General features: G+C 71.8%; 81 protein-coding genes (2 of these 81 cut by a window edge). 49 read left to right on the forward strand and 32 right to left on the reverse strand.

The window, feature by feature from the left end; translation table 11 throughout:
- Window positions 1–9,428, forward strand: the 3' portion of a protein-coding gene (locus O7623_RS03665; protein WP_282227168.1) for a hypothetical protein. It extends 1,471 nt beyond the left edge of the window; only the last 9,428 of its 10,899 coding nucleotides appear in the window; its start codon lies off the left edge, out of view; the stop codon is at window positions 9,426–9,428.
- A 94-nt stretch (window positions 9,429–9,522) separates the two neighbouring features.
- Here O7623_RS03665 and O7623_RS03670 read toward each other — a convergent pair whose 3' ends face one another.
- Window positions 9,523–12,084 carry a hypothetical protein gene (locus O7623_RS03670; protein ID WP_282227169.1) on the reverse strand — a complete coding sequence of 854 codons (2,562 nt, stop codon included), beginning with the start codon at window positions 12,082–12,084 and terminating at the stop codon, window positions 9,523–9,525.
- A gap of 196 nt (window positions 12,085–12,280) precedes the next feature.
- Between O7623_RS03670 and O7623_RS03675 the strand changes: the two genes are divergently transcribed.
- On the forward strand, window positions 12,281–12,868 hold the full coding sequence (locus O7623_RS03675) for a sigma-70 family RNA polymerase sigma factor (protein WP_282227170.1): 588 nt from the start codon (window positions 12,281–12,283) through the stop codon (window positions 12,866–12,868).
- Here O7623_RS03675 and O7623_RS03680 read toward each other — a convergent pair.
- Window positions 12,819–14,294 carry a hypothetical protein gene (locus O7623_RS03680; RefSeq protein ID WP_282227171.1) on the reverse strand — a complete coding sequence of 492 codons (1,476 nt, stop codon included), beginning with the start codon at window positions 14,292–14,294 and terminating at the stop codon, window positions 12,819–12,821. The two genes, O7623_RS03675 and O7623_RS03680, sit on opposite strands and share 50 nt — an antisense overlap.
- Before the next feature lie 265 nt (window positions 14,295–14,559).
- On the opposite strand from O7623_RS03680, the gene O7623_RS03685 reads away from it, so the two are divergent.
- Entirely contained in the window at window positions 14,560–16,419 is a 1,860-nt protein-coding gene (locus O7623_RS03685) for a S8 family serine peptidase (RefSeq protein WP_282227172.1), read from the forward strand.
- 88 nt (window positions 16,420–16,507) lie between these two features.
- Here O7623_RS03685 and O7623_RS03690 read toward each other — a convergent pair whose 3' ends face one another.
- Window positions 16,508–18,142 (reverse strand): ricin-type beta-trefoil lectin domain protein, encoded by a 1,635-nt coding sequence (locus O7623_RS03690; protein ID WP_282227173.1) that lies wholly within the window; start codon window positions 18,140–18,142, stop codon window positions 16,508–16,510.
- A gap of 57 nt (window positions 18,143–18,199) precedes the next feature.
- Complete coding sequence (locus O7623_RS03695) at window positions 18,200–18,850, reverse strand: TetR/AcrR family transcriptional regulator (protein WP_282227174.1); 651 nt, start codon at window positions 18,848–18,850, stop codon at window positions 18,200–18,202.
- A 101-nt stretch (window positions 18,851–18,951) separates the two neighbouring features.
- Here O7623_RS03695 and O7623_RS03700 point away from each other — a divergent pair, with 101 nt between their 5' ends.
- Together O7623_RS03700 and O7623_RS03705 are read left to right on the forward strand one after the other, a co-directional pair.
- Window positions 18,952–19,719 (forward strand): SDR family oxidoreductase, encoded by a 768-nt coding sequence (locus O7623_RS03700; RefSeq protein ID WP_282227175.1) that lies wholly within the window; start codon window positions 18,952–18,954, stop codon window positions 19,717–19,719.
- 78 nt (window positions 19,720–19,797) lie between these two features.
- Window positions 19,798–20,256: a hypothetical protein gene (locus tag O7623_RS03705; protein WP_282227176.1), complete on the forward strand. Its 459-nt coding sequence runs from the start codon at window positions 19,798–19,800 to the stop codon at window positions 20,254–20,256.
- Between the two features lie 62 nt (window positions 20,257–20,318).
- On the opposite strand, the gene O7623_RS03710 is transcribed toward O7623_RS03705, so the two are convergent.
- The 4 genes from O7623_RS03710 to O7623_RS03725 all read right to left on the reverse strand — a co-directional run bounded on the left by O7623_RS03710 (window position 20,319) and on the right by O7623_RS03725 (window position 23,511).
- Window positions 20,319–20,702 (reverse strand): hypothetical protein, encoded by a 384-nt coding sequence (locus O7623_RS03710; protein ID WP_282227177.1) that lies wholly within the window; start codon window positions 20,700–20,702, stop codon window positions 20,319–20,321.
- Window positions 20,699–21,487 (reverse strand): cupin domain-containing protein, encoded by a 789-nt coding sequence (locus tag O7623_RS03715; RefSeq protein WP_282227178.1) that lies wholly within the window; start codon window positions 21,485–21,487, stop codon window positions 20,699–20,701. The genes O7623_RS03710 and O7623_RS03715 overlap by 4 nt, the downstream gene beginning before the upstream one ends.
- Complete coding sequence (locus O7623_RS03720) at window positions 21,484–22,761, reverse strand: sedoheptulose 7-phosphate cyclase (RefSeq protein WP_282227179.1); 1,278 nt, start codon at window positions 22,759–22,761, stop codon at window positions 21,484–21,486. Before O7623_RS03720 ends, O7623_RS03715 begins: the two co-directional genes overlap by 4 nt.
- A 297-nt stretch (window positions 22,762–23,058) precedes the next feature.
- The gene (locus tag O7623_RS03725; protein ID WP_282227180.1) at window positions 23,059–23,511 is read right to left on the reverse strand and encodes a MarR family transcriptional regulator; all 453 of its coding nucleotides are present in this window, start codon (window positions 23,509–23,511) and stop codon (window positions 23,059–23,061) included.
- 262 nt (window positions 23,512–23,773) lie between these two features.
- Between O7623_RS03725 and O7623_RS03730 the strand changes: the two genes are divergently transcribed.
- The 7 genes from O7623_RS03730 (at window position 23,774) to O7623_RS03760 (ending at window position 38,562) form a co-directional block, all read left to right on the forward strand.
- The gene (locus O7623_RS03730; protein WP_282227181.1) at window positions 23,774–24,820 is read left to right on the forward strand and encodes a VOC family protein; all 1,047 of its coding nucleotides are present in this window, start codon (window positions 23,774–23,776) and stop codon (window positions 24,818–24,820) included.
- Window positions 24,821–24,919: 99 nt separating this feature from the next.
- A complete protein-coding gene (locus O7623_RS03735; protein WP_282227182.1) occupies window positions 24,920–25,960 on the forward strand; it encodes a ketoacyl-ACP synthase III family protein in 1,041 nt (346 codons plus the stop codon).
- A gap of 49 nt (window positions 25,961–26,009) precedes the next feature.
- Window positions 26,010–27,680 (forward strand): FAD-binding protein, encoded by a 1,671-nt coding sequence (locus tag O7623_RS03740; protein WP_282227183.1) that lies wholly within the window; start codon window positions 26,010–26,012, stop codon window positions 27,678–27,680.
- An 11-nt stretch (window positions 27,681–27,691) separates the two neighbouring features.
- Window positions 27,692–28,849, forward strand: a complete 1,158-nt coding sequence (locus O7623_RS03745) for an acyltransferase (protein WP_282227184.1) — start codon at window positions 27,692–27,694, stop codon at window positions 28,847–28,849.
- A 196-nt stretch (window positions 28,850–29,045) separates the two neighbouring features.
- Window positions 29,046–32,399 carry a S8 family serine peptidase gene (locus O7623_RS03750; protein WP_282227185.1) on the forward strand — a complete coding sequence of 1,118 codons (3,354 nt, stop codon included), beginning with the start codon at window positions 29,046–29,048 and terminating at the stop codon, window positions 32,397–32,399.
- A gap of 217 nt (window positions 32,400–32,616) precedes the next feature.
- On the forward strand, window positions 32,617–37,380 hold the full coding sequence (gene pglW / locus O7623_RS03755) for a BREX system serine/threonine kinase PglW (protein WP_282227186.1): 4,764 nt from the start codon (window positions 32,617–32,619) through the stop codon (window positions 37,378–37,380).
- 195 nt (window positions 37,381–37,575) lie between these two features.
- On the forward strand, window positions 37,576–38,562 hold the full coding sequence (locus O7623_RS03760; protein WP_282227187.1) for a DUF559 domain-containing protein: 987 nt from the start codon (window positions 37,576–37,578) through the stop codon (window positions 38,560–38,562).
- 30 nt (window positions 38,563–38,592) lie between these two features.
- On the opposite strand, the gene O7623_RS03765 is transcribed toward O7623_RS03760, so the two are convergent.
- Entirely contained in the window at window positions 38,593–39,327 is a 735-nt protein-coding gene (locus O7623_RS03765) for a hypothetical protein (protein ID WP_282227188.1), read from the reverse strand.
- A 283-nt stretch (window positions 39,328–39,610) separates the two neighbouring features.
- Between O7623_RS03765 and O7623_RS03770 the strand changes: the two genes are divergently transcribed.
- From O7623_RS03770 to pglX, 3 genes are all read left to right on the forward strand, one after another.
- The gene (locus O7623_RS03770; protein WP_282227189.1) at window positions 39,611–40,519 is read left to right on the forward strand and encodes a hypothetical protein; all 909 of its coding nucleotides are present in this window, start codon (window positions 39,611–39,613) and stop codon (window positions 40,517–40,519) included.
- Window positions 40,520–40,624: 105 nt separating this feature from the next.
- The gene (locus O7623_RS03775; protein WP_282227190.1) at window positions 40,625–41,875 is read left to right on the forward strand and encodes a hypothetical protein; all 1,251 of its coding nucleotides are present in this window, start codon (window positions 40,625–40,627) and stop codon (window positions 41,873–41,875) included.
- A 119-nt stretch (window positions 41,876–41,994) separates the two neighbouring features.
- Window positions 41,995–45,585: a BREX-2 system adenine-specific DNA-methyltransferase PglX gene (pglX, locus tag O7623_RS03780; RefSeq protein WP_282227191.1), complete on the forward strand. Its 3,591-nt coding sequence runs from the start codon at window positions 41,995–41,997 to the stop codon at window positions 45,583–45,585.
- Between the two features lie 109 nt (window positions 45,586–45,694).
- On the opposite strand, the gene O7623_RS03785 is transcribed toward pglX, so the two are convergent.
- The 3 genes from O7623_RS03785 to O7623_RS03795 form a co-directional block, all read right to left on the reverse strand.
- A complete protein-coding gene (locus tag O7623_RS03785) occupies window positions 45,695–45,874 on the reverse strand; it encodes a DUF397 domain-containing protein (protein ID WP_282227192.1) in 180 nt (59 codons plus the stop codon).
- Window positions 45,871–46,656: a helix-turn-helix transcriptional regulator gene (locus tag O7623_RS03790; protein WP_282227193.1), complete on the reverse strand. Its 786-nt coding sequence runs from the start codon at window positions 46,654–46,656 to the stop codon at window positions 45,871–45,873. The genes O7623_RS03785 and O7623_RS03790 overlap by 4 nt, the downstream gene beginning before the upstream one ends.
- Window positions 46,657–46,819: 163 nt before the next feature.
- A complete protein-coding gene (locus tag O7623_RS03795; RefSeq protein ID WP_282227194.1) occupies window positions 46,820–48,268 on the reverse strand; it encodes a PepSY domain-containing protein in 1,449 nt (482 codons plus the stop codon).
- 66 nt (window positions 48,269–48,334) lie between these two features.
- On the opposite strand from O7623_RS03795, the gene O7623_RS03800 reads away from it, so the two are divergent.
- Window positions 48,335–48,937, forward strand: coding sequence for a DUF5134 domain-containing protein (locus tag O7623_RS03800; RefSeq protein WP_282227195.1), 603 nt, complete (start codon window positions 48,335–48,337; stop codon window positions 48,935–48,937).
- A gap of 111 nt (window positions 48,938–49,048) precedes the next feature.
- Here O7623_RS03800 and O7623_RS03805 read toward each other — a convergent pair whose 3' ends face one another.
- Window positions 49,049–49,228, reverse strand: a complete 180-nt coding sequence (locus O7623_RS03805) for a DUF397 domain-containing protein (protein ID WP_282227196.1) — start codon at window positions 49,226–49,228, stop codon at window positions 49,049–49,051.
- Window positions 49,225–50,010 (reverse strand): helix-turn-helix transcriptional regulator, encoded by a 786-nt coding sequence (locus O7623_RS03810; RefSeq protein ID WP_282227197.1) that lies wholly within the window; start codon window positions 50,008–50,010, stop codon window positions 49,225–49,227. Before O7623_RS03810 ends, O7623_RS03805 begins: the two co-directional genes overlap by 4 nt.
- 349 nt (window positions 50,011–50,359) lie before the next feature.
- Here O7623_RS03810 and O7623_RS03815 point away from each other — a divergent pair, with 349 nt between their 5' ends.
- From O7623_RS03815 to O7623_RS03835, 5 genes are all read left to right on the forward strand, one after another.
- Window positions 50,360–50,824: a hypothetical protein gene (locus tag O7623_RS03815; RefSeq protein ID WP_282227198.1), complete on the forward strand. Its 465-nt coding sequence runs from the start codon at window positions 50,360–50,362 to the stop codon at window positions 50,822–50,824.
- A complete protein-coding gene (locus O7623_RS03820; protein ID WP_282227199.1) occupies window positions 50,817–51,086 on the forward strand; it encodes a hypothetical protein in 270 nt (89 codons plus the stop codon). The genes O7623_RS03815 and O7623_RS03820 overlap by 8 nt, the downstream gene beginning before the upstream one ends.
- 212 nt (window positions 51,087–51,298) lie before the next feature.
- A complete protein-coding gene (locus tag O7623_RS03825; protein ID WP_282227200.1) occupies window positions 51,299–54,640 on the forward strand; it encodes a hypothetical protein in 3,342 nt (1,113 codons plus the stop codon).
- The gene (locus O7623_RS03830; RefSeq protein ID WP_282227201.1) at window positions 54,637–59,619 is read left to right on the forward strand and encodes a DEAD/DEAH box helicase; all 4,983 of its coding nucleotides are present in this window, start codon (window positions 54,637–54,639) and stop codon (window positions 59,617–59,619) included. Before O7623_RS03825 ends, O7623_RS03830 begins: the two co-directional genes overlap by 4 nt.
- 98 nt (window positions 59,620–59,717) lie before the next feature.
- On the forward strand, window positions 59,718–60,872 hold the full coding sequence (locus O7623_RS03835; protein WP_282227202.1) for a hypothetical protein: 1,155 nt from the start codon (window positions 59,718–59,720) through the stop codon (window positions 60,870–60,872).
- Window positions 60,873–60,994: 122 nt separating this feature from the next.
- Here the strand turns inward: O7623_RS03835 and O7623_RS03840 are convergent, their stop codons facing one another.
- Both O7623_RS03840 and O7623_RS03845 read right to left on the reverse strand, forming a co-directional pair.
- Entirely contained in the window at window positions 60,995–61,387 is a 393-nt protein-coding gene (locus tag O7623_RS03840) for a hypothetical protein (RefSeq protein WP_282227203.1), read from the reverse strand.
- Between the two features lie 63 nt (window positions 61,388–61,450).
- A complete protein-coding gene (locus O7623_RS03845; RefSeq protein ID WP_282227204.1) occupies window positions 61,451–62,830 on the reverse strand; it encodes a helix-turn-helix transcriptional regulator in 1,380 nt (459 codons plus the stop codon).
- A gap of 173 nt (window positions 62,831–63,003) precedes the next feature.
- On the opposite strand from O7623_RS03845, the gene O7623_RS03850 reads away from it, so the two are divergent.
- The 6 genes from O7623_RS03850 (at window position 63,004) to O7623_RS03875 (ending at window position 74,132) form a co-directional block, all read left to right on the forward strand.
- Window positions 63,004–63,210: a hypothetical protein gene (locus O7623_RS03850; protein WP_282227205.1), complete on the forward strand. Its 207-nt coding sequence runs from the start codon at window positions 63,004–63,006 to the stop codon at window positions 63,208–63,210.
- Between the two features lie 108 nt (window positions 63,211–63,318).
- A complete protein-coding gene (locus tag O7623_RS03855; RefSeq protein WP_282227206.1) occupies window positions 63,319–67,146 on the forward strand; it encodes a hypothetical protein in 3,828 nt (1,275 codons plus the stop codon).
- A complete protein-coding gene (gene pglZ, locus O7623_RS03860; protein ID WP_282227207.1) occupies window positions 67,143–69,941 on the forward strand; it encodes a BREX-2 system phosphatase PglZ in 2,799 nt (932 codons plus the stop codon). The genes O7623_RS03855 and pglZ overlap by 4 nt, the downstream gene beginning before the upstream one ends.
- Window positions 69,938–71,272 (forward strand): BREX system ATP-binding protein BrxD, encoded by a 1,335-nt coding sequence (gene brxD, locus O7623_RS03865; protein WP_282227208.1) that lies wholly within the window; start codon window positions 69,938–69,940, stop codon window positions 71,270–71,272. The genes pglZ and brxD overlap by 4 nt, the downstream gene beginning before the upstream one ends.
- On the forward strand, window positions 71,272–73,419 hold the full coding sequence (locus O7623_RS03870) for a DEAD/DEAH box helicase (RefSeq protein ID WP_282227209.1): 2,148 nt from the start codon (window positions 71,272–71,274) through the stop codon (window positions 73,417–73,419). Before brxD ends, O7623_RS03870 begins: the two co-directional genes overlap by 1 nt.
- A 347-nt stretch (window positions 73,420–73,766) precedes the next feature.
- The gene (locus O7623_RS03875) at window positions 73,767–74,132 is read left to right on the forward strand and encodes a hypothetical protein (RefSeq protein ID WP_282227210.1); all 366 of its coding nucleotides are present in this window, start codon (window positions 73,767–73,769) and stop codon (window positions 74,130–74,132) included.
- A gap of 114 nt (window positions 74,133–74,246) precedes the next feature.
- Here the strand turns inward: O7623_RS03875 and O7623_RS03880 are convergent, their stop codons facing one another.
- Entirely contained in the window at window positions 74,247–75,719 is a 1,473-nt protein-coding gene (locus tag O7623_RS03880; RefSeq protein ID WP_282227211.1) for an Nramp family divalent metal transporter, read from the reverse strand.
- Between the two features lie 253 nt (window positions 75,720–75,972).
- On the opposite strand from O7623_RS03880, the gene O7623_RS03885 reads away from it, so the two are divergent.
- Window positions 75,973–76,917 carry a hypothetical protein gene (locus O7623_RS03885; RefSeq protein WP_282227212.1) on the forward strand — a complete coding sequence of 315 codons (945 nt, stop codon included), beginning with the start codon at window positions 75,973–75,975 and terminating at the stop codon, window positions 76,915–76,917.
- Here the strand turns inward: O7623_RS03885 and O7623_RS03890 are convergent.
- From O7623_RS03890 to O7623_RS03905, 4 genes are read right to left on the reverse strand one after another with little or no spacing between them, the layout of a single operon-like run.
- The gene (locus O7623_RS03890) at window positions 76,815–78,203 is read right to left on the reverse strand and encodes an adenylosuccinate synthetase (protein WP_282229297.1); all 1,389 of its coding nucleotides are present in this window, start codon (window positions 78,201–78,203) and stop codon (window positions 76,815–76,817) included. The genes O7623_RS03885 and O7623_RS03890 overlap by 103 nt on opposite strands.
- Window positions 78,204–78,205: 2 nt before the next feature.
- Window positions 78,206–79,174, reverse strand: a complete 969-nt coding sequence (locus tag O7623_RS03895; RefSeq protein ID WP_282227213.1) for a hypothetical protein — start codon at window positions 79,172–79,174, stop codon at window positions 78,206–78,208.
- 28 nt (window positions 79,175–79,202) lie between these two features.
- Complete coding sequence (locus O7623_RS03900) at window positions 79,203–80,237, reverse strand: serine/threonine protein kinase (protein ID WP_282227214.1); 1,035 nt, start codon at window positions 80,235–80,237, stop codon at window positions 79,203–79,205.
- Window positions 80,234–81,043, reverse strand: coding sequence for an NUDIX domain-containing protein (locus tag O7623_RS03905; protein ID WP_282227215.1), 810 nt, complete (start codon window positions 81,041–81,043; stop codon window positions 80,234–80,236). The genes O7623_RS03900 and O7623_RS03905 overlap by 4 nt, the downstream gene beginning before the upstream one ends.
- 238 nt (window positions 81,044–81,281) lie before the next feature.
- Between O7623_RS03905 and O7623_RS03910 the strand changes: the two genes are divergently transcribed.
- Genes O7623_RS03910 through O7623_RS03920 form a run of 3 tightly spaced genes read left to right on the forward strand, consistent with a single transcriptional unit; the run spans window position 81,282 to window position 86,407 of the window.
- Window positions 81,282–83,096 (forward strand): ABC transporter ATP-binding protein, encoded by a 1,815-nt coding sequence (locus O7623_RS03910; RefSeq protein ID WP_282227216.1) that lies wholly within the window; start codon window positions 81,282–81,284, stop codon window positions 83,094–83,096.
- A 32-nt stretch (window positions 83,097–83,128) separates the two neighbouring features.
- Window positions 83,129–84,940, forward strand: coding sequence for an ABC transporter ATP-binding protein (locus tag O7623_RS03915; protein ID WP_282229298.1), 1,812 nt, complete (start codon window positions 83,129–83,131; stop codon window positions 84,938–84,940).
- A 45-nt stretch (window positions 84,941–84,985) separates the two neighbouring features.
- Entirely contained in the window at window positions 84,986–86,407 is a 1,422-nt protein-coding gene (locus O7623_RS03920) for a cellulase family glycosylhydrolase (RefSeq protein WP_282227217.1), read from the forward strand.
- Window positions 86,408–86,414: 7 nt separating this feature from the next.
- Here the strand turns inward: O7623_RS03920 and O7623_RS03925 are convergent, their stop codons facing one another.
- Complete coding sequence (locus O7623_RS03925) at window positions 86,415–87,419, reverse strand: helix-turn-helix transcriptional regulator (protein ID WP_282227218.1); 1,005 nt, start codon at window positions 87,417–87,419, stop codon at window positions 86,415–86,417.
- 232 nt (window positions 87,420–87,651) lie between these two features.
- Between O7623_RS03925 and O7623_RS03930 the strand changes: the two genes are divergently transcribed.
- From O7623_RS03930 to O7623_RS03985, 12 genes are all read left to right on the forward strand, one after another.
- The gene (locus O7623_RS03930; RefSeq protein ID WP_282227219.1) at window positions 87,652–88,455 is read left to right on the forward strand and encodes a bacterial transcriptional activator domain-containing protein; all 804 of its coding nucleotides are present in this window, start codon (window positions 87,652–87,654) and stop codon (window positions 88,453–88,455) included.
- A gap of 133 nt (window positions 88,456–88,588) precedes the next feature.
- Entirely contained in the window at window positions 88,589–88,768 is a 180-nt protein-coding gene (locus O7623_RS03935) for a hypothetical protein (RefSeq protein ID WP_282227220.1), read from the forward strand.
- 88 nt (window positions 88,769–88,856) lie between these two features.
- On the forward strand, window positions 88,857–89,696 hold the full coding sequence (locus O7623_RS03940; RefSeq protein WP_282227221.1) for a phosphotransferase: 840 nt from the start codon (window positions 88,857–88,859) through the stop codon (window positions 89,694–89,696).
- Complete coding sequence (locus tag O7623_RS03945; RefSeq protein WP_282227222.1) at window positions 89,680–90,636, forward strand: T3SS effector HopA1 family protein; 957 nt, start codon at window positions 89,680–89,682, stop codon at window positions 90,634–90,636. Before O7623_RS03940 ends, O7623_RS03945 begins: the two co-directional genes overlap by 17 nt.
- Complete coding sequence (locus tag O7623_RS03950) at window positions 90,629–91,279, forward strand: flavoprotein (protein WP_282227223.1); 651 nt, start codon at window positions 90,629–90,631, stop codon at window positions 91,277–91,279. Before O7623_RS03945 ends, O7623_RS03950 begins: the two co-directional genes overlap by 8 nt.
- A gap of 34 nt (window positions 91,280–91,313) precedes the next feature.
- Window positions 91,314–91,946 carry a GNAT family protein gene (locus O7623_RS03955; protein WP_282227224.1) on the forward strand — a complete coding sequence of 211 codons (633 nt, stop codon included), beginning with the start codon at window positions 91,314–91,316 and terminating at the stop codon, window positions 91,944–91,946.
- The gene (locus tag O7623_RS03960; RefSeq protein WP_282227225.1) at window positions 91,943–92,389 is read left to right on the forward strand and encodes a nuclear transport factor 2 family protein; all 447 of its coding nucleotides are present in this window, start codon (window positions 91,943–91,945) and stop codon (window positions 92,387–92,389) included. The genes O7623_RS03955 and O7623_RS03960 overlap by 4 nt, the downstream gene beginning before the upstream one ends.
- A gap of 22 nt (window positions 92,390–92,411) precedes the next feature.
- Window positions 92,412–93,230 carry a class I SAM-dependent methyltransferase gene (locus O7623_RS03965; RefSeq protein WP_282227226.1) on the forward strand — a complete coding sequence of 273 codons (819 nt, stop codon included), beginning with the start codon at window positions 92,412–92,414 and terminating at the stop codon, window positions 93,228–93,230.
- Window positions 93,227–93,826, forward strand: a complete 600-nt coding sequence (locus O7623_RS03970; protein WP_282227227.1) for a DUF6624 domain-containing protein — start codon at window positions 93,227–93,229, stop codon at window positions 93,824–93,826. The genes O7623_RS03965 and O7623_RS03970 overlap by 4 nt, the downstream gene beginning before the upstream one ends.
- Window positions 93,823–95,160: a YcaO-like family protein gene (locus O7623_RS03975; protein ID WP_282227228.1), complete on the forward strand. Its 1,338-nt coding sequence runs from the start codon at window positions 93,823–93,825 to the stop codon at window positions 95,158–95,160. Before O7623_RS03970 ends, O7623_RS03975 begins: the two co-directional genes overlap by 4 nt.
- Window positions 95,157–95,882 (forward strand): TfuA-like protein, encoded by a 726-nt coding sequence (locus O7623_RS03980; RefSeq protein ID WP_282227229.1) that lies wholly within the window; start codon window positions 95,157–95,159, stop codon window positions 95,880–95,882. Before O7623_RS03975 ends, O7623_RS03980 begins: the two co-directional genes overlap by 4 nt.
- 49 nt (window positions 95,883–95,931) lie before the next feature.
- Entirely contained in the window at window positions 95,932–96,771 is an 840-nt protein-coding gene (locus O7623_RS03985; protein ID WP_282227230.1) for a metallophosphoesterase, read from the forward strand.
- Between the two features lie 13 nt (window positions 96,772–96,784).
- On the opposite strand, the gene meaB is transcribed toward O7623_RS03985, so the two are convergent.
- The 9 genes from meaB to O7623_RS04030 all read right to left on the reverse strand — a co-directional run bounded on the left by meaB (window position 96,785) and on the right by O7623_RS04030 (window position 107,116).
- Window positions 96,785–97,792: a methylmalonyl Co-A mutase-associated GTPase MeaB gene (gene meaB / locus O7623_RS03990; protein ID WP_282227231.1), complete on the reverse strand. Its 1,008-nt coding sequence runs from the start codon at window positions 97,790–97,792 to the stop codon at window positions 96,785–96,787.
- On the reverse strand, window positions 97,789–99,996 hold the full coding sequence (gene scpA / locus O7623_RS03995) for a methylmalonyl-CoA mutase (protein WP_282227232.1): 2,208 nt from the start codon (window positions 99,994–99,996) through the stop codon (window positions 97,789–97,791). Before scpA ends, meaB begins: the two co-directional genes overlap by 4 nt.
- Window positions 99,993–101,885, reverse strand: a complete 1,893-nt coding sequence (locus O7623_RS04000) for a methylmalonyl-CoA mutase family protein (RefSeq protein ID WP_282227233.1) — start codon at window positions 101,883–101,885, stop codon at window positions 99,993–99,995. The genes scpA and O7623_RS04000 overlap by 4 nt, the downstream gene beginning before the upstream one ends.
- Before the next feature lie 112 nt (window positions 101,886–101,997).
- Window positions 101,998–102,615: a DUF6518 family protein gene (locus O7623_RS04005; protein ID WP_282227234.1), complete on the reverse strand. Its 618-nt coding sequence runs from the start codon at window positions 102,613–102,615 to the stop codon at window positions 101,998–102,000.
- A 70-nt stretch (window positions 102,616–102,685) separates the two neighbouring features.
- The gene (locus O7623_RS04010) at window positions 102,686–103,537 is read right to left on the reverse strand and encodes an oxygenase MpaB family protein (protein ID WP_282227235.1); all 852 of its coding nucleotides are present in this window, start codon (window positions 103,535–103,537) and stop codon (window positions 102,686–102,688) included.
- On the reverse strand, window positions 103,537–104,721 hold the full coding sequence (locus O7623_RS04015) for an MAB_1171c family putative transporter (protein WP_282227236.1): 1,185 nt from the start codon (window positions 104,719–104,721) through the stop codon (window positions 103,537–103,539). Before O7623_RS04015 ends, O7623_RS04010 begins: the two co-directional genes overlap by 1 nt.
- 8 nt (window positions 104,722–104,729) lie before the next feature.
- Window positions 104,730–105,275: a hypothetical protein gene (locus O7623_RS04020; RefSeq protein WP_282227237.1), complete on the reverse strand. Its 546-nt coding sequence runs from the start codon at window positions 105,273–105,275 to the stop codon at window positions 104,730–104,732.
- Between the two features lie 47 nt (window positions 105,276–105,322).
- Window positions 105,323–105,793 (reverse strand): helix-turn-helix transcriptional regulator, encoded by a 471-nt coding sequence (locus tag O7623_RS04025; RefSeq protein WP_282227238.1) that lies wholly within the window; start codon window positions 105,791–105,793, stop codon window positions 105,323–105,325.
- 234 nt (window positions 105,794–106,027) lie between these two features.
- Entirely contained in the window at window positions 106,028–107,116 is a 1,089-nt protein-coding gene (locus O7623_RS04030) for a hypothetical protein (RefSeq protein WP_282227239.1), read from the reverse strand.
- A gap of 275 nt (window positions 107,117–107,391) precedes the next feature.
- Here O7623_RS04030 and O7623_RS04035 point away from each other — a divergent pair, with 275 nt between their 5' ends.
- From O7623_RS04035 to O7623_RS04060, 6 genes are all read left to right on the forward strand, one after another.
- Complete coding sequence (locus tag O7623_RS04035) at window positions 107,392–108,441, forward strand: LacI family DNA-binding transcriptional regulator (RefSeq protein ID WP_282227240.1); 1,050 nt, start codon at window positions 107,392–107,394, stop codon at window positions 108,439–108,441.
- Window positions 108,438–110,042 carry an FAD-dependent oxidoreductase gene (locus tag O7623_RS04040; RefSeq protein ID WP_282227241.1) on the forward strand — a complete coding sequence of 535 codons (1,605 nt, stop codon included), beginning with the start codon at window positions 108,438–108,440 and terminating at the stop codon, window positions 110,040–110,042. The genes O7623_RS04035 and O7623_RS04040 overlap by 4 nt, the downstream gene beginning before the upstream one ends.
- A 33-nt stretch (window positions 110,043–110,075) precedes the next feature.
- Entirely contained in the window at window positions 110,076–111,332 is a 1,257-nt protein-coding gene (locus tag O7623_RS04045; RefSeq protein WP_282227242.1) for a sugar ABC transporter substrate-binding protein, read from the forward strand.
- Window positions 111,332–112,249: a sugar ABC transporter permease gene (locus tag O7623_RS04050; RefSeq protein WP_282227243.1), complete on the forward strand. Its 918-nt coding sequence runs from the start codon at window positions 111,332–111,334 to the stop codon at window positions 112,247–112,249. The genes O7623_RS04045 and O7623_RS04050 overlap by 1 nt, the downstream gene beginning before the upstream one ends.
- Window positions 112,239–113,084 (forward strand): carbohydrate ABC transporter permease, encoded by an 846-nt coding sequence (locus tag O7623_RS04055; RefSeq protein WP_282227244.1) that lies wholly within the window; start codon window positions 112,239–112,241, stop codon window positions 113,082–113,084. The genes O7623_RS04050 and O7623_RS04055 overlap by 11 nt, the downstream gene beginning before the upstream one ends.
- A gap of 82 nt (window positions 113,085–113,166) precedes the next feature.
- Window positions 113,167–114,147: a hypothetical protein gene (locus O7623_RS04060; RefSeq protein ID WP_282227245.1), complete on the forward strand. Its 981-nt coding sequence runs from the start codon at window positions 113,167–113,169 to the stop codon at window positions 114,145–114,147.
- 33 nt (window positions 114,148–114,180) lie between these two features.
- Here the strand turns inward: O7623_RS04060 and O7623_RS04065 are convergent, their stop codons facing one another.
- Window positions 114,181–115,343: the 3' portion of a SulP family inorganic anion transporter gene (locus tag O7623_RS04065; RefSeq protein WP_282227246.1), read on the reverse strand. It continues 520 nt past the right edge of the window; 1,163 of the gene's 1,683 nt are visible here — the last part of the coding sequence; the start codon falls outside the window, past its right edge — the gene reads right to left on this strand; the stop codon is at window positions 114,181–114,183.

The following is a 115,343-nucleotide window of genomic DNA, read 5'->3' on the forward strand; positions in this document are numbered from 1 at the left end:
CTCCGGTCGTCTCCCCGCCGCCCGTCGGGCCGGCGCCGACGGAAATCCCCTCACCGCCGGAGCAGATGACCGAGGTGCGGCAACCACGCGACACGGCTGTGCCGCCCGTACCCGTTTCGCCGGAGCCTCCGCCGTCCTCGCCGGCACCGCCCGCCCCGCCACGGGTCGTGCCGCCGCCAGCGCCCGCCGACGACCCTGCCTGGTCGGCGGCCCGTGACGAGGCGAGCGTCGGGGTGCGCGAACACTTCTGGGGTGATCCGGCGCACCAGTTCGGACCCGAGGGCGACCAACAGCTCGTCGTCCGGTCCGGCTTCGACGTCCGCCGGGTGTTCCACGAGGGTCAGTGGTTCACCGACCTCGAGGTACGGGTGTGGATCAACGACACGACCGGAGTCGGGCCCGCCGGTATCGACGCGATCCACCAACGGTTGGCGGCCGGGCTGCACGAGCACGTCAACAGCGCCGGCCACCTGCTCGGTAACGGCGACCAGTTGCACGTCACCGTGCTGCGCGCCGACTCGCCACAGAGCGCTCACCAGGTGGTCGACCTGGTCGACCGGGACCAGCAGATGCACCAGTACGCGTGGTGGGCCGACGCGGCGGGGGAGTACTACACCCACGAGCTCATGCACCAGCTGGGCCTGCGCGACGACCGGTCCGGCACCGGGTCGATCCCCGGCAGCCTGCTCGGTGACTTCACCGCGCCCAAACCCACTGACGACGGTACGACGACGCCGGCCGACAACTGGCACCTCTGGCGCGACGGTGGGCTGCGGCAGCGCCACCTGGCTCTGCTCGACCGGCTCATCGGCCCGGTCGGCGACGATGGCGGCTACCACGGCGTGGACCGGCCGGTCCGGCCGGTGGCCAACGAACACGCCCCACGGGCACCCGGCCAGTCGCCGACTGGCCCGCACCGGCCGGCGACGACGTCGAACGACACCACCTCGCTCGACGGGCAGCCCGGCATGGAACTCGACGACCTGTCCGGCCGTCCCCGGCCCGTACCGCCGCCGCAGTTGCCCGCGCTGCCACCGCCCCGGCCCGGGCTGCCCGCACCGGCACCACCGAGCGGGCCCGGGCCGGCGACCGTAACTGGCGCTCCGACCCCGACCCCGACCCCGACCCCGACCCCGCGCGGCGCCGTCGGGTCCGCTGGGGACCCGGGACCGAGCAGCCAGCGTCCGCCTGTGGTGACGGAATCCGACCCGGTGGTATCGGCGGCACCGCAACGACGTGTCACGGTCAGCGACGTGGAGTCCGACAGCGATGACGTCGAAGACTCTGACGTCGAAGGTTCTGACCTCGACCCCGGGCAGGCCAGTGTCGCGGAGCGGACGGTGCGGCCCCGACCGTCGACGACGTCAGGAGACCTCTCGGACGTCGGTGACGGCTCGACGTCGCGGTCGCCGGTCGCCGACGACGAGTCCAGCGCTCCCCGCCCAGACGACGAGTCCAGCGACAGTGACGACCAACGTACCGAACCGAGGAGCCCAGCGGAAGAACCCGTCGAGGAATCCGTCCGGGAACCCGCCCAGGAACCCGTCGACCTCCCGGACGATCCGAGTCGGGCCGAGACTTCCACCGCACCGCCGGTCCTGCCCTGGTACACCGACCCGAAGTACGGCGGCGCGCTCGGTCAGATGTACGCATACCAGGCGGGACCGCCCCCGGGCGGGCGGGTCGACAACCTTGTTGATGAGTTGCTGCAGGACCTGGTGTCCGATTCGACGTTCGGCATCTTCACCGCCAGTGCGCGGGACGCCATTCGGCGTGCGGCCCGCGAGGCGCTGATCGACTTGTATACCCCGCCAGCGGTGCCGGCCGCACCGGCGGACGGTTCACCGGACCCGTTCATCGACGACGCGTACAGCGAATTCCTCGAGAAGTGGGACCAGGTCCTCGTTCAGGGGATCACCGTCGAGGCCGGCGGCCGGCTGGTCTGGATCCGGCCGGTCGTCACCGATGGACGGCCGCACCAGCGGACCCGCACCGGGCCTGCTCCATACAAGGTCGTTTTCGGCTCCGGGTCGGCGAACACCTCCGAGGACCGCGAATCCAACCGCGGGATTCCGGCGCCGATCGACCTGATGCTGGTCGCACTCAGCGGTTTCGGCAAGCGGCTCAGCCGGTTGATGTTCAACTTCCCGGCCAGGCTGGACGGAACGTACGCGACACCTCAGTCACGGAACCGGACCCTGGTCACCGGCCGGCAGATGTTCGTCAAGAAGACGACGATGTTCGACGCCGGTCTGCGCTTCGACGTGTACGCCGACGGGTTGAGCTTCGGCACCACCGCTACCCTGCCGCCGTCGCGCAGCGGTCTCGTGGTCGTCGTCCCCCAGCAGTACACCAGCCGGGACAACGGATGGCCGGGCGGCACCGAGAAGTCGCCACCGCAGCAGGAGGAGCAGCGGCCGACCCGGGCCCGGCCGGTACTCAACGCCATCGGCCTGACCCCACTGGTCCTGCAGTGGCACCGACAACTGGCCGCCAGCAAGCTGACGCCACGGCAGCGGGTCGGTGTCGCCGCGGTCGGCACCGCGCAACTGCTCAACGAGCGGAGCCTGATCAACCGCAGTACGCATCTGATGTCCGGCGGAGTGCGCACCGACGCACTGTCTGCCGAGGGGGTCACGGGCAGTCTGAAGCTGACCGTCGAGCCGCTCTGGGTGCAGTACATCGGTTCGGCGCCCGAGGTCGAGGTGCGCGACGACATGAGCATGGTGACCAGCCTGAGCGAGGGCGCGAGCGCCTCCAGCGGGCTGGCCTTCGACCCGTCGGTCACCGCGATCAGCCTGGTCCACCCGACCACGTCGCCGGTCGGCGACACCGGCCAGCGGGTGACCGGAACGTTCGGTGTCGAAGGGGAGGTCTCCAGCGGCGAGAGCATGGCCCTCGACCTGAGCAGCGATGTGTCCAACCATGTGGTGCTGGTCCGCCGCGCCGATCAGGCCCGGTACTACATGCAGTACCGGGCCGTCCTCACGACCGAGCTGGACAACTTCAAGATTCCGCAAGTCGGCCGCAGCGGCATCCCCGCCGAGCTCGGCGTCGCCGAACCGGACCGACGGCGGTTCGAACGGGACCTCACCGGTGGGGCGCTGTCCGACGGGATTCAGCACCAGGCGCGCAAGCCGCCGACAGCGTCGCGCATGGTGCAGGACGATCGGCTGAGACGTCTGAGGCGGCTGCTCGGGCTCGAACCAGAAGAGGGGACTCCGCGAGCTGGATGGACCCCGCAGCGGCGCACCGCTGCGGGGGCGCCGGTGGCGATGCCGCACCATCACGGCCGTCGGATCACGGCGCCGACGGCGACCGAGTCACTGGCGCTTGCGACCCGGCGCGGCACCGGCTGGGGGGTGCCGGTGTCACTGCCCGGTTCCGAGGTGGTGGTGCCCAGGATCGAGGAGGCATTGAAGTCTCTCGCCGGGGTGAAAACGCTCGACAGTGACACCACCCGGAGGATCAACGAGCTGAGCCGTCCCGCGCTGGAAGCCGACCTCAACCGGCACCTGGTCGGCGACCCGTTCACCGTCACGGTCAACGGCAAGAAGTACGACATCCTGCTGACGGTCAGCCTGGAGGAGCACCTCGACAGCGACCGGTATCCGATGAACGTCAACACCCGGACGATCATCTCGGCCGGACACTCCAGCACGACGGGCAGCGAGCTGAGCTGGGGTGTCGGGTTCACCGGTGGGCCGGTGATCCCGCTGACCAAGAACAGCCGGTTCGGGCTGCCGTTCAGCCTGAGAAAGGTCTGGTCCAGCGGCCGCAGCGACACCCGGTCGGTCGCGGTCGAGTCGTACCGTCGGACCGAGACCACCGGTGACGTGGTCGACAACGGCTACCGCGCGGCGTACCAGCTGGTGATCCGGGAAGCGACGGCCGGAGCTCCCCGCCACCGCTGGAGCTTCGGCGGGGAGGTCGGCATCGTCACACCGGTCGAGCATCTGCCGGACACCCCACTCACCCTCGAACAGGTCGATCAGGCGAACACCGTCACCGCCGGTGACACCGCCCGGACGCAGTGGACGGCGCTACGGGAGGGCATCGACTCCGTCGACTTCGTCCGGTTCGACCAGTTCGGCGTCAACGCCGTCGAGACCGCCTTCGTCACCATGCCGGAGGCGGTCGCCGTCGCCGCGGACCTTTACCGGCAGACCACCGGGAAGTCCCAGGAATGGTTCGACGATCCGTTGAACTGGCCGCGGGAACTGTGGCAGATCGGCATCCCCAACCACCTGAACGCCCACTTCGGTGAACTCACCGACGGTAGTGGCTGGATCATCTCGCTGGACGAGGGCCTCACCACGCACAGGGTGTTGATCGTCCGGGCCCGGGTGGTGCCGCCCGGCACCGGCCGGGTCTCCCACTCCGTCGAGATCGAGCACTATCTCAAGCGCGCCAGTAAGCGCGAACAAGGGTCGGAGAAGGGCTCCGACAACAAGTTCGGAGTCGCCCCGACGGGCAGCTACCTGGTTCCCCACCCGAGCGGCGACGACGAGGCCGCGATCGGCCGGGTCGACGGCGAAGTCGCCGGGCCCAGCAAGAAACGGTCCACCGGCCAGGAGATTTCCGACAGCGTCGGAAGCGCCGACATCAGCCGTGCCACGTACGGCGGTGACAAAGGGATCTACCAGGGTGACGTACTGCTGGAGATGTCGATCGTCGAGTGGAACGACCTGAAGGACTTCTTCGCCCAGGACAAGCCGGACGCGCCAGCGAGCACCACCCGGACGGAATACCTGAAGGTGCCGAGCGGGCTGGATTTCATGATGCCGGTCGAGACCGCCCGCGACCTGAGTCTGCTGCTGCCTTCGACGGCGGCCGCAACGGAGGAGGCTCCCCCGCCGGGGGCCGCGCCGACGGTGACACCGCCGCCGGCGGCTCCCCTGTACGTGGACCCGGACCTGGCCCAGGCGACGAGCCACCCGGAACGGCTGCAGGCCGACGAGGTTCTGACCGTCATCGAGAAGACGATGCGCGAGCAGGGCCTGATCCCGGCCGGGAACCGGTACACGAAGCTGCGGCGGGCCGTCCGCAGCCAGTTCTCCTCTAGGGCGCTGGAGAGTCAGGAGTTCGCGTTGCGCCGCACCGGCGTACGGGGGCTGTTCGTCGTTCCCGGTCCGTTCCGGAATCTGCGGCTGATGCAGGTCAAGGTCACGGGACGGCTTGTCGGGGAGCCGACGTCGAGCGGCAACCGGCAGGACGTCGACCTGCTGCTGCGCGCCGAGGCGCTGGACGGCTCGTCGCGCTCCGACAGCAAGGGTGATGAATGGTCCTGGACCGTAGTCAAGGCCAAGGGGTACGGAAAACCGACGTCCGCCACCGACGCTGGCGCGTCCGGCGGTGTCACCTACTCCCGGGAGAACGAGTCGGACATCGGCATGTCCCGCGACGGCAAGGACATCTTCCGGATCGGGATCAAGGGTGGGTCGACCCAGTTCGTGCAGCGGATGGAGTTCGAGGTATGGATCGGCCTGACCAACCACAAGCCGTACTGGATGCAGTTGATCTCCTCAGCGATCCGGGAAGCCTTCTTTCTCGCCAACTCGCTCTACACCGGTGGTGGACAGTGGGCCCGGCAGGTCTGGTTCGACAACCGGGTGATCGAGTGGGACTGGCAGGTCAGCACTCCCAAACCGCTGAGCGGCGAGATGAAACTGCTGGTCCCGATGGCGCTCGCCGAGACCGCAGACCAACGGGGGAGCTGGGTCTCCACGACCACCGGGCGGCCGGATGGTTTCCCCGCCACACCGCGGGAACGGTGGAGCCATCGGCCGGAGGTCCGTCCACAGGCCAACCGGGACCTGCTCGCCGACCCGACCCTGCAACCCCGCTTCGCGAAGATCGCCAGTGTGGTACAGCAGTACGGGGGTCTGGTCAACGCGTCGACGCAACTGCCGCCATCGGCGGTCGTCGACGGCAAGGTCCCCGGACTGCCGTGGCACAGCGAGGTGCGGTTGGCGCTCGACAACGATGCCGACGACTCCGCGCTGCAGGTCCGGTTACCGGATCTGCTGGGCGGTGGATATCAGATTCCGGGCACCGACGTCACCATGACGGTGGACGTCCAGGCGAGCGAGTACTACCGATCGTCGACCGGCGACCCGTTGACAATGAAGGGAAAGGGCCGCCGGTACGGGCAGAACGAGACCACGCCGAGCGTCGGGCACTCCCGCAGTTCCGCTACCACGGTGACCGTCGGTCCGTCGGGGCGCGGCGACGTCGTGGATGGCACCCGGCTCGGCACCGACGCGCCCTTCACTGTGGGAGCGAGCCATGAAACCGGCGGGGAGACGTCCATCGCGGATGTCTCCGAGCGCAACCTGGAAGACACCCGGGACTACTACCTGTATCGGTACGATGTCACGGTCTACCTCACTGGCCCGGCCGGGACGCTGGCCATCGACGTTCCGGGCGGATTCCTCGGCTGGTCGGCGAGTGTGCCGGCACGTCTGCCCACGGGCATTCCGCCGTCGCCCGGCGGCGACGTCACGGTGGACCCGGAGCCCGGCGGTCAATCGCGGATCACCCCTCTCGACGACGAGTCCGATTCCGACGTCGAGCCTGGGTCGGACAACACGCCGGCCGAGACCGCCACCGAGAATGATCCGATCTTCGCGGCGCTGACCCCGTCGTCGGTACCCGCAGGCACGGCACCGACCACACCGACCGACGTCGCGCCGCACACCCCCGGACCGGCCGAGCTGACCCAGGGGGCCGACCACAGGTGGTACCTCGACGGCCAGGAGGTGCTGAGTCGTCGACTGACCGGCAACCGTACGGGAGCCGCGTTGCTCGACGACGCCGACCTTGAACAGTTCTCGCCGGAGGACGTCCTGCCGCCAGGCGAACTGCCGGTGGTGGCCGTGCACGCCGACGGAGCCCGCATCACCGTCCCGGTGCGCGGCGCGGACGGCCGGACCCGGCAGGTCCCGGTGACACCGGTGCAGTTGGCGACGATGACCGCACCGCTGGCCAACCGGTCGGGCTCGGTAGCGCTGATCACCTGTGGTGTGGGTGTCACCGACGGCGGGTTCGTGTCCGCCTACGCGACCGCCCTGAACGCCGATGTCCTGGCGCCGGTCGCCGCCCTGCGGATCGGATCGACGACCTCGCCGCACGCGCCGCTGCAGGTGCCGGTGTCTCCGGAGGATTCGGCGAGCGGCCGGCCGTGGCGACTGTTCACCCCGGAAGATCTTGGCGGCGACGGTTGGGACACCCTCAACGACGGGATCGACGTCGACGGCTCGGACACCCTCAACCGCGTGGTCGACATCGACGGCTTCCGAGCGGTCGACGGGCCGGCGGACGACGACAGCGGGCTCGTGCTGGGCACGGGTCCGGTGTCGTACGGCTATCCGGGCCAGGCCATCGACCCCGGCGGCCCGTCGAGCGGGTACGGCGTCGCGCCCACCGGGCAACCGACAACCGGCTCGACGATCGACACGATCTGGCAGCTGAACGTGCCACCATCGATGTCCGACGTCCCGCAGTGGATCCGCAGCCGAGTCGACCAAGGGCTGTTCCCCGTGCCGTTCCTGGTCGACGACGCGATGGACCCGGCGGCGTCGAAGGTCCGCTGGGGCGTTGAGATCGAGTTCGTGCTGCCGGCGAACGACCGCGACGACCAGGGAGCGTCCCAAAGCGTCGATGATCGCCTCGCGGAGATCGGCGCGCGGCTACAGGAGGCCGGACTGATCGAGTCTGACGAGCCGGAGGATACGCACAGCCCGCGGCGGCCCGGTATGTGGTCGTTCCAGCTGGACGACACCGTCGACGGCGAGATCATCTCGCCGGTACTGACCTCGTCACCGCAGACCTGGCGGACCCTGCTGACCATCGAGCAGATTCTCAGCGCCGCCGGAGCGCAGGTGCGGGTCCGGGACCTGGTGACCGTCCTCGACGAGGAGACCGGAACGTTGTTCCCGGATCCCAGCGGTGCCACGATCACCATGGAATCGGGCGGCCACGTCCACGTCGGTAGCGGTTTCTTCGCCCGGCACACCGGCGCGCTCGGGTACGCGGCGTTGGCCGGCCTGTACCACCAGCACGAGGAGGTGCTCTACCGGCTGGCGGGCGACCCCCGCAGCGACATCGAGCACGGGTTCGCCGAGCGCAAACCGGGCTGGGATCCGACCATGCCCTATCCCGGGGACGCCGAGGCGGCGATCGACGCGCACCGCGACCGCAAACTGGGCCTCAGCTTCAACCAGGTCAGCCTCACCGACTACGACCATCCGGAGTGGCGGCTGTTCCGCGGGTCGCTGCTGGCGGCGGTGATCCAGACCCAGGTGAAGATCGCAGTCGGCATGCAGTTGGCCGCGCTGCAGCTGGCGCGAAGTGGTGCGGCCCCGCCGACCACCACGTCGGGCGTCGGTCGGCTGCGCCGATCCGGGTCAGCGCCGTCGCCGTACGGCGGATGGTCGGTCCACGACGGCGTCGACCTCACCGACTACGCCCCGCTGTGGAACTTCCTCGGCACCGCCTTCTCCCGCAGGCAGGACATGCTGCAGGCGGCGGCGCTGTTCTTCCTCAACGACTGGGCACCACCGCCGGACGGTTCGCCGGCCACGCGCTACCCGTACCTGACGCCCTTGACGGCACCGGTGAACTGGCCGACGGGTCAGCTCGACGTCGACACCGCCAGTCACCTGCTGGACCACACCCCGCCGACGGCCAGCGGCGCCGAACCGCCGGTGCACGACGCATCCCGTAACGACGACGACGACTGGCAGGCCGGCGGCGTCCGCGCCGGGCTGCGCTCCTTGCCTGGCGGCATCGGGTACGCCCTGCTCAGCGACGGTGCCTCCACCGCCGGGTTGCCGGCACCCGGGCCGGTTCCCAGTGCCATGGCGGGCAGCGTTCCGGTGGTGGTGCGCCTCGACGGCGGTACCGTCCGGCTCGACGGCGTCCAGGTCAGCCAGTCCTACCAGGTGCGGGTCGGGGCACAGCAGGTCGCCGGTATGGTCAGCGACACGGTCGACTACCGCCAGCCGCTGCGCCTGGTCCCGGTCGGCTCCGGCAAGCTCACCGACGACTACGTCCGCAGCTTCGCTGAGAACCGGCCACCGCCGCAGATGCGGGGGCTGCCACAGACCGTGATCGGGGACGTCTACGTGCCGGCGAGTCATCTGTTCACCCCGCCTGCCGGTGCGGTCACCGACCCGGCGGCACCGTCCTGGGTGCGGTTCTACCAGCCGTACCCGGGTGGGCAGTGGACGACCGAGATCGTCGCGGACGCACCCGCCGCGATCGGCTACGGACTGGTGGTCGTCGGCGGTGTGCAGTACTACCGGGACCAGGATGGAAACTGGTACCTGCCGGGGCCGGCCGACCCCGGTGATCCCAACGGCCCACGGTGGTACGTGGTGCCCGCCCCGATGACCGTGCAGAACCCGACCTACTGGCCGGCGTAGCAGCACCCCCGGTGGGGCAGTGGCATGCTGGACAGCGGACCACCGCCGTCGATCAACAGTCCCGCAGCGCGCCCGTCGTCGACCTGCCGGCCGGTCAGCCGGTCTGAGCGAGCAAGGTGGCCAGCGGCAGCTCGACCCGTCGGGCACGCAGGACCCAGCGGCCGCCCTCCGCGCCGTACACCCGGGTCACGGTGACCCGGTCGTAGCTGCGTGGCGGCACCAGCACCTCGACACCGGCGGCGTTGAGCGTCACCAGCCGGGACCGTACGGCGGTCAGCGGCGCGATCCGACCGGCGCTGGCCGCGACGTCGATCGCCTGACCCGGCTCGATTCGCAGCTGCACCAGCCGCGCCGCGTCGGCGGGTGCCGGCGGCCGGGAGTCGGCGACCACCAGATGGTCGCCGTCGGGCCCCCCGGCGGCCGGCAGTACGGCGTACGCGGTCACGGCGCGGCGTCCGACCGGCCAGCGGACCACGTCGTTGGGCAGGCCGTCGACCCCGTGCCGGGCACCGGTGCAGCGCAGCAGCAGCGCCGCTGGCGGCAGGTCGGGCTGGACCCGCCATTCGCCGGGCCCCGCCGGCGTCCAGCCCTGCGTCACCTGAACCCGGTCCAGCCAGCCGGCCGGCAACAGGTAGCTGTCCACTCCGCGCAGCAGGTGGCGCAGCTCGGGGGGCGCGGTGTCGGTGAGCCCGGTCGTGGCCACCGCACCGCCCGGGGCGACCGACACCCGCAGCACCGCAGCACCGTAGTGGGCCATCCGGAGCCGGTCGGCGTCGAGCTGACCGACGACGAACAGCTCCGCGGTGGGCAGCCCGTCGGCGGCGATCCGGGCAGCGGGCAACGCGACCGGGACGTACAGCTCGACGGTCTCCGCGTTGACCTCGGGCCGCTCGGGCAGCCAGGTCACCCCGTGGCCCCGGCTGCCCCGGGCGGCCGGGACCATCGATGGGCGGCGACCCGGCGGCGGTGGGTCGACCGGCGGCGGATCGGCGGGTGCCGGGCCGTCCGGTGTCGGGCCGGCGGGTGTGTCGGTGGTGGTGCGTCCGGGGCCGGATCCGGCCCCGGACGGTGCCGGGGGTGCCGGTACCAGCCATCCGTCATGGCTGCGCCAGCGGGCCGAGACGGTGACCAGATCGGTCGCACCGGGCGCCGCCGGCGCGAGCCGGCACCACCGGGCCGGCGCACCGGCGGCCCGCAGTGACCGTGGCTGCCCCTCGACGACGGCGAGTCGGGCACCCGGCTCCGGTGCCCAGATCTCGGCGGATATCTGGTCGGCGAGCGCGGTGACGTGGGCGCGCAGCCCGGCGAACCGCTCCGGTGGCACCGGGGTCAACAGGGCGAGGTCCTGGCCGCTCCAGCCGGCCCGGCGCAGCAGCGCCCGGAGCTCCCGTGGCCCGATGGCGAGCAGCCCACCGTCGCCGTGGCGCGCCGCCAGCCGTCCGTCGTCCAGCACCGCCAGCTCCGCCCGGAACAGGCCGTCGCGCCGCCGGACCGTGGCCCATCGGCGCAGCGCGGCCGGGCGGCCCTCGGCGGCGACGCTGACGAGTTCGACGCCGCTGGCGGTCGGGCCGGTCGGGCCGGTCGGGTTCTCGCCGGTGGGACCGACCGCCGCGTCCATGGTGCCGCCGACCGGCACCAGCCGTCCGTCCCGGTCGGACCAGAACCGGTCCGGCCGGTCCGGTCCGGGTGGCCGGTATGCCTGCCAGCTGCGCAGGTGGCCGTCGCGGTCACGGACGGCGAGGTCACGGACGCCCTCCAGCAGGACGACGCGGCTGCCGGTCGGAGGTGCCCACACGGTGGCCCCGACCCGGGTGGCCAGTTCGGTCAGGTGGTCGGCGAGCCCGTCGGTGACCTCGGCTCCGAGGCCGACGTGCTGGAGCCGGTCGGCGGGGTCGACCCGGATCTGTAGGAGATGGCCGGCGGCCGCGGCCGGTTCGCCGGTGCCGTCGGTGTCATCCGCAGGTGGTGGTGCCGGCTCGGTGACCTGTGGCCACACCCGCAGGTCACCGCCGTACAGTGCGACGGCGGACAGCGCGGCGGCCAGGTCGGTGCCGGACGCGGCGACGCGCACACCGTCGTAGCCGCACAGCGTCGGTGTGGCGTCGTCGACACCGAACGCGACGGTCGTCATCGCGGGGTGGCCGACACCGAGGCCCGCAGCGGCGGCCCGGGCGAGTGGGAACGCCTCACGGGTGGTGAAGGCAAGCCCCCGGGCGAGTGGCAGGGCCGCCCAGCCCCGCCGGTGGCGTACCCGGCCGCCGTCGAGGTCGTACCAGCCCGGCAGGCTGGTCGCCAACGACGGCGGTTGGAGGAGCAGCCAGTCGACGACGGCGCCGGTGGTGCGATCCACCGGTGTCGGGGCGTCGGTGTCGGTTCCGGTCGTGGTCGCGCCGGCCGGCACCATCAGCACGTCGCGGCCGAGCCGGTCGGCCAGCGCCTGCAGCAGGGCGGCGTGCCGCGCGCCGTCGGGAACCAGCACCTGCACGTCGCGACCACCGCCGCCGGACCGCAGGATCCTACGGGCCAGTTCGCTGGCGCTGAGCGTGGTCTGTGGTCGGGCGGGTTCGGCGAGCCCGCCCCCGTCGGTGGTCGTCAGCGTGACACGGTACGGGTCGGTGCCGCTGATCAGTGGTGATGTGCGTGGTCCCGGAGTCATGAGCACCCTTGAATACCACGGCAGGCCCCGACCGGCAGGCCGTCATCGGTTAACAACTCGTGTCGAAACGGGACCGCTGTCACGTTGGCTGAGGTAATCGGACACACCAGCTTGCCGCGCGCATGATCCGTCCATACTGTCACCGTGGGCCTTCCCTCCGCGCGAGGACGACATCGACGCGAGGACGACATCGACGATGACGCTGCACACCGGCGCAGCGCCGGAGTCGGCGTCGGCAGCTGCCGGCACCGACACCCAGCTGCGTGAGCTGTACGAGAGCCAGGCGCCAGGGCTGCTGCGGTACCTGATCCGGCTGACCAACGGCGACCGGCACCGGGCCGAGGATCTGCTGCAGGAGACCCTGCTGCGGGCCTGGCGGCGGCCGGAGTCGCGGACCGGCACCGGCGAGTGGCGCCGGTCGTGGCTCTACACGGTCGCCCGCAACGTGGCCATCGACGACCTGCGGACCACCCGGCCGGTCGAACTCGCCGGTGAGCTGCTCGACGACCACCCCGACACGGACGATCCGGTGGAACGGCTGCTCGACGCCGGGGTGGTGCACGCCGCCCTGGATTCCCTTCCGGACCGGCTGCGTACCGTGCTGGTCGAGGTCTACCTGCGGGAACGCTCCGGTGAGGAAGCTGCGCAGCTGCTCGGTGTCCCCATCGGCACCGTCAAGTCCCGAACCTTCTACGCCCTGCAGGCGCTGCGTGAGCGGCTGGCCCCCGTCGCGGTCAGCCATCGACCATCTGCAGGGTCCAGCGGGCCGGCGGCCCCGAGGTGACGACGACCGGCACGGTGGCGGGATCCGTGCGGTCGGCCAGGGCTCGGATCGCGGCCAGCTGGTCCGGTGCGGGTTCCGCGACGAGTGTCACCGTGGCCCGCGAGGCGGCGTCGTCGACGAGCGCGGTCACGTCGGCAGGGTAGCGACGGCAGCCCTGCGGCAGGTCGGTGACCCCGTCCCCGACGACGGTGACTGCGGCGCCGGCGGCGAGTAGCCGCGTGGTGAGCAGCCGGGCCGCCCGGTGACGGGCGGCGGTGGGGCCGGTGACGGCGAGCACGTCGGGTGCCTGTCGGAGGTCGATCCAGAACTGTCCGTCCGGGCCGACGCCGACCGGGATCGCGGTCGCGGCCAGCGGTGCGGCGTCTGCCTGCCCGGCCGGCCACCACCCGTACGGGGTGCCGGCACGCGGTTGACGGACGCCGGTGAGCCGCAGGACGGCCGGATCGTCGCCGATGCGCAGCTCGACCTCGAGGTGCGGTAGTCGGCGTTCGCCAGCGTACGGGTTCACCGGTTCCGCCGTCGCCGTCGCGGTCGTCACGGTCGGCACCGCCGTCGTGACCGCCGGGTCCGGTGTGGTCGGTGCCGGTGCCCGGCTGGCGGACGCCGGTGCCGGTGCGGGAATCGGCAGCGCCGGCGGGGCGGTAGGCACCACCGGCGGGGCGGGGTCGGCCGCCGACTCGGCCGGGACGGTGCCGGCCGCCGTGCCGGTTCGGGCAGCGGCGTCGGTCAGGGCAGCGGCGTCGCGCGTTGCCACCGTCGCGACACCGGCCGGAGCACCGGCCGGTGGGGCCACCGGCCGGCGGGCCGATCCGGTCGGCAGGGTCGCCGGCCGGCGGGCCGATCCGGTCGGCAGGGTCGCCGGTCGGGGCGGGCCGGCCGCTGGCGGGGGCGGGCCTGCTGCCGGCTGAGCTGACCGGGTGGCCGGTCGGCGTGCGCCGCCGCCCCGGCGCAGCACCAGGATCGCGAGAGCGAACAGCCCGACCGCGACCATCGCCGCGCCGCCACGCAACAGCAGTTCCGACTCGCGGTCGGGCGCAGGTGCGGCGTCGGCGGGCGGTCGACCCGGCGTGGCCGTCGGCGATCCGTCGACCACCGGCAGCGGCCCGTACCGCACGCCAGGTCCGCGGGCGTCGTCGGGGAGCACCAGCACCCAACCCGGCTCCAGGATCGTCGGATCGGTCAACCGTCCACCGCCGGGCTGGGCCCGTCCGGCGTTCAGCTCGAAGATCTCCGGATAGCGGCGGCCGTCGCCGAGCGTGCGGGCGGCGATGGCGAACAGGAACTCGCGGTCGCCGCCGGGCAGCTGACCGACGACGTAGTAGCGCACGTTCTGCCCGGTCGAGGCGTCCTGGGTGGAGACGGTCCCCGGGGCCGGCGCGGCGACGGCCGGCCGGGCGTCGACCCACCCCGCCGGTAGGCTCGCCACGGCCGCGCAGGTCCCCACGGCGACGATCAGACCCGCCCGCGTCGACACAGCGTGGCGGATCTCTGACCGGTGCCGCATACCCACTCCCGCCGCCCGCGGGACGCCCGCCCGCCAGCCATGAACGATCTGCCAACGCTGGGACGAAGCAGCATGTGCAAAGGTTCACGACGCACTTCCCTAATGGTGGTGAACCTAGGACATCGCGCCGACGTCCATGCCGTAGCGGACGGCCGGGAACCCGGCACCGACAAGGAGGAACGATCTGATGAGGATGCGCGGTGGCCGTGTACCGGTCGCCCTCGGTCTGCTCCTCGCCGTCATGGCGGCAGGCCCGCTCGGCGTCGCTGAGCCGGCCGGTGCCGCGAACGGTGCCGTGGCGGCCGTACCGGTGCACCGGTCGGCTCCGGAACCGGGCCCGACCGGCAGCTACCAGCTGTACTACGTGGTAGCGGCGAGTGTCGACGGCCGGCCGGAGAACCTGTGGCTCATCGCCAGCCGGCTGCTGGGCGACGCCGACCGGGCCACCGACATCTTCGACCTCAACGCCGGCCGGCCGCAGCCGACCGGCGGCGCCCTGGTGGACCCGAGTGTGCTGCGGGCCGGCTGGGAGCTGGTCCTGCCGTGGGACGCGGTCGGCGACGGCGTGCGGTACGGCCATCTGACCCCGGTCGGCGCGCCGGTGAATCCGTCGCCGACGCCGCGTCCGTCGGCCCCGGCCGGTGGAGGTCCGGCCCCGTCGTCACCGCGCCCCGGCGTCAGCGGCCAACCGGGTGCCGGGCGGCCGTCGGCCGCCGCGTCGCCATCGTCCACCCCGACCCCGACGGGCGCGCCGTCGTCGGCGGCGAGCCGTCCACCGGGGACGGTGGCCGCCGGGGCCCTGCCCTGGCTGACCGCCGGCTGCCAGGCGAGCCTGATCGACTGGGGGCAGCCGTGGCCCGCCCTCGACGAGGTGTGGTCGCGCAGCCAGGGCGCCGGGGTGACCGTCGCGGTGGTCGATTCCGGCGTGGACGCGACGCTGCCTGAGCTGACCGGTCGGGTGAACGCCGGGGCGGACATCGTGACCGGTGCCGGGCAGGCTGGCACCGACTGTCTCGGTACGGGGACCGCGATCGCCGGGATCGTCGCCGCCGACCTCAGCGCCGGGTCCCGCAGCGGCGTGGCGCCGGAGGCAGGGGTGCTGCCCGTACGGCTGGTCGACACCGCCGCCCAGGCACGGATTCCCGACCAGGTGACGGCGATCGAGGTCGCCCTCTCCACCGGGGCCGAGGTGGTGGTGGTCGGCGGCTACGTGGACCTGTCCGACCGGCAGGTCACCGATGCGCTCGCCACCGCCGCCGAGCACGACAGTGTGGTGGTCGTACCGGCCAGGGCCGGTGCCGATCTGGAGCCGGCCCCCGGCCCACCGGACGCGGTGCTGCGGGTCGCTGCCGTCGACGATCAGGGTGCGCCGGTGGCTGAACACCCGGCCGGCGAGGTCGACGTGGTGGCACCGGCGGTGACCGGCGTCGAACCGGGTGCGGCGACGGTGTACGCCGCGGCGTACGTGGCCGGTGTCGCCGCGCTGCTGCGTGCCGCCCAGCCGGAGCTGACCGCCGCCGAGGTGGTACAGCGGTTGACCGGCACGGCGGAGCTGGCGTCGGCGGTCGAGCGTGACGAGCAGTTGGGCTGGGGCAGCGTGGATCCGGCTGCGGCGGTCAGCGTGGCCACCCAGGCCCGGGCCGGCGGTACCGGCGACGGCGGTGCCGGCGGCGCCTCTGGTTGGCCGCTGGCGGTGGCGTCGGTGGTGCTGGTCATCCTCGGTGCCCTGTTCTGGGCCCGGCGCCGACTCGGCGCACCGGCGGACGACGACGCCGCCGCGGTCGAGGCCGAGGCCGTCGCTGGCGAGACGGGTGACGGTGCGCCTGCCCGATCGGCGCGGGCGGATGCCATCGGTGCCGGCCAGTCCTTCGGCGTGGACGCCGATCAGCTGTACGGCACCGACCCGGCGGGCGCGGCGGGCGTTGCCGCAAGCCGCGACGCCGCCGCGCTGACGGCCCCGATGACGTCGGCGAACACCCAGGTGACCACGGTGCTGGGCCTGTCGGCGGGCCGGCCCGCCCCCGGGACGCAGCCACCACCGGGCTGACCGCCGCTAGCACGGCGGCCTACCGGTAGCACGGCGGCGGCCGGGGTTCGGATGCCCGAACCCCGGCCGCCGGTGTCGTGACACCCGGTCAGCGGCGGCTCCAGCTCGCGTTGGCCTGGCCGGTGCACGGCCAGAGGATCACCTGGCTGCCGTCGGCGGTACGGCCGTCGTAGACGTCGAGGCACATCAGCTTGCCGCGCGCCTCGGACGCCTTCAGCGAGGTCAGGTCGTCAGCACCGTTGAGGTAGAAGCGTTGCGCGGGGGAGCCGTTGCACCGGGCGCTGCCGATGATCGTGAGATCCTTCGTCTGGCCGTTGGTGAGGTCCATGCACATGCCCTGTGAGCGGATGGTCTCGTCGGGCAGGAATTCCCACAACTGGTTGTCGGCGCCGGTGCAGGTGGCGATCGTCAGCGGGGTGGACCGCTCGGTGCCGGGCCCGTGATGCTGGGTCAGGCACTTGCCGGAGGCGTGGCTGACCAGCTGCCACCGGGTCTTCGCCGGGGTGGAGGACTTCGGTGCCGGGGCGCTCGCCGCCGGCGCCTTCGTGGAGGGCTTCGGGCTGGGGGCCGGTGCCACGGTGGCGCTCGGTGCCGGCGCGGCGGCCGGCGGGGGCGTTGCGGACGGGCTGGGGCTGGGCGGGGGCGTCGCGGCGCCGATCCGCGTGTCGGCGGCGTAGAACGTCTCGTGTTCGCGTACCAGGGCGGTGAAGGCGGCGAGGGTCGAGGAGCCGTCGAGGTCGGCGGCGGCCTGGATGGTGCCGGCTCCCCAGTGGTACGCCGCCAGCGCCAGCGGGTACGGGTCGTCGCTCAGCGGTGTCATCTCCTCGACGAGACGGCACATGGTGCTGCCGAGCGCCGGGATCGCGACCTGGGCGTCCCACGGGGTGGCGTAGCCGGCGGTCTGGACGTACTGGACCCAGACCTGCGGGAGGAACTGGGCGATGCCCTGGCCGCCGGTCGGGCCGAGCAGGTTCGGGTCGAAGCCGGACTGGGCCATGATCTGGGCGGCGACCCGGGCGGGGGTGATGGTCGGGCAGATGCTGCCGGCGGCCCGGACGGCAGTCAGGTACTCGTCCGGTACGGCGACCGGCGCGGCCGGGCGCAGTGTCGTGGGGCTGCTCGTCGCCGGTGTGGGGGTGGGTTCGGGAGTACCGGTGCCGCCGAAGGCGGGGTAGAGGGCGTACCACCGGGTGTAGCGCTCGACGGTGTCGATGTAGTCTCCGGCCGCGCTGGGCACCCCGGCGGCCGCGCGTACCTCGGGCACGCCGAGCTGGTGCGCGGCGAGCGCCAACTGCCAGGGGTCACCGGGCACCTTCTCGACCCGCAGCTGGCCGACCAGCTGGCACATGTGCCGGGCGAGGGCGTGGATGCTGGCGCTGCGGTCGGCGAGTTCCGCCTGTGGCCAGGGCGCCCAGCGCCGCCACACCGAGTCGGTCAGCCCGGCGACGCCCTTGCCGCCGCTGGCGCTGACGGCCTGCACCGGTTCGGACCTGAACTGCGACGCCGTCATCAACTGGCCGGCCAGCCGGGCCGGGGTCAGCGCCGGACAGGACTCGGCGGCGGCGACGACGGCCTGCTGGACGTCGGTCGGAATCTCGGTGCCGCGCAGCATCTCGACGGCACTGGCGGGGGCGAACTGGACCGAGGCTGCCATGGTGCACAGCGCTGCGGCGGACAACGCCGCGCCGGCGATCACCCGGCGGGCATTGGTCGTCAGTCTCACGGGGGCTCCTCGTCGGCGGCTACTTCGAATCAGGGACGATCGAAGGGCCGGCGAGGTTCAGATCCGCGACGGAGACTGGGGTGGCGCCCGGTCCGGTGCGGGGCCGTCGACCGGCGTCGTCGGCCAGGCCCGCATGGCGAGCTCGGCGACACGGCGCAGGTCGTGTCGGCTGGCACCGTCGCGTGCCTGCTGCGACATGCCCTGGATCACCGTGGCGTAGTAGACCGCGAGCGCCCGTACGTCGGTGCCGTCGGGCAGTTCGCCGTCGCGGACCGCGTCCCGTAGCCGGTGTTCGAAGGCGCGGACGTTGTTGTTGCGCTGTTCGCGCAGTGTCTGCTGGACGTCGGCGCTGGCCGGTGGAACGTTGGTCGCCGCGCTGATCACGAGGCAGCCGGCCGGGTGGCTGGGATCGGTGTACTCGACGGCGGCCTCGCGCAGCATCCGGGTGAACGCCTCGTGCGCGGTGGCCGGTTCCCGCAGGGCGTCGCCGAGGAACGCTCCGAAGGTGTGCCCGTAGGCCCGGACGACCTCGTCGAACAGGTGGCGTTTGTCGGTGAAGGCCGCGTACAGGCTGGGCGGGTTGATGCCGATCGCCTGGGTGAGATCGGCCACGGAGGTGCCTTCGTATCCGCGTTCCCAGAACAGCAGGGTCGCGGTGGTCAGTGCGGCGTCGCGGTCGAACGACCGCCGCCGTCCTCGCGGGGCCATGACCCAATGCTATAGCGGTCGCTACAGTTTCTGCTACGATCTGGACTGTAGCGGTTGCTACAAATAAGGCGGGTCCTGTGACAAAGTTGAGGAGGACGATGATGAGCGGGCTCACCGGCAAGGTCGCGCTCGTGACCGGCGCGAGCCGGGGGATCGGCCGAGCGGCCGCCGAGCGCCTCGCCGCGCGCGGGGCCGTGGTCGCGGTGCACTACGGCAGCAACGCCGCCGCGGCGGATGAAGTCGTGCGTGGCATCCGGGACGCGGGCGGGCGGGCCTTCGCCCTCGGCGCGCAACTCGGCACGCCCGGCGACATCGACGCGCTGTGGTCGGCGTTCGACGCCGGGGTGGGTGAGCACAGCTCGCGCACCTGCGTCGACATCCTGGTCAACAACGCGGGGGTGACCCTGCGTGGGCATCTGGAGGAGACCACCGAGGAACTGTTCGACCAACAGGTCGCGGTGAACATGCGGGCACCGTTCTTCCTGGTCCAGCATGGTCTCAAGCGGATGCCGGACGGCGGACGGATCATCAACATCTCGTCGGGTGTCACCCGGATCGCCTATCCCGAGATCATCTCCTACGCGATGACGAAGGGGGCGATCGACACCTTCACCCTGACGTTGGCCAAGCAGCTCGGTGCGCGGGGGATCACCGTCAACGCCGTCGCGCCCGGCATCATCGACACCGACATCAACGCCTCCTGGCTGCGCGGGAACCCCGAGGCCGAGCAGATGGCCGCCGGCCTGTCCGCGCTGGGTCGCGTCGGTCGCGTCACCGACGTGGCCGACGTGATCGCCTTCCTCGCCTCGGACGACGCGCGGTGGGTCACCGGACAGGTCATCGACGCCACCGGCGGCTCCCACCTGTAGGTACCCGCTGTCCGTGGCGGGACAACCGGCAGGGACGACCGTCCCTGCCGGTCTACTCAGCTGGTAGTGGAGGGGCACATGTACGCCGTTGTCGTGTGGTGGGACCTGGCCGGGTCGGCGCAGACCATCGATTCGCTGCACCGCCGGCTGCCCCGGCAGGACCGGATCGGCGCGGGGACGGACATCCCCCGGCACCTGGTCAGCTGGATTCACGACCGCCCCGGCAACCGGTGGGGCGCGGTGCTGATGTCCGAGTCGCCCGACGTGGTCCACTGGACCGTGCTGCTGGCGGCCACCGAGCTGATCGGCTACCCGCCGACGGACCGGTGGTCGTTCGAGCTCACCCCGGGGACGGACGAGGGGACGGGCCGACCCACCGACCTGATGCTGGTCCTGCTGGGCAGGGCCGTCAATCCGACTGCCGGGGCGGACCGCCCGACGTCCGGGTCGTCGGGCCCGTCGGCCGCGCAGCTGATGGCGGACTGGCCACCGGCGCCGTACCGCGCGGTGGAAGAGGCGGTTCCGGCTGCGGCCTGAGTCTGCGGGAAGCGACTGTCCCCGGCCACCGTACGGTGGCCGGGGACAGTCGCGGCGCCCGCCTACGCCGGGGCGAGCTCGGGGATCCGTGGTGGCAGCGCCCGGCTCACCTCGCCAGCGAGGGCCCGGATCGTCAGCAGCCGGCTGCCACCGTCCGCGCGGATCTCCCCCTGTGCGCCGTAGGGCAGCAGCAGCACCTGGCCTGCGCCGGCCCGCACCGGTGTGCCGTGGTCGGCCACGAAGGCGGCGGCCCCGACAAGCACCAGTACCGCCTCCTCGACGCCGTGGGCCGCACGTACCGGCAGGGTGCCGCCGACCGGCAGGTCCCAGAGTTCGACGCCTTCGCACTCGCTGTGCAGCATGCCGCGGCGGATCAGGCACTGCCATCCCGCCTCCGCCACTCCGGCGATGACGCTCACCTGCGCGCTGGCGTCCACGACGATCATCGCGCCGCCTCCGCCGGCGGTACCCGCAGCGAGACCACGCTGGCCCGTAGGTCGGTCTCGGCGGCCAGGGTGAGCTGGGCGCCGGCCGGGATCAGCAGGCAGGTGTCAGCGGCGAGCCGCACCGGTTCACCCGCCACGCTGCTGTGCCCGGTCCCTCGACCGTGGTGCAGGTAGACGGCGAGCTCGGCGTCGGCCCGCCCGATGACCTGCTCGCACCCCGCCGCGACGTCGACGAGATCGATGCGGTGCAACGGACCGCTGAAGATTCCCGTGGTGTCCACTGCACCCTGGGCGAAGAGGTCGGTGACGACGACGTTGCTCAACGGGGCTCCTCCATGGGGTGGGCGCGCTCCGGACAGAAGCGCGGTCGTGGTCGGCGGCAGGGTCTCGATCACCCACCAGTTCAGCTCGTCGGAACCGGTGTTTCGCAGGCCGTGTACGTTGCCGACGCCGGTGAGCGCCACCGAACCGGCGGCCACCGGGTGCGGTACGCCGTTGAGCAGCACCTCGCCCCGGCCGGCGACGATCAGGTACAGCTCTTCGGTCCGGGTGTGCCGGTGTTCGCCGCTGATCCCGCCCGGCGGGATCGAGGCCCATTCGACTGCTTCGGTCGCCGAGCCGAGCTGCCGACGGCCAGCGAAGGCCTTCCAATGGGTCCGCCCGGCCGCCCCGTGTACGCCGTAGACAGTTGCGCTGGGACCGGTCGCGGTGGCGACGGCGGTGATCGCGCCGGCTGTGGCCCGCCCCGGACCCGGCGGCCGCCGTGCCGCAGCGGCGGCGGTCATCGGGCCACCGCCAGCTGCTGGCGGTTGGCGAGCTCGGCGGCGCTGGCGGCGATTTCGTCCTCACGTACGTCGTTGACGAAGACGGCGGCGCCGATACCGACCGGCAGGGGCAGCCGCTGCTGCCCGTCGCGGTGGCGTACGGTGTCCTGCAGTGCGTGTGCCAGCACCGGTGCGGTGCACAGTGGATGCCAGATGGGTAGGCCGAGGGCGGTCATGGTGGCGAGGATTCGATCGCACTGGGCCCGGCTGACCAGACCGCGCCGGGTCGCCAGCACGGTGGTCAGCGCCATGTCGATCGCGACCGCCTCGCCGTGCAGCAGTTCCGGCAACGCGCGCATCTCGATCGTCGGGCTGAACGTGTGTCCGTAGTCGACGACCCGTTCGAGCACCTGCTCCCACAGGTTGGGCTGCAGTTCCTCGAGCATGCCGTGGATCGCGCGTTCCAGGACGTCGGTCGCCGGGTCGGGGTCGGGGTCCTGTCGGGACAGTCGGGCGGAGACCGGGACCGTGTCCAGCGGCGGTACCGGTTCGCCGTCACGGTGCGTCATGGGCTGCAGGCGGGTGGCGAGCAGGTGCCGACCGTGGGTGGCGAGCAGTTCGAACAGGCGGGCGTCCTTGATGAGACCGATCTTGAGGATCTCGGCCAGTCCGTTGCTGACGTGCCGCCGGTCGAGGGTACGCAGGAAGGTCCGGTCGAGCAGGGTGCGTTCGGCCGGATAGTAGGTGCCAAGACGGTTCTTGTGACCGTTGTGGTTGACCCCGGTCTTGGCACCTACTCCGGCATCCACGAGTCCGATCAGGGTGGTGGGGATCCGGACGTAGGGCAGCGCCCGGCGGTAGAGGCTGGCCGCCAGGCCGACGATGTCCAGCAGGACGCCGCCGCCGATGCCGATCATGGGCTCCCGACGCCGGTCGACACCGAACTCGTCGAGCGCCTCGACGACCGCCAAGACGGCATCCATCGTCTTGTGTGACTCACCGTGTGGTAGTACGAGCAGCCTGAAGTCGACGTCGTGATGATGGAAGTAGCGGCGGATGCGGTCGCCGTACAGCCGGTGCACGGTGGTGTCGGTGACCACCAGCCGCCGTAGTGGTGTCGCCGCCGACATCGACTCCAGGATGGCGTTGTTGGCGGGGTCCAGTAGGTCGTCACTGACCCGGACCTCGTAGGTGACCTGCTTGCTGGCACGAACGGACCAGTAGGACACGGGACTGCCGACGGTGACCAGCCCGTCGGCGTCGACACGGTCGCTGGCGTCCAGGTTTCGGTACATCTGCGCTCCTTCGGTGACCCGCTCTCGATCGTGAGGGGAGGTTGAACAGCCTGCGGTGGTAGCCGCGCCCGCTCGGCCGCGCCCGCTCAGACGGACGCGGCGGATCGGCGGAGTGCCAGGTGACGCCCCGGTTCCCGAGGGCAAGCGCCGGGCGGGTTCAGCGGGGATCGCAACCCAATGTAGGTGCATGCATAGAAGTCGACAAGTCGCCGGAAGTTAATTGCGCGTAACGACACACCTGGATGGATGTCCCCGCCGTGGTGGGTGCGCGGGTGGCGTCGGGTCAGCTGGACGAGTTCAGTCGCGGCCGGTGGTCTCGGGCGGCAGGTAACGCAGACGGGCCACGACGGCGGCGGTGCGTCCGTCGATGGAGGCGAGGTCCAGGGCGAGCGCGACTTCCCGGTCGAACAGTGTCGCGGCTTCGCGGCACACCTGCCGCCCTTCCTCGGTGATCATCGCGTGTACGCCACGGCGGTCCTGCTCCGCCGTGGAGCGTCTGGCCAGCCCTCGGTCCTCCAGCCGGGCCACCAGGCGGCTGACCGACGACTGGTTCAGGCCGACCGCGTCGGCGAGCTGCTGCATGCGTATCCCGCCCGGGTCGCCGGCGGCGAGGGTGTTCAGGGCCAGGAACTCACTGAGCCCGACCCCGGTGCTGCGGGCCAGTTTCCGGTCAAGTTGGGTGCTCACCTCGGCCACCAGGACAGAGAGCTGTCGCCAGAGCTCGACCTCGTCGCCTCGTCGTTGCGCCATCCTTGATCACCTGTTCTGTGTGCGTCGCATGTCCCTCTGGGCGGCGGAGGTCTGATCGACATCTGCGAAACATGCGCTCGCATGTAATGTTAGTCCCGTTTCCGGTCGTGTCGCGAGATGGCGGAGCAGTTCAGATCGCTTGTTACGTTACGTGCCGGGCGGCCCAGCTGTCTGTGAGGGAAATTTTACTTGCGGATGCATGCATGTACCCGTACATTGATCGCGGTTGTGATCCCCAGCCGGACAGTGCGAGAGGGACGACATGGACTCCGCGGACCTGCTTGCGGCACCCACCCGACCGTCGGGCGTACCCACCGCCCGCGCCGTCGACCACTACGCCTTCACCGTGACGGACCTGCCCCGGGCAGTGGCGTTCTGCACCGAGGTGCTCGGCGGTGAACTCTGCTACGAGGAGGGGCCGATCGTCCATCCGGACAGCGACTGGATGGCCCGTAAACTCGGCGTCCACCCCCGGGCCCGGACCAGGGTCGCGCTGGTCCGACTGCACGACGCCAACCTCGAACTGTTCGGTTACGACACGCCGGACCAGGTACGCGTCCCACCACCACCCGGGGTCACCGGCAACGCCTACCTGGCGCTGGCCGTCGCCGACCTGCCGGCCGCGCTGACCGCACTCGACACCGTGCCACAGGCGCGCGTCGAGACCACCACCGTCGACCCCGTCGGCGGCACCCGTATCGCCTGGTGCCGCACCGACCTCGGGCTCTGGCTACAACTCCGGCAGGGCGACGACCCGCCCGCCCGCGGCCGGTACCGCCCTCGGCCCCGACCGGCCGGCGGCACCGCGCCGGCCGTCGCGGGTATCCAGGGTGTGGAGCATTTCGGTCGGGCCGTCGCCGACCTGCCGGCTGCGGTCACGTTCTTCGTCGACGTGCTGGGAGCCGAACCGATCACTGCCGGGCAGCCCGCTCCGGGGCGCGGCGCCGCGTCGCCCACGGTCGCGCTGAGGCTCGGACCGACGGCCAACCTCGAACTCGTCGCCGGTAGCCCCGCTCCGCCCCAGACCCCGCGCAACAGCGACATCGGCGGCCACCACCTCGCCATCTACGTCGACGACGTGGACGTCGCCGCCAGCGCCCTCGCCGGGGTTCCCGGCGTGGTCGTCATGGGTGAACCCGAGACGATCACCAGTGGCCCCCTCGTCGGCGACCGATGGGTCTACTTCCGTACCCCGATCGGTCTGCAGATGGAGCTCGTCAACATGCCCGACGGGCGGCTGCCGTACGAGGCCACGACGACGGCCCGCCGCGCCACCCCGGGTGCCCACCGCTGGCACGACCGCCCCTGACCGGCCCCCACCAGCGCTTCCGACACCGCCGCCGCGACCGGCGCGCCACCGGCGCTCGCCCGGCGGTGCCGTCGCGCGTGCCCGTCGAAAGGACCCCTCATGCGTTGGACCAACCTCTACGTCTGCGGTACCGGCACCTGGCTGCCCAAGCCGGTCGCGGTCGACGACGCCGTCCGGGACGGTCGCTACCCGGCCGAGTCCGCGCAGCGCAGCGCTCAGACACATGTCACTGTCGCCACCGACGAGCAGGCTCCCGACATGGCCGTACGAGCGGCCCGGCAGGCTGTCGCGCGGTCCGCGCGTGCGGCCGGTGACATCGCGGCGGTCTTCCACGCGGTCGTGCTGCATGCCGGCCTCGACGTCTGGAACGCCGCCTCCTATCTGCAGCGTCACGTCGCCGCCCGGAACGCGTTCGTCGCCGAGATCCGCAGCGGCTCCAACGGTGGGCTGGTCGCCGTCGAGGCCGCCGCCGCGTACCTGCTGGCTCACCCTGAGGCCCCCGCCGCCCTGGTCACCGCCGCCGACCGCTGGCCCGAGCCGTACTTCGACCGCTGGCGCTGCGACCGGATCGTGTACGCCGACGGCGCCGCCGCGATCACCCTGTCCCGGCACGACGGCTTCGCCGAGATCCTGGCGATGGCCACGCACACCGACGCCGAACTGGAAGGAATGCACCGTGGCACGGAGCCGTTCGGCGCGTACGGCACCGCCACCGCCGCCGCGATCAACCTCGACGACCGGCATCGCGGCTTTCTCGCCGAGACCGCGCGCGAGGAGATCTGGCGTCGACTCGATCTCGGCGTCCGGGGCGCCTGCGAGCAGGCGCTGGCCGAGGCCGGACTGACCGGCGCCGACATCGACCACGTCGTCCTGCCGCACTTCGGACTCTGGCTGACCCGACGACAGATCCTGCAACCGCTCGGCGTCACCGACCTGACCCGTACCACCTGGGACTTCTCCCGACAGGTGGGCCACCTGGGTGCCGGCGACCAACTTGCCGGCCTCAACCACCTCACCGAATCCGGTGTCCTGCGGCCCGGCGCGCACGTGCTGCTCGTCGGGGCCGGCGCAGGTTTCACCTGGACCGGCGCCGTACTGCGGATCCGCAACACCCCCGCCTGGTCCGGCCAGCCGGTGTGACCGGCGCCGGCGGCCATCTCCACACCTTGCAGCAGGGAGGAATCGCGTCATGAGTCAACTCACCCGCCGGCGGCTGCTCGCCGGCACGGCCGCTGCCGGTGGCGGCATGCTCGCCGGTGGCGTCCTGGCCGGCGACCGCCCGGCCGTCGCCGCGCCGACCGGCGTACCGGCCGGGACCACCGCTGACCCGGCCGCGACCGGTGCCGTTCGCCCGGTGACCGTCACCGCCACCGACCCCCGCTACCCGGACCTGGTCCGCGGCACCAACCAGCGGTGGGTCGGTCGCCCGGACACGGTCTGCGTGGTCACCTCCGCCGCGCAGGTCGCGGCGGTCGTGCAGCAGGCGGTCCGGACCGGCACCCGGTTCGCGGTGCGTAGCGGCGGGCACTGCTACGAGGACTTCGTCACCAGCGGCGACATCCGGCTGGTGATCGACCTGTCGCAGCTGACCGAGGTCCGTTACGACCCCGGGCGGCGGGCCTTCTCCGTCGGCGCCGGCACCCCCCTCGGCCGGGTCTACCAGGCCCTCTACAAGCAGTGGGGGGTGTTTCTGCCGGCCGGGAACTGCCCGACCGTGGCCGTCGGTGGGCACATCGCCGGCGGCGGGTACGGATCCCAGTCGCGGCGCAACGGCCTGGCCGTCGACCACCTCTACGCCGTCGAGGTGGTCGTGGTGGACGCGAGTGGCCGCGCCCGGGTCGTGGTCGCCACCCGGGAGGACGACGACCCGTACCGGGATCTGTGGTGGGCGTTCACCGGCGGCGGGGGCGGCAACTTCGGGGTGGTGACCCGGTACTGGCTGCGGTCACCCGGTGCGACCAGCGCCGACCCGGCCCGGTTGCTGCCCCGCCCGCCGTCGCAGGTCTGGATCCACGAGGTCGCCTGGCCCTGGGAGTCGCTCACCGAGGACCGGTTCGCCCGGCTGATGCGCAACCACGGCGAGTGGCACGCCGACAACAGCGCTCCGGACTCGCCGTACGTCAACCTGTTCAGCCAGCTCAAGCCGTGGCACAAGGCGCAGGGTGCGGTGACCATGGTGACCCAGGTCGACGCCGACGCGCCGGGTGCCGAACGGATGCTGGCCGACTACGTGGCACAGGTCGGTGCCGGGGTCGGGGTCGCGGCGCGGGTGCTGCAACACCGCAAGGTGCCCTGGCTCGTCGCCACCGGCTGGTCCGGCTTCACCGGACCGGACCCGACGGTACGGTTCAAGGGCAAGTCGGCCTACCTGCGGGCCAGCTACCCGGAGGAGCAGCTGCCGGTGATGTACCGGCACCTGACCCGTACCGACTTCGCCAATCCGACAGCCCTGATGATGATCGCCTCGTACGGCGGCCAGGTGAACGTGTGGCGACCCGGCGACACCGCGGTGCCGCAACGGGACTCCGTCATCAAGATGCAGTGTGTCACGTTGTGGAACGACGCCCGTGACGACGCGGTGAACCTGGCCTGGGTACGCGAGTTCTACCGCGACCTCTACGCGGCCACCGGTGGTGTGCCGGTGCCCGGTCCCGTGATGGACGGCTGCTTCGTGAACTACGCCGATGTCGATCTTGGCGACCCGGCGCTGAACACCTCTGGCGTGCCCTGGCACGACCTGTACTACAAGGACAACTACCGGCGGCTGCAACGGATCAAGGCACGCTGGGATCCGCGCGACGTCTTCCGCCACGCCCAGTCGATCCGGCTGCCCGGTTCCGCCGACCGGCCGGTCCGGTGAGTGGAGGAGCGATGGCGATCCACCACGGCACCGTACCCCGGCTGGACAGCCTCACCGGGATGCGCTTCCTCGCCGCCGCCGCGGTGTTCGGTTTCCACCTGTCCCTGCATCCACAGCTGCTGGGTGACAGCGCGGTGGCCCGGGCGTACATTGCCCTGCTGGCCAACGCCGGCTGGTTCGGGGTCACGTTCTTCTTCGTTCTCAGCGGGTTCGTTCTGGCCTGGTCGGCGCGTCCGGCGGACACCTACCGGGAGTTCGTCGGTCGTCGACTTGTCAAGATCTACCCGAACCATCTCGTCACCTTCGTGGTCGCGTTCGGCCTGTTCGGACTGGCCGGTGCCACCACCTGGGAGGCGGTGGGGAACCTGACCCTGCTGCACGCCTGGGTGCCGCGCGACACCAGCTTCTTCAGCATCAACCACCCGAGCTGGTCACTGTCGACCGAGATGTTCTTCTACCTGATGTTTCCGCTGCTGTGGGCAGGCCTGCGACGCACCCCGACCCGGGCCCTGTGGCCCGCCGCGCTCGGCCTGATGGCGGTGATCATGGCGTTGCCGCTGGTGGCCGCGACGCTGCCGGCCGGCGAGGTGTTCGGCGAGAACCACCGCAATTCACCGCTGTACCAGCATCCGATGAACCAGGTCTGGTTGTTGTACGCGTTCCCGCCGGCACGGCTGCTCGACTTCGCCCTCGGCATGTTGATGGCGATGATCGTTCGCCGTGGACAGTGGCCCGGCCTGCGCCCGGCCCCGCTCGCCGGACTGGTCGCCGTCGGCTACCTGGTCAGCCTGACGCTACCGGTGCTCTACCAGCTCAACTCGGGTCTGGTGGTACCCCTGGCGTTGCTGATCGCCGCCGTGGCGGCCGGCGACGCACAGCATCGGGCCGGCTGGCTGCGGCGGCGGTGGATGGTCTTTCTCGGCGAGGTCTCCTTCGCGTTCTACCTGCTGCACGACATCGTGCTGACCTGGATCGGTCGGGTCAGTGTCGGATGGGATCTTCCCGCCGGGGGCGGGTTCCTGGTTGGTGTGATCGCCTTCGCGGTCAGCCTCGCCGGTGCCACGGTGCTCTACCGCACCGTGGAGCGGCCGTTGACGCAGGCATGGGCACGTCGGCGGTCCCGGCCGGCGGAGCCCGTCGGGGAACCGGTCGGCGTGCCGACCCGCTGACCGGCACCGGCTTCGGGCCCGCCCCGCCCCTCGGCGGGCCCGAAGCCGGCTGACGGCGATCGGTTGCACTGTGTGAATCATGCGAGGGATTGTCCTAATAAGTGCGCTATAGGCCTTTTCAATCGTGGTCGCCTATGTAACCCTGATGTTTCGCGTCTGCCCGACGTCCTGATAGACGTCCAATGGGGAGGTACAGGTGACACGATCGAGAAGACTCGCGGCGGCCGGACTGGCCGCCGTACTCGTGTTCGGCCCGGGGCAACCCGGCTGGGCCGCGCCGACCAGCGGTGACAGTGCTGGTCTGCCCGCCGCCGCAGGGGTGCCGGCCGGCCAGCGCACCACGGTCACGTTGATCACCGGTGACCAGGTCACCGTCACCGGAGCCGGTGGGGCCGCGCTGCGACCGGGCGCGGGCCGCGCCGGCATGCAGTTCCGCACCTACCGCGTCGACGGGGACCTGCACGTCGTCCCGCGCGACGCGGTCGACCTGGTCCAGCGCGGCACGCTGGACCGGCGGCTGTTCAACGTCACCAAGCTGATCGAATGGGGATACCACGACGCGGCCCGCGCCGACCTGCCGCTGATCATGACCCGCTCGGACGGCGTGGCGGCGCGCGGCACGGCCCAGCCGGACGGCGTCGAGGTGCAGCGGGACCTGCCGGCGATCGACGGCACCGCGGTCACCGCCGACAAGGCGACGATCGCCGACCTGTGGTCCACGGTGGCCGGTCGCACCGCCGCCCGGGGTGCCGACGCCGGGATCGACCGGATCTGGCTGGACGGCAAGCGTGAGATGCTGCTCGACCGCAGTGTCGCCCAGATCGGCGCACCGGCCGCCCACGACGCCGGGTTCACCGGCGCCGGCATCACCGTCGGCGTGATGGACAGCGGCGTCGACGCCGGACACCCCGACCTGGCCGACGTCGTCATCGAGTCGCGCAACTTCACCGACGCGCCAGCCGACGGCGACACCGTCGGCCACGGTACGCACGTCGCGTCGATCATCGCCGGCAGCGGTGCCGCCTCCGGCGGCAAGTACCGGGGCGTCGCTCCGGACGCGAAGATCATCTCCGCGAAGGTCTGCCCCGGCTCGTTCTGCGACGACTCCGCCATGATCGACGCGATGCACTGGCTGGCCGTGGAGAAGCAGGTCCCCGTCGTCAACATCAGCATCGGCGGCGGCGACGGGCCCGAGATCGACCCCCTGGAAGAAGCGGTCAACACCCTCACCGCACAGACCGGCACCCTGTTCGTCATCTCCGCCGGCAACGCCGGTGCCGACCGTACCGTCGGCTCACCCGGCAGCGCCGACGCGGCCCTGACCGTCGGCGCGGTCGACCGCGACGGTTCACTCGCCGACTTCTCCAGCCGTGGCCCCCGGGTCGGTGACGACGCCGTCAAACCCGACATCACCGCGCCGGGTGTCGACATCGTCGCCGCCCGCGCCGAGGGCACCACCCTCGACATCCCGATCGACGAACACTACGTCTCCGCGCCGGGCACCTCGATGTCCGCGCCGCACATCACCGGCGCCGTCGCGCTGCTCGCCCAGCAACGCCAGGACTGGACCGCCCCGCAGTTCAAGTCCACCCTGATGGGCTCCGCCGCGCCGCACCCCGGAACCGGTGCGTACGGCCAAGGTGCCGGCCTGGTCGACGTGGCCCGCGCCATCACCCAGACCGTGACCGCCGAGCCGGCCAGTGTCTCGTTCGGCCGGGCGATCTGGCCGCACCACGACGACGAGCCGATCACCCGGACCGTCACCTACCGCAACACCGGCACCGCGCCGATCACCCTCGACCTGACCTGGGACGTCACCGGACCCACCGGCGCGAGCGTCCCGACCGGCATGTTCACCACCAGCGCCGCGCAGGTGCAGGTGCCGGCCGGCGGTACGGCCAGCGTCGAGGTCACCGCCGACACCCGGGCCGAGGCCGCCGACGGCTTCTACAGCGGCCACCTGGTCGCCACCGCCGGCCAGACCCGCGTCGTCACCCCGGTCGGGGTGCACCGCGAAGTCGAGAGCTACGACATCACCGTCGCCCACCTCGACTCGTCCGGAGAGCCAACCGCAGAGCACTTCACCGCCCTCATCGGTCTGGACACCGACTACGCCGACCTCGTCTACGACCCGGACGGCACCGCGACCGTACGGGTGCCCAAGGGCCGCTACGGTGTGTTCAGCAGCATCGACGAGTTCGATGAGGACGGGGACCCCCTCGCCAGCGCGGTGCTCGTGCAGCCCGAGGTGAACCTCACCGAGGAGGTCACGGTCACGCTGGACGCCCGCGAGGCCGAGCCGGTCAGCGTCACCATCCCGCAGGCCAACGCCCGCACCGACACCGTCGAACTCTCGGTGGCCTTCGGGACGGAGGCAGGAGCGCTGAACGTCAGCGCCTCGTACCCGAGCTTCGACGGGGTGTCGACCAAGAACCTCGGTACGGAGCCCGTGTCGTGGATCAACTCGGCGATCTCCCACCACTGGTACAAGCCGGACGGCGAGGGTGGCTTCGCCAACAGCCCGTACACGTACGCCCTCGGTGAGATGTTCAGCGGTAGCTTCCCGACCGGTTACCAGAAGGACTATCAGGCCGCCGAGCTGGCCCGGGTCCGCCAGGACTTCCGGGGCGTCAAGACCGGGGAGGTCACCGATCGGCTGATCTATGCCGTGTTCGACAACCCGTCCCTGGCGTCGTTCGGCTCGCTGACCGAGGTCGCCGTCCCGGGTGAGCGGATCGAGTGGTACAGCACCGAGCAGGTCGCCTGGTTCTCCGACCTGTTCTTCTCCAACCCGGCCGAGGACGGCTGGCTGGAGTCGGTGTCGTTCCTGTACGAACCGGCCCGTCCGTACACCGCCGGTGGTCGGCACACCGACACCTGGAACCTGCCGCCGTCCGGTCCGGCGATGCCGGCCCTGCCCGCACCGTACGGCTGGGTCAGCCGGCTCGGCGACGAGATCGTCGCGGAGGTGCCCCTGTTCGGTGACGCCGCCGGCCACGCCGGCATGTCGACGTCGGTGACCGAACGCACGGCCCTCTACCGTGACGGCGAGCTCGTCGACGAGTGGGAGGTCGGCGGGTTCGGCTACTTCGTCGTGCCACCTGGGCAGGCCGAGTACCGGTTGGAGACCTCCGCCACCCGCGACGTCAGCGACCTCGCCACCGAGGTGAGCCTGGCCTGGACGTTCCAGTCCGGGCGGGTCAACGGTGACGAGCCGCGCGAGCTGCCGGTGATGGTGGCGCGCCCCGCGCCGCCGGTCGACGAGACCGGCACCGCCGCTGCCGGCGAGCAGGTCGACATCCCGGTGGCGGTCCGTCGGCAGACCGGCGTCACCGTCAACCTGGACGCGGTGTCGGTCGAGGTCTCCTACGACGACGGCACCACCTGGCTACCGGCCCCGGTGCGCGCCGACGGTCGCAACTGGGTTGCCACCGTGCAGCACCCCGACAGCGACGGGTACGTGTCGCTGCGGATCGGGGCGGAGGACCGCCAGGGCAACACGTTCACCCAGACGGTGATCCACGCCTACCGGCTGGCCGCCGCCGACTGACGTCACGCACTCCGCGACGGCCCTGGTGGCCGTGACCCGTACCCGGGCCACGGCCACCGGGGCCGCGTCGTTCCGGCCACCCGATGTGTTGATCGACTTCGCCTGGTCGACTCGACACGCCGACACCCTGTCAGATCACCCGCATTCGATCATGACCAACCCGGCCAGCGGGGACGGCCTGCCGACCCAGGTTGCCCCGGCCCATAGGATCGCAGGCATGCAGGAGGGCCGGTGGACGTCGATCACGCCGTCGCAGTTCGCACACGAGCGCGAGGCGCTGGCGCACCTGCAGGGGCTGCTGCCCGACACCGAGCCGTTCCGGGCCTGGTCGAACTTCACCTTCACCGCTGACACCGGGCACCCGTACGAGGTCGATCTGCTGGTCGCCACGCCCGGCGGGCTGCACCTGATCGAGATCAAGAGCTTCACCGGCCGGCTGATCTCCAGCGGGTCCAACTGGATCCACCAGCAGCCCGGCGGTGGTGTGCACACCCTCGACAACCCGCTGCACTTGGCCGATGCCAAGGCGAAACGCCTCAAATCACTTCTGCAGGCGGCTGCGGCGGCCAGCGGCGGCGGGCGCGGCAACCGGATCCGGGTGCCGTTCATCCAGGCGGCGGTCTTCCTCAGCAAACCCGGCCTGAAGGTGGCCCTGTCCGACCACCACCGGCACAACGTGTACGGCCCGCAGCCGCCCGCCGACCGGGAGACCGCGGGCCGCGAGCCCGCCGTCGGTGGCGGCAGCAGCAGCGGTGACCTGCCGCCGATCGGCACCGGCCTGCTGCTGCGCCCACCCTGCGACGAACGCCACCGGGTCACCCCGGAGCTGTCCCGCGCCCTGCCGGGGCTGCTGGAGAAGGTCGGCATCGCCCGCAGCCGCCGCCACCTGCAGATCGGCTCCTGGGAGCTGCAGCCCCGCCCCTTCGACGTCGGCCCCACCTGGCAGGACCACCACGCCACCCACCGGGAGCTGCCCCGGGAGCGCCGCCGGGTGCGGATCTACCTGGTGGAACGCAACGCGGTGCAGGCGCAGCGGGCCAGCATCGAGCGCGCCGCCCGCCGGGAGATGCGGGTGCTGCACGGCATCAGCCACCCCAACATCGTGCAGGTCGACGCGATGGAGCCGCACGAGGCCGGCCCGGCGCTGGTGTTCCGCCACGACCCGCGCTGGCTGCGGCTGGACCACTACCTCGCGCAGTACGGCGACCGGCTCGAACCGGCCAGCCGGGTCACCCTGATCCGGCAACTGGCCGAGACCCTGGCGTACGCCCACGGCCGGCACCTGCACCACCGGGCGTTGTCGGCGCGCAGCATCTTCGTCACCCCGGCACCGGCACGGGGCGGCCGGCGGCGCGGCAACGACGAGGACGGCTGGCTCTGCCCGCAGCTGCTGGTCAGTGACTGGCAGGCGGCGACCCGGGCCGCTGACGGCGCGGGCAGCGCCACCGTCGGCACCGCCGGCACCGGCTCCGACGAGCCGATCCTCGCCTCCAGCCACGCCGCCGATCATCTGGAACGCTCCGCCGAGGCGTACCTCGCCCCCGAGTTGAGCTCACCGGCGCCGGACCCGGTGGCGATGGACGTCTTCGGGCTCGGCGCGGTGGCGTACCTGATCCTGACCGGGCAGCCGCCGGCCGGCAAACGCACCGAACTGCTCGCCCGGCTCGCCAAGGAGAACGGTCTGCGGGCGTCGGCGGTGACCGACACGGCCTCGCAGTTCGCCGACGAGCTGATCCAGGCGGCGACCGCACCGGTGCCGACCCAGCGGCTGACCACGGTCGCCGAGTTCGTGGAGATGCTGGAGGTGGTCGAGGACGAGCTGACCGCCCCCCCGTCGCCGCCGGCGGCCACCCCGACGGCACCAGCGGACGCCACCAACCCGGCGACCGGCACCGCCACGGATCCGAGTCGACCGGAACCGAGTCGACCGGAACCGGAGCCGGTCCAGCAGCCGGTCCAGATCGATCCGCTGGAGGCGCGGCCGGGCGACACCGTCGGCGAGTGGACGATCACCAAACGGCTCGGCACCGGGTCGACCTGCCGGGCCTTCCTGGCCCACAACGACCGGACCGGCCGCGACGAGGTGCTCAAGGTCGGCCTCTCCGACGAGAAGGCCGCCCGACTGGCCCGCGAGGCCGAGGTGCTCGGGCCGCTGACCGACTCCCGGGTGATCCGGCTGGCCCGGCCCGATCCGCTGCGGATCGGCAACCGTACGCTGATCGTGCTCGAACACGCCGGTGAGCGGACCCTGGCCCGGCAGCTGCGCGACGAGGGCCGGCTCACCGTCGACGAGCTGGAAAACTACAGCGACTACCTGTTCGGCGCGCTGGACTACCTCGAAGGCGAAGGCGTCTACCACCGCGACATCAAGCCGGACAACATCGCCATCCGGATCCGCACCAACCGGACCCGTCAGCTGGTGCTGTTCGACTTCTCGTTGGCCGCCGTGTCGGTCAAGGAGATCACCGCCGGTACGCCGCGCTACCTCGACCCGTTCCTCGGCACCGCCGAGCGGCCGGTGTTCGACCGGTCTGCCGAGTGGTACGCCCTGGCGGTCACCCTGCACGAGATGGCCTCCGGCGAGCTGCCGGTCTGGGGCGACGGGGCCACCGAGCCGCAGTTGACCGAGGGCCCGCCGCTGCTGGCCGCCGAGGCGTTCGACCCGGCGATCCGCGACGGCCTGATCGCCTTCTTCGAGGAGGCACTGCACCGCGACGCCCGGCGCCGGTTCAGCTCGCTCAAGGACATGCGCGACGCCTGGCAGCGGCTGTTCCGCCAGTCCGACGCGAGCGCACCGGCCGGCACCGACCATCCGGAGCCGGTCGACGACGAGATCGACGCCGACGCTGCGGCGGCGGCCCGCGACGAGGCGGCGACCCGGGCGACCCGGGCGACGGCGTTGGAGTCCGCCGGACTGACTCCCCGGGCGATCTCCGCCGCCCACCGGCTGGACGCCAACACCGTCGGTGACCTGCTCACGGTGGCGCCCCGGCTGGCGCACCTGCGGGGGCTCGGTGCCCGTACCCGACAGGAGCTGCAGCGCCGGGTGAAGGAGTGGCGGGCCCGGCTCGGCGAACGGGAGCCGGTGGCTGCCAGCCAGGCGGAACGCCGCGCCGCCTCCGCCGAAGCGACCCCGGCCGCCGTCGGCGCCGACGGCGACGTGGAGCTGCTGCGGGTCGGCCTCGACGCGATCGCCGCGCTGCTGGTGCCCGCGCCGAACACCCGTAACCCGACCGAGGCGCAGGCCACCCGGCTGCTGCTGGCCCTGCCCGATGCCCGTGGCGTACTGCCGGATCTGCCGCCGTGGCCTCGGCAGCCGCTGGTCGCCAAGGCGGTCTCGGTCACCCCGGGCCGGATCGCGCAGATCCTCGGCAAGCAGCGCCGCCGGTGGCGCGGCCTGCCGGTGGTACGCAGTCTGCGTACCCAGGTGATCGGGTTGCTGGCCGACAGTGGCCGGGTGATGTCGGTCGATGAGTTGGCGGCTGCGTTGCTGGCCAGCCGAGGTTCGGTGCGCACCGGCGAGCAGTTGCGGATGGCGGTGGCCCGGGCGGCGGTGCGGGCGGCGATCGAGATCGACGCGTTGGAGGAGGACCAGCGCCTGCTGCTGCGCCGGCACAGCGACACCCACCCCGGGTCGGCCGGCGACGGCGGCACCGCCGCAGGCCCGCAGCAGGCGGACCGGCAGCCCACGGTACGGGAGCCCGCAGCGGCGGCGGACCGGCTGCTGGTCGCATTGGAAGCCGGCGACGAGGACCCGCCGGACACGCCGACCGCGCCGGCGCTGCTGGACTACGCCGACGCGCTCGGCCGGGCCGCTGACCGGCTCGCCGACAGTGAGGTGCTTCCTAGCCCGGCGACGGTGCTGCGTACCCTCGCCGGGGTGAGCGCCCCCGGAGGCGCGGCCGAGGTGGTCGACGAACGCCGCCGGGTGACCCTGGCCGCCGCCGCCGCCCAGCGGGCGGCGGCCAACGCCCGGCTGGAGATCTACCCGAAGGATCTGTCGCCGGTGCGGGCGTTGCGGCTGTCCCAGGCCGGTGTGCTGCCGGCGGCCGGCCCCGGCCAGCCGACCGCACCGACTGACGCGCCGCCCACCGGGTCGACTGACGCGTCGGGCGTCATCGGTTCGGTGCCCCGGCAGGCGACATTGACCGCCGAGCAGATCGCCGCCCGGGTGCGCGGCCGGTTCCCGGAGCTGGCTCCGCTGCCGCCACCGGCGCAACTGGACAAACTGCTCGCCCAGGCCGGCTTCGACCTGCGGATGGTCGGCGACGTGTGGGTGGCCCCGCCCCGTCCACTGTCGTCGTCGATGTCGATCATCCGGCGTCGGTCGTCGGCGTCGACTCCGACGACGTCCTGGCTGGCCGACTCACCGGAGTTGGCGGCGGCGCTGCGCGCCGAGGAGCGGCTGTCCGCTCCCGGTGACGGTTTCCGGGCGTTGACGGTGCGGCTGAGCCGCTACCCGGCCGCCGCCGACGAGCTGGTCCGCCGCTTCGGCGCCCGGCCGGTGAGCGTGGCCGACCGGTTCCTGCGGCACCTGCGGGCCCTGGTCGACTCGCGTCCGAAGCCGACCTGGGCCACGGTGCTCGGCGCGGACCTGGCCGAGCCGGGTTCGCGGGCGGCGCTCAAACTCGGCGAGTACGTCGACGAGGCGTGGCAGCGGGCCCTGCCCGAGCTGCTGGCCGAACTGGGTGCGACGACCCCACCGGCTGACTCCGGCTCACCCGCTGCGTCCGGCTGGTCTGCCGGGCCGCTGCTGCTGTATGACGCGGCACCGTTGGCCCGCTGGCGGTCGATGCCCCGGCTGGACACCCTCGCGGAGGCGGCCCGCTCCGGTGCGGGCACCCTGTGGCTGCTCTGCCCGGCCGAGGATCCGCAGGCGCTGCCGAAGCTCGACGGTGAGGTGGTGCGGGTCAGCGAGAACGAGTGGATCCCGCTGCCGGACGCCTGGGTGGCCAACGCCCACCGCAGCGTGGCGGCCTGACCCGCCCGGCTCCTGCTGCCTGCTCCCGCCTCGGGTCGCCTCGTGATCCACTTCGCCTGGTCGACTCGCCACGCCGACACCCCGTCAGATCACCAGCATCCGATCGCGGCAACCCCGTCCACAGGCGTCCCGGTTGTCCACAGACCACCCTGGTGACGGCAGCGCCAGCGCGGCTGGGCGGGCACCCTCGGCGGCATGGACCCGCAGCTGCGTACCCTGCTCGACCGCAACCACGGCGTGCTCTGCCGGCGCGACGCCGCCGAGGTGGTGCCGTCCTGGGCGATCGACGTGGCCCGCCGTGAAGGGCGGGTACGCCGAATCCTGCCCGGCGTGTACGCCGACACCCTGCTGCTCGGCACCGCTGCCGCCACCGGCACCGCTGCCGCCGCCGGCGCCGGCGACCCCGGCCGGTTCCCGGCCGCCGGGCTGGGCGGGCTCGACCCTGCACGGGCCCGGCGGGCGGCGCTCGGCTACGCCGACGGGCGGGGCGCGTTCAGCCACCTGACCGCGCTGCACCTGTGGGGGCTGTGGCAGCCGGCAGCTGGCGAGCCGGTGCACCTGACGGTCCCGGCGACGGTACGGCTGAGCAACCACCCCGGGCTGGTGGTGCACCACGTACGCGGGTTCAGCCTCGACGCGCCGGACACGCTGACCCGGCATGGGGTGCCGGTGACCCGGCTGGACCGGGCCCTGGTGGACTCGTGGCCGCTGCTGCCAGCGGGGGAGCGGCGCGGCCCGGTGATCCAGGCGGTGGCGGGGCGGCACAGCACCCCGGGGCGCATCGGCGCGGCGCTGGCCGGTGCGCCGAAGCTGCCCGGCCGGGCGCAGCTGCGGGAGCTGCTGGGCAAGCTTGCGGCGGGCTGCCACAGCCCGTTGGAGATCTGGGGCCACGACCACGTCTTCACCGGTGCCGGGATGCCGCCGCTGCGCCGGCAGGTGCGGGTCAGCGACGGGCGGCGCACCTGCTATCTCGACGTGTACGCCGAGGCGCAACGGGTCGCGTTCGAGTTGGACGGCGCGAGTGCGCACGGCGCGCCGGGTCAGCGGGAGGTGGACCTACGCCGGGACGCCTGGCTGGCCACGCTGGGCATCCAGGTGGTGCGGTTCAGCCACCGGCGGCTGGTGCACGACACCGCCGAGGTACGTCGGGAGATCCTCGCCGTGCTGGCTGCCCGCCGCTGACCGGCCACCCCCGTCAGCCAGCCCGCGCTTCTAGTCGTCTTCAAGCAGTGCGTACGCCTGCTGCGCGGTGAAGCCCTCACTGAGCAGGGTGGTGTACGGATCGGCGACGTCGCCACGGAACGTCCGGTCGCGGCCTAGCGGGTCGAGTGTGTAGACGTGCACCTTGGTGCCTTCACCGGCCAGGCAGTCATTCTCGTGACAGGAGACCCAGTCGGGGAAGAAGAACTCCGAGCCGAAGTAGGCCCAGAGCTTCGGCGGCCCGTCGTTGGCGTCGGTCGGCCAGCCGAGCACAGGCTCCTCGGTGGGGCTGGGTGACGGGGTCGGCGACTGTGTCGGGGTGGGCGTCGGTGTCGGTGCGGGTGACCCGGTGGGCGTCGGGGTCGGCGACGGCGTGGGAGACCAGATGGGCGTCGGCGACTTCTCGTCCTCGGGGCGGAGCTGGCCGCTCGCCGAGGGCAGCCACACCACCAGCGCGACGGGCAGCATCAGCACCAGGAGCAGCAGGGACCACGGCAGCGGTACGGCAGCCCGGCCCTGCCGGACCCGTGTCTGCTGCGCCGCGTACCACCCCCAGGCGACGACGGGGGCGAGGATCGCGGAGATCGGGGCGAAGATCGCCACCCCGTCGACGCCGCCAGCGGCGTAGCCGATGAGTGTGCCCGCCGCGATCACGACGGGCACGATGACACCGAACACCTCGGGCAGCGACGGCAGGCCGCCCGGTGCCGGTGGAGGGGTGCCCGACCCGCTGTCAACATGCCCCATGATCACTTCCTGTGCCCGGCCCTTCGCAGATCATTGTGGCCGAGTCGCTGGCGTGCTCCGCGACCAGGGGCGGCCCGGCACCACCGTGGCCCAGCACTGCGGCTCAACTCGTGATCCACTACCGCGAAACCACAGTTGATCCACTTCGCCTGGTCGACTCGACACGCCGACGCACGTCAGATCAACAGCATCCGATCGTGAGGACTCCACGTCTATCGTGGTCCCCACTGGCGATAGACAACAGACTGGGAGCGCCGAGGTGCCGTCAGCGGGTGACACCAGCATGAACGCCTCAGCGGATGGGCAGGGGCAGGTGTTTCAGGCTGGGCGGGATATCGTGATCTCCGGTCAGCCGCACGCAAATGTCCGCAAGCTGACAGTGCTGAACGTCGCGGCAGCGGCGCAGGTCCTCACCGAGATGGCGGCCAGCGCCGACACCCTTGACGAGGCAGTGGTGATCGTCGCGGACATGGAACCGGAGGTGGCGGCGAGTCGTCTCGCGGCGATGCCGCCGGAGTCGGCCGCGCAGATCCTGGCCCGGATGGACCACCAGCTGGCTCGCCAGCGGTTCACGAAGCTTCCGATTGACGCGGCCACCACCATCGTGAGTCACCTGCCAACCCGGTTCGCAGCCACGCTTGCCGCTGAGCTTCCGCTGTTAGTCACAATGCGGCTGCTCGCCGGGCTGGAATCCACAAGGGTGACGGCGATTCTGACGGAGTTGCCGGATCCGCTGGTAGCAGAGTTACTGATTGAGTATCCCATGAGGTTTGCGAACGAGATATTCGTCCCGATCTCCTCGGCCTATCGATTCTATTCGCACTGTGGGCGTTGGCTGATGGGGCTGCCGGATGCGCAGGCCGCCCGGGTGGTGGCTACGGCACCCGCTGAGGCGACCGCCGCGACCCTCGCAGAGATGCCGAGTACTTTCCTGGCCGAGAAGGGGCCGACGCTGCTGTCCGGGGTGGACAGCAACTACCTGCAGACGGTGCTCACCTTCCTCAGGCCGGTCTGGCTGGCTGGCGCGCTGCTGAGCGGCCTGGCGGATGACTGGGTGGCCGCCGCCCTGGCGGGTATGCAGGAGACTCGGTGCGCGGTGCTGCTCGCTCAGGTCCCCGAGGAGCGGGCCGCTGAAATCGTGCGGCAGATGCCGCAGACGGAGCAGCAACGCATCAGGCCTCACCTGTGGTAGGACGCTGGACGGCGGCGCGTCGGTAACGCCGGTGTCTATGGTGGTCGCCATCAGCGACCGATGATTGGGCGGAGGGTCGACGTGTCGTCAGTAGGTGACACCAGCATGAACGCCTCAGTGGATGGGCAGGGGCAGGTGTTTCAGGCTGGGCGGGACATCGTTATCTCCGGTCAGCCGCACGCGAACTCCCGCAAGCTGACGGTGCTGAACGTCGTTGCGGCGGCGCAGGTCCTGACCGAGATGGCGACCAGCGCCGACACCCGGGACGAGGCTGTGGTGATCGTCGCGGACATGGAGCCGGAGGTGGCGGCGTTGCGCCTCGCGGCAATGCCCCCGGAGTCGGCTGGGCAGATCCTGGCCCGCATGGACCACCACTTGGCCTGCCAGCGGCTGCTGGGGATTCCATCTGACGAAGCCGCCGTCTTGCTGGCTCGCATGCCACCGCAGCAGGCAGCAGAGTTGGTTACCAGGCTCCAGCCCGAGACCTCACTGCAGCTGCTGTCACTGATGGAACCCGAACAAGCAGCCAGAATCCTTGCGCAGATTTCGGTCGTTTCAGCGGCGGACCTCCTCTGCGAGCTTCCGAGGAGTCCCGGGCTTGATGTGGACGTGTCAGAAATCATGATGTCGATGCCGGTCGGCAAGCTGCTGGATCTGCTAGTTGAAATGCCGGTTCCTGAGTCAATGGGTCTTACGACATTGCTGGAGCAAGATCGAGTCGTGGACTTGTTTGATCAGTTGGAGGTGTCGACGGCGGCGAAGCTCCTGGACAGGTTATCCTTGGACTGGATCGGTCGCCGTCAGATGAAACTGGCACCCTACGACTGGAGCGCCGAGGAGCTTGAGAGTGACTGCCTTGGAGTCTTGCTGATTCTCCTGTCGAACCTGTGTGGCCCGGCCGAGAGGCGGTTATTGGAACTGCTTGCGGCGATGTCTGCCGAGGCGACCTCCGATTTTCTCGCCTTTGCCGGTGATTGGGACCATTCCCATGCCTCGCACCTGCTTGCCTCGATCCCGGTTGATCACGCCGCACGGGTGTTGGCCGCTTCTCCCGCCCACCTTGCGGCGACATGGCTCGCGGTGTTTACGGATGAATTGCTGGCCGAACGTGGGGCGGTTCTCCTGTCGCAGGTCGCGGACGAGTATCGGTCAGAGCTGCTCGCTGCGATGCCGGCCCGGCGGGCCTGTCACGTTCTGGCCGGGCTCGCGGATGACAGGGCGGCTGCTGCCCTTGCGGGTCTGCCGGATGGCAGGGCCGCTGTACTGCTCGCGCTGGTCGCCGAGGAACGTGTCGCACAGATCCTTGAGCAGCTCCCGGATAAGACACGGGCGACTTTGGTTGAGCACCTGCGGTGAGCCGATCGTCCGGAAGGTTGAGTGACGGTGACCATCGTTGGACATCAGGGGCCGTCATCCGGTGACGCCACCCGGCTGGGCGGTGCCGGGTGGGGTGGCAGGGGCACTAGAGTCGTGCCGTGATCGACCGAAAACTGCTACTTGCTGACCTGAAGAACCAGGTGAAATCGCTGGAAAACGACCTGCGGGGGCAGGTCGACGCGGTCGAGGAGGTGCGCGACCGGCTGGAGGGCGAGTACCACCGGGCCTTCAAGATCGGGCGTACGGCGGCGACCTGGGCCGTGTGGCGCGATGAGCGGGTGACGCAGGCCGCGGTGGCCTGGGTGCTCGGCAGCGTGTTCGTCCGCTTCTGTGAGGACAATTCGCTGGTGACCGATCCGTACCTGGCCGGGCCGGGGGAGCGGATGGTGATCGCCGAGGAGGCCGAGGCGCAGTTCTTCCGCGACCAGCCACATGAGACGCTGCGCGGCTGGCTGCTGACCGCCTTCGACGCGATCGCCGCCAGCCAGGCCGGCCGGTCACTGTTCGACAAACGGCACAACCCGCTCTACCAGATCCCGCTCTCACACGACGCGGCGAAGTCGCTGGTCGCGTTCTGGCGGACCCGGGGTGCGGACGGCGCGCTGGTGCACGACTTCACCGACCCCGACTGGGGTACGCGGTTCCTCGGTGACCTCTACCAGGATCTGTCCGAGGCGGCCCGCAAGACGTATGCGCTGCTGCAGACCCCGGACTTCGTCGAGGAGTTCATCCTCGACCTGACGTTGACCCCGGCGATCGACGAGTTCGGCCACGACGTGGTCAAGATGATCGACCCGACCTGCGGCTCCGGGCACTTCGTACTCGGCGCGTTCGACCGGCTGCTGAAGCAGTGGGAGCGCCACGCCCCGAACCGGGACCCGCAGGAACGGGTCCGGCTCGCCCTGGACGCCGTGCACGGCATCGACATCAACCCGTTCGCCGTGTCGATCGCCCGTTTCCGGCTGCTGATCGCCGCGATCCAAGCGTGCGGCTTCAAGTCCCTCGCCGACGTCGCCGGCTACACCTTCCCCATGCACCTGGCCGTCGGCGACGCCCTGATCAAACACCGGGCCGGCACGCTGTTCGGCGAGGACCCGATGGTCGAGTTCGCCTACGCCACCGAGGACATCGACGAGCACCCCGGCATCCGCGAAGTCAACCGCTACCACGTGGTGGTCGGCAACCCGCCCTACATCACCGTCAAGGACAAGGGCCTCAACGAGGCATACCGGGAAATGTACGACGCCTGCTCCGGCAAGTACGCCCTGTCGGTGCCGTTTGCGCAGCGCTTCTTCAACCTGGCCAAGTCGGGTGGGGGCGACGGCAAGAGTGCGGGCTTCGTCGGGCAGATCACCGCGAACTCGTTCATGAAGCGCGAGTTTGGGAAGAAGCTGATCGAGAAACTCTTCGCGATCGACGTCAACCTGACCCACGTCATCGACACCTCCGGGGCTTACATCCCCGGTCACGGTACGCCGACGGTGATCCTGGTCGGCCGCAACACCAACCGCAGCCGCCCCGGCACCATCCGGACCGTCATGGGCATCCGCGGCGAGCCCAGCGCCCCGGAGAACCCGAGCCGGGGCCACGTCTGGCGCGCCATCGTCGACCAGATCGGCCAGCCCGGCTCCGAAAGCCAGTGGGTCAGCGTCGCCGACACCCCCCGCCCACAGTTGGCCACCTTCCCCTGGAGCCTCACCGGCGGCGGCGCCGGTGACCTTTCGGCAGTGCTGGAAGCACGGAGACACGCCCGGCTTCAGGACCGGATCAGCGGTGACATTGGGTTCGCTAGCTTCCCGGGCCAAGATGACGCCTTTTTCGCTCCCCCGAGTTGGTTTGCGCGGAAGTCTGTATCGGCTGGGCTGCGTCGCCCACTGGTAATCGGCGAGATCGTGCGCGACTGGGATTCACCTAGCCGCGACCATGCGTTGGCCCCTTACGACTCTGAACTCAATCCAGTTGCCTTGGATGCGAGTAAATCATGGGGCCGCCATCTTTGGTCGCTGCGGCGCACGCTCGGGTCGACGACTGGATTTGGCGGAATGACTAGGGCGGAATCAGGGGAGCCTTGGTGGACCTGGTATCGCTGGGTTCCTGAACGTTACCGGGCGCCGTTGTCGATCACTTTTGCGTTTGTGGCGACGCATAATCACTTTGTGTTGGACCGGGGTGGGAAGGTCTTCAAGCAGTCGGCGCCGGTGATCAAGTTGGGGGAGGGGGCATCGGAGGAGGATCACCTGCGGTTGCTTGGCGTACTCAACAGCTCGACGGCGTGCTTCTGGCTCAAGCAGGTCAGCCACAACAAGGGTCGGCCAGGGGCGGAGCAGGCGGGCGCGGATGAGCCGTGGGAGCATCGCTACGAGTTCACGGGGACGAAGCTGCAGGAGTTTCCGTTGCCGGCGGCGTACCCGTTGGGGGTGGCTCAGCAGATCGACTCGCTGGCGCAGCGGCTCGCGGCGGTGAGCCCGGCGGCGGTCGCCGCCGAGAGCGTACCTACCCGGGACCGGTTGGCGGCGGCGCGCGACGAGTGGCATTCGACGCGGGCGCGGATTATCGCGTTGCAGGAGGAGCTGGACTGGCAGGTGTACCAGCTCTACGGCCTGCTCGATGAGGAGTTCACCGCGCCGGCCGGGTCGGTGCCGGAGCTGCGGGCGGGCGAACGGGCATTCGAGATCTTGCTAGCCCGGCAGATCGATTCTGGTGAAGTCGAGACCACGTGGTTCAAGCACCACAATCACAAATTCCAGCCGATCACCGAGATCCCGGCACACTGGCCGCAGGAGTACCGGGCGGTGGTGCAGCGGCGGATCGACATCATCGAGAGCAACCGCAACATCGGGCTGATCGAGCGGCCCGAGTGCAAGCGGCGCTGGTCCACCGACGGCTGGGACAAAATGGAGCAGGCCGCGTTGCGGGACTGGCTGCTGGACCGGTGCGAGGCGCGCGAGTTGTGGTTCCACACCGTCGACGGGATGGAGCAGCCGCGTCCGTTGACCGCTGCTGGGCTGGCCGACGAGTTGCGCCGCGACGCCGATGTGCTGGCGGTCGCCCAGCTGTACGCGCCCGGCCAGGATCTCGGCAAGGTCATCGTCGACCTGGTCGCCGACGAGCACGTGCCGCACCTGGCAGCGCTGCGCTACAAGCCGTCCGGTCTGGTGAAGCGGGCCGACTGGGAGCAGGTGTGGCAGCTGCAGCGCGAGGAGGACGCCCAGCCGGACGAGCCGGCGAAGAAGCGGGTACGGGAGCGGATCCCGGTGCCGCCGAAGTACACGTCGGCGGACTTCGTCAGGAACAGCTACTGGCGGCACCGGGGCAAGCTGGATGTGCCGAAGGAGCGGTTCATCTCGTACCCGGGGGCCAGCCGCGACGGTGACCCGACGCTGCTGCTCGGTTGGGCCGGCTGGGACCACCGGGAGCAGGCGCAGGCGCTCGCCACCTTGATCGTGGCCCGTGAGCAGGAGGACGGCTGGGACGCCGATCGGCTGCTGCCGTTGGTCGCCGGTCTGCGTGAGGTGCTGCCGTGGGTGAAGCAGTGGCACGGCGAGTTCGACGCGGAGTGGAGTGCGTCGCCGGCCGATATCTATGCCGGCTTCCTCGACGAGACCACCAACCGGCTGCACCTGACCGACGAGGCGTTGACCTCGTGGCGTCCGCCGAAGGCGACCCGGGGCCGCAAAGCGAAGGCGTGACGTAGCAGCCGGTAGGGCGAGGCGTTGACAGAGTCCGGCTCACTCCCGCAGTCGCGGGCAGTGGCCGGGCTCGGTCAGCGTTGGTGCTGCTTGGCGAACCGGTACGGGCTCAGCGGTCGGTGCTCACTGCCGCGACGAATGCGCGCCACGAGGCCGGCGCGAAGGCGAGGGTGCCACCGTCGCGGTCCTTGGTGTCCCGCACGTACACCCGACCGGGGAGGTTCTCCGCCACTTCGACGCAGGCCGTGGTATCGGATCGGGTTGACGTGTGCCAGTTGGCGCGACTCATGTCCACTTCTCGGCCATCCTCATGATCAGTTCTCGGCTCTGCCCACTTGAGAGAGTATGCGCGCGGATGGACTCCCAGTCCCGATCAAGCTCCGCGACGTCGTCGGGCGACTCGACCACTTTGCCTCCCAGCCGGCCCTCCACGTATCCGACGCCTCTCGCTTCAACGGTGGCGATGGCGAACGGGCCGTCAAGCCCAGGGTAGGCCCCCGTCGTGGTCGGCACCACATGCACGATCGCGTTCGGCCGGGTGGAGGCGACGGCCAGCACGGTCAGCTGCTCCCGCATCACCTCGGCATCACCGACCTCCCGGTGCAGGACGTTCTCATCGAGCACCGCGACCAGCCGGCACGGCTCCGATTCCCGGTTCAGGATCTCCTGGCGGCCAAGTCGGGTGGCGATCGCGGAGTCCTGCGCGGGACCGACGACGTCGTACGAGGTGAGTAGCGCACGTGCGTAGGCCTCGGTCTGCAGCAGACCCGGCACGACGAGGGGCTGAAACAGCCGGATCATGCTGGCACGGGCTTCATAGTCCACGAACTCGCGGAACCAGACGGGGTCGTTTTCGCCGATGACGAACTCGCGGTAGAACTTCATGAACCCGGTGCCGAACACCTTGTCGACCATGCCCAGGTAGTTGGGCAGGGCGGGGCGTTCGCCGCGCTCGATGGAGCCGACGTGTTTCGCGGAGAAGTGGACGCGCTCGCCCCACGACTCCTGGGTGAGGCCCATCGACTCGCGCACTCGCCGTAGCTCCGATATCAGGTACTCGCTGCCGCTCACAAGCCCCTCGCATCCCTCGGATTCCCTCGTGCACGCAGCCCAGGAGTCGCGCGAAGCGTCCTGTGCGTGTGGTCGCCATTCATCTTGCTCCACGAGTCGCGATGAGTCCAGGGTGGATTCCGTTGCTGTGGACAGCTGCCAAGGTCGGCTTAGTAATTGATCTTCAGACCGTGCCGAAGAAGGACTTCAGCGCGGGCACCCGGCGGATGAGGAACTGGTCCAGCGCCAGGATGACCAGCAGCGAAAGACCGAACAAGGGCAGAAAGACGCCGAGTACGACCATCGCGGCGAGCAGCGTCCAGTTGCCCCAGACGGGGAGCTTCGCCCGTGGCGCGGCGAGCCCGGCGGCGGTGCCCCGGCGCGTCCACCACATCATCGGACCGGTGACGCACATGAAGATCACGGCGAGGCAGAAGAGCGTGGACATGATCGTGTTGACGGTGCCGAGGCGGCGGCCTTCGTGCAGGGCGATCCCGTGGGAGACGACCTTCGCCATCGCGCTGTAGTCGTGGTAGCCGTACTGACCGACCACCTCGCCGCTGTACTGGTCGACGTGGATGGTCATTTCCTGGCTGACGTCGGATTCGGCGGGGTTGCCGACGTCGTACCACTGGCTGCTCATCACGCTGAACACGCCGGTCTCGCCCTCGGGGTAGAGCACGAGGTACGGCCCGGGGGCGTCCTGGGCCTGGGCTGCGGTGACCGCCCGGTCGATCGAGATCGGGGTGCCGCCGCCGGTGCTGCTGCCCGGCGGGGCGTTGCCGGAGGCCCACCCGGCAGGGGCCGACTGACCGTCGGAGTCCTCGATCTGCTGCCGGATGGTGGACTCGGCACCAGGGTCCGCGCCCCACAGCCCGGAGCCACCGTTGACGGCGATCTGCTGGGCCTGGGCACCCCACACGCCGGTCCAGGGCAGGCCGGAGACGACGAGCAGCAGGATGCCGAGGCCGACGGGAAGCCCGACGAGTGCGTGGTAGATGCGGAGCCGGGCACCACGCTTGCCCTTGGCCTGTGCGCCGCTGCGGGAGCGGCGGCCGAGGAAGAAGATGATGAAACCGGTGATCGTGAGCACGATGGCCCAGGAGGCACCGAGCTCGACGATGCGGTCACCGATGCCACCGTCACCGATCAGCAGGTCGCCGTGGATGCGCTCGGCCCAGGTGGAGATGAGCTGGTCCTGGCTGAGCTCACCGGTGACCGTGGCGGTGTACGGGTCGACGTAGATGTTGGTGCTGCCGCCGCCTTCGAGTTCCGCGACGAACAGGGTCGCCCGGTCGCCGATCCCGTCCTGCACGGACAGGATGGGGCGGTCCGGGAACGCCTCGCGGACGGCCGCCTCCTGGGCCGACAGCGCCGCTCGTTGCGCGCCGTCAGCCACCGGCACCTGCAGCACCCCGGGATGGGCCAGGGAGTCGACCTCGGCCCGGAACATGTAGGTCATGCCGCTGACGGCAAGGCAGAACAGCACGGGAATGACGAGTACGGATCCGTAGAAGTGCCAGCGCCAGAACGCGGCGAACCAGTTGGTCTTGCGTGGCCGGGCCGGGGACGGGGGTGCCTCCCCGGGCGGGGTATCCCCGGAGGGCGGTGTCTCGGCTTCTACGGTGGTCATCGCGGTGGACCCTTCCCCTGATCAGCACGTTGTTCGGCGGCGCGGCCTGTGGTACTAGCTAGAGTCGTGCTGGAGACGCCCTGGGTTCCCGTCCTGACGATCGTTTTTCTGCTGACCGGGCTCGTCTGCGTCGGTGACCTGGCGATCCGTCGCCGTAATGTGCCGCGCGAGCAGGCGTACTCCGATGCGGAACTGATCGATATCAATCACGCCGTGATGAGCGCCGCGATGATCCTGATGGCCTGGCTGATGGTCGATGGCGTGTTCGCCTGGGCGCAGGTCGCCGTCTTCGGCATCCTCGCCTTCGCGTTGCTGCCCGCGTACCTGCGGGCGCGTGGCACGTCGGAACGGGTCGACGTGCTGGGTCACGTCACGCAGAACGTGGCGATGATCTGGATGCTCGCGGCGATGCCGATCCTCATGTCGGAGATGGCGGTCGGCGGTGCCTCCGGGCACGTGCACGGGGTAGCCGCTGCCGGCGCGGTGCCCACACCGACCCCGGCGTGGGCGGACATGACGAACGTCGTCTTCGTGGTCCTGAGCGCGACCGGGGCGCTGTGGTGGCTGTACCGCGCCGCGACGACGAGGTCCGGCCACCGGCTGCATCAGCTGAGCTGCGCCGTCATGGGTGCAGGCATGGCGACGATGCTGCTGCTGATGAACACCTGAGACCGGCCGGCGGTACGGATCAGCCCTCTGTCCGGCCCTGAAACGAGGGCCGGACAGAGGGCTGCGGTGCGTGGTTGCCGGGGGCCGGTCAGTTGCCGGCTGGCCGGTGGTTCAGCGGTTGACGGTGACCTCGGCGACGAACGACCGCCAGGCGGCCGGAGCGAAGGCCAGGGTGCCGCCGTCGCGGTCCTTGGTGTCCCGGACGTACACCCGACCAGGCAGGTTATCGGCGACCTCGACACAGCCGCTGGTGTCGCTGTGCGTGCTCTTGTGCCAACGTGCAGCGGTCATGTCCACTTTTCCGCCATCCTCATGATCACGTCTCGGCTCTGATTCCCGGGCAGAGCGTACTCCCGCACGGCCTCCCAGGTCCGTTCGAGGTCTGTGATGTCCTCAGAGCCTTCGACTACGCGGCCTTTGAGATGACCTTCGAGGTAGCCGACTGATCTGCCGTCCACCGTCGCGAGCGTGAACGGGCCATCCAGCCCCAGGTAGGCGCCGGCGCTCGTCGGAACGACGTGTACCCGGATGGAAGGCAATTCGCTCGCGGCGACGATCGCGAGCAGTTGCTCACGCATGATCTCCGGTCCGCCGATCTCCCGATGGAGCATCCACTCGTCCATCACAGCGACGAGCTGACAGGGGTCCGGCTTGCGGTGCAGAATCTCCTGCCGAGTGAGTCGTGTGCCCAGTGCTACTTCCAGGTCCTCGTCCCTTGCGCCGTAGGCGGTGAGAATCGTTCGTGCATACGCCTCGGTCTGAAGCAGTCCAGGGACTGCGAGCGGTTGAAACACGCGTAGCAAGCTGGCCTGCCGTTCGTGTTCGATGAACGGTCGTAACCAGACTGGCGCGTGTTCGCCGATGACGAACTCGCGGTAGAACTTCATGAACGCGGTGCCGAACACCTTGTCCACCATGTTCAGGTAGTTGGGCAGGGCGGGGCGTTCGCCGCGCTCGATGGAGCCGACGTGCTTCGCGGAGAAGTGGACGCGCTCGCCCCACGACTCCTGGGTCAGACCCATCGACTCGCGCACCCGCCGTAGCTCCGATATCAGATACTCGCTGCCGCTCACAAGCCCTCGCATCCCTCGGGTTCCCTCGTGCACACGCGGCGGGACATCGCCGCCGGGCGTCCCCAATGCGTGTGGTCGCCATTCATCTTCCTTGACGAGTGCCGGGGCGTCCAGCATGGATTTCGGTCTGTGGATAGCTTCAAGATCAAATCGATATTGATCTTCGTGCTGTTATCAGACGGGCGCTACTAATCGCAAGCCTTTCGCATCCCCCAGTTTCCCTCGCGGTGGCTGGTGTTCGCGGCATCGGACTCCCGGCGTGCACATGCTCGCCGATGCGGTTTCGCCGACCACGACTACGAGTCCAGGGTGGATGTCTCGACACATTGGCTATTCGAGGAGGATCTTGGTGGTGCACAGGAACGACGGGATCGGCGGGACACCCCGGCTGGCCCGCTACACGTCGATCGGGACGCCACGGCGTACCGATGCGACCCCGAACCGGCCGCCGCTGCCGCGACGGACGCCGGGGGAGACGGACATCGGCCGCGACCCGCGCTTTCGGCTGACCGCCGCCCGCGCGGTCGACCCCGCTCTGACCGGCGCGGTCGACGCCGCGCTCGACCCCGGCGACACCGTGGTGGCGCAGGCGGTGCACCAGGCGCGGCTCGACATCGCCGAACACCTGCCGTCGGCGCGGTTCGGGGAATGCCGCACCTGCGACGTCGCCGCGCCGTGCCGGCCGTTGCAGCGGTCGCTGGTCATCCTCGACCGTTGGGACCCGGGCAAGGCCCGGCGGGTGCGGGCAGTGCTGCAACTGTCCGGGCTGATGCCGGACGGCTACCCGCACGGGCAGGACGACGCCGATGACTGACCAGCCGCTGCGGATCGGCGAGACGCTGCACCTGGGCAAGGCCGACTGGGTGTACGGCGACTGTTCGATGCGGGTACGGGTCTCCGACATCCGCTACGGCCACGACAGCGACGAGTCGCCGGTGATCGGCATCCTCGCCACGATCGTCGGCGGTGGACGCGACGGCCGGATGGTGGCGATCGCCGTCTACAAGCGGTCGTTGACCCACCCCGGGGTGCGGGAAGCACCGCGTGCCGTCAACGGCACCGACCCGTACCAGTGATAGAAGTCGGATGCGGCCGGCGCGGCGCTGACACCCGTCGTCGGTGCCTGCCGTGCCGGCCGCGTCGGCGGGTGTGGCGGGATTGTCAGCCCGGCGGCGCTGACCGAACGGACACGGTCAGGTTCCGGAGGGACCTGTTTCCTTGAGTTGCTGCCGATACATCTGCATAGTCGCGATACGGCCCAGATCGTCTATTCGTCAGGGGGACCGTGGTGCGGGCATCCGACTATCTCCATCAACGGGAGCGTGAGTGGCGGCCCGCGCTGCGCGCCGTGTCGCTGGTCGCCGAGATCGCGGTGCCCGAGCTCGAAGCCCGCCGAGCGGTCAGTGCGCTGGGAAAACTGTACGGGGCCGGCAGCGAGTACGAGCAGCGTCAATTCCTGCACTACCGCTACCCGGCCTGCCTGCTGGTCGGCCTCAGTGGGATCGGTGCGTCCCGCTACGAGCAGGGCAACTACTGGGGTGCCGTGGACGACCACACCCACGGTCAGTTCGACCCGACCGCCTGGGGTGCGGCGTTCCGGGCCAACCTGGACCAGTTCGGCCTGGCCCGATTCCCCGGCCTGCCGCAGATCAACGTCGGTGAAATCCTCATGCACGGCGGGATTCCCGCCTACTGCCTGGGGGATCTGCTGAATCTGCTGCTGCAACGGCAGTCCCGCGAGCCTGGCACCACCGTCGCGGACTTCTTCGCCTGGGCGTTGACGCCCGGCCGGGAATCGCGACTGAACACCCTCGACGTGCCGGTGCGGCGGCTGCTGCAGCATGGCGGCGAATACGCCGAAGACCTCGTCGACCGCTGCCTCGACCTGCTGGACCGGTTCCGCGTGCCGGCGTTCAACGCCGACGGGCTCGGCCTGCCGCCGCACCTGATCGATCAGGCCCGCGGCTACGTCGACGCCGGGCAACTCGACTGGGCCGGCACCGCGGCCCGCACCGGCACCGCCGCCGGGGGCAGCGGCGGCGCGGCGACCCCCCGACCGTACGTGGAGCTGGAGCCGTACGGCCGGGGCCTGCTGGTGCGGCTGCCGGCGGTGCCCGACGCACCCGGCGGCCGGGTCGAATGGCGGGTCCGGGTCGGCGAGGACGTCCAGACGATCGTCAGCCGCTCCCGGATCCCCGGTGACGTCGACACCGCACCACCGGCCGTCGCGACGATCTCCCGACCGGCGCGGCAGGTCACGGTCGAACTCGCCGCCATCGAGCGGGAGTTCGAACTCGACCTGATCGACCCCCGCGAACCGATGCTGATCTTCACCGACGAAGGCCGGCGGGTGCCGCTGACCGCCAGCCTGCCGCCGGAGCCGGTCTGGATCCTGCACGCCGCGCGGGACGGCAACGGCCAGCCGGTCACCCTGCACATCGACCGGGCCGCCGCCGCGTCCACTGGCGCAGGTGGTGCCGACCCGGCGGCCGACGGCGACCTGCCGGTGCCGTACGGCTGGTTCGGCTGGACGCTGCGCCGGGTCGACCTGGGACAGGTCACCGGGCTGCGGCTCGCTGACGGCCCGGCCCGGCGGGTCGGCACCGCCCGGCGGGCCCAGCTGCGCCTCAGCCCGCCGCTGCCCGACGTGGTCAGCGTCGCCGGCACCCCCGTGTACGGTGCCGCTCCACTGCTGACCCTGCCGACCGAGGCGGGCGTGGCCACCGAATGGTCGATCCGCGTTCGCCGGCCCGGCAGCGCCGAACTGCTCACCGGCACCAGTGTGCGGATCACCGACGACACCGTCACCGACCCGTGGGAGCAGCTGCCCCGGCCGCTCGTCGGCAGCTACGAGATCACCGTCCGGGGGCCGCTCGGCCGGGGCCTGTCCCGCACCATCGACCTCGCCGAAGGGCTGACCGTCGCCGGCCACCCGGTGTGGCGCGAGCTGCGGCCCGACGGACTCGCGCCGGCGACCGTACGGCTCGGCGCGGCCGCGTCGGCGCTGCGGGTCGACCCGCCGCTGACCCGGCTCGACCCGACGCAGACCAGCGCCGACGTGCAGCTCACCGCCGCCGGACACACCACCACGGTACGGGTCACCCCGCCGCACATGGCCGCCCAGTGGGTCAGCGCCGGCCGCACCACCCCGTGGTCGCTGCAGCCGCTGCGCCTGGACACCGAAACCGTCGGCGACGGTGAACTGCTGGTTCGGCTGCCGGCGGCGGTCGACGCCGACCTCGTTGTCACCAGCGGCGGCCAGCAACGGCAGACCGTCGCCTCCCGCGCCACCTACGGTCAGCCGCTCGCCCGGTTCCCGCTCGCCGCGATCGCCGACACCGTCCGGGTCTGCGGCTCCGCCCAGCTCGCGGTCCGCCTGAGCGGCCAACAGTTCCCCGTCGCCCGCTGCCTGCCCCGACAGCTCGCCGGCACCGTCCACCTCAAAGACGACCAGCTGGTCCTCGGCGACGCCAGCCCGGTCAACGGGCTGACCGCCGGCGTCTACCAGGTGCTGGCCCCGTGGCGGCCACCGCACGTCACCGCGATCGGCACCGACCTGGCCAGCGAGCCGCTGCCGGCCGATCTGACCCGGACCGGCCCGCTGGCGGTGCTGCTGCGCGTCGACGACCCGTGGCTGCCCGAACCCTGGCCCGACTGGCCCGGCCCGGACAACAGCTTCACCGTCGACGGCGACTGGGACCCGCCGCTGCCCGACACCCCCGACACGGCGCTGTCACGCCACCTGGCCGGGCTGGCCGACCTACCGGACCGCCCCGACGTCGCACCGCTGATCCTCCCGCTGTACCGGCGCGCCGAGGACCTGCGCCGCCACGGCGTCACCGTCGACGTCCGCGCCACCGCCGCCGTGCTGCGCCGACACCCGGTCGCCGCCCTCACCGCGCTGACCCGCACCCGGTCACCCGCAGCCGAACTGGTGGCCCCGCTGGTGCACTCCGGGCTGGTGGCGCTGCCGCCGCTGGCCTACCTCGGCACCGCCGACGAGGCGAGGCTGTGGCAGACCAGCCCACTGGCGGCGCTGCTGGCCACCGCGTACCGGCTCGCGGTCACCGCAGCCGGCGACGACCTGCACGAACGGGCGGCGACGGCGTGCGGCGACTCCCTCGATGTGCTCCTGGCGGGTCAGCCCGACCCGCACCGGGCGGTCGGCCGCTTCGACCAGGCCGCGCAGCAGTTGGCCCGGCTGCCGGCCGAGCAGCGCGACGAGCTCTGGCGGGCGATGCGGATCGTCCCCGGTGGACTCCTCGACGCCGACGAACGGGTCGCCGCCGCCCGCCGGCTGTTCGACGTGCGAAACCGGCCCGGCGTGGCCCGGGTCGCCGCCGCCGGCGCCGACCTGCTGCGCACCCTGCGTCCCGCGCTGGCCGCCGCCGGCGGCCCGGTCGTCGACGCGGCGGTCGGGGCGCGGCAGTGCGGCCCCGGCTGGCCGGACCTGCCGGCACTGTCGCTGGCGTTCGCCTTCACCGCCCGGCTGGTCGCCCGGGACCGGCTGCCGGCCGCCCTGCTGACCCGGACCATTGCGCACCACGCGACTCTGGCCCGGCACGCCCCCGACCTGACCACCATCGACATCTTCCTCGCCGAACTCACCCTCACCGGAGACGCCGAATGATCCTGGATCCCCTGGCCACCAGCGACGACATCGTCGCTACCTATCAGCGGTACCTGCGCAGCCTGGTCGAGCCGAGAGATCCCCGGCTCGCCGCCGCACTGGACACCGCGATCGCCGACGCGATCAGCCAGGAGATCACCAAAGGGCCACTGCTGGAAGCCACCCCGCCGTACCGCGCCGGGCGCACCCCGCGTCAGCTCATCGACGCCGGGGCGCTGCACCCGGAGATCGCCGCGCTCGGTGCCGGCCTGGCCCTGGACCGGCCGCTGTACCGGCACCAGGAACGGGCGATCGGCAAGGTACGGGCCGGCCGCAACGTCGTCGTCGCCACCGGCACCGGCTCGGGCAAGACCGAAAGCTTCCTGCTGCCGATCCTGGACCGGCTGATGGCGCAACGCGCCGCCGGCACCCTCGGCCCCGGCGTCCGGGCGCTGCTGCTCTACCCGATGAACGCCCTCGCCAACGACCAGATGAAACGGCTGCGCACCCTGCTCGCCGGAGCCCCCGACATCACCTTCGGCCGCTACACCGGCGAGACCAAGCACACGCTGAGTGAAGCCGCCGAGGTCTTCGCCCACCAGCATCCCGGTGTGCAGCAGCTGCCCAACGAACTGCTCAGCCGCGAACAGATGCAGGCCACGCCGCCGCATCTACTGCTGACCAACTACGCCATGCTGGAATACCTGCTGCTGCGGCCACTGGACATGGACCTGTTCGAAGGCGACCACGCCGGCCACTGGCAGTTCATCGTCGTCGACGAAGCCCACGTCTACGACGGGGCGCGCGGCGCCGAACTGGCGATGCTGCTGCGTCGCCTCGTCGACCGGGTCGGCCAAGGCCGGTCGGTGCAGTGCATCGCCACCAGCGCCACCGTCGGCGGCGACCTGGCGGCCGTCGCCGACTTCGCCAGCTCCCTGTTCCCGGTGCCGTTCCAGCATGACCCGGCCGACGCCGCGTCGCAGGACGTCATCACCGCCGAACGGGTCGAGGTGCCGGCCGGGCCGGAATGGGGTCCGCTGCCCGCCGCCGCGTACCGGCAGCTTCGCGAGGCCGCGTCGCCGGCCGCCGCCCTGCTGGAGCACGCCCGCCGCGACGGCGTGCCCACCGTGTCGACTGTGCCGGCGGTGCCTGCCGAGTCGGCCGATGATGCGGCCGCTGCGGTGCTGGAGCAGGAGCAGCGGGTACGCCGACTCAAACGGCTGCTCTCGCACGGGCCGATGCCGTTGCGTGAGGTCGCCAAGGCGCTGTTCCCCGACGACGCCGACCAGACAGCCGTCACCGACCTCGTCGCACTGGCCAACGCCGTACATGACAGCACCGGCACCCCGGTGCTGTCCGCCCGCTACCACCTGTTCGCCCGCGCCACCGAAGGTGCCTTCGCCTGCCTCGGGGCCAACGGCCCGCACGTGAGCCTGACCCGGCGCGAACGCTGCACCCACTGCGGCGACGCCGCCTTCGAGATCGGCACCTGCCGCCGGTGCGGCACCGAACACCTCGCCGGCACCGTCGAACGGGTCGGCACCACCGCCGTCTTCCGGTCCCGCCGCTCCCGCGACGAACAACAGACCTGGCTGGCCCTCGTCGACGACGTGACCACCGACGAGGACGAGGAAACCCTGCAGACCAACAGCGTCGCCAGAGCCAGCGAAACCGGTGCGCTCTGCGCCCGCTGCGGAGTGTTCCAGGTCGGACCGGCCGGCAACTGCCCGCAGTGCCCCGCAAGTCCGATGCGGACCGTGCGGTTCGTGCGGCAGAACGCCGAAGCGCTCACCGCCTGCGTGGGCTGCGGCGGACGCGGCGACGGGCTCATCCGGTTGTTCGCCAGCGGCAACGAAGCCTCCGCCTCGGTGCTCGCCACCGCCCTCTACCAGCGACTGCCGCAGGCCACTGACCCGGCGCAGCAGGCCCGGCCCGGTGGCGGCCGCAAAGTGCTGCTGTTCAGCGACAGCCGCCAGTCGGCGGCCTACTTCGCCCCGTACCTGGAAGACTCCTACCAGCGGGTGCAGCGCCGCCGCCTGCTGCGCGAAGGCGCACTCGCAGCCGCCGGCCGGCGCGACGACGAGATCCGGCTCGACGACGTCGTCCACGACACTTCCCGCGCCGCCGAACGCTACGGAATCTTCCAACGCCGCGACTCCGCCCAGGCCCGCCGCCGGCAGGTCGCCCTCTGGGCGCAGACCGAGATCGTCGGCGTCGACGAACGGAACTCGCTCGAAGGGCGCGGCCTGCTCGCCTGGGGCATGTCCCGCGACCCCGCCTGGCAGGCACCCCAACCGCTGATCAGCCTCGGTCTCACCGAGACGGAAGTGTGGGCGCTGCTCGACGAGCTGCTGCGCTCCGTACGGCTGCAGGGAGCCGTCGCCGCCCCCGACGGGGTCGACCCGCGCGACGAGGCGTTCGCCCCCCGCGTCGGGCCGATCTACCTGCGCGGCACCGGCTCCGACTCCCGCCGCAAGGTGCTGAGCTGGCTGCCGACCAAAGGCGCCAACCGGCGGGTCGACTACCTGCGGCGGGTCCTCGCCCGCCTCAGTGTCACCGCCGACCCGCACCAGCTCCTCGACGGCATCTGGCGGCTGCTGACCGTCGGGCCGATGAGCGAGCTGCTGCGGCCCAGCCTCGAACCCGGCATCGGGCAGGTCTACCAGCTCGACCACGAACTCGTCACCTGCACGGTTCCCGGCGACGACCACCCGGTCTGGCAGTGCGGCACCTGCCGGCGGATCACCCCGTACACGGTACGAGGGGTCTGCCCGACCATGAAGTGCGTCGGGGAGCTGACCCGCTGGGTGCCGCCGCCGGCCGACGTCGACCACGACCACTACCGGTCGGTGTACCGGGCGATGAACCCGGTACCGATGCGGGTGCTCGAACACACCGCCCAGTGGACCAGCGAACGGGCCGCGTTCATCCAGCAGGAGTTCGTCCGGGGCGAGGTCAACGCGTTGTCCTGCTCCACCACGTTCGAGCTCGGTGTCGACGTCGGTGAACTGCAGGCCGTCATGCTGCGCAACATGCCACCCACCACCGCCAACTACGTGCAGCGGGCCGGGCGGGCCGGCCGGCGCACCGACTCGGCGGCCCTGGTCCTGACCTACGCGCAGCGGCGGTCACATGACCTGTCGCGGTTCGCCGAACCGGACCGGATGATCGCCGGCGAGGTCCGCGCACCGTACGTGCCGCTGACCAACGTACGGATCGACCGCCGGCACGCCCACTCGGTGGCCCTGGCCGCGTTCTTCCGGCACCACTTCCGCACCTACGGCACGATCTGGCGGAAAGCGGGGGAGTTCCTGCTCGCCGGCGACGACGGCGTCGCACCGGTGACGTTGGTCGCCGGCTTCCTCGATCCGGTGCCGGTGGAGATCGTCGAATCGCTGCACCGGGTGCTGCCGGCCGAGGTCCGCGACGAGATCGGCGTCGACTCCGGCGACTGGGTGAGCCACCTGGTCGGCCTGCTGGAATCGGTCCGCGCCGAGCTGCAGAACGACGTCGACATCTACGAGCAGAAACGGGCCGAGGCTTTCGCCGCCCGCAAGGACGACAACGCGGCCCGGTTCGGCCGGGTCATGAAGACCATCACCGGCCGGGAACTGCTCGGCCTGCTCGCCAACCGCAACGTCCTGCCCAAGTACGGCTTCCCGGTCGACACCGTCGAACTGCGGCTCACCTTCGCCGACGACCAGATGTCCCGCCAACTGGAGCTGTCCCGGGACCTGTCGTCGGCGATCTACGAATACGCCCCCGGCGCCGAGGTCGTCGCGGGTGGACAGACCTGGCAGTCGGCCGGAGTGTACCGGCTGCCCGGCCGGGACCTGGAACGGCGCCACTACGCCGTCTGCGCCGGCTGCGGCCACTACCGGGACTCGATCGAACGGCTCGACCCGCAGTGCCCGGCCTGCGGGGCACCGGCCACCGGCGTCCCCCGGCAGTACGCGGTGCCGGTGTTCGGATTCGTCGCCGACCGGTCCGGCGGCCGGCGGCCCAGCGCCGCGCCCCGGCGCACCTGGCACGGCGCCACCCACGTCGTCTCCACCGGCGCCGAGATCTTCGAAGACAAGGTCGACCTGCCGGGCGGCTCCGTGACGGTGCGGGCCGGCTCACGCGGCGAACTGATCGCCATCAGCGACGGGGCCGGCGGCGCCGGCTACCTCATCTGCGACCGGTGCGGGTTCGCCCAGTCCAACACCAGCAGGAAGCAGCGCCAACATGCCAGCCCGCTCACCGGCCGGGAATGCCGGGGCCGGCTGGAACTGCTGTCGCTGGCCCACAAATACCAGACCGACGTCCTCGACCTCAGTGTCGACAGCGCCGCGCTGGGCGGTATCGACGACAACGGTTGGCGGTCGCTCGCGTACGCGGTCGTCGAAGGGGCGGTGCTGGCCCTGGAGATCTCCCGCGACGACATCGACGCCACGGTCTACCGGACCGAGGCCAACCGCAGCCTGATCATGCTGTACGACACCGTGCCGGGCGGTGCCGGGCACGTGCAACGGATCGCGGCGCGGGTACGTGACGTCCTCGACGAGGCGCTGCGGCGGGTCCGCGACTGCGAATGCGGGGTGGAAACCAGCTGCTACCGGTGCCTGCGAGTGTTCCGCAACGACCGCTACCACGAGCACCTGCGTCGCGGTGTCGCCGCCGATGTGCTGGGTCGGCTGCTCGGCCGCGCCGACCAGACCTCGGTCGGGGCGCTGCGGGTCACTCTCGCCGAGCACGCGGCTGCGGTCAACACCGACCGTAGGTTCCTGATCGACGACGTACCCGGTGAGGTGTTCGAACCGGTGACCACCGGCCAGCTCGACCTCTACGAGGGACGGATCGTCTTCGCCCGGCAGGCCGGTGCGGCGTCGGTCGGCCGGCTGTGGTTACGCCGGGACGCCGAAAACGGCGACATCGTCGGCGCCGGCGTCGAGCCGCTGGTGGGTGAACCGCTCGACGGCCTTGATGATCTGACACTCATCGGCATCGCGCTGCTCTGACCAGGCAGACCGCTGTACGCGGGTCGCCGGACCACATCATCGAATGTCACCTAACGTGCGTGTTGGATGACATCTGGTGGTGTTCGGGGGTGGTGCTCGTGTCAACTGTGTCATGGTGGACGGCGGACGACGTCGCCAACGTGGAGAAGGACCTGGCCCGGCATCCCAAAGCCGGGCTGTGGGGCTACACCAGCCCTGCGGAGCTGGCCCACTGGGTCTTCGCCGATCCGGCCTTGCCCGCCGCCGGGGAACTGGCGGCACCGAGCGTGGATCCACTCGACGCTGATCTTGACGAGCCGGCGCGCGCCTCATGGGCACTCGCCGGCTGGTACATCTGGATGACCGTGCCGAACCCGGTCGAGACCGACGGCAAGCTGTGGTTCCTGAACCAGCGGCGGGTACGGGGCCGGTCGCTGCTGCGGGTGACCCTGGGCCGGCTGGAAACACTGTGGCTGTTCGAGGACGGCGACGGGATCAACTTCCACCTGGACAAGGTGGCCGTCGAGGCGGCCTTCGACGTCGGTGTCATCGACGAGGACGCGTGGTTTGCTCGGGTCACCGAGCGTGACCACGACCCGCACAAGACCCTGCGGGGAGATAAAGTCGGATACACGTGCGACAGCGTCGACGACGCGTGGTGGGCTCTACGGCAGCCACCGGTCCTCGCTGCGGCGCGGCTGGTCAACGCCATGAGTCTGGCCGTCGGTGGCTTCACGTTTGATCGGCTCCACCGGCCGGAGCGGCTGGCTCGGGCCTGGTCAGCCGCGCAAGTGCACTTCGATTCCCTGACGCCGCAGCCGGTGACGGGGGCGGCGTTCGACCGTCCGTACCGGTCTCCGGTGGTGGACCCGGCGGCGTTGACCGACACCCGGGCCTTCGACAAGCAGGCGTACGTGGCCGGGTGCGACGAGCACGACCGGCTCAGCCGCTGGCTGATCGACACTCTGGCCGCCACGGGCATCTTGGTGGGCACCGGGCTGGCGAAGGTGCCGGTGGACCTGGCCTGGCAGGACGCTGACGGCCGGCAGTACATCGCGGAGGTCAAGAGCCTCGTCGGTGCCAGCCCGGAGGATCAGTTGCGCCTCGGTCTCGGGCAGGTGCTCGAGTACCGCCACCGGCTGGCCCTGCTCGGCCGGGTGGTCACCCCGATCCTGCTGACCTCGGCCCCGGTCGACGAGGTGTGGCGCGACATTTGCCGGGACAACGGCGTGACCCTGCTTGTCGACGGCGACCCGCTGCCTCACGGCGGTTGATCCACTGCCGCGCGGCGGTTGATCCACTGCCGCGCGGCGGTTGATCCACTGCGCGTTATCGACGCGACACGCCGGTAGAGAGTTCGCTAGGGCGTATCGGATCATGCGTCGGGCTGACTGCTTCAGCTGTCGCCGGCGCACTCGTCGATCACGCTCTGGACCTCGGTCATCCAGATCGCCTCATTGCTGCCGGAGCGCTTGAAGGGTGCCCGCCGCGCCATGTTGAAGAAGCCGCCGGACGGCATTGCCGGCCGGCCGTCGAGGCCCTGCTGCACGACCAGCGCGGAGATCAGCCCACGGCCTTCGGCATGCTCGCGGCGTGACGCGTACTCGAGGATGTGTGGCAGGGGTCCCTGGTGGTAGGGCACCACAACTCCGTCAGCGGCGAGCCGTTCGCTGAGCTGACGGTAGGTGATCAGCGCATCCTCGAAGCGCCTCGCCTGTCGGGCTAGATCACGAAGTATGTCGATGCTGAGGCCGACCGCTCGGTCGAATTCTGGGTCACCTACTCGCATCCGTCCATCGTGCTGATACGCAGGTGAAGCACAATCGGCAGTTCGGTCATCACTCGGCTCGAGTCAGACGTCGACACCGATGCGGGCGGCGAAGGCGCGAAGGTCGGGGAGAGACCGGTGGCGGTCGCTCGCCAGCAGGTCGATGGTCAACCGCTGGGCCCACGGTCGGTAGCGGACCTCCTGCGGCGCGGTCTGCTCAGCGGCGAGCAACGCCCGGTACGCCTCGGCGTTCGTGCCTCGGCCGTGCAACGCCAGCGCGGTGTCCTGCCAGTAGCGGGCCCGACGCTCCACGGTGCCCAACTGCTGCGGGGTGATGGCGCGGGCGCATTCGACCGCCGCGCCGAAGTCACCCAGTGCGCGGGAGACACCGATCCGGTACAGCGCGACGTCGACGCTGCCGAAGGCGGGCTTCAGTTCCACTCGCCGGGCGGCCTCGTCCGCCTCGGCGAGTAGATCCAGTGCAGTGTTCCGCTGGTCGGCGAGAGCGGCCGTGTAGGCAGCGGTGGCGAGCAGCCGCCCGTACGCGGTGACGTCAGCGGGCCGCCGCAGCCCGGTGGCGGTGTCGAGCGTCGTCGCGCCGGTGAGCACGACCTCCTGCGCGGTGCCGCGGTGCCGGGTCCGGCGGAGCACGATCGCGGTGATCCGGGCATGTTCGGCCTGCAGCAGCGGGTCCCCGCAGGCCCGCGCAGTCTTACCAGCCCGGTCCATGATCGACCAGGACATGCCGTCCTCGTGCAGTTTGATCAAGACCTGTGCGGTGAGGTGGTACGCCCGGGTCGCCAGGGCGGTGACCGCACATCGTCGGTCGTCGGCGGCGTTCGCGGTGACTGTCGCCGCGCCGGTGACCAGTTGCGGTAGGCGGGTGGCGAGTCGGGCGTACCGACACGCCTGAAGGTCCGCTGACGCGGCGGCCAGCGTGGCGCGCAGCTCGACCGGGCTGACAGGTGGGGTGGTGCTCGGGTACGCGCCGAGGAGCAGGCCCGACAGCCCGGCCGCCAGCTGTGGTGGGCGGCTGGTGGCGTGGCCGGCAGAGCCCGGGCCGGTGGGGATGGCCGCACCGGCGAGCCCCGCCAGACCGCCCAGTACCGCGCGCCGTCGGATCACGTCCTCTCCCGTCTCAGGCCAGGATCGGCTACCGGGAAGCCTAACGATCGAAGTGGACTCGTGGTGGCTGGCCGATGTGCCAGAGTTGGTCAAGCCGAACAGCTCCGGTGGAATGTCGAACACGTCGGCGAGCCGTCGGAGGGCGGACACGTCGGTCAACCGCTGCCGGCCGCGTTCGATCCGCGACAGGCTCGCCGCAGAGTAGCCGCAGCGTCGCCCGGCCTCCGCGAGGGTCAGCCGGGCGGCCGTGCGGGCCAGCCGGATCAGGTTGCCGTAGTCGCCGGCTGCCGCCGCCCGACGCGTCTCGGGAAGGCCGGCCCACCGGCGGTCGCCGCTCATCGCAGTCTCCCGCCCATGGTCACGCTCGGTATTGCCTCCACTGTGCAACGCGCGTGCCAGCGTGTGCAAAGCGCTTGCGTATCCGGTAACGGCGCGTGTCGGCGCTACCTGGTCTCTGATGTTCTGCAAGGGCGGCGGTGATGGCGTCGGACGGCGGGTGAGGAGCGCAGACAATGGACCAGTCGGATCAAGGTCGACCTGGCCTTCGCCGGGTCGCTGTCGTCAATCGGACACTTGGCGTGGGCCTGTTCGGCGTCGTGGCGATCGTCGTCATCATGCTTGTGGCAGGTGGCTCCGGGCGATCGGCTGCGGTGAGCGCGATCGGCGGGATCGTCGCCGCACTGGCTGGCCTCGCCGCTGCGTATGTACGTGAAAGATGAGCAACATGTGATGGATTGATAACTGAGGGTAGTGTGCGGCGGTCCGGGTGGGCGGAAACGGTCCGCGCGGTCGATGCGCATTCCGTCGCTCTCGGTACGGTAAGCGTCATGCCTGCGTCGACCTCACCTCAGCTGCTGCGGGAGTACATCAGCATCCCGGAGCGGACCAGCACCAGTGACTTCGTGCTCAAGCTGGCGGACAGCGTCACCGACGCCGAGGCGACCCTGGCCGAATACGTGATCACCGACCGGCTGGTCGGCAACTTCGACGAGGCACTCGGGCTGATCCGCTCGGCGATCGAAGGACACACCTCCAAGGCCGCCTACCTGCACGGATCGTTCGGTTCCGGTAAGTCGCACTTCATGGCCGTTCTGCACGCCCTGCTGCGCGGTGAGCCGGCCGCCCGGGGCCGCGAGGAGTTCTCCGGCCTGGTCAACAAACACAGTGTCTGGCTCGACGGGCGGCAGTTCCTGCTGGTGCCGTACCACCTGCTCGACGCCCGGTCGCTGGAGCAGCGGGTCCTCGGCGGCTACGTCGACCGGGTCCGCCAACTGCACCCGGGAGCGACGATCCCGGCCGTGCACCGCACCGACGCGCTGCTGGAACAAGCCGCCGAACTGCGCAAGACGATCGGCGACGGCCAGTTCATCGCCAATCTGCCCGGCGGCGACCCGGACGACGAATGGGGCGACTCCGAGGCGTACTGGACCGGGCCGCGTCTGGACGCCGCGTTCGCCGCCGTCCCCGACGACCCGCAGCGGCGCAAACTCGTCAACGACCTGCTCAGCAGCTGGAACAAAGGCTTCTTCAGCAACGCCCGCGAGGACGCCGAAGCGTACATCTCCCTGGACCGGGGGCTCACCGAGATCAGCCGGCACGCCAAGGAGCTCGGCTACGACGGCCTGATTCTTTTCCTCGACGAGTTGATCCTCTGGCTGGCCAACTCCATCGGTGATCAGCAGTTCGTCTCCCGGGAGATCCAGAAGATCACCAACTTCGTCGAGGGCGGCGACACCCGCCGGCCGATCCCGGTGATCAGCTTCATCGCCCGCCAGCGGGACCTGCGGGAACTCGTCGGCGAAGGGGCGACCGGTGCGCATGAGCTGAGCTTCCAGGACACCCTCAACCTGGCCAGCGGCCGTTTCGACACGATCACCCTGGAAGACCGCAACCTGCCGGAGATCGCCCGTAAGCGGCTACTCAAACCCCGCGAAGACGTGCCCGGCGCGGCCGAGGCGATCACCGCCGCCTTCGACACCACCACCAAGGTACGTCGCGAAGTCTGGGACGCCCTGCTCGGCGTCGACTCCGGCGCCGGTGCCGACCTGGACGCCTTCCGCGCCACCTACCCGTTCAGCCCGGCGTTCATCTCCACCCTGGTGCACGTCTCCAGCGCACTGCAACGTTCCCGCACCGCGCTGAAGCTGATGCGTCAACTGCTGGTCGACCGGCGGGAAACCCTGCGGCTCGGGCAACTGGTGCCCCTCGGTGACCTGTACGACGTGATCAGCGGCGGCGGCGACCAGCCGTTCACCGACAAGCTCAAGCACGAGTTCGAGACCGCGCAGCGCATCTACACCGGCAAACTGCGGCCCCACCTGCTCGCCCAGTACGACCTGACCGACGAGGACCTCGACCGGGCCCGCCGGGGCGAGGAGCTACCCGGCCCGATCGCCGCCCGGCACCGGGGACTCACCGGCGACGACCGGCTGGTGAAGACCCTGCTGCTGGCGGCGTTGGCGCCGAGCGTGCCGGCGCTGCGCAACCTGACCGCCCGCCGGCTGTCCGCGCTCAACCACGGCTCCATCGTCAGCCCGATCCCCGGCGGCGAGGTCGCCCAGGTGCTGCGCAAGGTCAAGGACTGGGCCGGCGTCTTCGGCGAGATCCGCGTCGGCGACGGCGACGACCCGGTCATCTCGCTCGAACTGGTCGGCGTCGACGTCGACAGCGTGCTCGCCACCGCCAAGCACTACGACAACGACGGTGCCCGCAAGAACCTGGTGCAGCGGCTGCTGTGGGATCAGCTCGGGGTGCCGTGGACCGACACCTTCCACGCCGAGGCGGAGCTGGTCTGGCGGGGCAGCCGCCGACGGCTCGAACTCGTCTACGGCAACGTCCGCGACGACCGGGACCTGCGCGACGACGCCTTCCAACCGGCCGACCCCGCCGGCTGGCGGCTAATCATCGACTACCCGTTCGACAGCGGCACCCACACCCCGGCCGACGACCGGCAGCGGGTGCAGCAACTGCGGGAGCGGATCAACCCGCGTACGGTCTGCTGGATCCCGGCGTCGCTGACCCTGGAGCGCCTCAACGACCTCGGCAAACTCGCCATCCTGGAGAAGATCCTCGAAGGGCGCCGCTTCGACAGCCACGCCGAGCATCTCAACCCCGACGACCGGCGGCGCGCGCTGAGCACCCTGACCAACCAGCGCAGCAGCCTGACCGGCAAGCTGCGCGACGTGCTGCGGGAGGCGTACGGGCTGGCCACCAAACAGCCCACCGACGTCCGCGTCGGATACGACGACCACCTGGAGCCGCTGATCCGGCCGTTCCACCCGACCCTGCCGGTCGGCACCAGCTTCGCCGACGCGCTGCGCACCATCGGCGACCAGATGTTCACCCACCAGTTCCCCGCCCACCCGGACCTCGACCCGGACCGCAAAGGCGAGCCGGTCCGCCCGGCCGACGTGCGGATCGTGCTCGACCGGGTGAGTCAGGCCATCGGCAACCCGGAGGGCCGGGTCGAGGTCGAACGCGCCCACCGGCAGACCATGCGGCGGCTGGCCAACCCGCTCGGCCTCGGCCAGATGCACGAGGCCGCCTTCGTGCTCGGCAACGAATGGGTGCAGCACTTCACCCAACGCGCCGCCGTCGAAGGCATCGACGGCGAACTGGCCGTACGGGACCTGCTGCGCTGGATCGACCACCCGCAGCCCCGAGGGCTGGACCCGCTGGTGGCCCAGCTGATCGTCGCCGTCTTCGCCGAACAGACCGACCGGATGTTCTATCTGCACGGCGCGGCGGTGTCCCCGGCCCCGGAGCCGGGCCGGATCAGCACCGACTACACCCTGCGGTCCGAACCGCTGCCCAGCGAAGCCGACTGGACCGCCGCCCGCGACCGCGCGACGCGGCTGTTCGGGGTGCACAAACCGGGTCTGCGGCGCGGCCGCATCGTCGGACTGCTCGCCCGTGACCTGGTCACCGAGGCACAGCGGCGACGCGGCGACGCCGACGACCTGGTCGCCAAGCTGGAGCAGCACGCCCAGCACCTCCACCTGGACCCGGACGCATCGACCGGGCGGCTGGCCACCGCCCGTACCGCCGCCACCCTGCTCGCCACCCTCGCCGGCCGGGCCCCGGCGGTGGAGACCATCGAGCAGCTGGCCCGCGCCGACCTCGGCGGACCCGCTGGCGTCGACAAGGTCGCCCGCAGCGTCACCGCCGCCGCCGAGGTACGTAGCGCCCTGGTCGCCGCCCGCTGGGACAACCTTGGTCTGATCGCCGACCTGCCCGAGCGGTACGCCGCCGAAGCGGCCGCGATCCTCGGTAAGCTGCACGCCGCCGCCCAAGCCGACGAGCTGACCACCCCGCTGGTGCCGGTGCTGCGCCGGGCCGAACGCGACGCCGTCGAGCTCATCGCCCGGGTGATGCGGGAAAGGACGCCGGCACCGCCCACGCCGCCGCAGTCCGGGTCGCAGGTCACGCCGGTGGCGGTGCCGCCGGCGACCCCGCCGCCGGCGGTTCCGTCGGTGCAGAACCCGGCGATCGAGCTGCGCCCGCCGCTGGCCGACCCGTCGTCGACGGTCGGCAGCACCGCCGGGCAGGCCACCGTCGCCGCCGCAGCGCTCGACGAGGCGGTGACCCAGCTGCGGGCGTTCGCCGCCGCCCACCCCGACGCACACGTCGAAGTCAGCTGGCGGGTCGTGCCGTGACCGTCGCCGCGCCAGCCAACCGGGTCAGTCCGGCCGTACTCGCCCAGGAGGTCGGCGACCAGCTGCGCCGCGCCGCCGCCGGGGAGCCGGATCCGGTCGTCGTCGTCACCGCGGAACCGGACTGGCCGCACGAACCGCAGCTGGTCCTGGCCGGTGACCGGCGGGCCCGCGTCGTCGCCTGCCCGTCGCCGTTGGCGATCTGGCAGCACCTCGTCACCCGGCCGGACGGCGAGGTGCTGATCCTGCTCACCCCGCTGCGCACCACCGAACTCGGCGACGGGATCCGCAGCCGGATATTCCGCCAGCGGGCCATCACCATCGAACCGTGGGACGTGGTGCTGGCCGCGTTCGGCGCCCGCAACGTCGAACCCGCGCTGGCGGCCGAAAGCTGGGCCGGGTCCGCGCTGCTGGAGGCGATGCCTGCAGGCGGCTGGCCGAAGCTCGACGCCGCCAGCGTACTCAGCCGGGACGTCGCGCTCGGCCGGCTGGCCGCCGCCCGGTTCGGACTCGACCCGACCGGCGCGCGCGCCGCCGACCTCGACGTGCCGACCCTGCTGCGGTGGACCCGACGCCCCGGCGCGGTCGACGCGTTCAGCACCCTGCGGGCCGAGGAGCGGGCCGGACTCGGCCGCTGGCTCACCGGCCGCCTGCACCACCCCGCCCGCGCGGTCATCGCCCTCATCGACGCCGGCCACGGGCCGGACGCGCTGCCGCTCGGGCTGGTCTGCGACGCGGTGTGGAGCAGCGCCGACCAGGAGGCGGCCCGGGCCCAGGGGCGGATCGACCCGCTGCTCGGCGCGGTACGCGGCGACGACGACACCATCCGTCGGTACGCCGCAGCCTGCGTTGAGACCGTGACCGGGATGCTCGCCGACCGCGACGACCAGCTACGGCGGGAGGCCCACGGAATCCTCGACCGGGCAGAGGAGCTACTGACCGGGCTGGCCGCCACCGGATGCGCCGGGCACAGTCCGATCCTGCGGACCGGGTTCGCCCACCGGCTCGACCGCGCCGCCGCCGCGCTGAGCGCCGCCGCGTCGGCGACCGGCGCGCCGTCAGCCACCGGCGCCGCGTCCGCGTCGCTGGACGCCGAGTTGGACCGTGCCGTCGCCGCCGTCGCCGACCACGTGCTCGCCGTCGACGAAGCGTCGAAGGTGACCCGGGTACGGATGGCCCGCCGACTGCTTCGCTGGCTTGCCAGCGACCCGGCCGCTGCCGACAGCGTCGCCGACGGCATCCACCAGCAGATCAGCGACCTGGGCTGGGTGGACCGCGCACTGGCACAGGTGTGGGCCGGTGACGATGTGCACGCCGGACTGCAGGCCGCGTACCGGGACATCCACCAGCAGGCGACGCGGCGCCGGCGGGCGATCGACGAGGCGTTCGCCGACCGCCTCGCGGCCTGGACCACGGCCGGGCCCGGAAGCGACGGTGACCTGCTGACCATCGAGCAGGTGCGGCGTCGGGTGGTCGATCCGCTGATCGCCGCCCGCCGGCCCACCCTGTTCATCGTGCTGGACGGCATGAGCGCCGCCGTCGCCGTCGAACTCGCCGCCGAGCTGCGCCACCAGTGGGACGAGTACGACCCGGTCGCAGGCGGCGGTCCGGCCCGTCGGCGGGCGGCGGTCGCCGCCCTGCCCACCCTCACCGCGGTCAGCCGGACCTCGCTGTTCGCCGGTGAGCTACGCGAGGGCAACCAGGTTACCGAGCGGCAGATGTTCACCGCCGGCCGGTGGGGCGAGCGAGCCGTCATCTTCCACAAGGGCCCGTCGCGGGGCGGTGCCGGCGAGGCGTACGCCGACGACCTGCGCGACGCCCTGGCCGACCCGACCCGGCTCGTCGCCGTCGTGATCAACACCGTCGACGACACCCTCGCGTACGGTCGGGAAGGCGACGAACCCGGCTGGCAGCTCGGGCAGATCGGCTTCCTCCGCAGCCTGCTCGACCTGGCCCGGTCCGCCGGCCGCGCCGTGATCATCACCAGCGACCACGGGCACGTACTCGACCAGGGGGCCACCGCCCGCGCGGCCACCGACGCCCGGTCCGCCCGGCACCGTCGAGGCGACACGCCCCCCGCCGACGGCGAGGTCGTGCTCGCCGGCCCCCGCGTCGTCGCACCCGGGCAGCGCATCGTCGCGCTGTGGGACCCGGCACTGCGCTACCGACCCACCCGGGCCGGCTACCACGGCGGCGCGTCACTGGCCGAGGTCACCGTGCCGCTGCTGGCGTTCCTTCCGCCGAACGCGGCCAACCCGCCGGCCGGCTGGGCGGCGCTCGGCCCGCAGCACCCCGACTGGTGGCAGCCGGCCCGCACCGCCGCACCCGCTGTGGCGGCGCCCACGCCGGCCGCGACACCCCGCCCGGGGAGCGGTCGGCAGCGTCGATCGCCGGCACCGGTCGAAGGGGAGCAGCCGCTGTTCGCCGTACCGACGCCGACCGCGGCGCCCCCGGCGGCGCCGGCACCGACCGGCGCGGACCTGGTGGACGCGCTGCTGGCCAGCAACCTGTACGTCGAGCAGCGCGACGCGATGCCCCGCCGACCCGCCGACGCCAAGGTCGCGGCGGCCCTGCGGGCCCTGGTTGAGGCCGGCGGCGTACTGCCGTTGGCGGTGCTCGCCCAGCGGGCCGGCGAAGCCCCGCTGCGGGCCACCGGGTTCGTCACCACCCTGCAGCGGGTGCTCAACGTCGACAGCTACCCGGTGCTGTCACTGACCGACCAGGACCGCACGGTGCGGCTCAACCAGCAACTGCTACGTGAGCAGTTCGGCCTACCCGGTGCGGGGGAGCGCAGATGACGTCATCCGCCGAACCCACCGCCAGCCCGGCCCGGCGCCGCGAGGTGATCGACGCGCTGCGGCGCGGCGCCGTACCCGCCACCGGGCTCGACCTGTTCGCCGTCGGCATGGACCGGATCACCGCCGCGATCGGCGACGACCTGACGACCGTCACCACCGGCGGGGCGGTGTTCAAGGCGATTCGGGGCGAGTACGGCTCCGGTAAGACCTTCACCACCCGGTGGATCGCCGAGCGCGCCAAGCGGGCCAACCTGGCCGTCGCCGAGGTGCAGATATCCGAGAACGAGACCCCGCTGCATCGGCTCGAAACCGTCTACCGCCGGCTTACCGAGCGGCTCGCCACCGCCGCCTTCCCGCCCAGCGCGCTCCGGGCGGTCGTCGACGGCTGGTTCTACGCCCTGGAAGAGGACGTCCTCGCTGGCGGCGACGTCAGCGCCGATGACCCGGCGGCCCTCGACACGGCCGTCGGTCTGCTCCTCGAACAGCGCCTCGCCGTGGTCAGCCGAACCGCGCCGGCGTTCGCGGCGGCGCTGCGCGGCTACCGTACGGCGACCCTCGCCGGTGAGACCGCGACCGCCGACGCGGTGCTCGCCTGGCTCGGCGGCCAGCCGCACGTGGCCGCCGCCGCCCGTCGGGCCGCCGGGGTACGCGGCGACCTCGACCACTTCGCCGCGTTGAGTTTTCTGCAGGGCCTGCTGGCGGTGCTGCGCGACAGCGGACACCCCGGCCTGCTGCTGGTGCTCGACGAGGTGGAGACCCTGCAACGGGTCCGCTCCGACGCCAGGGACAAGGCGCTCAACGCGCTGCGGCAACTCATCGACGAAGTGCACTCCGGGCGGTTTCCCGGGCTGTATCTGCTGATCACCGGCACACCGGCGTTCTACGACGGACCGCAGGGGGTGCAGCGGCTCGCTCCGCTGGCCCAGCGGCTGGCGGTCGACTTCACCGCCGACCCGAAGTTCGACAACCCTCGGGCGGTGCAGATCCGGCTGCCCGGCTTCACCCACGAGTCACTGGTCGAGCTGGGCACCCGGGTCCGTGACCTGTACGCCGTCGGTGCCACCGGCACGGGCGCGGACCGCATCGCCGGGCTCGTTGACGACGAGTTCGTCGCCCAGTTCGCCCGCGCCGTCGCCGGCGGACTGGGTGGCAGGGTCGGAGTGGCCCCCCGGTTGTTCCTCAAGAAGCTGGTCGACGTGCTCGACCGGGTCGACCAGGTGCCCGACTTCCGGCCCCGGGAGCACTACCCGCTGACGCTCAACGACACCGAGCTGACCGATGTCGAACGCAACGCGGCCCGGGCCGACGACATCGCCCTCGACGACTGCTGATGGCCGCCGCCGACCTACTGCATCCGGTACTGCTGCACCACATCGTCAACTCGTTGCAGTGGCCGGCGTTGCGCCCGTTGCAGTCCGGCGCGGTCACTCCGCTGCTCGCCGGCGACGACGCGCTGCTGCTGGCACCCACCGCCGCCGGTAAGACCGAAGCCGCGCTGTTTCCGCTGCTGTCCCAGATGGCCCAGGAGAACTGGTCCGGCCCCGGTCTGCTGTATCTCTGCCCGCTGAAGGCGCTGCTGAACAACCTGCTGCCACGGGTGGAGCAGTACACCGGCTGGCTCGGTCGGCGGGCCGCAGTGTGGCACGGCGACGTCACCGCCGGGCAGCGCCGCAGGATCCTGCGGGATCGTCCCGACATCCTGCTGACCACCCCTGAGTCGGTGGAGTCGATGCTGGTCAGCCGCAACGTCGACCACGACGAGTTCCTCCGGTCGGTCCGTGCGGTCGTCGTCGACGAGGTACACGCCTTCGCTGGTGACGACCGGGGCTGGCATCTGCTGGCGGTGTTGGAGCGGTTGACCCGGGTCGCCGGCCGGCCGGTGCAAAGGGTCGGCCTGTCCGCCACCGTGGGCAACCCTGACGAGCTGCTGAGCTGGCTGCAGGGATCCGGCCGGGGTGAACGTCCGGCCAGGGTCGTCGCTCCGGACCTGCCCGCTGCCGCGATCCCGCCATTGGTGACGGCTGGAGCTACTTCAGTGGGTCCGCCGCCCGGGAAGGTGGAGCTGGACTACGTCGGGTCGGCGGACAACGCGGCCCGGATCATCGCGGCGTTGCACAGCGGCGAGAAGCGGCTGGTGTTCTGCGACTCGCGGGCTCTGGTCGAAGAGCTCGGGCAGAAGCTGCGGCTGGCCGGCGTCACCACGTACCTGTCGCACGCCTCGCTCGCCCTGGACGACCGGCGACGGGCCGAGCAGGCTTTCGCCGAAGGGCGCGACTGCGTCATCGTCTCCACCAGCACCCTCGAACTCGGCATCGACGTCGGTGACCTCGACCGGGTGATCCAGATCAACGCTCCCCGGACCGTCGCCGCGTTCCTGCAGCGCATCGGCCGCACCGGGCGGCGGGCGGGCAGCACCCGTAACTGCCTGTTCCTCGCACTGGACACACCGAGCCTGGTGCACGCCGCCGGACTGCTCCGGCTGTGGGGTCAGGGCTGGGTCGAGGACATCGTCGCGCCGCCGGAGCCCCGGCACATCGTCGCCCAGCAGATCCTGGCGCTCTGCCTGCAGCGGCACCGTGTCGGTGACCGGCAGTGGGCGCAGGAGTGGAACGGCCTTGCCCCATTCGACACCGGTGCAGAGGTGATCCTGAGGCATCTCGTCAGCGAGGGCTATCTCGACGACGACGACGGCATGCTGCACATCGGACCCGAGGCCGAGTTGCGGTTCGGCCGCCGCCACTTCATGGACATGATGGCGGTTTTCACCGCGCCGCCGCAGTTCACCGTCCTGCTGGGTCGTACCGAGATCGGCCGCACCGACCCGTACCTGTTGACCGAGCGGGTGATCGGGCCACGGCTGCTGCTGCTCGGCGGTCGTAGCTGGCGGGTCACCCACATCGACTGGCGTCGGCGTCGCTGCTTCGTGGAGCCGGCCGAACGCGGCGGCCGGGCACTCTGGTTGGCTGGTGGCACCCCGCAGGGGTTGTCGTACCGGCTGGTGCAGGCGATGCGGGAGGTGCTGCTCGGCGCGGTGCCGCCGGTCCAGCTGACCCGCCGGGCGACAGCACGGCTCGCTGAGGCTCGCGACGGTGCGGCCGGGCTGGTGCACCCCGGCGGTACGGTCGTCGCCATCGACGGACACGATGAGCTGCGCTGGTGGACCTGGGCCGGGTTCCGGGCCAACGCCACACTGGCGGCGACCATCGGCGATCTGGCGGATCCCACCCAACGACCCGACGACACGAGCATCCGGTTGCGCGACGGCGTCGACCGGTCCGGCTGGCTGGCGGCGACCAGCGACGCGGCGGATCGGGTCTGCCTGCCCGAGATCGACGAGAAGGCCCTGCACGGGTTGAAGTTCAGTGCCGCGCTGCCGCGTCGGCTCGCCGAAGCGACCCTGGCGGCCCGGCTGGCCGACGTGCCATCCGCCCAGGCGGTGCTGGCCGAGCCGGTGCGTTTCGTCCACTGGCACCAGTAGCCACCCATGATCCACTGCGCCTCATCGACGTGACACGCCGGCGACGGTCAGCTGGGGCGCATCCGATCATGCGCGGCAGCCGCCGGTGGATGATCTTGTGATGCTGCCTCAGAGTTGTGAGCGTAGGCTCGGGCCAGTGTGGAACATGACGATTCGCACCAGGGTGCCGGTCTGGTTGGCCGCCGGTGGCGCGCTGCTGGTGCCGGCTGCGGCGCTGGTCCGGGTCGCCGCGTACCGGTCCCTGCGTGACACGGTACCGACGGCACCGACCAACGTGGAGCTGTTCGACCTGGCGGCGGTGCACCACCGGACCGCATGGTGGGCTGTTGTTGCTGACGGTTGTGGGCGTGGTCGCCGCGCTGGTGGGTGTATTCCTGCTGGCCGGGCCCCGCGAGGTGCTCGCTGATTCCAGGCCGCTGGGCTGGGTGATCGTCGGCGTGCTCTTGCTGGGCTACCTCGGCTGGCTCGCGATGCAGGCGTTCCTGCCGACCGGCGGACCGCACGAGTTCATCGTGGCGGATGACGTGCCGACGCGGCGGCGAGTCCTTGCTCTGGTCAACGGTGCTCAGACGTACCCCTACCCGGTGATCGGCCCCACCGGCGTGCTGGCAGCGGCGGCCTGGGCCGCCGTACGTGTGTGGGTCGTCGCGCGACTGTCAGGTTCGGAAACCAGATCCGACGCGGAGCGGGAAGACCGACCACGCTCTGCTTAGCAAAACACAGTCAGCGTTGCCGCCCTCAAGGCGGTCGATGTAGGCCCCTTGAGAGGGCCGGATTCCTGCGACGGTCAGGCCGTCCCAGGCCGTCCCGCTGGTGGTCGGGCCGCGTCAGGTGATCCGGACGCCGACCAGACTCAGCAGGTAGACGACGGCGAAGGCGCCGAAGAACAACCCGGCGGTGCCGAGCGCCGCCTGGCTGGTCGGCGACGGCCGTACCGGTGCCGGGAGCCGGCGGTTGACGTAGAGGGTGAGGCCGACCACGACCGGGGTGTGTGCGGCGGCGATGATCCCGCCGACCGACAGGATCTCGACCGGGTTGCGGACCAGCAGGAACAGCACCAGCGGGGCGAGAGTCATGGCGACCGCGACGTACGTCAGGTAGACCGCCCGTGGGCGACGCAGCAGCCGACCCATCCGGCCAGTCGGTTCCTGATCGCAGGCGGGCCCGTCGTCGTGCCGGCGGGCGGGCGATCCGTCGTGCCGGCCGCTGGCGACCAGCCGGGTGGCGTCGGCGTAGGTGCGCGCCCAGCCGTCCTGGTTGGCGAAGATGGTGCCCCACAGCGCGACCACCACACAGGTCAGCAGCAGCACCTCACCGACGGTGCCCCACAGATCGCCGAGCAGCGCGGTCAGGTCGCGAGCGACGTCGACCCCGTCGGGAACCTGCCCCTGTGGGGCGAGCAGTTCGGCGCCCAGCACCAGGAAGGAGACGATAACGAGTCCACCGCCGGCGACGCCGAGCGCGGCGGTCCGGCTCATCGTCCGGGTCCAGGCGCGCACCCGGTCGATCCGTTCGTCGTGGCCGACCCGCTGGCCCGGACCAGCCCTGTCGCCGGCCCCGTCGTCGGTGTGGTCCGTCGAGTCGTCGGTGTGGTTTGTCGACGAGGACGGGCCGGTAGGTCCGCCGAAGCCACGCGCCGCCACCCAGTAGGAGAACCACATGATGCCGACGGCACCGGCCAGGATGAATCCGACCCAGGGCAGCACGAAGTACAGGTCAAGGTCGTCCGGTACACCCGGTACCAGGCCGGTCGCGATGTCGCCGCTGACCGTGCTGGCCGCTGCGGTGATGGCCGCGCCGACCAGCACCAGCGCCATCACGGCGGTGATCCGTTCCACGCCCCGGTACCGGCCGGCCAGCACCAGCGCGCCTGAGCCGAGGATGATGATGCTGGCGTAGACCGCCTGGCCGCCGGGCAGCGCCACCATGAGCGCGCTGCCGACCAGGGCGGCGATGCCGGCGATGGTGACCACCCCGGCGACGACCTGCGGGACGAAGATCACCCAGATCGCCCAGTTGGCCGGTCCCGGTACGTCGCGGAAGCCATCGAGCAGGGTACGGCCGGTGGCCACGCTGTACCGGCCAGCCTCGCGAATCATGATCCACATGAGTACGGTGACGACCAACGCCAGCCACAGCAGTTCGTAGCCGTACCGAGCGCCGATACGTGGGGTGAACAGCACCGAACCGGAGCCCACCGACGACACCATCCACAGCAGACCGGGCCCGTACCAGCGGGGCCGGTCGCGGCCGGTCGGGGCGGGGGCGGCTTGTTGGCGTAGACGGAACGCGGTTGTCATGGTGAGGATTCCTGAGTTGTCATCGAGGAAGGCTCGGACCTCTTCCGACCTACCCACCCGCCGGTGAACGACACACGTCAGGTAAGGGATTGACGCTCGACGACACGGCGGGAGGCTGTTCCGGCCTCCCCGACAGGTGCGCACACAGGTGGTAGGAAGTCCATGACTCCGTGTACGCCGAGGATCGGTGGGTGCAATGAGAAACAGTCGACAGCGGTGCTGGCCTGCCCGACCTGGCCTGCGCTCGGCCGGCGTGCGGTGGCCGATCGCGGCCGTGGTCGGGGTGGCGGTGACGGCGGGGATAACCAGCGGTGCGGCGGCCGCGCCGGTCACCGACCCCGGTAGCGGCACCGCCATCACCACCCGGGTGTTCGACCGGGCCACCGGGGAGCCGGTCAAGGGCGTCTGCGTGCTCGCCCTGCCGGTCCCCACGTTCAGCCTGCCGAAGGCCTGCCCGGCGCGTAGCGGTGGGGGCGGTCGGGTGACCGTGCAGGTGCCTGGGCCCGGCCAGTACAACCTGTTCGCCCTGCCGAAGCTGGACAGCCCGTACGGTGCGCAGTGGGTGGGGCCGGACGGTGGCACCGGCCGGCAACAGCAGGCCCGGCGGGTCACCCTCGCCGCAGGCGAGACGAAGCGCGTGGCGCAGGTCCTGCTCGATCCCCGTGCCACGATCAGCGGGTGGACCCACCCCAGGGAGCTACCCGGTGTGGTTTCGATCGCCGCACCTGATCCTGACGTCGCGAACGATCCGCGCACGACGCCGATCCGCCCGGACGGCACCTTCGACATCGACTGGGTCGGCCCCTACGAGTGGCCGGTACTGCTCCGCCTCGACGGTGAGGCGATCCAGTGGAGCGGCGGGGTCGGCAACCGGCTGATCGCCGAGACGGTGCGGGCTGTCCCGGGCGGCTCCGCCGATCGCTACGAGTTCCATCCGGGATACACCGAGGCGCGACTGTTCGTCCAGATGGCCAACGGCGCACCACCCTGCCCGGACCTTCGAGTCTTCTACCGCAATGTGGCGACCAGGGACGTGATGGGCGGCACCGGACTGACCAGCCTGCTGGCCGGCGGACAGCAGATCAAGATCGAGTATCAGTGCGCCGGGGAGACCCGCTGGTACGGCGGCACCGACTTCGACTCCGCCACCCCGGTCGTCGTCAAGTACTTCGCCTGGCTCCGGGTGTACCTGCCGTAACCGGGTCGGCGGGTGCGCTTGTCGGCGGCGGTGGGGCCGTGCGAGGTCAGCCACACCGGGACGCCGAGCGCGTCGCGCACCGCGTCGACCCACGCCGCCGGCTCCGGTTCCGGGTCGGCGGCGTACCGGGGTCGGCTGGCCAGCAGCTTCGCGGTCAGCGCCGCCTGACGGTCCAGGTCACCGGGCGGACCGGTCGGCAGCCGGTCGGTCCAGTCGTAGCCGTCGCACAGCCGCAGCCGGTGCGCGCCGACCAGGTCCAGATGGGTCAGGGCGAGGGCGTCGACGCCGCCGGTGACGTCGAGGGCGTACCGGTGGGCGACGGCGTCGAAGTGGCCGAACCGGAACCGGCCCTGCCAGGCGTTGGTGCCGTTGTGCCGCTCCGGCGGGCGCAGCGCCGGGTCCTCGGTGACCAGCGGGCCGGGCCCGTGCCGGGGGGTGAGCGTCCGCAGCACCCCGAGCCGGGTCGCCGTACCGGGCATGCCGGCCTCGGCCAGCAGCGTGTCCACGTTGCCGAACGTCGTGGTGCTCCACGTGGTGTACGGGTGGAAGCCGTGCCACTCGTCGAGCAGCACCCCCTGGGCACCTTCGAAGACGACCGGGCCGGCGCGCAGCAGCCGGGTCGTCCACGAGCCGTCGACGATCACGACCCGCTGCGCGAAGGCGGTGAACGCGGTGACGGTGTCGGCCACCGGCGGGGCGTCCAGCGGGCCCAGCTCGGCGGTGAGCCGGTCACGTAGCAGCGTCAGCCGGTGCCGCAGCAGGCCGGGGTCGTGGCAGTCGGCGACCCGGGGGGCGGTGTCGGGGTGGGCGAGGCCGTACGACATGGTCTCGCCCACCCCCATCCCGCAGGAGCCGTGCCGGTCGGCCCCACGGGCGATCTCCCGGGCCTGGTTCGCGGCCCGGTGGTACGGGGTGGCCAGCAGCGCGTCACCGTCGACGGTCAGCCGGTCCAGCGCGTCGGGTACGCCGATCCCGGCCAGGTGCGCCGCCTCGCCGGCCAGGGCCAGTGGATCGACGACCATGAACCGGGACAGGTGGGTCGGCACCCCGTGGAAGGTGCCGGCGCCGAACTGGGCGAAGGTGTGTGACCGACCGTCGGGCAGCACGACGTTGTGCGCCGCCTGCCCGCCCCCGTTGAAGCGGATCACCGCCTCGACCGGTCGGGTCGCGCAGAGCCAGTCGACGACGGTGCCCTTGCCGGCGTCGCCGTAGCCGAGGTCGACCACGGCGACGTGCCGGCTCGCCGTCGCGTCCGCCCAGCCGTCGCCAGGGCTGCTGGCCACCAGGTTCACAGCCGGGTCACCTGGTCGGTGTGGCCCGAGCCGCCGGGCAGGGTGCCGCGTACCGCCGGGGTGCGGTCGGCGCCGACGCGGGCCAATGCCCGCGACACGGTGGCTGCGGCGTCGCCGGCGCCGACGTCGCGCAGATCGGCCAGGGCGGTGTCGAGGTCGCAGGCCTCCTCGCCGAGCGCCACGGTGGTGGCGATGGTTTCGCAGACCGCGTCGAGGTCGTCGAGTTCGACCGCGTTCTGCCCGAGCAGGTCGCGCCAGAAGTCGAGGATGCGGCGGTTGCCGGCGTAGTGGCTGCCGGCCGGCATCAGGTAGTAGGTGTCCCACCGGCGACGGACCTCGTCGACGATGCCCCGCAGCGGGACGTCCTCGCCGAGGCGGTCGCCGATGACCGTACCGACCTCGCGGGCCTTGACCTTGGGGTAGGCCATCTCGTCGCCGATGATGAACAGGTAGCCGCGCTTGCCGCGCCGCTCGTGGCAGTCGATGGCGGTGTGCCGGGCCATGAAGTACATGGCCAGTTCGTAGGATTCCATCATCTGCCCGCCGCCACCGCCTTCGAGCACGATGTTGCCCAGGTGGTCGTCCATCCGGTTGTCCGACTCGAACTGGCTGATCTGCAGCGGCACCCGGTCGCAGGTGGCGTCGCCGATCGCGCCGAAGAGGATCTGCGGGTCGGTGACGTAGCCCTTGCGCAGCAGCAGGCCGAGCAGCTGCGGCAGCTTCTGCTGCAGAGTGCGGGGCACGGCACCCATCGAGCCGGTGACGTCGAACAGTACGGCGATGGCCAGCGACTGCGGGTGTTCGGCCGAGTCGCGGCTCTCCCGGGCGGTGACGCCGCGCGGGTCGAGGGTCGGGTGGACGGTACGGGCACCGCTGTCGCTGTACGCGAAGGCACTCTTGCCGCTGGCCTTGCGGTAGGCGCTCGCGGCGCGGTAGACGTCGGTCGACCAGGCTCCACTGCCCATGACGGGCCTCCTTCTCGGTAATGGTCTTCTAGCGGGGGTTCGGGTCGGTTCCTTGGCGGTGGTTGGGGTCGGGCATGGTGAACGGGCGGAACCGGCGGGGGCCCCAGAGCCGTTCGATCAGGTCGTCGAATTCGGCGAGCAGCCGCCACGCGTCGTCAGGGCGTTGGCGTAGCGCGGCCAGCTGGCATCCGGCGGTGAACCGGCGTACCGGTGCCGGTGCCCGCTCGCCGGTCAGCCAGGCCAGGCACCGGGCGGCCATCGCCAGGTCGGTGCCGGGGCCGGGGGCGTGGCGGCGGCGGATCTCGTCGGGATACCAGTCGGCGTACGCCGGGACCAGCGCCGGTACGGGTGAGCCGTCGACGCTGGCGTAGCACCAGTCGACGATCACCACGCCGTGCTGCTGCGGTTCGATGAGGACGTGTCCGGGCAGGACCGCGCCGTGCACCAGGCCGGTGCGGTGGGCGAAGCCGAGCCCGACGAGCAGCCGGCGGAACATCCAGGCGGCGTCGCGGGCGTCGACCCCGTCGGGGTGGGCGCGGCGGACCTCGGCGAGGCTGTACAGCCCTGTCGGGGTGCCGAGCACGCTCACCTGGCGCAGCGCGCCGGTGCCGGTGTCCCGGTGCCGGAAGGCGTCGACCAGCCGGGGCACGTACGGCAGGTAGCGGGGGTCGCCGCGCTCGGCGAGCCGGGCCAGCGCGGTCTGCTCGCGGGCGATCAGGTCGTTGTTGGCGGGGTCGCGGGGGACCTTCACCAGCTGGTCGTCGCCGTGGCGGTACAGGTCGGCCAGGTCGCCGACGTAGGTGGCGGTGCGGTCGACGACGTACCGGTGCCGGCCGGTGTCGATGGTGACGGTGTCGCGGCCGGCGTTGCGGTGCCGCTGCCACAGCTCGGCAAGGCGGACGAAGGCGTCGGTGGCCCGCGGGTCGGTGCCGTCCGCTCCGGCGGTGTCCGGGTGCAGCAGCCGGGCCAGCTGGTGGTAGCGGCGGGTCGCGTCGTCGGTGCCGAACACCTCGGCCGGGCCAGGGGCGGTCATGACGAGGTGGATCGCCTCGGTGACGGTCATCTGATCTGCTCCTCCCGGGCCGGGCGCAGCAGCGCCGGGTGCAGCAGCCGGGCGTCGCCGGCCCGGTAGAGGCGGGCCCGGGGGCCGCCGCGCGGCCCGCCGCGCTCGGTGGTGGCACCGACGCCGTCGAGGAAGCCCGGCACCGACAGGACCTTGCGGTGGAAGTTGCCGGCGTGCAGCTCGACACCCCACACGGTCTGGTAGACGGCCCGTAGCTCGCTGATGGTGAACTCGTCGGCGACGAAGCGGGTCGCCAGTGGGGTGTACTCGAGTTTGGCGCGGGCCCGGTCCAGCCCGTCGGCGAGGATCCGGGCGTGGTCGAAGGCGAGCTGTCGGGTGGTGCCGGGCCGTTGCCGCACCGGCTGGTCCGCCTCCACGTGGTCGGGTAGGCCGAGGGCGGAGACCGGCACCCAGGCGGCGGTGGCGGCGTCGCTGCCGGCCGCCGGGTCGGGCAGCTCGGGGGCGAAGGCGAGGTACGCCACCGAAACGACCCGCATCCGGGGGTCTCGGTCGGGTGTGCCGTAGCTGGCCAGCTGCTCCAGGTGCACCCGGTCCATGGCGGCGGCCCGAGTGTCCAGGCCGGTCTCCTCGGCCAGTTCGCGGGCGGCGGCGGTGGGCAGGTCTTCGTCGGGCTTGACGAACCCGCCGGGCAGGGCCCAGGCCCCTTCGTACGGCGGTGCGCCGCGCACCACGAGCAGGACGTGCAGGTCTCCGTCGCGGATGGTCAGCGCCACCACGTCGACGGTGACCGCGAGCGGTGCGTACGCCCGGGGGTCGTAGTTGGCGAGGAACTCCGTCTCCGGCATCGTCGTCCTTCTCGTTGCTGGATGTTCTCGTTCTTAGTATTTCTCGATCTGAGAAAAACTCGACCTGAGAAGAACCTACCGCAGTCCGCTCCGGATGTCATCCCGACAGTGGCGCTCGTCATGCCCGGCGACGGTGATCGTGGATGGGCCCCGTCGTCGACTTAGGTTAGCCTCTGCTCACAGTTGCCAGGAGTCGTGTGCCACCCGCACCGGCCGACGTCCCGTCGGGGGAGAGCCCGTGCCCGTACGCCCACCCGCCCCCCTGACCGCGGCCCGGCTGCTGCGCCGGACCCTGCGTCGGCACCGTGGCCGGCTCACCGGTGGGGTCGCCCTGCTCAGCCTGCATCAGGCCGCCGAAGCGGCGGTACCGCTGGCCATCGGGCTGATCGTCGAACAGGCCGTGGCCACCGGCGAACTGAGCGCGCTCGTCGGGTCGGTGGTCGGCCTGGCCGCCCTGTTCACCGTCCTCACCTTCGCCTGGCGCTTCGGTGCCCGACTGACCGAGGCCGCGATCCACTCCGAGACCCACCGGCTGCGGGTGGAGGTCGCCGCGCGGGCCCTCGATCCGCGTGGGCACCGCACCGGTCTGCGCTCGGGTGAACTGCTCGCCATCGCCGCCGCCGACGCCGAACGCACCGCCCTGATCATCCGGGCCAGCACCGTCGCCGTCGCCGCGCTCGCCGCCCTGGCCGTGGCCTCGGCGGTGCTGCTGACCATCGACGTCGCCCTCGGTCTCGGCGTCCTGCTCGGAGTTCCGGCGCTGGTCGCCGCCTTGCAGGCACTCGCCCCGGTGGTCACCCGGCGCACCGCCGCCCAGCAGGCCGCCGCCGGTGCCACCACCGCGCTCGCCACCGACCTGGTCACCGGGCTGCGCGCCCTGCGCGGGCTCGGCGCCGTGGACAACGCCGCCCGCCGCTACCGCGACTCCAGCCGGCACACCCTCGCGGTCACCCTGCGGGCCACCACGATGAGCGGCCTCTACCAGGGCATCACCGCCGGGGCCAGCGGGCTGTTCCTCGCCGCCGTCGCCGGCGTGGCGGGGTGGATGGCGATCCGTGGGCGGATCAGCATCGGGGAGTTCATCACCGTGGTCGGGCTGGCCCAGTTCGTCGCCGAACCGGTCCGCGCTCTCGGCTTCTGCGGCCAGCTCGCCGCCGCGGTCTGGGCCTCCGCCGGCCGGGTCGCCCGGGTGCTGACCGCGCCGCCCGCCGTCCTGCCCGGACAACGGACGCCCGCCCGGCCGGCGCGGGTGCGGCTGGCCCTGGCCGGGGTCAGCTACCGCAGCCTGCGCGACGTGGACCTGCGGCTGCACGCCGGTGAACTGCTCGCTGTCGTGGCCCACGAGCCACGGGACGCTGAAGCGCTGCTCGACCTGCTGCGCGGCCGGGTGCCCGCCGACGACCACCGGGGAACGGTGACCGTCGACGCGGTGCCGGTGTCCGACCTGAGCATCGACGCCCTGCGTACGCAGGTCCTGGTGGAGCCGCACGACACGGCGCTGTTCGAGGGAACGCTGCGCAGTAACCTGCTGGTCCACTCCGGCGACCCGGACCCGGACCCGGACCCGGGCGTGGGCGTGGCCCGGCCCGCTGGCCAGGTATCGGCCGACGCCGTGTCGGCCGAGGCCGACCCGGTGCTGGCCGCCGCGATCACCGCCGCCTGCGCCGACGACATCGTCGGGCTGCACCCCGGCGGGCTGGACCACCCGGTCACCGATCGCGGTGCCAGCCTCTCCGGCGGCCAGCGGCAGCGGATCGGGCTGGCCCGGGCACTGGTCGCCGACCCGCCGATCCTGGTCCTGCACGACCCCACCACCGCGGTCGACGCGGCCACCGAGCAGCGGCTGGCCGCCGGACTACGCGCGGCGCGCCACGGCCACGACCGGCCAGACGACCCGGCTGCCCCCGCCACGCTGGTGGTGACCAGCAGCCCGACGCTGCTCGCCCAGGCCGACCGGGTGCTCGTCCTGGCCGCCGGTCAGGTGGTGGGCTCGGGCAGCCACCACGACCTCGCGCGTACCGATGAGACCTACCGAGCGGCGGTGCTGCGATGACCGCGACCGGAGCCGAGCAGACCGCCGACGCGATGCCGCCGGCACCGCAGGCGTCGCCGACGACACCACTGGCGACGCTGCCGACCGCGACCGTACGGCGGACCTGGGCGGTGCTCGGCACCGAACTGCGGCGCAGCCCCGCCCTGACCGGCGCGGCGCTGGTGACCGTCCTGGCCGCCAGCGCCTGCGGCCTGGTCGCCCCCTGGGTGCTCGGCACCATGGTCGACGACATCCGGTCCGCGGCCGGCACTTCGGCGGTGGTCCGGGCGGTCGTGCTGATCGTGTCCGCGGCCGTCGTCGGCGCGATCCTGACCGGGTGCGGCGCGGCCCTGGTGGCCCGGACCGGCGAGACGGTGCTCGCCCGGCTGCGGGAACGGGTGCTCGACCGGGCCCTGCACCTGCCCGGCGGCACCCTGGACCGGATCGGCCCCGGCGACCTGCTGGCCCGGGTCGGCGACGACGTGTCCGTGGTCACCCGGGTCATCACCGACACCGCACCGGTGCTGGTCTCCGCGCTGCTGACGGTGCTGCTCACCGTCGCCGGCCTGTTCGCCCTCGACTGGCGCCTCGGCCTGGCCGGGCTGACCGCCCTGCCGATGTACCTGCTCGCGCTGCGCTGGTACCTGCCCCGGTCGGGGCCCTACTACGCCCGGGAACGGGTGGTCACCGGCGAACGGTCGCAGGCGATGATCGGGGCGTTGCGCGGGGCGGCCACCGTCCGCGCGTACCGCCTGGAGGCCGCGCACACGGCGGCGATCGCGCGCCGGTCGGCCGCCGCGCGGGACCTGTCGATCTCGGTGCTGCGGATGTTCACCCGCTTCGGATCCCGGCTCAACCGGGCCGAGTGGGTCGGGTTGACCTCGGTCCTCGTGGTCGGGTTCCTCCTGGTGCGGGCCGACCTGGTGACGGTCGGCGCGACCACCGCTGCGGCGCTGTACTTCCACCGCCTGTTCAACCCGCTCGGGGCACTGGTCGCCGAGTTCGACCAGGTGCAGCAGGCCGGGGCCAGCCTGGCCCGGCTCGCCGGAGTGGCCGACCTGCCGACGCCGTCGCGCCCGACCGCGCCCGCCGTCGTGACCGACACCTCGATCGAGCTGGTCGGGGTCAGCTACCGCTACGACGACGGTCCGCTGGTGCTGCACGACGTGTCGCTGCGGATCGCACCCGGCGAGCGGGTGGCGCTGGTCGGTGCCAGTGGGTCCGGCAAGACCACCCTGGCCGCCATCGTCGCCGGTCAGCTGCGACCCAGCGCCGGCACCGTCCGGTTCGGCGGGGTGGACCTCGCCGACGCCGACGCGGCCGACCTCGCCGGCCGGATCGCCCTGGTCAGTCAGGACGTGCACGTGTTCGCCGGCCCGTTGACCGACGATCTGCGGTTGGCCCGCGCCGACGCCACCGCCGAGCAGCTCACCGCCGCGTTGGACAGGGTAGGGGCGTTGGGCTGGGTGCGGGCGCTGCCGGACGGGCCAGACAGCGTCGTCGGCGAGGGCGGCCACCAGCCGACCGCCGCCCAGGCCCAGCAGATCGCGCTGGCCCGGCTGGTACTCGCCGACCCGGACGTGGCGATCCTCGACGAGGCGACCGCCGAGGCCGGCAGCGCGGGCGCCCGGGACCTGGAACGGGCGGCGTTCGCCGCGACCGAGGGCCGGACCACCCTGATCGTGGCGCACCGGCTCACCCAGGCCCGCCACGCGGACCGCATCGTGGTGCTCGACGCCGGTCGGGTGGTGGCCGACGGCAGCCACGACGAACTGGTCGCCGCCGACGGCAGCTACCGCCGGCTGTGGGACAGCTGGACCGGCGTGGACCAGGCGCCGGTTGACCGTACTGCAAATCTTGTTTAGTGTCACACGTCGATATGTTCTGCCCGTTCGCCGAGGGAGACCGCCGTGCGTCGTTGGAGAATCGGGTTGGCCGCGGCCGCGGGAGCGGCCGTCCTCGTCGGGGCGGTGGCCCTGCTCGCCCCGACAGCGAGCGCGGCGACCGCAGCGTTCGTGAAGGTCAACGACTGGGGCAGCGGCTACGAGGGCCGGTTCACCGTCACCAACGACACCTCCGCGACGATCACCTCCTGGCGGGTCAGCTTCGACCTGCCGGCCGGCAGCCGGATCAGCTCGTCGTGGAACGCGCGGCTGAGCACCGCCGGGAACCGGTACACCTTCGACAACGCCGGCTGGAACGGCACGGTCGGGGCCGGGGCGAGCACCAGCTTCGGATTCGTCGTCGCCGGTAGCGGCACCCCGGCGAACTGCACCGTCAACGGTGCCGCGTGCGCCGGCGGCACCACCCCGACGACCCCGCCGCCCACCACGGCACCCCCGACCACGGCACCCCCGACGACCGCACCGCCCACCACGGCGCCGCCGCCCGGAACCACGCCGGTCGCGGTCAACGGTCAGCTGCGGGTCTGCGGCGTCAACCTGTGCAACCGGTACGGCCACCCGATCCAACTGCGCGGAATGAGCACCCACGGGCTGCAGTGGTACGCCCAGTGCGTCAACGACGCGTCACTGGACGCCCTGGCCACCGACTGGCGCGCCGACGTGCTGCGCATCTCGATGTACATCCAGGAGGACGGTTACGAGACCGACCCGCGTGGCTTCACCGACCGGGTGCACGACCTGATCGAGAAGGCCTCCGCGCGCGGCATGTACGCCATCGTCGACTGGCACATGCTCACCCCCGGTGACCCGAACTACAACCTGGACCGGGCGAAGACCTTCTTCGCCGAGATCGCCCGCCGGCACGCGGCCAAACCCAACGTGCTCTACGAGATCGCCAACGAACCCAACGGGGTCAGCTGGGCGTCGATCAAGAGCTACGCCGAGCAGGTCATCCCGGTGATCCGGGCGGCCGACCCGGACGGCATCGTGCTGGTCGGCACCCGAGGCTGGTCGTCGCTGGGCGTCTCCGAGGGTGGCAACGAGTCCGAGGTGGTCGACAACCCGGTGAACGCGGCCAACGTCATGTACACCTTCCACTTCTACGCCGGCTCGCACCACGACACGTACCGGTCGGCGCTGTCGCGGGCGGCCGACCGCGTGCCGATGTTCGTCACCGAGTTCGGCACCCAGACCTACACCGGCGACGGTGCCAACGACCTGGTCAGCGCGCAGCAGTGGATCGACCTGTTGGCGGCACGCAAGATCAGCTGGGTGAACTGGAACTACTCCGACGACTTCCGCTCCGGCGCGGTGTTCCGCACCGGGGTCTGCGGCGGCAGCTCCTACACCGGCACCGGCGTACTCAAGGAGGCCGGCGTGTGGATCCGGGACCGGATCCGTACCCCGGACGACTTCCCGACCCACTGACCAGGCATCACGGGCCGCTCTCCACCACCCGGCCACGTACGCACGCGGTGCCGGTCGCCACCCCGGTCGGGTCCTCCGGCATCTCGATGCGCACCTCGGCAAGCACACAGTCGCGGGCGCTGTGCAGCAGGTTGCCGAAGACCCCGGTCCCGGCGTAGTCGGCGGTGAAGGTGGCGGTGGCACCGTCGGCTGGCCGCCGTACGTCGACGTGGATCGCGGTGCCGTACGGGATCCGCTCGACGGCGTACGGCAGGAAGCGGGGCCAGCTCACGCCGCACTGCGGGGCGTACCGCAGCTCGAGCACGCCGAGCGCCTGCCGGCCGAGGTTGACCTCGACGGTGTCGACGGAGAGTACCTGGGGATCGTCGGCACAGCCGCTGTCCTTCGGGTCGGCACCGTCGGCGACGGCGACACGCGACGGTGGTGTCGCGGAGTCCGGGCCCGGCGACGTCGGCGGCCGGACGTCGGTGATCGCGTGGATCAACCCGGCGAGCGCGGCCACCGTGGCGGCGGCGCTGGCAGCGAGCCAGGTGACGGTGCGCCGTCGCCACCGGCGATCGACCGTCGTGGCGGACGGCGCTGGACCCGCCGCTGCCACCGGAGCGGCCGCTGCCACCGGAGCGGCCGCTGTCACGGGACCGGCCGCTGCCGCTGGGCCCGCCGCCACCGTGGACATGCCCCGGTCGGGAACGTCCTCAGCCACGCAGGTGGCGGTGCCGTCGGGGTCCGTGGCCGACGTCGGCGCGCCGACCACGGCGGCGACCTGCTCCCATCGGGCCCGCCAGACATCGAGGTCACCGTCACAACCGCTGACGAAGGCCGCCACCGTCTCCCAGGTCGGGAACCGACGGCCACCAGCGGCCTCGGACAGCGCGGTCTGGGACCGGCCGGTCCGCCGCGCGAGTGCGGCGTACTTCGGCCGGCCAGCGGATTCGCGAAGCGCGCGCAGTTCGGCGGCGAAGGCCTGCACCGGTCCCGCGTCGCCGTCGATCCGGCGTTCAGGTCGCCCCAACGTGGACTCCTCGTGCGCTCGGTTGATTGTCCACGTTGATTCTTGCCGCAGCACCGGTGTGGGACAACTCCTGACTCGGTAGAAACGGGACCGTGCCCGACGTGTCACGGCACCTTTTCTCGGTGAGGTGAGCTGGGAAAGGGAGATCGAGTTCGCAGAAGAGTTGTCGTGGGACTTATGGTCCTATGTCGGAGACTGCTCGTTTGTCCGCCGATGTGTAGTAGGAGGTCGGATGAGAGTGGACGTACTGGGTTGGGTCACCGTGCAGTCGGACGATGGTGCCCAGATCGAACTGACCGGGGAGAAGCCACGGTTGCTGCTGGCGCTGCTGGCCTGCCGGGCCAATCAGAAAACCTGCATCGAAACGGTGATCGACGCGCTGTGGGGATACCGCCCGCCGAAGTCATGTATACCTAATATTCAAACATATGTGTGTCGTATCCGGCGGGTCCTCGACGCCGCGAGTCCCGGTGCCGGCGGACGCCTGTCGTATCAGTCCGGGGGATACGGTCTCGAGCTTGACCCCGCCGAATGCGACATCCAGGAGATACAGACGCTGGTCTGCGGTGTGTCCGGACCGTACGGTGCCGCCGAGCGGACCCCACCGCTGAATGTGCTCCAACGGGCCTGCGGCCGCTGGCGGGGCAGGCCGTTCTCGGCGGTCGCGGTCGGCCGTTCGTCGCTGATCGCCGGCGAACTGCACCGCTGCGAGGAGCTCTACCTCCAGGTCTGCGAGGAGTACGCGGCGACCGCGCTGCGTCACGGCCGGCCCGGGGACGCGGTGCCGGTGCTCCGTCGGCTGACCGCTGAGTTCCCGATCCGGGAACGGCTGTACGCGGTGGCGATCCGCTGCCTCGTCGGTGCGGGTGACACCGCCGCCGCGCTCGGGCTCTACCACCAGGCCCGTACGGTGCTCGCCCGGGAACTCGGCGCGGAACCCGGACCCGAACTACGGGCCCTGCATCAGGATCTGCTGCGGTGCCCGCCGCCGTCGCCCCGGCTCGCGGGCGGGCCTGATCAGCGGCGGTATGTGTAGCACGTCGATGGTGGGTCCGTGGCGGCCGCGCGGACACGGGTGGAGCGCACCTGCGGTGGTCTTGTAGGGCCGGCTCCGAGGATGGGTGCACCCGCCGCAACCGTGGCGGCACTCCCGTGAGAGGGGAACGACGATGCAGACCACTGCCCAGAGCACGGCCCAGGACGTGGCGGTCGAGATCGACGACGAGGTGCTGGCCTCGTTGCTCGGCGACGACGCCTCGGTCAGCCAGCTGATCGAGGAGCAGGCGGACACGTCGATGCTGCCGTCGGCGGCCTCGGTCATCGTGCTCAGCATCGTGGTGAAGTGCTGATCCGGTCCGCCAACTGACGTGGGTGTCCGCCGGCGCCGGCGGACACCCACTGCGGCCAGCACCGTAACGGGGGAGACCGGAGGATCTGATGACCGCCATCGCGGAGTTCGTCGCCGTACGGGAGGCCGCGACCGAACGGGCCGGCGTGGTGCTGGCACCCCCGCCTGTCGGACGGCTCGGCTCGCGCCCGCGACTACGCCGCATCACCGGCGGGCGACTCGACGAGGCAGTCGCCACCGCCGGTCCGAGCGGTGACCCGGAGCCGCTGCACCGGGCGGGGGCGCTGCTCGCGGCCCTGCACGGGCGTACGCCGCCGGTGGACCGCGCGGTCGTCGGCGCCGGTTATCCGTGGCGGCCACTGGATCTGCCGACCTGGTTGGCGCTGTCGCCGGCCCAGCGGGAGCTGGCCGGGTGGTTCACCGCGCGGCGGGACTTCTGCCAGCGGGCCGATCAACTGTCCGGGGCGCTGGCACGCGGAGCGATCTGGCTGCACGGCGACGCCCGGGCGGACAACATCTGTCCCGGTCCGGCCGGCGGCCCGCTGCTGATCGACTGGGAATGCACCGGCACCGGTCGCGCCGAGTACGACCTGGGGGCGCTGGCCGGCAGCCTGATCAGCATCGCCGTCACCACCGGGCCGGCCAGCAACGGCGACCCGGCGGCGGCCCGGGGGGAACTGCGTCGTGCGGTCGGCTGGGCTGCCGGGCTGGTCGGCGCGGTACTACACGGCTACCGCACGGCGTACCCGGCAGCCGAGCTGGACCGGCGGCTGATCGCTGGCGCGACCGGTCTGTCCCTCATCACCACCTGCTGGGCCCGCTGCGGCGTACTGCCGTTGGACCGGCGCAACCAGACACTGGCCCGCGTCGGTGGCGGGCTGGTGGAAGACCCTCGACGGTGGAGCGTGTTCGATGACCGCTGCGACTGACGATCTCCTCGACACCGCGCTCGGCCGGCTCCGCCTCGACGTACGCTCCGTGCTCGACGACCTCCACGACGGCGTCGCTGACGCCGACACCGTCGGGCCGTCGCGGATCGACCGGCTGGTCCGGCAGATCTTCCTGGTCGCCCACTGCGGAGTGCCCGACGAGGGCCATGCCGACCGGACGAGGCTCGACCAGGTGGTACGGCACTGTCAGGCCGCGCTGGCGGATCTGGCCGTACCGGTGCCAGGGTGGCGACCGGTCGACGGCCCGGCCAGGCAGGACGCCGGCGCGTCGGCGTCGTCGGTCACCATGCGGGCACCGGACGGGCTGTTGGTGCGGCTGCCCGCCGACCGGGTCGCCGCCGTACCCGCCTCGGGGGCCGGGCCCTGGACCGTGACGGTGCCGTTGTTGGGCACCCCGGTCGACGGCCGCTGGCTGTACTGGTTCGCCGGCCGCCAGCAACCGCGCTACCAGGCGCGGATGTACGTGCACCTGCGGTCGGACACCGCCGTCGACGACTGGCTGCGGATGATCCGCGTACTCGGTCGGGGCGGCTACCCGTTCCAGACGAAGATCAGCACCCGGCTCGAGGGCCGGCAACGGCGCGACGGCGTCGTGGTCTACCTGCCGGACCGCGCCGCCGCCCGGGCCGCCGCCGAGGTGGTCACCGCGACGGTGCCGCCCGCCCGGCGCGGTGCGTGCCCGGCCGGCTTCGCCCTGCCGTTGGCACCCGGCGTCGGACTGGCGGTCCGCGACGTCGCGCAGCACTGCGGCGCGTTGGGCTCCGACGGTGTCGACTTCGACCTCAGCTGGGGCTACTGGTGGGCGCGGCGGCTCGCCTCGGTCGCGGGCGCGGCCGACCTGCCGGCCCGCCTCGACCAGGAGCTCGGCCTGCTGTCCCAGGCGTGGGCGCTGACCCGACGGTGGTGGCACGGTGGCTGACGAACAGTCCGGGCAGCTGGACCTGCCGCCGACCCTGCCGGTACGGCGGATCCTGGTCATCGGCAGCGGCGCCATCGGTGTCGCGTTCCTGCCGGCCCTGGTGAGCACGCTGGTGTGGCAGTACCAGGCACAGGTCCGGGTGGTGCTGACCAGCAGCGCCACCGATCTGGTGTCGGCCCGCAGCCTGGCCGCCATCAGCCGGCATCCGGTCAGCGGACCAGGCTGGCCGGCGGAGGCCGCCGCCGGCCCCGCCCACGTACGGCTGGCCGAATGGGCCGAGCTGGTCCTGGCCTGGCCGGCGACCCTGTCGTTCTGCGCCCGCTGCGCGTACGGCATGACGACGGACCTGGCCAGTGCCACCCTCGTCGCCGCCGACGCGCCGGTGCTCGTCGCGCCCTCGCTGGCCAGGTCCGTCGCGACCGGTGCCACGTTCGGACGGATCCGCACGATGCTGACCGAGGCCGGGGTGACCGTCGTCGGCCCGGTGCAGGGACGCGGTGTCGCGGACACGGCCGTCGGGCCCGGTGCCTGCGTCAGCATCGCGCAACTGCTGCGCACCGCCGCCGCTGCCGGCCGCGGCACCACCGGTCACGGCGCCTCCGGCGCCGGTGACGATGCCCCGGACACCTCGACGATCCACTGAACCCGCTGCTCCCGCCCAACGCGAAAGGCGCACCATGAACGAGTCGACCACCGTGTGGCCCAGTGACCTGACCGCCCGCGACCTGCCCCAGGTCGACCCGGCCGTGCTCGACGAACTGGTCGGACCGGCACGCGTCGCCGCGATGGCACAGGCCGGGATGGCCCTGGGCAACCCGGAGGCGATGCCGATCGACACCCTGATCGGTGCCGTCGAGGCCGGGATCTGCCGGTCCTGGGTGATGTTCGCTCCCGACCCCCGCGAGGCAGGACAGCAGCGGGCCGTCGCGTTCATCATGTACGCACCGTTCAGCATTCCCGGTGTCTGGGCCGGTGAGGTCATCCGTACCGCCGCCGCGCCGCACCTGCGCGGAGTCGGCTTCGCGGCGATGGCGTACGCCCTCGATCTGATCTTCGCCGATCCCGCCGCCCGGCGGGTCATCGGCTTCGTCTCCACCACCAACCACGCGTCGCTGGCGATGGTGGACCGGCTCGGCTACGTCCGGGAGGGCATCGCCCGGCGGCTGATGGTCACGGCCGACCCGGCAGTGCCCGGTACGGTGGTCGAGGTCGACGCCGTGCTCTGTCGGATGCACCGGGACGAGTGGCCGGGTGCGTCCGTGGTGCAGGCCCGCCAGCGTCAGGTGAGCGCCCCGGTCGGTCGTCGATGACGCCGGCCGGCCCCGGCACCACCTGCCTGCGCGGCTTCGTCCGCACCGTCTGGTCCGCCGGCGACCTCAGCCAACTGCCCCGGTTCGTCCACCCCGACGTGGTGGTGAGCACCAACAGCCACGGTGACCGCGTCTGCGGACTGCCCGCGCTGGCTGACCTGATCCGCCAGGCGCGGGCGCCGTTCGACCACTACGAGATGACCATCGTCGAGGCGGTGGAGCAGCACCGGGTGGTCGCCACCCGGTGGACCGTGCGGGCCCGGCTGCGTGACCCGGCGCTGCTCGGTGACGGGCTGCGGGCGCTCGCCGGGGAGCTGACCGACCTGCTCTGGCTCGGGTTCGCCGGGATGAGCTTCACCACCTTCCAGGATGGACGGATTGTGCGCGAACGCACCGAGAGCAACCCGGCGACCGTCGCGCAGCAGCTCGGCACCCCCGGCTGATCAGGGAAGGGACAGCAACCCGATGAGTGCACCGACCTACTTCGGACCATTCAGCGTCCTGGCCCGGTTGCCCCAGCTGGCGGTGACCATCGAGCCGCCGTTCGAGGGTTTCACCGGTGCCGTGTACCACCGCGTCGTCGAGCGCGCCACCGACGACGACGCCTGGTACCTGCGGCACGCCCCGGCACCGGGGCACCTGCTCGACCTGTGCTGCGGTGCCGGACGGCACCTGCGGGCCTTCGCCGTGGCCGGCTGGCAGGTCACCGGTGTCGAGCTGGCCGACGGCGCGCTCGAGCGGGCGGCGGCGCTGCGCGCGGCGGCACCCGCCGACGTCGCGGCCCGTACGACGCTGCACCAGGCCGACGCCCGGCAGGTGCGGCTCGGGCACCCCGTCGACTGTGTGCTGATCGGCGGTTTGTCGTTCGCGCTGTTCGACCGGCACGACCGGCAGGCGTTGCTGCGTACCGCCCGCGCCCATCTCGCTCCCGGTGGGACGCTGCTGTTCGACTACTCGCCCCGCCAGCCGGCCGTCGCCGACCGTCAGGACGTGCTCGGGGTGCCGTTGCGCGGCGACGGGGGCAGCGGCTTCGCCTGGATCGGCTGGCGGCGCAGCGACCGGGCCGGGGTGCAGCACACCAACATCTACGGCGAGCTGGTCGCGCCGGGCGTCGCGACCCGTCGGTACCTGTCGACGGTCTCGATCGACCTGCTCGACGACGACGAGGTGACCCGCGACCTGACCGCCGCGCGGCTGCGGGTGGCGCACACCATGGACCTCGCCCTGGCCGCCGGCGACGGGCCGATCCCGGTCCGGATGGTCTCCTGTGTGGCGGTGCCGTGACCGGCATCGAGGGCGGCCGCCGGGCACCGACGCCGCCGGTGACACCCGCACCGACGCCGGCATCACCGACGCCGCCGCCGACACCGACGCCTCCGCCAGCGCCGCCGGATGACGGGGCCGCCGAGCGGACGCTGGCCGCCGAGCTGATCCGCCGCGCGGCCCGGGACCAGCAGGTACGGGCCCAGGTCGACAAGTCGCCGCAGGACTTCCAGCACTGGCGGGCCGTCGACGCGGACAACCTGTCCTGGCTGCGCCGACTGGTCGACCTGACCGGGTGGCCCGGGTCGGCCCGGGTCGGCCCGGTGGCCGCCACCGCCGCGTGGCTGCTCGTCCAGCACGCCGACCACGACTGGCGGTTCCAGGTCCGCTGCCTGCGTCTGTTGCGCGACCGGATGGTGCACGGTGACGTACCGGCCTGGCAGGTGGCGTTCCTCGCCGACCGGGTGTTCGCCGGCACCGGCGCCCGGCAGCCGTTCGGCACCCAGGCCGGGGTGGGCGTCGGCGGGGCACCCGTACCGCCGGCCGCCCAGCGGTGGTGGGACCAGGCAGCACCGGCCCTGACGGCGCTGCGGGCAGCGATGGCGGGTGCGGCGTGAGACTACGCGACACCGTCGCCAAGGGTGCCGCCACCGGCACCGGCAGGGAGGCCACGGCCGCCGAGACGTACCAGCGGATCCGGCCCTGTCTGCGGCGCCTCGGAGTGACCAGGGTGGCCGACATCACCGGCCTGGACCGGGTGGGCATCCCGGTGTTCAACGCGATCTGTCCACGCTCACACGACACCGTGTCGGTCTACAGCGGCAAGGGCACCAGCCCGGCCGCCGCCCGTACCTCGGCGGTGATGGAGGCCGTGGAGCGCCACCACGCGGCCCGCCCCCGGCGGCCCGACCTCGTCGCCAGCTACCACGAGTTGTCCGCCCAGGGCCGCCGAGTGGTACCACCGGCGGACTTCCTGCTGACGCTCGCGCCCGGCTACCACGACCGGCAGCCGATCGCCTGGTCGTACGGGCACGACCTGATCGCCGACACACCGGTGCTGGTCCCGCACCACGCCCTCGCGTACGGCACCGCCCCGCTGCCCGGCCCGGGCTGCTTCGCCTACACCACCACGAACGGCCTGGCCGCCGGCAACAGCGTGGAGGAGGCGCTCTGCCACGCGCTGACCGAGGTCGTCGAGCGCGACGCCCACACGCTGGCCGAGGTGGTCGACCGGCAACTGCCGGCGATCCTGGCCCGCCGCCTCGGCCCCGAGGCCGCCCGGCGACTGTCCGACCGGCTTGCCGGCCAGCGCCTCGTGGACCTGACGACCCTACCGGCGTCCGCCGCCGACCTCGTTGCCCGGTTCACCGCCGCCGAGGTCCGTCTGCATCTGGTCGACATCACCTCCGACCTGGGCATTCCTACCTTCCGCGCGGTCAGCTCGGAGGATCTGGGCCCGGACACCTCCGCCGGTCACCACGGCGTCGGCACCCACCCGGACGCCGAGGTGGCCGTCCTGCGCGCGCTGACCGAGTGTGCCCAGTCCCGGGCGGTCGACATCCAGGCCATGCGGGAAGACATCAGTACGGCGTACGACGAGGTACCCGACGCCATGCTGCACGTACGGCGGGCGACCCCACGGCAGGCGGCCGGACACCTGCCGCGGCCCGGTACCGTGCCGTGTCCGTTCACCACGGTGCGGTCGTACCCGACCGACGACGTGATGGCCGACGTGACGTTGCTGCTCGACCGGCTCCGGGCCGCCGGTTGCGACCGCGTCGTCGCCGTCGACCTGTCGTCGTCGGAGGTGCCGGCCGCCGTGGTCCGGGTGCTGGTGCCCGGGGCGGAGTCCTGGGGCATCGACCGTGGTCGGCTCGGTCGGCGGGCGACCCGGGCCTGGCGACGGGCACTCACCGCCGCCGGTGCCGACCGGGCGGAGGTGCCGAGGTGACCGGCGTACCCGCCGACAGCCCGGTGGTGGTCTTCGTCGGCCCCAGCGTCGACCCCGGGCGGGCCCGGATGATCCTCGCCGCCGAGTACCGGCCGCCGGTGGTCCGGGGCGACATCGACGCGCTGCTGCGCCGGCCGGTTCCGCCCCGGGCGGTCGGGGTGATCGACGGCAAGTTCCTGCAGAGCCTCGCGATCTCCCCGAAGGAGATCCTGCGGGCCGTCGACGCCGGGGTGCGGCTCTACGGCTCGTCCAGCATGGGGGCGTTGCGGGCGGCCGAGTGCCACCCGTGGGGGATGGTCGGCGTCGGCCGGGTCTTCGAGGCGTTCCGGACCGGCGTGGTCGACGCCGACGACGAGGTGGCGATGGTCTACGACGACCAGGACCGGCCGCTGTCCGAGCCGCTGATCGGGATGCGGCTGGCGCTGGTCGACGGGGTCGAGGCCGGTCTGGTCGACCCTGAGCACGCCCGGGCCTTTCTCGACGCCGCCCGGCGGGTCTACTTCCCGCACCGTACGGTGCGTTCCGTCCTGCGAGCCGTGGGCGCCACCCTGACGGCGGCCGACCGGGCCCGGCTGGCCGAGTTCCTGGCCGGCCGCGACCGGGATGTCAAGCGCGCCGACGCGTACGCGTTGTTGCGCAGAATCCGGGACGATTGGTACGCGACTCTACCGTCGGCGGGCACGGTAGCGCATGATCGGACGGATGGGGGCGAGCGGAACTGACGGTGGCACGCCGCAGCCGGTACGGACGCCACCGGGGCCGGGAGACGGCGTGGCGGCACCGACCCTCTGGGCGATCAGCGATCTGCACATCTCCTATCAGGAGAACCGGCAACTCGTCGCCGACCTGGCGGCGCCCTCACCCGACGACTGGCTGATCGTCGCCGGTGACGTCGCCGAGACGATCGTCGCCACCGGCTGGGCGCTCGGCACCCTGCGGCAGCGCTTCGCCCAGGTGATCTGGTCGCCTGGCAACCACGAGCTGTGGACCACCGCGCGGGAGCCGTCGGGGCCGCGCGGCGTGGAACGCTACCACCGGCTGGTCGAACTGTGCCGGGCGTTGGACGTGCGCACCCCGGAGGATCCGTACCTGCACTGGACCGGGGCCGGCGGGCCGGCGGTGGTCGCACCGCTGTTCACCCTCTACGACTACAGCTTCCTACCGGCCGGAACCAGCACCAAGGAACAGGGGCTGGCGTACGCCTACGGCACCGGCATCGTCTGCACCGACGAGTCCATGCTCCACCCGGATCCGTTCCCCAGCCGGGAGCAGTGGTGCTGGCAGCGGCTCGACTACACGGCGCAGCGACTGTCCGAGGTGGAGCCACACCTGCCGACGGTGCTGGTCAACCACTATCCGCTGGTCCGCGATCCGATGAACGTGCTGCGCTATCCGGAGTTCGCGATGTGGTGCGGCACCGAGCGGACCGCCGACTGGCACGTGCGGTTCCGGGCGTCGGTGATGGTCTACGGCCACCTGCACATTCCACGCACCACCTGGTACGACGGGGTGCGCTTCGAGGAGGTCTCGGTCGGCTACCCCCGCGAGTGGCGTGCGCGTCCGGGCCCGCCGGCGCAACTGCGTCGCATCCTGCCGCACCCGGTGGGGTGACCGCACCGGCTGGTCAGGTCGGTGGTGCCGGGTCGGCGCCGAACGCCGCCAGCAGCCGAGCGGCGGCCTGCGCCGGGGTCAGCTCCCCGGTGAGCACCCGGGCCTCGACGTCCGGGGTCAGCGCGGTCACCGCCGGATGCCGGTGGAGCCGGTCGAGCAGCCCGTCGTGCACCATCGCCCAGACCCACCGCAGCTGCTGCCGCTGCCGGTCGCGGTGCAGGTCGCCGCTGGCCCGGCGGCGGTCCTGATGGGTGAGCACCTGCTGCCAGACCTCGGCCAGCCCGGTGCCGTCGCGGCCGCTGGCGGTCGACACCGGCACCGTCCATACGTCCTGGTCGGTCCGCAGCATCCGCAACGCCCCGGCCAGCTCCCGCGCGGCGGCCCGCGCTTCGACGGCGTGCGCGCCGTCGGCCTTGTTGACCACGACGATGTCGGCGAGCTCCAGCACACCCTTCTTGATGCCCTGCAGCTGGTCGCCGGTGCGGGCCAGGGTGAGCAGCAGGAACGTGTCGACCATGTCGGCCACCGTGGTCTCGGACTGCCCGACACCGACGGTTTCGACCAGCACCACGTCGTACCCGCCGGCCTCGACCACCACCATGGCCTCCCGGGTGGCGCGGGCGACCCCACCGAGGGTGCCGGCGGTCGGCGACGGGCGCACGAACGCCGCCGGATCGCCCGCCAGCCGGGCCATCCGGGTCTTGTCACCGAGGATGCTGCCACCGCTGCGGGCCGACGACGGGTCGACCGCAAGGACCGCGACCCGGTGTCCGTCGCCGGTGAGCATGGTGCCGAGCGCGTCGATGAAGGTCGACTTGCCGACGCCCGGGACACCGGTCACCCCGACCCGACGGGCCTGCCCCGCGTGCGGACCCAACGCGACCAGCATCCGCTGGGCGTGTTCGCGGTGGTCCGGGCGGGTCGACTCGACCAGGGTGATCGCCCGGGCCAGCCAGGCCGGGGCGCCGGCACGGACCCCGGCGACGTAATCGTCGACCGGCGGCAGCCGTCGGCCGGTCATCCGGCGTCGTCGTCGCCGTGGCCGAGCCGGGCGGACAGGTCGGTGAGCAGATCGACGGCGGCCTCGGCCAGCACCGTACCCGGCGGGAAGATCGCGGCGGCACCGGCGGCCCGCAGCGCGTCGAAGTCCTGCGGCGGAACCACCCCACCCACGATGATCATGATGTCGTCGCGGCCGAGGGCGGCGAGTTCGTCGCGTAGCGCCGGGACCAGGGTGAGGTGCCCGGCGGCGAGGGAGTTGACCCCGACCAGGTGCACGTCGGCCTCGACGGCCTGACGGGCGACCTCCGCCGGGGTCTGGAACAACGGACCCACGTCGACGTCGAAGCCGAGGTCGGCGAAGGCGGTGGCCACCACCTTCTGCCCCCGGTCGTGCCCGTCCTGGCCCATCTTGGCCACCAGGATCCGGGGCCGGCGCCCCTCCGCCTCGGCGAACGCGTCGGCGGCGGCCCGGGCCCGCTCGATCCCCGCCACCGCTCCCGCCTCCTGCCGGTACACCCCGCTGATCGTACGGATCTGCGCGGCGTGCCGGCCGTAGACCTCCTCCAGCGCCATCGAGATCTCCCCGACGGTGGCCCGCGCCCGCGCCGCCTCCACCGCCAACGCCAGCAGGTTGCCCGACAGGTCGTCGGGGCGGGTCGTCGGGGCGGCCGCGGCTGCCCGGGTCAGCGCCGCCAACGCGGCGACGCAGGCCGGCTCGTCGCGTTCGGACCGCAGCCGACGCAGCTTCGCCAGCTGTGCCGCGCGTACCGCCGTGTTGTCGACCTTGAGCACGTCGACGGGTTCGTCGACGTCGGGCCGGAACCGGTTGACCCCGATGACCGGCTGGCGTCCGGAGTCGATCCGCGCCTGGGTCCGGGCGGCGGCCTCCTCGATACGCAACTTGGGCAGCCCGTCGTCGATCGCCCGGGCCATCCCGCCGGCGGACTCCACCTCCTGGATATGCGTCCAGGCCCGACGGGCCAGGTCGTGGGTGAGGCGCTCGACGTAGTGACTGCCGCCCCACGGGTCGATCACGTCGGTGGTGCCCGACTCCTGGGCGAGCAGCAGCTGGGTGTTGCGGGCGATCCGGGCCGAGAAGTCGGTCGGCAACGCGAGCGCCTCGTCCAACGCGTTGGTGTGCAGCGACTGGGTGTGGCCCTGGGTGGCGGCCATCGCCTCCACGCAGGTGCGTACCACGTTGGTGTAGACGTCCTGGGCGGTCAGCGACCAGCCGGAGGTCTGGCAGTGGGTGCGCAGCGACAGCGACTTCGGGTTGCGCGCCCCGGCGTCGCGGACCAACCGGGCCCAGAGCAGCCGGGCCGCGCGCAGCTTGGCGACCTCCATGAAGAAGTTCATCCCGATCGCCCAGAAGAACGACAACCGGGGCGCGAAGGTGTCCACGTCGAGCCCGGCGGCCTGCCCGGCGCGCAGATACTCCACGCCGTCGGCGAGGGTGTAGGCCAGTTCGAGGTCTGCCGTCGCCCCGGCCTCCTGAATGTGGTAGCCGGAGATCGAGATGGAGTTGAACTTCGGCATCCGTGCCGAGGTGTAGGCGAAGATGTCGGAGATGATCCGCATCGACGGCCCAGGTGGGTAGATGTAGGTGTTGCGGACCATGAACTCCTTGAGGATGTCGTTCTGAATGGTCCCGGTCAGCTGCTGCGGCTCGACGCCCTGCTCCTGTGCGGCGACGATGTAGAGGGCGAGCACCGGCAGCACCGCGCCGTTCATCGTCATCGACACGCTCATCTTCTCCAGCGGGATACCGTCGAAGAGTTGGCGCATGTCGTAGATCGAGTCCACCGCCACGCCGGCCATCCCGACGTCGCCGGCCACCCGGGGATGGTCGGAGTCGTATCCCCGGTGGGTGGCCAGGTCGAACGCGATCGACAGGCCCTTCTGCCCGGCGGCCAGGTTGCGCCGGTAGAACGCGTTGGACTCCTCGGCGGTGGAGAAGCCGGCGTACTGGCGGATGGTCCACGGCTGGGTGGTGTACATCGTCGGGTACGGCCCGCGCAGGTACGGTGCCAACCCGGGGACCGTGTCGAGGAAGTCCAGCCCGGCGGTGTCGGCATCGGTGTACAGCGGCGCGACGGTGATGCCCTCCGGCGTGTGCCAGACCGGCAGCCCGGTCGTCGGCGGGTCAGCGGCCGGTCGGCCGGTCTGGTCGGCCGGCGACCCGTCCGTCGGGTACAGCGTGGCCTGTCGGAAATCCGGGATCACCGGGGCACCCCCAGGGCGTCGAGCGTGGCGTCGAGCACCGCCAGGGCGTCGCAGCCGGCGTACAGGTAGCCGTCGAACCGACCGTCGGCGTCCGGCGCACCGGCCAGCAGGACCCGGCCGACACCAGCGGCGACCAGCGCGTCGGCCACCGGCCGGGCGGCGGTGGCGTAGCTGTCGTCGGCGCCGGCGAGGCAGACCACCGCGGTGGGTGTGGCGGCGACGGCGGCGGCGAGCACCGCCGGGTCGTCGGCCGGATCACCGACCCGTCTGGTGGCGATGCCGCCAGCGGCGAACAGGTTGGCGACGAACCCTGCGCGGGCAGCGTGCGCGGCCAGCGGCCCGAGCGTGGCGATCAGGACCGTCGGGCGGGAGCCGGTGGCCTCGGCGTACGCGTCGGCGCGGTCCCGGCGGGCCTCGAAACCCTCGGCGAGGTGGCGGCGGGGCAGCCCGCCGCCGGGCACCGGACCGGCCGGGGTCCGGGCGGGCCGCCGTTCGGTGAGGTCGGCGAACTCGCTGACCCCGGTGACCGGGCGGCGCCGGTGGGCGATGTCGTCGGCGCGGCGCTGCCACACCGCGTCGATCCGGTCGGCGACGAGCCCGCTGGTCAGGGCGGCCACCGCGCCGCCGGCTCGTTCGATCTCGGTGAACCAGTCCCAGGCGGCGCCGGCGAGGTCCGCGGTGAACCGTTCGACGTACCAGGAGCCGCCGACCGGGTCGAGCACCCGACCGAGGTGCGCCTCGGCGAGCAGCACCGACTGGGTGTTGCGGGCGATCCGCCGGGCGAACCCGTCGGGCAGCCCGAGGCGGGCGTCGAACGGCGCCACGGTGACGGCGTCCGCGCCACCGACCCCGGCGGCGAAGCAGGCGACGGTGGTCCGCAGCATGTTCACCCAGGGGTCGCGGGCGGTCATCATCGCCGACGAGGTGACCGCGTGCTGACGCTGGCCGCCCGCGTCGGACACCCCGCACAGCTGCGCGATCCGGGCCCAGCACTGCCGGGCGGCCCGCAGCTTGGCGATGGTGGCGAACTGGTCGGTGTTCGCCGCGTACCGGAACTCCAGCTGATCGAAGGCGCCACGTAGGTCCAGCCCGGCGTCGGTGAGCACCCGTAGGTAGGCCAGCCCGGTGGCCAGCGCGGCACCGATCTCCTGGGCGTCGCTGCCTCCGGCGTCGTGGTAGACGGTGGCGTCCACGACGACGCCGCGCAGCCGCCGCGCCGGTGCCGCGTACGCGGCGAGCTCCGGCACCACGGACAGATCGGCCGGCTGCCCGGTGCGGGCCTGCCAGCCGATCGGGTCCGCCCCGAGATTGCCGGCCAGCGCGTGCGGGGCGACGCCCTGCGCGGCGGCGAGCGCCAGGTACGCCCGGGCGGCGTCGACGGCGTCGGCCCCGGCGTCGAGGACCACCGGGGCCAGGTCCAGCAGGACACCGTCGAGCGCGTCGGCGAGCTGGGTCGGCCGCAGCCCGCTGGCGGCCAGATCGATCCACAGCGAGGTGGCACCGTTGGCGAGGTCGGTCAGCGCCGCCTGCCGGAGCGCTGCGGGATCCGGTTCGGCGTAGCGCTGGCGGACGTCCCAGCCGGCGACGGTCTCGTCGGGTTCGGTGCCGCCAGCGCCCGCGCCGTCGCGGCGGGCCGACGCGCCCCGGACGAACGGCGCCGATCCGGGTACGCCGACCGCCGGGGCGCTCGTGGGGCGGGTGTACAGCGGTCGGCGGGGGATGCCGTCGTACGTGGTGGTGCTCAGCAGGTCGTCGACGGCGTCCGCGGGGGTGTCCGGACCGGCCGCCCCGGAGCGGCGCAGGACGGCGAGCGCGAGTCGCCGCCAGTCCTGCGGCGTGGCCGGCGGGAAGCCGGCGGCCAGGTCCATCGTTTCAGTGGGCACCGCCATGAACGAATGTTAAGGGCGGCGGGGGTGGTGGGCAGCAGCCGGAGCCACACTGTGACCGCTTCCACCGGTCTGCGGATGACCGCGTGGTGTGCGTCGGAAGACCATCGCCCGGTCAGCCGAAGCCGCCGAGCCGGAACGCGGCGAAGCCGGCGGCGGCCAGTGGCACCGCCGCCGCCAGGCCGCGCAGCCGGACGCTCGTGCGGCCTCCGGCGAGGAGTACGACGGCCACCGCGAGGGCGATGTTGATCATCAGGAGCCACAGCGAGTCCCGGCCGTACCGTGGGTCGCCGATGTCGCGGGCGTGCAGCGCGGCCTCGGCCAGCAGCACCGCGCCGGGCAGGGCGACCCCGACGACCTGTCGCCACCCGTGTCCGCGCGCCCAGGTGCCACCGACGCCGAAGACCACCCCGGCCAGCACACCGAAAGCCATCCAGAGCAGCGCCGTCGGCGCCCACATGATGGCCAGGTCGTCGCCCTGGATGAGGGTCGCCGCCAGGTAGTAGCTCGGCACGGCGACGACCAGGGCGCCGGCCGCGCCGGCCGCCGCGCGCAGCCAGCCGGTACGGACCCAGTAGCCGAAGCCGAAGGCGGCCACCGCCCAGACGGCGCTGGAGTTGCCCAGCTCCGCGAAGGGGTACGGCATGGATGCGATCCACACGAAGTCGAGGAAGCCGAGCAGGAAGCCGCCGACGACGGCGACGACAGCGACCTGAGTGGTGTTCGGGTTCATGGCCAGGGAGCATACCGGGTATGTATCCAGCGTCGGTTCCGCTGCACTCCACCTCGCGTGATGCTTGCTGTCAGTGACCGGCCGGGCCGAGTTCGGCGATCTCGTAACCGTCCGGATAGGTCGGGGTGCGGATCACGCCGTCGGCGAAGATCGGCGTCCGGCGGGGCCGGGCCAGTCGACGCAGCAGCCCGGCCCGCAGCCGCAGCGCCAGATGCACCCCCGCCCGGACCGCCGCCGGCGGTGCCGCCACGCCGGTCGCCGCCCGGAGCCGTTCGTCGTAGATCGTCGCGACCAGGGCGTCGCCGAACGGGGCGAGCGGCCGGGGCACCCGACCACGCAGCAACGCCCGCGTCGCCCGTTCGATCGCCGCCGCGTCGGCGCTGTACCGCAGGTGTCGCCGGTCGTGCTCGTCGAACCAGTCGGCGAACTCCTGATAGGAGCCGGGTATGTCGGCGATGCCCATCCGCCCGCCCAGTTGACGGTAGTAGTGGTAGGCGGCGGCCCGCTCGTGACAGCACGGCTGGCGCCACCCGTACCGCTGCAGCCAGCGGATCGGGACGACCACCAGACAGCCGAGCACGTAGCGGTAGTCGTCGGCGGCGATGTCGTAGTGGCGGTGGATCCGGTTGGTCCGGCGCACCGCCTCCCGGCCGCGCGGGTGGTCGAATCCGTGCAGCAGCATCTCGTACATCAGCAGACCGGTGTCGTCGATCCGCTTGCGGGTGTGCCGCAGCAGTTCACCCGTGCCCACGTGCACGGCGGCGATCCGGGGCAGCGAGAACGACCGGTTGAACGCCAGGTTGAGCCCGAGCTTGCTGTCCCAGGGGAACTCGTGGCGCACCATCGTCTGGTAGATCTCGAGGTAGTCCCGCTGCGGGTCGAGGGTGCGGATCCGCCGCAGGTTGGCGTACCGGTCCGCCATCACAGGTCCTTCAGCGCCTCGTCGACCATCGTGGACCTGGCGTACCACCGGGCGACCCGGGCGAGCCAGGCGACCTCGCCAGGATATCCGTCCGGTGGATCGTGCGGTTCGGAGAAGTCCGGACGGTCCGCCGGGGTGCCGGCCCGGGCCCGGCGGGTCCCGGCGGCGATCATCGCCGCCTCCACCACGGCCGCCCGGTCGGCGGCGGCCAGGCCGGCCCGGGCGGCGCGCCGGTCGGCGGCGGCGGCCACCCGCTCGTCGATGTACGGGCGCAGTGCCAAGCGGCCGTCACGGATCTCGGTGATCCGCCGGTGCAGCGCGTAGTCGATGTCGCGCAGTGCCACCCACCGCCGATGGGCGCGCTCGTCGAGCACGAGATGCGGCTGCGCCCCGGCGACCGCGCGCCACAGCGGGCCCAACCGGCGCCAGGCACGTTGCCGCCGCAACCAGCGCCGGCCGGCGTCGAGGGCGGGACCCCAGGTCGGCAGGGTGAGGCCGATGAGCATCGCCAGGGCGCCGATGGTCACCAGGACGGCGGCGATCTCGGCCTCCCCGCCAGGGCTGTGGCCGAGCCGGTAGGCGAGCAGGTAGCCGGTCTTGACCGCACAGTACGTCAGCGCCGTCGTCGCCCCGAACGCGGTGATCCGCAGGCCCCGCCGCAGCCAGCGTCGTGGGGTGACCAGCGAGAAGCGCCAGCAGAGGCGGGCGAGGTCGGCCGCGTACGCCACGAAGGCGCACAGGTAGACGACCAGGTAGGCGGCGACGGCCGGATGCGCCGCGTCCTCGACAGCCAACCGGACCGGTGGGTCGGCCGACAGCGTGGCCGCCCACAGCAGGGTGAGCAGGACGAACGCGACGCCGGAGGCGATCAGCCGGCGGCGGGCGCGGCGGGCGGCGACGGTGGCCGGCAGGGCGAGGAACAGCAGGAGGATCTCCGAGTTGGCCGCCACCGCCATCACCCCGGCGTGGGCGAGCAGCTTCGCGAGGTTCGGCAGCCCGGTGCTGCGGTCGACGGTGGCGGCGACCGGGCCGACCGCGAAGGTGACGCCGGCCGCGTAGGCGAGGAACGCGTACACCATCGCGCGCAGCACCCGGTTGTCCCGGTCGCGTCGCAGGTCCCGCAGTTTGTAGCCGAAGGCGTACCAGCCGGCGGCGGCGCAGACGGCGTACAGGGCGGTGGCCATCGCCCCGCCTACCGGGGCGGGGGCTCGAGGCCGTGCCGCAGCCGTGCCGCCAGCGCGCTCTCCACCGACGAGTCGGCGCCGGCTGCTGCCGCCGGGCCGTCGTCGCGTACGGCCAGCTCCAGCAGGACGGTCGCCATCATCTCGGCCTCCTGCTCCTCGCCGCGACTGTAGACCCCGGTGCGGTGGAGCACCCGATTGACCAGGGTGGGTCGCAGCGCCGGCATCAGCAGCTGGCTCGCCTGCTGGTCGTCGAGGGCGAGCGCGCGGTGGTCGAACAGGATGTGGCCGAGTTCGTGGGCGACGATGTGGTCGCGGTGCACCTGGCTGGTGCGTTCCTCGTAGGCGATGACGTGACCGGCGTCGGTGAAGAAGGTCAACCCGAACGGTGCGCCGGCGGGCATCGGTACGCCGACCAGGGTGATCCGCTGGCCGAGGACCGTCCCGACCTGTCGACACAACTGCGCGGCGTCGAACGGCCGGGGCATCCGCAGGCCGCGGTCCTGCAGCTGTCGCAGCCGGGTCAGGCAGGTCCGTCGCAGCTCGGATGACTTCATGTCCGTGCTTCCCTCAGTCTCGTCCACCCGTTGCCACTGCATGACGATCACGAGGTGGGGCGTCCGTCGGTGGCGGTGCCGTCGTCGGTACGTGGCGCCTGCAACGCCTGCATCACCCGGTCGAGGATGTCGCCGACCGCGTCCAACTGCTCCTCGGGCAGCGCGCTCAGCCGGGTCGCGACGGCCCGGACCTTCAGGTTGCGCATCGCCTGCAGGGCGTGCAGGTCCCGTTCGATCTCGCCGGAGCGTCGCCGGTCGAAGAAGAAGGCGGGGTCGACGTCGAAGAAGTCGGCGAGGGCCTCCAGATGCTCCTTGGTCGGGTTGGTCCGTCGGCCGGTGCGCAGTTGCCAGATGTACACGTCGGAGATCGATCCGCCCCGCTCCCGGATGGCGTCGGCGACCTCCCGCGAGGTGTAGGGATCGCGTCCGGCCGGCCGGACGGTGTCGAAGAGCAGGTTGAGTTTGTCGGCCAGGGTGGATCCCGATCCGGCAGGGGGGGTGGGGCCGCCGCCCGTCACGGCTACCTCCGTCGGATGTGCAGCTGGTATTAGTCAGAATCGCGCTGTCGGTTAATATTGGTTGGCGGCAGCACGCGGAGTCAGTATACGATCACCACCTGGGGTTGACCAACCGACGTGCGGGCGACCTCGATGCCGCTGGTGCGGTGAGGGGCGCGGAACGGGGGCGCCCCTCACCCCACCAGCCAGCGGTACCCGGCGTCCGCCACCGGGAGCCGACCTACCGGCCGACGGTCACTGGACCGCCCGGGCCACCGCGATCCGGGTGCTGCCGCGCTGGCCGGCCTCGTAGAACATGTACTGCACGCCGCGGTCGGTGCCGAACGCCGGTGCCGCCACCCGGCCGTTGTCCGGGGCGCCGGTCAGCGGAGCGTGGAACACGCCGAGGTGGACCTCCCGGTCGAAGTTGTCGCCGACCTCGGTCAGGTACATCCGACCCGATCCGCCGTGGTAGACGACGTAGGTGGTGCCGTTGCGGTGCAGCAGATGCGCGCCGCTGAGATCGCTCAACCCGTCGCCGGACGGGCTGACCAACGGTTGCGGGTCGAACTGCCAGCTGCGGCCGTCGGCCGACCAGCCCCAGAAGATCTTCCGGAAGCCCGGTCGGACCGTGTGGTATCCCATGTAGACCATGACGTACCGGCTGCCCAGCGCGGGGATGCGGTGGTCGAAGACCCGCGCGTACGACGCCTCGGTGAGGTTCGGGACCATCGCCGTCGACAGCACCACACCCTGGTACGTGAACCGCACGCCGTCCGACGAGATCGCCAACCGGGTGGTGTCGTTGTCGCCGTGGAAGTACAGATAGAACTGCCGGGTCGCGCTGTTCCACAGCACGTGCGGCGAGGAGACGTGCTCGACCGAGTAGTGCGGTGACCAGTCGCGCCGGACGATCGGGTTGCCGGCGTACTCGGTGAACGGGCCGGCCAGTGAGTTGCCGTAGGCCAGGCAGATCCCGCCGGGCCGGTCGTGTGGGGCGTAGTAGAGGTAATAGCGGGCCAGCCCGCCGCTGATCCGGTCGTACACCCCACGGACGCAGGGGAAGATCAGCTCGCCGGTCGGGTTGTAGCGCAGGTTGGCGTGGTCCAACGGTTGCCCGAGGTAGGCGTAGGTCGGGAATCCGGCGGGCGCGGCGCTGGCGGGTCCGGCGCCGACGGACAGCCCGCCGAGGCCACCCGCCACGGCGGTGGCGCCGAGCAGCGCGGTGCCACGCAGTAGTTGGCGACGGTCGAGGCCGGCCGGGTGCCGGCGATCCGGTTCGGATGCGGGTCCGGGTCCGGATCCGGGTCCGGGGGAGTGCGCGGAGCGGGGGTACGGGCGCATGGGGTGGCCTTTCCGACACGTGGGCGGTGGACCGGGGGAGTCCACGGCGTCGTCACTGGCAGTCAGGTGAGGTGGAGCGGCCGGCCGGGCCCTCGTGTGGGCTGAGTCTGCTCGCGGTCGGATCGCCGCGTCAAGGTGCTAATACGAATTATCACCGGAGTGTCGATCCATGTCGCGCACGGCGGCAGGGGTTGACGGGGACCGCCGACAGGGTTCAGGATCTCAGGCCAACGGAAACTAATGCGTATTAGCAGAGAAACGGACGGACACCAACAGTGACCGGATCTCGCCGACGGGTCACCCAGCAGGACATCGCCCGGATGACCGGCGTCAGCCAGGCCACGGTCTCCCTGGTACTCAACGGCCGGGCCGACGCCGACGTACGGATCGCGCCGGAGACGCGCGAACGGGTCCTCGCCGCGATCCGCGCCACCGGCTACGTCGCCGACCCGGTCGCCCGCCGGCTCGCCGACCGGCACAACCGCATCCTCGGCGTCTTCACCTCCGAGCCGGTGTTTCCCAGCGGCACCGGCGACTTCTACCAACCTTTCCTGCTCGGCATCGAACAGTGCGCCGAGCACCTCGGCTGCGACCTGCTGCTACTCACCAGCGCCCCGGTCCTCGACGGGCGGCGTCGACTGTTCCACCAGGACAACCGGCTACGGCTGGCCGACGGCTGCGTCCTGCTCGGCCGTCAGCTCGACCCGGCCGAACTGACCCGGCTGCTCGCCGACGGACTGCCGTTCGTCTCCGTCGGACGGCGCGACGACGCGGGCGGCCCGGTGCCGTACGTCGGTGCCGACTACCCCGCCGCCACCGGCGCGCTGGTGCGCCGCGCCGTCGCACTGGGCCACCGTCGGCTCACCTATCTGGGCCAGGGTGACGGCCCCGAGTCGCACGCCGACCGGATGCGCGGATTCCGTACCGCCGCTGCGGCCGCCGGCGTCGAGTGGCGGCACGAGCCGGCCGCCGGCCGTGACCCGGCCGAGCTGCTCGACGCGGTCACGGCGGGCACCTGCACCGTGGTCTTCGCCGAGGAGTACGCCGACGGCGTCGCGCTCGCCGTACAGGCCCGCCAGCGAGGTCTGGACATCCCGGCCGACCTGTCCATCGTGGCCCTGGGTGACCCGACCCGGCCGGCCCGCGCCGATCTGGACCTCACCGGTTTCCGGATCCCCCGGCAACAGATGGGCTGGCAGGCGGTCGAAGTCCTGACGGCGGCGCTGCGCGGTGCCACGGCCGCGCCCGCGCAGCGGCTGTTGCCCTGCGAGGAAGTCGTCGGCGCCACCCTGGTGCCGCCAACCGGAAGGAACCCGGCACAGTGACGGAGTACGGCTGCGACATCCTGGTCGTCGGCGGTGGACTGGGCGGGGTGGCCGCCGCGCTCGGCGCGCTACGCGCCGGCCGCACGGTGGCGCTCACCGAGGAACACGACTGGCTCGGCGGGCAGCTGACCAGTCAGGCGGTTCCGCCGGACGAGCACTCCTGGGTGGAGCGGTTCGGGGTGACCGCCAGCTACCGCGCGTTGCGCGAGGGCATCCGCGACTACTACCGGCGGCACTATCCGCTGACCGAGGCGGCCCGCGCCCAGCGCGAACTCAACCCCGGCGGCGGGCACGTCAGCCGGCTCTGCCACGAGCCCCGGGTCGCCGTCGCGGTGATCGAGGCGATGCTCGCGCCGTACCGTGGCGCGGGGCAGCTGCGGGTGCTGCAACCGTACCGGCCGGTCGCCGCCGACACCGACGGCGACCGCGTCACCGCGGTCACCGTCGCGCACCGCGACGGCGGCGGCGAGATCACCATCACCGCGCCGTACGTGCTGGACGCCACCGAGACCGGTGAGCTGCTGCCGCTGACCGGCACCGAGTACGTCACCGGCTTCGAGTCGCGGGCCGACACCGGCGAACCCAGCGCCCCGGACGTGGCCGACCCGACCAACATGCAGGCGGTGTCGGTCTGTTTCGCGATCGACCACGTCGACGGCGACCACACCATCGACCGGCCGGCCCGGTACGGGTTCTGGCGCGACTACCAGCCGCCCTTCTGGGGCGACCGGATGCTGTCGTGGCGCTCACCCAACCCCCGTACCCTGCAGATCGGCCAGCGCAGCTTCACCCCGAACCCCGACGACGACCCGCTCGCCGTCGTCGCCGACCAGCGACTCAGCCCCGGCGACGGCAACCTGTGGACGTTCCGGCGGATCGCGGCGCGCCGGATGTTCCGCCCAGGGGCGTACCCCAGCGACATCTGCCTGGTCAACTGGCCGATGATCGACTACTTCGAGTCGCCGGTCATCGATGTGCCCGACCCGGCCCACCATCTCACGGCCGCCCGGGAACTGTCCCGCAGCGTGCTCTACTGGCTGCAGACCGAGGCACCCCGCCCCGACGGTGGCACCGGCTTCCCCGGCCTGCGGCTGCGCGGCGACGTCACCGGCGGCACCGACGGGCTCGCCCAGGCCCCGTACATCCGGGAATCGCGTCGGATCCGGGCCGAGTACACCGTCGTCGAACAGGACCTGTCGCTGGCGGTACGCGGCGACAAGGGCGCGGTGCGCTACCCCGACCCGGTCGGCGTCGGCATGTACCGCATCGACCTGCACCCTTCCACCGGCGGCGACAACTACGTCGACGTCGCCGCCTGCCCCTTCGAGATCCCGCTCGGCGCGCTGCTGCCGCAGCGGATGCGCAACCTGCTACCCGCCGGCAAGAACATCGGCACCACCCACATCACCAACGGCGCGTACCGGCTGCACCCGGTCGAGTGGAACGTCGGCGAAGCCGCCGGCACCCTCGCCGCGTACTGCCTGGACCGGCGGGTCGAACCCCACGCGGTACGCGCCGACACCGACCTGCTCGCCGACTACTCCACCCGGCTCGACGCCGCCGGCGTCGAACGACGCTGGCCGGACGTGACCGGCTACTGACCTCACCCGTCACCTGAGGAAGGACCCCACGACATGAGAAACCGGATAGCGACCGCGGCCCTGGCGGCCAGCCTGCTCGGCGTCGCCGCCTGCGGCGGGGACGACGGCGGCACCGACGGCCCGGTCTCGCTACGGATGACCATCTGGTCGGCCAACGAGGCGCACCTGGCCCTGTTCGACGAGATCGCCGACGCCTACCTCGCCGACAACCCGGGCGTGGCCGCGATCAGTTTCGACCCGTTGCCGTTCGAGAACTACACCACCACACTGACCACGCAGATCGCCGGCGGCAACCCGCCCGACCTGGCCTGGATCTTCGAAAGCTCGGCCCCGGACTTCGTCACCTCGGGCGTGCTCGCCCCGCTCGACGAGGTGGTCACCGACGCCGACGACCTGGTCGACTCGGCCACCGCGCTGTGGCGCGACGGCGACACCCTCTACGCGTACCCCTTCTCGACCTCGCCGTTCGGCGTCTTCGTCAACCGCGACCTGATCGCCGAGGCCAGCCGGCCCGACCCGGCCGCGCAGCTCGCGGCGGGGGAGTGGACCTGGGCCAACGCGGTCGACACCGCCGCTGCGGTCAACGCGGCCACCGACCGGGCGGGCCTGGTCATCCGGGACTTCGACTACCAGGGCTGGGACTACCTGTCCACCGTGTGGGCCGGCTGGGGTGCGCAAGCCTGGAGCGACGACGGGCGTGAGTGCGGCTTCACCGACCCGGCGATGGTCGACGCGATGACCTTCCTGCACGAGGCGATCTTCACGGCCGGCGCGCTGCCGGGACCGGGCACCACCGCGGACTTCTTCGCCGGCGAGGCCGCGCTGACGATCACCCAGATCTCCCGGGCCTCGCTGCTGGAAGACGGCGCGTTCGACTGGGACCTGCTGCCATTGCCGGCCGGCCCGGCCGGCGAGTACGCGGTGATCGGTCAGGGCGGTGTCGCGGTGCTGCAACGCGGCCCGAACGCCGAGGCCGCCGCAGACTTCCTGGGCTACCTCACCAACCCGGAGAACTCCGCCAAACTGGCGCGGTTCTTCCCACCGCCCCGGCAGTCGCTGCTGACCGCCGACACCCTGGCGCAGACCAACCCGCTGCTCACGCCGGAGCAGCTGCAACAGGTCGTCATCGACGGCATCGCCGCCGGGGTGGTCAAGCCCAGCCACACCGACAGCGCCGAGATCAACCAGGCGGTCCGGGCCGCCCTCGACCCGATGTGGCGGGCCGACGCCGACGTGCCCGGCGTCCTCGCCGGGGTCTGCGCGGCGATCGCGCCGCTGCTGGCCGGGTGATGCCGGTCCGGTCGGTGGCGGTGGCCCGGCCCGGCTGGTGGACCATCCACCGCCGGGACCAGGCCGCCGGCTACCTGTTCATCACCCCGCAGCTCGTCGGTACGGCGGTGTTCGTGCTGGTGCCGCTGGGCCTGGTCGGCTGGTACAGCCTGCACGAGTGGAACGTACTGGCCGGCACGTTCGAGTTCACCGGCGCGGACAACTACCGGCAGCTGACCGACGATCCCGCGCTGCCCGGCGTACTCGGGGCCACCGCCCTGTTCTCCATCGGCCTGGTGACGGTCAACCTTGCCCTGGCGTTGCTGCTGGCGGTGCTGCTCAGCCAGAAGCTGCGCGGCACCGTCGTGTTCCGGACGCTGTTCTTCTCACCGGTGGTCGTGTCACTGGTCGCCTGGACCATCGTCTGGCGGTTCCTGCTGCAGGCCGACGGTGGCGTCAACGGCCTGCTCGGCACCCTCGGCGTCGACGGGCCGAACTGGCTGCGCGGCGAGGCCACCGCCATGGTCGCGGTGATCGTCGTGCAGGTGGTCAAGAACGTCGGCCTCAACATGGTGCTGTTCCTGGCCGCGCTGCAGGGCGTGCCGGGGGAGCTGTACGAGGCCGCCCGGGTCGACGGGGCCAGCCGGTGGACCCAGTTCCGGCGGATCACCGTACCGCTGATCAGCCCGACCATCCTGCTCACCTCGATCATCACCGTGGTCGGGTCGCTGCAGGTGTTCGCGCAGATCGCGGTGCTCACCCAGGGCGGGCCGGGCAACGCGACCACGGTGCTCGTCTACTACCTCTACCAGCAGGCGTTCCAGTTCCACCACTTCGGCTACGGGGCGACCCTGTCGGTGCTGCTGTTCGGCATCGTGCTGGCGTTGACCGTGGTGCAGTGGCAGATGCGTCGGAGATGGGTGTTCCATGAGCAGTAGCACGCTCTCGCCACGGGCGAAGCTCGCCCTGTACGGCGTACTGCTGGTCCTCGCCGTGCCGTTCGTCTTCCCCACCTGGTGGATGGTCACCTCGTCGGTGAAGCCGGTGAGCCAGATCTTCGCCTTCCCGCCGACGCTGTGGCCGACCGACATCAGCTTCGCCGCCTACCGTGACGTGTTCACCCTGCAGCCGTTCGCCCGGCAGTACTGGAACAGCGCCTACATCGCCGCCGTGGTCACCGTCGGCACGCTGGCGGTGTCGTCGCTGGCCGGCTACGCGTTCGCCCGGATCCGGTTCCGGGGCCAGCAGGCGCTGTTCCTGCTGGTGCTGCTCGGCCTGCTGATCCCCAGTGAGGTGACGATCGTCCCGCTGTTTCAGATGTTCAACCAACTGGGCCTGATCGACACCCACTGGCCGCTGATCCTGGTGCCGATCTTCGGCGCGCCGAGTGTGCTGGCCACCTTCATCATGCGGCAGTTCTTCCTCGCCCTGCCGGGTGAGCTGGAGGAGGCGGCCCGGGTCGACGGGCTCGGCCGGTTCGCCATCTTCTGGCGGATCGCGCTGCCGCTGGCCCGCCCGGCGCTGGGCGCGGTGGCGATCTTCACCTTCCTGCACAGCTGGAACCTCTATCTGGAGCCGATCGTGTTCCTGTCCACTCCGGAGAAGTTCACCCTGCCGCAGGCCTTGACCCAGTTCGTCGACGCCTACGGCGGGCCGATGTGGAACGTGCAGTTGTCGGCGGCGTCGCTGACCGCGATCCCGGTGCTGATCGTGTTCGTGATTGCCCAGCGGCAGTTCATCGAGGGCCTGGCGCACACCGGCCTGAAGGGGTGACGGCACTGGCGGACGGGATGCCGGGCGGCGGGACGTAACGTCCCGCCGCCGCCGACGTTGAAGCAGTGTGACACCCCTACTTTTGACAGCCCTTCCCCACGTCCTCGTCGCGACCCTGCTCGGCACCGTCTCGGCCGTACCGCCTGCGGCCCCGCCGACCGGCGCGGCGCCGTCGGCGGGTATCGCTGTGGCGTCCGCCGAGGCCGGCATCCGTTCGGAGGTCCACGACCGGGTGGGACGGCGACTTGCCGGCATCTGTGTCTTCGCCACCGAGGTGAAGACCTTCGCGTTCCCGGACTTCTGCCCGGCGCGCAGCGACACCCAGGGCCGGGTGACCGTTGCGGTGCCCGGGCCCGGTACGTACACCCTCTTCGCGCTACCGGACTCCGGCAGCCGGTACGGCGCCCAGTGGGTCGGCCGCCACGGCGGCACCGGGACCCAGCAGGAGGCGGTGCGGATCACCGTGGCCGCCGACGAGATCGCCCCGGCACCGACGATCTATCTGGACCGGCGGGCCGCCATCACCGGCATGGTGACGCTGGGACCGATCGGCAACGGCACGGTCGGCATCGTCGGCCCGGACCCGGACGGCCGCCGGGATCCCCGGTACGCGCCGATCGCCACCGACGGCGCGTTCCACATCGACTGGCTCGGCCCGTACGCCTGGCCGTTGCTGTTCCAGGCCGACGGCTACCCGTACCAGTGGAGCGGCGGTGTCGGTAACCGGCTGCTGGCCGAGCTGGTCCCAGCGACGACGACACCGTCGTCGACCTACTGGTACCCGCTGCGGCGTGGCGCGGACGTCGCCGTGGTCGTACCGGACCAGCCCGGTCCCGGGCGGCTGGTGGTCCGCAACGTGACCACCCAGGATCCGGTGGCGGTCGTCGACCATGACAACTGGGCCGAAGGCAAGCAGTTTCCGCTGCTCAGCAGGCAACAGGTGACGCTGAGCTGGGAGGGCGGGGGGATCGTCCGGTGGTACGGCGGCACCGACGCCACCGACGCCGTACCGGTGCCGGTCCGCGACAGCGGCGGCCTGGAGCTCGTCCTCGCTCCCGCCTGACCCGCCTGACTGTCGTTCACGTCCCGCCGTGGTTCACGACCCCGGCGGCTGGTCGTCTTCGGTGGCCTCGGCCCGGACCGGGAGGCCGAGCTGCGCCCGGGCGGCGGCGATCGCCTCCGGTGTGTCGGGAAGGACCCGGCCGAGCCCATCGAGTCGCGACAGCATGCCGAACGCGGTGAGCGCCTTGCGATGTTCGGGCCGGACGCCGGACAGGTAGACGGCGATGCCGCGCCGTTCCAGCCGCTGCACCACGTCGCGCAGCACCAAAGCACCGGAGGCGTCGATGGTCGACACCCGCGACATCCGCAGGATCACCACCCGTACGTCGGCGACCTCGGACAACTCCAGTAGGAACCGGTGGGCGGCGGCGAAGAACAGCGGCCCGTCCAGCCGGTACGCCACGATGTGCTCGGCCAGCAGCGCCTGCTCCTCGGCGCGGTGGTCGCCGGTGTCCAGTGGCACCCGATCCAGCCGTACCGCCTGGGCGATCTTGCGAAGCGCCAGGCCGCCGGCGACGACCAGCCCGACCAGCACGGCGGTGACCAGGTCCAGCAGGACGGTGGTCGCCGCGGTCAGCGCCATGACGGCCCCGTCGGAGCGCGACGCGCGGGCCAGCGCGGTGAGCGCGCTCACCTCGACCATCCGGACGGCGGTGGCGATCAGCACCCCGGCCAACGCGGCCACCGGGATCCGGGCGACCAGCGGGGCCGCCGCGATGAGGATCACCGCCAGGATCACCGCGTGGGACAGCGCGGCCAGCCGCGAGGTGGCGCCGGCCCGGACGTTGACGGCCGTCCGGGCGATCGCGGCGGTCGCCGGCACCCCACCGAACATCGGGGTCACCAGGTTGGCGACGCCCTGGCCGAACAGTTCCCGGTCCGGGTCGTGCCGCTGCCCGACCGACATGCCGTCGGCGACGGTGGCCGACAACAGGCTCTCCAGGGCGGCCAGGGCGGCCACCGCGATCGCCGCGCTGGCCAGGGCTGGTACCGCCGCCAGGTCCAGGAACGCCAGCGACGGCGTGGGCAGGCTGGCCGGCAGGGCGCCGATGGTCGCGACCGGCAGCCCGCTCGCGATCGTCGTCGCGGTCGCCGCCGCGACCGCCAGCAGGGAGAACGGGACGGTCGGTCGCCACCGCGCTCCGATCAGCATCGCGGCGGCCACCGCGCCGGCGATCAGCAGCGACGGCCACCGGG

This window comes from Solwaraspora sp. WMMD791 (assembly GCF_029581195.1).
In the GTDB taxonomy this organism is placed as follows: Bacteria; Actinomycetota; Actinomycetes; order Mycobacteriales; family Micromonosporaceae; genus Micromonospora_E.

What these genes read in the sequence shown, in the direction of transcription:
- O7623_RS04000 (WP_282227233.1), bottom strand. Translation starts at nt 101,885, where the DNA reads ATGGCGGTGCCCACTGAAACGATGGACCTGGCCGCCGGCTTCCCGCCG.
- O7623_RS03725 (WP_282227180.1), bottom strand. Translation starts at nt 23,511, where the DNA reads ATGGCGCAACGACGAGGCGACGAGGTCGAGCTCTGGCGACAGCTCTCT.
- O7623_RS03770 (WP_282227189.1), top strand. Translation starts at nt 39,611, where the DNA reads ATGAACGCCTCAGCGGATGGGCAGGGGCAGGTGTTTCAGGCTGGGCGG.
- O7623_RS03850 (WP_282227205.1), top strand. Translation starts at nt 63,004, where the DNA reads ATGGACCAGTCGGATCAAGGTCGACCTGGCCTTCGCCGGGTCGCTGTC.
- O7623_RS03945 (WP_282227222.1), top strand. Translation starts at nt 89,680, where the DNA reads ATGACCGCTGCGACTGACGATCTCCTCGACACCGCGCTCGGCCGGCTC.
- O7623_RS03765 (WP_282227188.1), bottom strand. Translation starts at nt 39,327, where the DNA reads ATGGGGCATGTTGACAGCGGGTCGGGCACCCCTCCACCGGCACCGGGC.
- O7623_RS03670 (WP_282227169.1), bottom strand. Translation starts at nt 12,084, where the DNA reads ATGACTCCGGGACCACGCACATCACCACTGATCAGCGGCACCGACCCG.
- O7623_RS03940 (WP_282227221.1), top strand. Translation starts at nt 88,857, where the DNA reads ATGACCGCCATCGCGGAGTTCGTCGCCGTACGGGAGGCCGCGACCGAA.
- O7623_RS04055 (WP_282227244.1), top strand. Translation starts at nt 112,239, where the DNA reads ATGAGCAGTAGCACGCTCTCGCCACGGGCGAAGCTCGCCCTGTACGGC.
- O7623_RS04020 (WP_282227237.1), bottom strand. Translation starts at nt 105,275, where the DNA reads ATGAAGTCATCCGAGCTGCGACGGACCTGCCTGACCCGGCTGCGACAG.
- O7623_RS03840 (WP_282227203.1), bottom strand. Translation starts at nt 61,387, where the DNA reads ATGCGAGTAGGTGACCCAGAATTCGACCGAGCGGTCGGCCTCAGCATC.
- O7623_RS04015 (WP_282227236.1), bottom strand. Translation starts at nt 104,721, where the DNA reads ATGGCCACCGCCCTGTACGCCGTCTGCGCCGCCGCCGGCTGGTACGCC.
- O7623_RS03745 (WP_282227184.1), top strand. Translation starts at nt 27,692, where the DNA reads ATGGCGATCCACCACGGCACCGTACCCCGGCTGGACAGCCTCACCGGG.
- O7623_RS04010 (WP_282227235.1), bottom strand. Translation starts at nt 103,537, where the DNA reads ATGGCGGACCGGTACGCCAACCTGCGGCGGATCCGCACCCTCGACCCG.
- O7623_RS04050 (WP_282227243.1), top strand. Translation starts at nt 111,332, where the DNA reads ATGCCGGTCCGGTCGGTGGCGGTGGCCCGGCCCGGCTGGTGGACCATC.
- O7623_RS03870 (WP_282227209.1), top strand. Translation starts at nt 71,272, where the DNA reads ATGGCCGCCGCCGACCTACTGCATCCGGTACTGCTGCACCACATCGTC.
- pglW (WP_282227186.1), top strand. Translation starts at nt 32,617, where the DNA reads ATGCAGGAGGGCCGGTGGACGTCGATCACGCCGTCGCAGTTCGCACAC.
- brxD (WP_282227208.1), top strand. Translation starts at nt 69,938, where the DNA reads ATGACGTCATCCGCCGAACCCACCGCCAGCCCGGCCCGGCGCCGCGAG.
- O7623_RS03895 (WP_282227213.1), bottom strand. Translation starts at nt 79,174, where the DNA reads ATGGGCAGTGGAGCCTGGTCGACCGACGTCTACCGCGCCGCGAGCGCC.
- O7623_RS03695 (WP_282227174.1), bottom strand. Translation starts at nt 18,850, where the DNA reads ATGGCCCCGCGAGGACGGCGGCGGTCGTTCGACCGCGACGCCGCACTG.
- O7623_RS03880 (WP_282227211.1), bottom strand. Translation starts at nt 75,719, where the DNA reads ATGACAACCGCGTTCCGTCTACGCCAACAAGCCGCCCCCGCCCCGACC.
- O7623_RS03855 (WP_282227206.1), top strand. Translation starts at nt 63,319, where the DNA reads ATGCCTGCGTCGACCTCACCTCAGCTGCTGCGGGAGTACATCAGCATC.
- O7623_RS03730 (WP_282227181.1), top strand. Translation starts at nt 23,774, where the DNA reads ATGGACTCCGCGGACCTGCTTGCGGCACCCACCCGACCGTCGGGCGTA.
- O7623_RS03685 (WP_282227172.1), top strand. Translation starts at nt 14,560, where the DNA reads ATGAGGATGCGCGGTGGCCGTGTACCGGTCGCCCTCGGTCTGCTCCTC.
- O7623_RS04045 (WP_282227242.1), top strand. Translation starts at nt 110,076, where the DNA reads ATGAGAAACCGGATAGCGACCGCGGCCCTGGCGGCCAGCCTGCTCGGC.
- O7623_RS04030 (WP_282227239.1), bottom strand. Translation starts at nt 107,116, where the DNA reads ATGCGCCCGTACCCCCGCTCCGCGCACTCCCCCGGACCCGGATCCGGA.
- O7623_RS03830 (WP_282227201.1), top strand. Translation starts at nt 54,637, where the DNA reads ATGATCCTGGATCCCCTGGCCACCAGCGACGACATCGTCGCTACCTAT.
- O7623_RS03795 (WP_282227194.1), bottom strand. Translation starts at nt 48,268, where the DNA reads ATGACCACCGTAGAAGCCGAGACACCGCCCTCCGGGGATACCCCGCCC.
- O7623_RS03760 (WP_282227187.1), top strand. Translation starts at nt 37,576, where the DNA reads ATGGACCCGCAGCTGCGTACCCTGCTCGACCGCAACCACGGCGTGCTC.
- O7623_RS04005 (WP_282227234.1), bottom strand. Translation starts at nt 102,615, where the DNA reads ATGAACCCGAACACCACTCAGGTCGCTGTCGTCGCCGTCGTCGGCGGC.
- O7623_RS03900 (WP_282227214.1), bottom strand. Translation starts at nt 80,237, where the DNA reads ATGACCGTCACCGAGGCGATCCACCTCGTCATGACCGCCCCTGGCCCG.
- O7623_RS03710 (WP_282227177.1), bottom strand. Translation starts at nt 20,702, where the DNA reads ATGATCGTCGTGGACGCCAGCGCGCAGGTGAGCGTCATCGCCGGAGTG.
- O7623_RS03735 (WP_282227182.1), top strand. Translation starts at nt 24,920, where the DNA reads ATGCGTTGGACCAACCTCTACGTCTGCGGTACCGGCACCTGGCTGCCC.
- O7623_RS03720 (WP_282227179.1), bottom strand. Translation starts at nt 22,761, where the DNA reads ATGTACCGAAACCTGGACGCCAGCGACCGTGTCGACGCCGACGGGCTG.
- O7623_RS03675 (WP_282227170.1), top strand. Translation starts at nt 12,281, where the DNA reads ATGACGCTGCACACCGGCGCAGCGCCGGAGTCGGCGTCGGCAGCTGCC.
- O7623_RS03955 (WP_282227224.1), top strand. Translation starts at nt 91,314, where the DNA reads ATGAACGAGTCGACCACCGTGTGGCCCAGTGACCTGACCGCCCGCGAC.
- O7623_RS03775 (WP_282227190.1), top strand. Translation starts at nt 40,625, where the DNA reads ATGAACGCCTCAGTGGATGGGCAGGGGCAGGTGTTTCAGGCTGGGCGG.
- O7623_RS03935 (WP_282227220.1), top strand. Translation starts at nt 88,589, where the DNA reads ATGCAGACCACTGCCCAGAGCACGGCCCAGGACGTGGCGGTCGAGATC.
- O7623_RS03960 (WP_282227225.1), top strand. Translation starts at nt 91,943, where the DNA reads ATGACGCCGGCCGGCCCCGGCACCACCTGCCTGCGCGGCTTCGTCCGC.
- O7623_RS03805 (WP_282227196.1), bottom strand. Translation starts at nt 49,228, where the DNA reads ATGACCGCTGCACGTTGGCACAAGAGCACGCACAGCGACACCAGCGGC.
- O7623_RS03820 (WP_282227199.1), top strand. Translation starts at nt 50,817, where the DNA reads ATGACTGACCAGCCGCTGCGGATCGGCGAGACGCTGCACCTGGGCAAG.
- O7623_RS03785 (WP_282227192.1), bottom strand. Translation starts at nt 45,874, where the DNA reads ATGAGTCGCGCCAACTGGCACACGTCAACCCGATCCGATACCACGGCC.
- O7623_RS03905 (WP_282227215.1), bottom strand. Translation starts at nt 81,043, where the DNA reads ATGCCGGAGACGGAGTTCCTCGCCAACTACGACCCCCGGGCGTACGCA.
- meaB (WP_282227231.1), bottom strand. Translation starts at nt 97,792, where the DNA reads ATGACCGGCCGACGGCTGCCGCCGGTCGACGATTACGTCGCCGGGGTC.
- O7623_RS03705 (WP_282227176.1), top strand. Translation starts at nt 19,798, where the DNA reads ATGTACGCCGTTGTCGTGTGGTGGGACCTGGCCGGGTCGGCGCAGACC.
- O7623_RS03845 (WP_282227204.1), bottom strand. Translation starts at nt 62,830, where the DNA reads ATGAGCGGCGACCGCCGGTGGGCCGGCCTTCCCGAGACGCGTCGGGCG.
- O7623_RS03715 (WP_282227178.1), bottom strand. Translation starts at nt 21,487, where the DNA reads ATGACCGCCGCCGCTGCGGCACGGCGGCCGCCGGGTCCGGGGCGGGCC.
- O7623_RS03700 (WP_282227175.1), top strand. Translation starts at nt 18,952, where the DNA reads ATGAGCGGGCTCACCGGCAAGGTCGCGCTCGTGACCGGCGCGAGCCGG.
- O7623_RS03930 (WP_282227219.1), top strand. Translation starts at nt 87,652, where the DNA reads ATGAGAGTGGACGTACTGGGTTGGGTCACCGTGCAGTCGGACGATGGT.
- O7623_RS03915 (WP_282229298.1), top strand. Translation starts at nt 83,129, where the DNA reads ATGCCGCCGGCACCGCAGGCGTCGCCGACGACACCACTGGCGACGCTG.
- O7623_RS03740 (WP_282227183.1), top strand. Translation starts at nt 26,010, where the DNA reads ATGAGTCAACTCACCCGCCGGCGGCTGCTCGCCGGCACGGCCGCTGCC.
- O7623_RS03965 (WP_282227226.1), top strand. Translation starts at nt 92,412, where the DNA reads ATGAGTGCACCGACCTACTTCGGACCATTCAGCGTCCTGGCCCGGTTG.